Raw genomic sequence first — 96,298 nt, 5'->3', positions numbered from 1 at the left:
GCGCTGGGGCACGCATCGGGTCGGGCGGCTGTTCGGGCCGGTCATGGTGCTCTGGTTCGTGGTGCTCGCGGTGCTCGGCGTGCCGCAGATCGTCGCGCACCCGGACATCCTGCGTGGCCTGTCCCCCACGTACATCGTCACCTTCATCTTCGACCATCCGTATATCGCCTTTATCGCGATGGGCGCTGTGGTGCTGGCGATCACCGGCGCCGAGGCGCTCTACGCGGACATGGGCCATTTCGGCCGGCCGCCGATCCGACGGGCCTGGTTCGCGGTCGTTTTCCCAGCGCTCACGGTGAACTATCTCGGCCAGGGCGCGCTCATCCTGCACCAGCCGTCGGCGGTCTCGGACCCGTTCTACCTGCTGGTGCCGACCTGGGCGCAGATTCCGATGGTGGCGCTGGCGACCATCGCCACCGTGATCGCCTCACAAGCTGTCATCTCCGGTGCGTTCTCGGTGTCCCGGCAGGCCGTGCGGCTCGGCTTCCTGCCTCAGTTGACCGTCAAGCACACCTCGCACAGCGAAAGCGGCCAGATTTACGTGCCAGCGGTGAACTGGCTGCTCTTCGGCGGAGTTCTGGTGCTGATGCTGGCCTTCCGGTCATCGGACAAGCTGGCCACCGCGTACGGCGTGGCCGTCACCGGCACGCTGCTCATCACGACCACGCTTTTTCCTGGTCGTCGCGGGCGCGATCTGGAAGTGGGCCCGCTGGAAGGTCATCGTGGCCGGCGTCGTCTTCGGCGGCGTCGAAATCACGTACTTCGCCGCCAACCTCACCAAAATCGCGCACGGCGGTTGGCTGCCGGTGCTGGTCGCGATCCTGATCGTCACGGTGATGACCACCTGGCAGCGCGGTCGCCGGATCGTCACCACCCGACGTACCGACCTGGAAGGCTCGCTGCCAGATTTTGTCGACGCCATCCGGGAGAAGTCGCTGCTCCGAGTGCCCGGTACGGCGGTCTTCCCGCATCCCACCAGCCTCACCACACCGCTGGCGCTGCGCGCGAAACGTCGAGTTCAACCACGTGCTCCACCAGCACGTGGTGATCGTGTCCGTCGAGACCGAGAACGTGCCGCACGTGCCGGCCGATCAGCGCCTGCGGGTCGACAACCTCGGCTACGTCGACGACGGCATCGTCCATCTCACCGCCCGCTTCGGCTTCCAGGACGACCAGGACATTCCGGCGACGCTACGCAGCGCGAAGGCCCTCAGCGAGACCCAGTCCGAACTCGACATCGACCCGGAGACCGCGTCCTATTTCCTGTCCCGGATCACCATCGAGCTCAGTCATCAACCCGGCATGCACAGCTGGCGCAAACGGCTCTTTATCGGACTGGCCAACAACGCGGCCAGCCCGGCCATCTATTTCCGCCTACCCCACGAACGTACGGTCGTCATGGGCTCCCACGTCGACCTTTAGCTGGGCCGCCCCAGCAACAGCAGGCGGGCCAGCAGGTCGGACCGCCGGGAGGCCTTTCGAACCCGCAGGCCATGCCGGCTCGCGGCGGCCAGCAGCGCTGCCTCAAAAAGCGTCGGACATGCCCGCTCATGTCGGAGAGCAGGGCCTGAGCAATGACCGTACGCACCGCCAGATAGCCGGCCCCGACGCTCACGTCGATCTTGCCGGCGACCAGGTCGGCGAGGCCCGGCAACACGTCCGTACGGCCGAGCAGCGAGAGCGTGTGCAGGTCAGCCACCACGTCCGCGTCGCTGGCCTCCCACACCTGCCGGACCGCCTCGACGCGGCCACGGTGATGGGTCTGCTGCGCGTACACGTCCGGCAGCTCGGCGGCCAGCCGGCGGGCCACCAGCCAGCTGCCGTCGGTGCTGCCGGCATCCGCGATGACCAACCGGAAGGGCGCCCTGCCGGCGGCCAGCGCCGCGTAAAGGACGTTCACGTCGGCGGCGAACTCAGGGCCGCGGTTCCGCACCGGGAGGACGATTTCGATGACGGGCGCGGCGGCTTCGTCGTCCGTCGGCTCCGCCGTGCTGCTCATGGTTACGACGATCCGAGGGACCGCTGAGCCACCACTCAAGGAGGGGTGAGAATTCGCTAAGAGATGTCGCCGGGGACCCCTCTTGTAGGCGATAACGGGCGGTAGTGCCTACTGTCGTCTCATGCAACCGAACGCCGAGCCGAGCGGACCGCGGCACGTGCTGGTCGTCGACGACGAACCAGCCGTCCGAGAGTCGCTGGCGCGCAGCCTGACTTTCGAGGGCTACCAGGTCAGCCTGGCCGCCGATGGTATTGAGGCGATGGAGCGGATCGCCGCCGAGCGCCCGGACGTGGTCGTCCTGGACGTACTGATGCCTCGCCGCGACGGCTTGACCACCTGCCGCCGGCTGCGCGCCGAGGGTGACATGCTGCCGGTTCTCATGCTGACCGCACGGGACACTGTCGGGGACCGGGTCACCGGGCTGGATGTGGGCGCCGACGACTACCTGGTCAAGCCATTCGACCTGGAGGAGTTGCTGGCCCGGCTGCGCGCCCTGCTGCGCCGCAGCGCCCTCTCCTCGACCCAGCCGCCAACCGACTCGCCCGACGGCGACCCGGCCGCCACCCTGCACTTCGACGACCTGACGATGAACACCACCACCCGCGAGGTCCGCCGCGGCGACGACCGGGTGGAGCTGACTCGTACGGAGTACGCGCTGCTGGAGCTCTTCCCTGGCGCACCCGCGCCAGGTGCTGACCAGGGCACAGATCCTGAAGGCGGTCTGGGGGTTCGACTTCGAGCCGGCGTCCAACTCACTCGATGTCTACATGATGTATTTGCGCAGGAAGACCGAACCGGCTGGCTCTACCCGGCTGCTGCACACACACGTGCGCGGAGTCGGGTACGTCCTCCGGCAGGCCGGCTAGACCGGCGCCGCCATGCGCCACCTCACCCTGCGCGGCCGGCTCGCGCTGATGTCCGCGGTCGCCGTCGCGATCGCGATCGTGCTGGCCGCGACCTCGGCCTGGCTGATCACCCGATCGCAGCTGACTCAACAGCTCAACGCCAACCTGCAGGCGGCCGCGATCGGAGCCATCCAGAAGAACGACCCGACGACGGTGTGTCGGCTCGACGCCAGCCTGCTGCCCGACCGATATTCGGTCCACTTCCAGGTGATCAGCGAGGACGGCGCGCAGCTGTGCGGGCAGACCGGCGACTCGCCGCGCCTCCAGGAGTCCGATGCCGCTGTCGCTTCGGCCGACTCGCTCACGAGCACCACACACGATGCCGTCACCTACTACGGCACCAAGGTCCAGGTCTACGCGCTCACGTACTACCCCAAGTTTCCGCATCTCGCGGTCGTCGTGTCCGAACCGCTGGCGGTCGTCGACGATCCGATGCGGTCCTTGGGGCTCCTCTACCTCGGCATCGCGGCTTTGGGCGTACTGCTGGCGGCCAGCGCTGGGCTGGTGATCGCGAGGACCGGCCTCGCCCCGGTCGACCGGCTCACCCAGGCCGCCGAGCACATCTCGCGTACCGAGGACCTATCCATCACGCTGCCGATCCAGGGCAATGACGAGATCGCCCGGCTCGGTCAGGCTTTCAACACGATGACGCACGCGCTCGCCGAGTCACGAGAACGACAACGCCGGCTCATCGAGGATGCCGGGCACGAGCTGCGTACGCCATTGACGAGCATGCGTACGAACGTGGACCTACTGCGCCGCAGCGCGGCCACCGGCCGGCCACTGCCCGACGGGGAGGCGCCGCGCATGCTGACCAGCATCGACGCCCAGTTGCGGGAGCTGTCGGACCTGGTCATCGACCTGCTGGCGCTGGCCAGGGGCGTTCAACCGGCGGCCGACGGGGTGGCCCGCCAGGTCGCCCTGCACAGGATCGTCGAGCGCGCACTCAACCGGGCCCGGCTGCGCGGCCCGGACCATCGGATCGAGGCCGAGCTGCAGCCGTGGTTCGTCCGAGGTGACCCGACCGGTCTGGAACGGGCGGTGCTGAACATCCTCGACAACGCGATCAAGTTCAGTCCGCCGAACGGTTCCGTCGAGGTCACGCTGAGCGAGGGACGTCTGGTCGTACGCGACCACGGCCCGGGCATCTCGAAAGCTGACGCCGCCGAGGTCTTCGAGCGGTTCTGGCGCTCCCCCACCGCCCGCGCGCTGCCCGGCTCGGGCCTCGGCCTCGCGATCGTCGCCCAGGTCATGCGCGATGTCGGCGGCCGGGTCACGCTGGCCAGCGCGCCGACTGGCGGCGCAGTCGCGACCTGTGTCTTCCCGGGCAGCCCCACCGAGCCGGCACCTGAGCAAACCCCCACGCCGATAGCAGCCGGCCCCCAGTAGCGCCGCATCAGGCGGGTGGGACGAGGGCCATGATGCGGGCGCGGAAGACTCCGCATTCCCACACGTCGGGGGCCTTGCAGTCCAGGGCATGATCGATCATCGACTTGGCGCTCTGCAGGCGATCGATCCGCTGTTGGAGGTCGTCCCGATGGCGGCGAAGGACCTTGCGGCGGGCGGCACCGTCGGGGGCTTGTACGGTCTCCCGGATGTCCTCCAGGCTGAGCCCTGCTTCTTTGCCACGCAAGATCATCGCGACCTGTACGACGTCCGGGAAGTCGTAGCGGCGACGGCCGTTGGGCAGCCGCCGGGGCGTGATGAGCCCTTCGGACTCCCAGTGCCGGAGCACGTGCGTCGCGAGGCCGAAGCGGCCCGCGAGTTCGCCGATGGTGAGATCGTCGCTTGACTTCATGTCAACATGAAATTGCACGCTGGGCCTCATGGTCAACGACATGCTTACTGCCCTCGACAAAACCGAGCTGACACCGTCAGCCATCAAGCTGCGCCATCGCTCGTACGAGCTGCTGCGTCTCACCAGCGCGAGCAAGGTCGCTGACGTCGGCTGCGGCTCGGGCCGGGCTACCTCGGAGCTGGCGGGGCAGGCCCGAAAAGTCACCGGCGTCGACCCGGATCCGCAGCTGCTGGAGGTCGCCCACGACCGTTATCCGGAGGTCACCTTCGTACGAGCAACCGCCGAATCACTGCCCTTCGATGACGCCGAACTGGACGCCTACCGAGCCGACAAAGTCCTCCACGTGCTCAAGAATCCGGCGGACGCGATCACCGAGGCGAGCCGCGTAATAAAGCCGACAGGCCGGATCGTCCTGATCGGCCAGGACTGGGACACGATCGCGGTGGCGGCGAACGACCGGGCGCTGACCCGCGACCTCATCCGCGGCTTCGCCGATACGATCCCGAGTCCGTCAGCCGCCGCCAACTTCCGCGCGTTGCTGGCCGATGCCGGATTTGCGGACATCGAGCTGGAAGTCTCGCCCATGCTCTTCACCGATGGCGAGGTCATCGGCCCGCTGCTTCGACGGGCAGCCCAGAACAACGACGACTGGCTGGCCGAACAGCACGAAAGAGCCCGAACCGGTCGTATGACCGTGTGCGCCACGATCTACCTCGCGGCGGCCACCAGACGCTAAATGGCCTCTTGGTAGGCGCCCTCGGTGGCCATCCGGTTGGCGGCGAGCAGCGCCTCAAGCACGGTCGTCATCGCAGGCAGGCAGTGGTGCCGCAGCTCCCAGTGCCACACCCAGTGCCCAGCGCCCGGCGACGGCGGCGCCTTCACCACGCCACCGGAGCCGCGGTGCAGGATGTCCAGCTCGGGATCCCAGATCGGCTCCCGGCCGCTCTCCAGCGGAGCAGTGAAGAACAGCGCGGTCCGGCGTACGCACCGCCGCCGGATACGGCCGCGGACCGCACTCCAGGATTCGCATCGCGTGTGCGCCGAGCACGGTGGACACGTCGAGTACGTCGAAGCCGCGGCCAGTCGGCAGGCACACGGCCTCCTTGCATGCCGTACGCGGCCACCAGGCGATGATCTGGTCAGGGTCGACACTCGCCTGGGAGAGGTCGACCACCGACTCGGGCAGAACGGCCCAGCCGCTGCGGGCATATCGCAGCGCGGCGGAGCGAAGTCGAGAACGGAACAACATCGCGCGTGCCTTCCGTACTGAAGAGTGCGACCACCATGACAGACCCGATTCTGACCGATCTCATCGGGAGGGGTCCGACACGCCGCGAGTACGTCCTGGTGAGCGTGCTGTGACGCACCGAAAGGGCCCACGTGCTCGCGGGCGGAATTGAGTTTCCGCTCATCAGCCTTTCTTCGTACGATCGCGCCCATGCGTAAAGACGGTTGGACCTGGGACGAGACACTCTACGAAGGCAGCGCGACCTATTACGCCCAGGGCAGGATGCCCTATCCGCCCGCGATCGCCGACACCTTGCGCACGCAACTTCAGCTGGACAGCACCGGCCGACTGCTCGATGTGGGCTGCGGACCTGGGTCCCTGACTATGCTGCTGGCGCCGCTTTTCGCCGAAACCATCGGCATTGACGCCGACGAGGGCATGATCGCCGAGGCGAAGCGACGGGATGAGCGCGCGGCAGGGTGAGCTGGCATCGGCTTCGTGCCGAGGAAATCCCGGCTGACTGGGAGCCTTTCCAGCTGATCACCTTCGCGCAGTCGCTGCACTGGCTGGATCAGCCGAGCGTACTTCCGGTCGTACACTCACTCATCGCCCCGGGCGGTGTTTGTGTGCACGTACAAGCGACCACTCATCAAGGTACGGCCGACGCCGGCCCAACTGCGTATCCGACACCGCCACACGACGCGATCGCCGCGCTGATCGTCGATTTTTTGGGGCCCGTACGCAGAGCTGGCCGCGGCACCCTGCCAGCTGGTACGCCCGGCACCGAGGTCGACGAGCTGCGCGCGGCCGGATTCACCGGGCCAACCCGGATCCAGGTCGATTATGACGACGTTCTGACGCGTACCGAGGACGAGGTCGTCGCCAGCGTGCTGTCACTGTCGTACTCGACTCCGCATCTTTTTGGTCAGCGGCTGCCGGAATTCGACCGCGAGCTGCGCGAACTGCTTCGCGGTACGTCCTCCTCTGGGGGCTTTTCAGCGAACGGCTCCGCCCCATGGCGTTGGACTTCTGGCGTCCCTGAATCATCATCAGCGTGATCACGACCAGGACCAGCGCGAGCTGGATGACTGCCGCATAACGCATGCCGCCAGCCAGGCTCGACTGGGCGGCCGCGGCGAAGAAAACCGTACCCACCACGGCTACCCCGGCGGAGCTGGCGAACTGCTGGGTGGTGGTGAGAATGCCCGCGCCGGCACCGGCGTTCCGCGGCTCGACCTCGACGAGCGTCGCGCCGATGAGGCGCGGCGCGGTCAATCCGTTGCCAACGCCGGCAATCGCCAGCATGACGACGAACCAGCCCAGCCGTACGTGCGTGGATCCCAGCAGGAAGAACAAAAAGACCAGGCTTGCCGCCACCAGCGTGCCGCCGGCGACGACCGTTTGCCGACCGTACCGAGGCGGGATGCGGGAGCCCAGCACGGATGCCACCGAATACGTGATGCCCATCGGAGCGAAAGCCAGGCCAGCTTGGAAGGCCGTCAGGCCAATACCGCTTTGCAGCACCAGGGTCAGGGTGAACATGAAGCTGCCGAAATAGAGCATGAACGCGCCACTGCTGCCCACCCCGGCGACGAAGGATCGCAGCCGGAAAAGGCCCAGCTCCAGTACGGGCTGACCACCACTTGCGGCCAACTTTCGCTGCCACCACAGGGTTCCAGCGGCCGCGGGGACGGCCAGCGCGAAGCAGATCCACACCCACGCCGGCCAGCCCTGATCGCGGCCGAGCGCGAGCGGGATCAACGCGAGACCCAGCGCGGCCGCGATTCCGGTCGCGCCGAGCAGATCCAGCCGCACCCGCCGGGCGGCCTCCCGACGCGGCAGCACCCGCCATGCGAAGGCCAGCGCGATGATCCCGACCGGCACGTTGACCAGGAAGATCGTCCGCCAGCCGAGGCCCAGAACGTTGGCGTCCAGCAGAAAGCCACCCAGCACTTGGCCGGCGATCGATCCCAACCCGCCCGCCGTGCCGTACCAGCCGATCGCCCAACCACGCAGCCGCACCGGGAAGTCGGCGGTGATGAGTGCGAGCACCTGCGGGACCATCAGCGCGCCGGTCAGGCCCTGCGCAAGCCGCCCGAGCACCAGCTGGGTGGGATCCTGCGCCAGCCCGCACAGCAGCGATGCGACCGTGAAAGCCACCATCCCGGCCAGAAACAGCCGGCGGTGACCGAAAAGATCGCCGAGGCGGCCGCCGGTGATCATGCCTGCCGCGTACGTGAACGCGTACCCGCCGACGATCAGCTCCAGTGCCGCCGGACCGGCATGCAGCTCACGTTCGAACGACGGCGCGGCCACATTCACCACGAAGAAATCGAACTGTGCCATGAACCACGCGGACAACAGAACGACCAGCACGAGGCGGTATTTTCGGGAGTCGGACGGCTGGGACACGTTCCGATGGTAGGGAGTCGTGCCGGTCGTACGACCATTTGCGACGATGGTCACAGGTGTTGATTCAACAGGAGGCTCGCGCATGAAGTACGTGAAACTCGGCTCGACCGGACTCGACGTTTCGGCCATCTGCCTGGGCACCATGAGTTTCGGTGGCGGCGGCAACCACACCTGGGGTTACGACGAGGAGGCCAGCCGCCCCTTTCTCAAGCAGGCGGTCGAGGCCGGCATCAATTTCTTCGACACCGCCAACATCTATTCGGTCGGCAAGAGCGAGGAGATTGTGGGGCGGGCGCTCAAAGACTTCGCCAAGCGCGACGAAATCGTGCTGGCCACCAAGCTGCACGGCCGGATGCGACCAGGACCCAACGGCGGCGGGCTTTCCCGTAAAGCGATCATGACCGAGATCGACCGCAGCCTCGTCCGACTCGAGACCGACTACGTCGACCTCTACCAGATTCACCGCTGGGACTACGAAACTCCCATCGAAGAGACCCTCGAGGCGCTGCACGACGTGGTGAAGGCCGGCAAGGCGCGGTATATCGGGGCGTCCTCAATGTACGCGTGGCAGTTCTCGAAAGCTCTTTATCTGGCGGAAAAAAACACGGCTGGACGCGGTTCGTCACCATGCAGAACCACTACAACCTGATCTACCGCGAGGAGGAGCGGGAAATGTTGCCGCTGTGCGCCGACCAGGGCATCGGGGTCATCCCGTGGAGCCCGCTCGCCCGCGGCCGGCTCACCCGCGACTGGGACACCGCCACCGCACGCAGCGACACCGACGAGTTCGGCAAGCTGCTCTACGTGGATTCCGACCGTACGGTGGTGGAACGGGTCGGCGAGGTGGCCGCCGAGCGTGGAGTGCCCCGGGCGCAGGTCGCGCTGGCGTGGTTCGGCGGCAAACCCGGGGGGGTGGCGGCGCCCATCATCGGGGCCACCAAACCGGAGCACATTGACGACGCGATCGCTTCGCTCGACCTCGAGCTGACTCCCGCCGAGGTCGCCCGCCTGGAGGAGCCGTACGCGCCGCACGTCACGGTTGGCTTCCGGTAACCCGTCCCGCTCAGCCGCGGTGTACGTCGGAGGCCACCGCGGTCTCGGCCACCGCACGCTCGCCCGCGCTCACCCGAGTGCGCCGGGACCACACCTCCCACAGCCCGATGGCCAGCGCCACCACCGTCACGGCGACGGCGCCGTACATCGCTAACGAGACGCCTCGCTCGTACGCGTTCGAGGAGCCGACGCCGGCCCGGAAGATCGACGCGAGGACGGCCGTGCCGATAGCCGTCCCGATCCGCTGGCCGGTCTGCAAGGCACCACCAGCGACGCCGGCCATCCGGGTGGGCACACATTCCAGCGTCAACGTGGTGTTCGGCGAAATGACGGCACCGCCGCCAATGCCGGCCAGCAGCAACGGCAACGCGACCGCGAAGCCGGCGGTTGATCGGGACGACAGCGGCACCAGGACCGCGACCAGGGTGAGGCCGACGATGACCAGGCTGAGGCCGGTCACCGTCACCCACCTCCCCCAGCGCGACACCAGCCGGCCGGCGACCACCGAGGTGACCGCCGATCCCAACGCGAACGACGTCACCGCGAGGCCGGACTGCAACGGCGTGTATCCGAGGCCGTCCTGGAAAAACAGCGCCAGTACGAGCCAGATGCCGGCGAAGCCGGAGAAATACACCGCACCGAGCGCGGCCCCGGACGAATATCCGGGTGTCTCGGTGAAAAGCCGAATGTCCAGCAGTGAGGCGCGTTGGCGACGAACCGTACGCACCTCCCAGCGAAGGAACCCGAACCCGACCAGAACGCCGACCGACCGAACAGCCACCAGAACTTCGTCAGCCCGCCGTTTTCCGATTGTACGAGCGGGAAAAGCAGACACACCACGGCGAGCCCGAGCAGGATCGCGCCGACGAAGTCGATGTCCGCGCGGGTGCCGGGTTTTCGTTGCCAGCGTGGCAACAGACGGGCGGCCAGGATCAGCGCGAGCACGCCGATCGGTACGTTGACGTAGAAAACCCACCGCCACCCGTGCTCCGGCCCGAAGGCCGCGAGGATCAGCCCGCCGACCACCGGGCCGACCGCGGTGGAAAGCCCAACGGTGGCGCCGAACATGCCGAAAGCCCGGCCTCTTTCGGCGCCACGGAACAGGTCCTGGATCAGTCCGGAGTTCTGTGGGGTCAGCAGGCCGGCGGCCAGGCCCTGCAGTAGCCGGGCGGCCACCAGCCAGAAGGCGCTGGTCGCCGCGCCGGCCAGCGCACTGGTGAGGATGAAGGCGGTCAGCGCGATCAGGAACATCCGCCGCCGCCCCAGCGCGTCTCCCAGCCGCCCGCCAGCCACCAGCGCGAGGCCGAAGGCCAGCGCATAACCCGAAATCACCCACTGCACATCGCTCAGGGAGGCGTTCAGGGCGTGCTGGATCGACGGGAAGGCGACATTCACGATGCTGACGTCGAGCAGACCCATGAAGCCGGCGACCAGCGTGACCGCGAGCGCCTTCCACCGTCTGGGGTCGGCCCCGGGAGGCGGATCTTCAGTCACCGCCCCATCGTTGTCCTTCCGACGCCATTTGGCGAAATCAGTCGTGATCTGGCAACCCGCGTAGATCGTGGTCGACCGCCTCGACGACCTCACTGACCAGCCTTCGTACGTGCCCGCCGCGGGCCTTGTAGAGCGCCCGCCGCCCGTCCCGGCGGGTGCGTACCAGCCCGGCCAGCAGCAGTTTCGCCAGGTGCTGCGACACCGCCGGCCGGGCCGCGCCGGTCGCCTCCGCGAGGGTTGTCACGTCCAGCTCCTGGTCACGCAGCAGCCAGGCGATCCGCAGCCGGGTGGGGTCGGCGAGCATCCGCAGCGCGGTAGCGGCGGCGTCCACCTGCTCTTCCGTCGGCAGTTGCAGGTCAGCGGCAGCTGCCACATTGTCGCGTGCGTACATGAGCACATATCATCGTCGCGTACGAGTGGTCCTGTCCAGCCAGAGAGGAGTCCGGGATGCACACACACGGACATGGACATAGCCACGGGCACGGCAAGCGTGGCTGGCGGGGGTTGCTGACCCCTCATTCGCACGACTCCGCGGACAAGGTGGACCGCGCGATGGAGTCCAGCCGGGACGGCATGCGAGCGCTGTGGATCTCTCTTGTCGGGCTCGGGCTGACCGCGCTCTTCCAGGCCGTCGTGGTGGTTTTCTCCGGTTCGGTGGCGTTGTTGGGCGACACGCTGCACAACGTCGCTGACGCGCTGACCGCAATCCCGCTGGCACTCGCTTTCCTGGTCGGCCGGCGGGCCGCGAACCGCCGCTACACGTACGGGTACGGGCGGGCCGAGGAGGATCTCGCCGGGATCGCGATCGTGCTGGTCATCGCCGCTTCCTCAGCACTGGCCGGGTACGAGGCGGTGGACCGGCTGCTCCATCCACGGCCGGTGCACAACCTGTTCGCCGTCGCGATCGCCGCCGTGGTCGGCTTTGCCGGCAACGAGCTGGTCGCCCGCTATCGGATCACCGTCGGGCGCCGGATCGGGTCCGCGGCACTGGTCGCCGACGGGCTGCACGCTCGTACGGACGGGTTCACGTCGCTGGCCGTGCTGTTCGGCGCCGGCGGAGTGGCGCTCGGCTGGTCGTGGGCCGACCCGGTGGTGGGGCTCGTCATCACCGGCGCGATCGTGCTGGTGTTGCGCGATGCGGCTCGGGAGATCTACCGCCGGTTGATGGACGCGGTTGACCCAGCGCTGGTCAGCCAGGCCGAGCAGACGCTGCTTGAGACACCTGGGATAGTCGCGGTAGGGGCTTTGCGGTTGCGCTGGATCGGCCACCGGCTGCACGCCGAAACCGATGTCGTGCTGGCCGCCGACCTGACGTTGGTGGCCGCGCACGCGATCGCCGTCGACGCGGAGCACCGGCTGCTGCACGCGGCCCCCCGGCTGGCCGGCGCGACCGTACACACCGATCCGGCCACCGCCGACCACTCGGCGCTCGCGCACCACCACTGAACGCACCACCGCTGAACGCAGCATCACTGAACCAAAAGCCGCCGGCTGTCGTACCTTCTGAACAGGACGATCCCTGCTCTGGAAGGAAACGCCGCCATGAGGAACACCGTGCTCGTGATCGTCGGCATCCTGCTGACCTTCTTCGGAGCTGTCTTCGCCCTTCAGGGGGTGGGCATCCTGCCCGGCAGCGCCATGACCGGCGTGATGCTGTGGGCGATCCTCGGCCCGATCATCGCCATCGTCGGCCTGGTGTGCATCGGCCTCGCCGTCGCGGGCTTTCGCCGCCGCTCCTGAAACGCAGGGAGGCCCGGGGGGTTTGCCCGCCCCCGGGCCTGGAAATGCCGTCCAATTCCTTGCACCGACACATTTAAGAACGGGAATCACTCTGAGTGCATCGCGCTTTTCGATTAAGCTACGGGCGCATGTTTTGGGGCACCCGACCGGGTTTGAACCAGTATCTCGACGCGGTCGTTCCCTTTCCGTTGATCCGGTGCTCGACGGCGAATGCTGAAGCTGGAGCGAGAGTCTGACCTTGGTTGCGGCCCGGCGGTTGCCTCTGCCTTGTTGGGCTATCCCGCCAGGAGTGGCGGGAGAGGGAATCGAACCCCCACTGTCACCGTCTTGCCTGTCACACTGACCTTCAGTTTCAGTTTGCGCTCCTGCGCACCGAAATCATAGCAGATGGAAAATTCAGGCGAAGAGATAGCCGAAGATCCGGTCGCCGGTCTTCACGTCGGCGATCTCCGCGTTATTGGCTTCCTCGCGGGCAAATTTGACCGCTTGCTGGAGTTTTTCCACCCGATCCAGCAACTCGTTCACCCGCTTGGCCGGCAACGCGCCGGAGAACTTGACCGTACGCCAGGTGCCGACCGTGATGTCCTCGTAGTAGACCTCCACCTGCGCCGGGTGCTTCTCGGTCGCCTCGGCCTTCACGTGGTTACGCGGGATCTTCTTCGTCCGCAACGTCTGCGCCGGCTCGGTCGCCCAGCAGTCCGCGGACGCGTCGTACTCCCACGTGTCCGCGGCGTCCAGGGTCGGCAGCTTACGCACGAAGGTGTGCAGGTCGGTGAGCTGTTTTTCGAGGAACAGCAGGTAAGTGACCGGCACGCCGGAGACCAGGGTGGTGCCGTCGACCACCAGGTCGGCCTTGGCCGAGCAGTTCGCCCAGTCCTTGGTGGCCGTCACGTCGAAGAGCTTGGTGAGGATCGCCGCGGTCTGCCGGATCACCTCGTCCGACTTCACCTGGACCTTGGTCGCCTCCGGCGGCAACTGCTCGCCTTCCTCGTCCTTGGCCCGATAGGTCCGGGAGATGCCGGACAGCAACGCGGATTTCGCAATGCCTGGTGGGCGTCGGTCAGCTCCGAGAACGACCGGGATTTCACGCCCTTCTCCACTGCGACGATCTGGTTGAGCCGCGTTGCCGCCATCTGCTGTCTTCTCTCCTATGAAATCTCGTCAGCTTTCCGCTTCCGGGCACTGTAGTCGGTGGCCGCCATCGGGCGCCTTCGATTTCTCCTGCCGTTGGGGCACAATTATTCGCTGTCAGAGCATCCCGGCGAGTTTGTAGAGAACAAGGGATCCGGCGACCGCGACATTCAGGCTGATCCCGCTGCCGATCATCGGGATCTCCACGGCCACGTCCACCAGGTCCAGGACGTCCTCCGGGATCCCGTACGTCTCGTGGCCGAGCAACGCGATGCTGCGGCCGCCGGCGGCCGGCAGATCGCCTAACCGGATCGCCTCGTCCGCCAACTCCACCGCGAAGATCCGCGTACCGACAGCGCGTTCGCGCAGCAGCCAGCCGCGCGGATCGTTGACCCAGTGCACACAACTCGGCCGCCGCAACGTGTTGCCGCGGTCCAGCGCCTCGGGCACCCACTTGTGTTTCGGCACCGCCATGCAGGCGCCAACGGCGTCACACGTACGGAGCAGAGTGCCCAGATTGACGCCGTGTTTGGGCCACAGCGGCGCCACGATCAAATGGCCCCAGCAGCCGTGTGCGCGGCGGCGCCGCTGCCGGGAAACTTCCTGGCGGGTGCTCACCCGCGGCGCGCTCACCGGCGCGGGGCCAGCCGGCCCTTTCCTACCCAAAGTGACATTTTTCCGCACCACTGCTCGGCGGGTGCTGACCGTCTCGACGACTTGACAGAACTTAATCCTACGCCAGTACGTTTAGAAGATCGTACTCAGGGAATTCTTAGCGCCAAGGTGGAGGATGGAACCCGGGACAGCCGTTGGCCGCCCCGGGTTCCAGCAGAGGGAGACCAACTCATGCTTTCGTCCGTAATTGCGCGAGGACCGTGGGGTCCTGGTGGCGGCGGCCGCGGGGGGGTTCGGACCGCTGTCCTTGCTCGGCCCGGCGATCGCCCTGACGCTGCTTATCCTGATCGCGGCTTTCGTCGTTCTCGCGTTCTTCGCGGCGCGTCGGCGTGGCTCGTGGGGACGCGCGCAGATGATGGCCCGGGCTGGGATGGGCCGGCCCAGCTCCGCCGAGACGATCCTGGCCGAGCGGTTCGCCCGCGGCGAGATCGACGAGCAGCAGTACGTGCATCGCCGCTCGGTCCTGCGTGGCGAAACCGCCGCCGCACCACCAGCCGCCGCTCCCCCCCGCCGCCGCCGGCGCCAGAACCCACCAACCTGGACAAAACAGAAAGGATTCCGCCCGCGGAGTCCTGACCCCCAGACGGCTTTCGCGGGCCGCGCGCCCCCCGTCGCCCGGCCCGCGAAAGCCCCTCTTCCTCCTGAGGGGCCGCCACGACCCGCCTATCGGCCTCTCCCGCCGGCAGCGGGTCGTTGCGGTGTCCGGTCGGAGTGCACGGCCACCCCGACGATCACCAACAGGATCCCGGCCACCTCGGTCAGTGTTGGCACCTGGCGCAGCACGACGATGCCGATCACCGTGGCCGTCGCCGGTAGCAAAGCCAGCAGCAGCGCGAAAGTCGACCGCGGCAGCCGGGCCATCGCGAGCTGGTCACACACGTACGGCACCACCGACGAACAGATGCCGACGCCGATCCCGGCGGCCAGCAGCAGCGGCTGGGTGAACGTACGAGCCGCCTCGACGAACCCGACCGGACTCACCACCACCAACGCGACCAGCATCGACGCACCCAACCGGTCGATGCCCTCGGCGCCGCCGTCGCCGGCGATCCGGTGCCCAAGCACCACGTAGAGCACGAAGCCAGCGCAGTTCACGAAAGCGAAGACGAACCCCAGCGGCTCACCCACCAGGCGCACTTCGGTCAGCAACGCCACCCCGCCCATCGCGAACAGGAGCGCGGCGAGGTTTTCGCCAGGTGCGTACGCCCACCGCAGCCAGTAGCACTGGCCCGAGGAACTCGATCGCGCCAACCGTGCTCAACGGCAGCCGGTCGATCGCGAGGTAGAAAACCACGTTCATCAGACCCAGGACCGCGCCAAGGGCCAGCAACAGCAGCCGTTGCTGGCCGCGGGCCCGGATCAACACCAACCACGGGCGGCGCCAGATCGCGAAAACCGCCGCCGCCGCGGCGATCCGCAGCCAGCCACGACACCGAGCACACCGACCCGCGCGAACAACAGAACCGCGAACGACGGGCCAAGATAGTGGAAGACCGCGCTGGTCACGAAGTAGGCGTGCGGAGGCACTCTCTGGGCGAGTCGTGCGGGTTTGCCGGCAGTGGGCGTCACCGGTCTATTGTCGAAGGCGTAACGTCCCAGCTGAAGGGCTTTTTCGAGGTCAGGAGACTGTGATGCCTTCAGAAAGGGCAGCCCGGCCGGCCACTGGCGTTCCGAACGGTAAGCAGCTGCTGGACGAGGTCAACGTCCGGCTGCTGACCGAACTTCAGGCCGACCCGCGGCAGAGCATGTCCGAGCTGGCCCGCCGGGTGGGGATGTCCGCGCCGGCGGTGACCGAGCGGGTCGGCCGGCTGGAGGCGGCCGGCGTCATTCGTGGTTACCGGGTGGACATCGACCCGGCCGCGATCGGCCTGCCGGTGTCCGCGTGGGTGCGCGTACGCCCCGGGCCTGGGCCCGGCCAGCTGGGCCGGATCGCCGACATGGCCGCTCGTACCCCGCAGATCACCGAGTGCTATCGGATCACCGGTGAGGACTGCTTCCTGCTGCGCGTCTACGTGCCAGCCGTCGAGGATCTGGAGAACGTCCTGGACCGCATCCTGCCGTACGGCACCACCACCTCCGCCGTGCTGGTCTCCACCCCTGTGCCAGTCCGCCCGCTGCCGCTCCCGGACGTGCGGAACCTCTGACCGTTGAGGGCAAGACGACTTTGTCGTCCAAAGCCCGCTACGGCGCGGTCGGACCTTCTGGGCTGGAGCCGCCGATCTGAACACCGTGGGAGGAGGTGATCTCCTCGATCTGGGCAAGGGTGTCCGCATCCAGCCGTACATCCGCCGCACCCACCGCGTCCGCGATGTGTTTCGCGTTGCGGGAGCCCACAATCGCGACATGCACGGCAGGTTTGGCCAACGTCCAGGCGGTTGCCAACTGTGGCAGCGTCACCTCCAGGTCGGCGGCCAGCTTCGCCAGTTCGTCGACCACGGTGAGGTTCTTGGCGAACGGCTCACCGCGGAAAGCCGGGTTCCGGGATCGCCAGTCGTCAGGCGCGAATGTCGTGGAGGCAGTCATCGAGCCGGTGAGCAGGCCGTGTGCGAGCGGGCCGTACACCAAGACACCAATGTCGCTTTCCTTTGCGTACGCCAAAATGTCAGCCTCGGCCGTACGGCGAAAGAGGTGGTATGGCGGCTGCAACGTCTCGACCGGCAGCACCTCGGAAAACGCCGCCATCTGGTCGGCGGTGTAGTTCGAGACGCCAACATGCTTGATTTTGCCCTGCTCTACAAGGTCTTTCAGCGCGGCTGCGGTGTCCTCGAACGGCGTCCCCGGGTCCGGCCAGTGCACCTGGTAGAGGTCGATCGTGTCGATGCCGAGGCAGGTCAGGCTTTCCTCGACGCCCCGGCGCAGAAACTCCGGGCTTGAGTCGCGTACCCGCCCGGTCGCCGTCCTGCGTACCCCACCCTTGGTGGCGATCACCACCTCGTCGCGGCGCTGATCCAGGTCCGTCCGCAGGGCCTTGCCGAGCAGCCGTTCTGAGGCCCCGAAGCCGTACGCCTGCGCTGTGTCGAAGAAGTCGATGCCGCTGTCCCGGGCCGTCCGGATCGCCGCCACCGCGTCGGCCTCGTCGAAGGCGCCCCAGTCCCCACCCAGCTGCCAGGTGCCGAACGCGATCGGTGACACCGAGAGACCGGTCCTGCCCAGTGTTGTCCGCTGCATGAGCTCCTCACTCCTTTGAGCACGCTGTCCGATGCCTACCATCGTCGCCAGGACAGCGGGCCGGCGTCCAACAGCGAAACCTGCACACACTCAGCAGCTAGAGTGATGAACGTGGAACTGCGTCACCTGGAGTATTTCGTCACCGTCGCCGAGGAACGGCACTTCACCCGGGCCGCGGCGCGCCTGCACATCGCCCAGTCTGGCCTCTCGGCCTCGATCCGGGCGTTGGAGCAGGAGCTCGGCGCACCGTTGTTCACCCGCTCGACCCGCCGCGTCGAGCTGACCGATGCCGGCCGGGCGCTGTTGTCCGAGGCCAGACGTACGCTCGACGGCGCCGCCGCCGCGCGCGCGACGCGGTCGCCGCGGTCCAGGGCCTGTTGCGCGGCACGCTGGCGGTCGGCACCGAACAGTGCCTCGGCGCCCCGGACGTGCCATCGACGCTGGCCGCCTTTCGGCTCCGGCATCCGGGCGTGCGGGTGGAGTTGCTGCAGGACGGGTCAAGCAGCCTCATCGACAAAGTCCGGCAGGGCCAGCTGGATGTGGCCTTCGTCGCTGTCGACACACTCGGTGACACCCCAGGACTGCTGCCGATGATGGTCCGCCCCATGGTGTTCTCTGTCACCGGTCGCATTGGCTGGCTGGCCAGTCCACAGTGGACCTCGCGGCCATCGCCGGCGAGGTTTTCATCGACTTCCCACCGAACTGGGCCGGCCGGACAATGGCGGACGCGGCTTTTGCCAGGGCCGGCCTGCGGCGCAAGGTCGGCCTGCAGGTCAACGACGTGCACACGCAGCTGGAGCTGCTCGGCCACGACCTCGGTATCGCGGTCGTGCCGGAGCCGATCGCCAACAAGCCGCAGGCCGCCGACCTGCACCGGGTCGAGCTGGACGGCCACCCGATGCGGTGGCACGTGTGCGCCGCGATCCCACCGGACGGCCGCCCCACTCCAGCGGCCCGCGCCCTGCTCGACCAGATCCCGGAACTCGCCAACTATGAGCCCGCGTCGGCGCTCTCCAGCTGATCACGTCACCGGCCCCGACTGTCGCTCTCGTACGATTCGTATTGTCATCACATGGGCATCACATTCCCCTTCATCTTCTCAGGGATTCACACCTGGATTGGTTCGGAGGTACGTCTCGGCGCCGGCGCGGCCGGCAGGTGTCGCAGCTGCCGGAACCGCCAGATCGGATACCCGATCGTGGCCAGCAGCGAGAAGAGTGGCGCGGGGAAGCCACAAACCAGGCTCAGCGCCAGGTCGGTCACCGGCACCGCGCAACAGGCGAGGAATACCCGAGGCGACCCGGTGGGCAACCGCTTAGGGGTGCCATTCTCACCCCATGGCGTCTTCTTCCAGGGTTTGGCGATCGACATCCACGCCTGGAATCCAATCGCGGACATCATCAGCGCCGCCGCGCGCGATGGACAAGGGGGTCCCATCCGGGTCCAGAAAGAAGATCCCCACCGTGAGCTGAGCGACCGTGATCACGAATTTCGCCAACACCCACCAGTAGCGGAAATAGCCCCACGCGGTCAGAGCCGACAACATGAAGCCGGTGAACGCGGACGCGTCGGCCAACTGCGCGAGCACCTGGCGATCGAGCAGCCGCGCGATCGCGATCGCCGCATCCCGTACGGACGGATCCAACCGGGCGACCAGCATCAAAGTGAGCAACGCCAACGCCTGGCTCATCCAGCCGACCGACGTGATGACGTGGATCCATACCAGTAAATTGCGGCCGTACTGCGAACTTCTTTTCGACACGCTGTTTCATCCCGTCCCGTTCTCAGGAAACCAACAGTTCGGCGGACCACAGGTCCTGGTACGGCCCGGGTCCCGCCAGCAACTGGTTGTGCGGACCGCGCTGCACAGCCCTGCCGCAGTCCAACACCACCACCTCGTCCATCTCGGACAGTCCGGCCAGCCGGTGGGTGACCACCACTGTCGTTCGGCCCGCCCGGGCTCGAAGCAGGCCCGCGAGCACTTCGTCCGCGGCCGCCATTTCCAGGCCTTCGGTGGGTTCGTCCAGCAGCAGCACATCCGGATCGGCCAGCACGGCCCGGGCCAACAACAGTCTTTGCCGCTGGCCCCCCGAAATCGGCCGGCCACCTTCGCCGACGACGGTGTCCAGGCCAGCGGGCAGGCTCGCCACCCATTCCCGCGCGCCGCTCAGCCGTACGGCCGCCAGCAGCTCCGCCTCGGTCGCGTCCGGCCGGGCGAGCGCAAGGTTGGCCCGGATGGTGGTCCGGAACAGGTGCGCGTCCTGAGTCAAGACCCGCGATGCCGGCAGCTGTACGGAACCGGCCTCCGGGCGTACGAGACCGGCCAGCACCGCCAGCAGCGTGCTTTCCCGGCCCCGCTCGCGCCGACGATCGCCACCGCACGGCCCGGCTCGACCCGGAATGACACGTCGTTCAACGCAACCACGGCACCAAAAGTCACCCGTACGCCGGTCAGTTCGATTCGCTCCGCCGGCAAGGGACGCGGTGGCGACGCAACCGGTTTCAGCAGCTCAGCCACTCGGCGGGCCACCGGCCAGAGCTCGACCCATCGCTGCGCCGCGTCCGCAAGCGGCAGCACCGGTTCGAAGGCGGCCAACGCGGTCAAGGCCAGCACCGCGACCAAAACTCCGTCGGCCCCGGCTCGTACCGCCAGCAGCGTCACCAGCACACATATGAGGCCCTGCAACAAAATCCCTATGCCGGTGAGGACTGCGCCAGTGTACGCGGCCATCCGTTCCGACCGGCCGAGCCTTGCCGCGACACGTTCGGCCCGCTGCTCGGCCGCCGCCGTGCCGCCAAAAGCCGCCAAATCCCATCGACCGTCCACCAGATCGAGGCTGCGGACCGCCAACTCCGCATGCAGGGGCGCGATGCCGGCGCTCATCCGTTTCGCTGCCACCGCGCCGATCGCGGGCAACACCATGCCCACGACCACCAATCCGGCGGCCAGCAGGAATCCAGCGGTCGGCAGCAGAATCGCGCAGGTGGTGATCGCGGCGACGCTGACGCTCGCGGCCACCGCCGACGGCAGCAGGCACCGCAGCAGCAGCACGTCCTGCGCACTGTCCACATCGGACACCAGCCGGGACAACGCGTCGCCGTCCCGCTCATCGTCGCGGTGTCGGACCACCGCGGCATAGACCCGCGACCGAAGCCCAGCCACCGTGCGAAGGGCCACGTCGTGACCTGCAAGCCTTTCGGCGTAACGGAAAACACCGCGTAGGAGCGCGAACGCCCGGACGCCGACAATGGCGACCCCCAGCGCGGCGATCGGCGGCTGGTCAGCGGCCCGAGAGCGAGCAGCCAGGCCGCGGTCGCGGTCAGCCCGACCGCACCCACCTCGGCCAGCATGCCGGCAACCACCGCGATCAGCAGCCGCGGCCTCGCAAGGGTCCGCAACAGCACCATCATGCCGCTACCTCGACGTCCACCGGCTCCAGGCGGCCGGCCCGCAGCCGTACGACCCGGTCGGCCGCGGCCAGCATTGCTGGCCGATGAGCCACCATCACTGCCGTACGCCCGAGCAACAGCCGCGTCGCGGCCTCCACCACCGCGGCCTCCTCGCTGCACACATCCCAGTCGAGCGGTCGGCTCGTCCAGCAAGACCACCGGAGCATTTCGCAGATACGCCCGGGCCAGCGCGATCCGTTGCCGCTGACCGGCGGACAGGCTGGTGCCGCGCTCCCCCCCCACACCGTGTCGTACGCCGCCGGCAGCCGTTCGACGAAATCCGCCGCGGCCGCCTGGACAGCGGTCCTGACCTGGGCGAGGTCGGCCTGCGTACCCATCAGGATGTTTTCCTCGACAGTTCCCATAAAGAAATGCGGCTGCTGAGGCACCCAGGCCAACTGCCGCCGCCAGGACGGCACATCCACCGTCGCCAAGTCGACCCCACCCACCAGCACCCGACCACTGTCCGGTCGTACGAATCCCAACAGGAGATGCAAAAGCGTGGACTTGCCGGCGCCACTTGGCCCGATGATCGCTACCCGTTCGCCGGGCTGGATCGTCAGACTCACCCGATCGAGCGCCGGTTCGGGCTGGCCGGGAAACCGGACTGTCACATTCTCCAGCCGGATTTCCCCTGCCATTGCTGACAAACCCGCACTGGCGGGTTCGGCCGGCGCATCCAACACCGCAAAGGCGCGCTCGGCCGCCGCGACACCTTCCGCGCCGGCATGGAACCGAGTTCCCAGCGCCCGCAACGCAAGGAATGCCTCCGGTGTCAGTACGAGCACCAACAGAGCCGGGTGCCATCCGATACGACCGTCGAGCAGCCGCAGGCCGACCGGCACAGCCACCAGCGCGACGGCCATCGAGCACACGAGTTCCAGGACGAAGGCGGAAAGAAACGCGACCCGCAGCGCGCCCATGGTGGACTTTCGGTGCGCCTCGGCCATTTCCCTGATTACTCCGGCCTGATGGTCCGTACGCTCGAAGGCCCGCAGCGTGGAGAGACCCGCCAGCACGTCCCGGAAATGGCCGCCGAGATGTTGCAGGTGCGCCCACTGCCTGCTGGTCACGTCCCGAGTCCGCAACCCAATCAACGCCCCGAAAACAGGCACCAGCGGGAGAGTCACCAAGACGATCGCCGCGGACAGCGGATCGGCGAACCCCAGTCTGGCGAGCACGATCGGCGGCACGATCATCGCCGTCGCGAGCTGCGGAACGTACCCGCCGAGGTACGGGTCGAGAGCGTCTAGGCCGCGCCCCACCAGAGTTCCGAAACCACCACCGTCCCCGCCGCCCGCTCGCCGGAGCAATGCCTTGCGCAGCCCAGTTTTCGCCGTCTCAGCGGCTTTTCGTGCCAGCAGCCCGCCGCCCCACCCGGCCACCGCCCGAAGGCCGATGGCAACGGCCAGCCACGGCAACGCCAGCAGCTGTCGATCGGCGATCGCCCGGGCCAGCAGATCCGCCTGGACGACGATCAAAACGCCCTGGACCAGCGCGAGGACCCGGCCGGCTGGCTCCGCGTACGCCGGCAGGAGCGCCGTCAGCCGGCCGGCAGTGGGGTCTTGCTGGCGGCGCTTCACAGGTATGACGGCCAGGTCACCCGGCCGCCACAGACCAGCCAGAACCAGGATTTGCGACAGCAGCAGGAAAGGCGTGCGTGAGCAACACGACCGCCGGCACCAGCAGCTGCAAGGTCGCCGAGTCGGCCGCCGAATCCAGCAGCGGGAGCCGGAACCCCATGCCGACGGTCAGCGCCACCAGGCCCGCCGAGGTGAGGATGTACGTCCGGACCTCGCCGGCTGGGCCGGACAGCGCTCGGGCCCGGGACCGCAGCTCACCGGACAACCGCAGGGTCGCGTACGCGAGGCCATGTAAGACAAAGAGACTGGCGACCGTCAACGCGGCGAGCACCGTGCCTGGTCCAGACGCGACGGCGGCACTCGACTGACCGAGCACGCTCGCCGCGATCCACCCCCAGCTCAGCGCGACCGTCCAACTGCCGGCCACGATCGCCGCGTCGCAACACCACCACCAAGGCCGGGCGTTCATCCGGCCTCGCAGCCACAGGCCGAGGTCCCGGCAAATCCAGCCCAGCAGCAGGCAGACCACCGCCGGAAACAGCCCAGTCAGAAGTTTACCTTCCAGGTTGGGGAAAAACCCGACCAACAGTCCCGCGGTGCCGACCAACCACACTTCGTTTGCCAGGAAGAAAGGACCGAAGGACGCGATGACCAGCCGGCGTTCGCCGGGACGGCGACCCAGGAACGGCAATACCATGCCGACCCCGATATCCGCCCCAGCCAGGACGAAATAGCCGACTGCGAAAAAGGTGAGCAGAGCAACAGCGATGACATCCATGGCGGGCCGCCTAAAAGGTCGTGACCGGCAGCGACACCGGTGCTTGGGTAGAGGTGGGGTGGCCGAGCAGCACGCTGTCCGGGCCGTGCCGGGCGGCTCGGGCCAACAGCCAGACATTGAGCAGGATCAAGACGCCGAAAAGCATGCTGAAGGCGATCAACGACAACCGCATCTGCCCTTCCGGAATCGGCGAGATCGCGTCGGAGGTTTTCAGCAGCCCGTACACCAGCCAAGGTTGCCTCCCGGTTTCCCGGAAAACCCAGCAGCAGCGAGCATCGTCAGGAAAGGCACCGGAATCGCCGCGATCAACAGCAAGTGCCATGGCCAGCATCGACGGACTACCGGGGTGGCCAATGCCAGCAGGAAATTCATGCAGGAGAAGAGAAACATCAGCGCGAAGAACACCAGCATCAGCACGCCACCGGTACGCACCCAGCCAGCGTCCGGAACGTAGTCTCCCGGCCCGAACTGCGCCATCATGGCCGCCTGTAGATGGGCGACCTCGTCGGCCACGTCGCCGAAAACCGCCAGCTTCATCGGCTGTTCGCCACCGACCACGGCGAACTGAATGCCACCGGCGATGACCGTCGAAACCAGCGCCGGCACGGTCAAGAACACCCCGATCCGCAGCGACCGCCGGAAAAGTTCCTCCTCGACGGCCCGGCGCATCAGCTGGTACGCGCTCACCCCGGCGACGAAGAAACCGGCGGTGACCAGTGATCCACCGATGATGTGGAAAAACGCCACGATCGAGTTGGGATTTGTCAGTACGGCGGCCGCGTCGGTCAGCCGCAGGACTCCGTCCACCACGTGATAGCCACGCGGATTCTGCAGGAATCCGTTGGACACCAGGATCCAGTACGCAGAGAGGTAGGCGGTGATCGTCACCACCCAGATCACCCCGAGGTGCGCCCACCGGTTCAGCCGTCCCCAGCCGAAAATCCACAGGCCGAGGAAGGTCGACTCGACGAAGAACGCGACCAGCGTCTCCATCGCCAGCGAGGCACCGAAAACATTGCCGGCGAAATGCGTGAGGCCGCTCCAGTTCAGCCCGAACTGGAATTCCATCACCAACCCGGTCAGGATTCCCATGGCGTAGTTGATGACGTAAAGCTGCCCCCAGAACCTGGTCATCCGCTCGTGGACGGCGCTTTCGGTCAGCGTTGCCCGGGTCTGCATACAGGCGACGATCGTGGCCAGGCCCACGGTCAGCGCGACGAAAAGGAAGTGGGCGCCGGCCGTCAACGCGAACTGCAGCCGGGCGAACTCAAGGGTTTCTCCAGTCACCTCACCACGATCGCCCGCGCACACCCCCCCCGGTCGTCATGCCGGCGCTGGCACTGCGCGTACCGCACCAGTTGTTACTAGGGGTTTCCCCTTACACCGCCAGTTGCAATACCCCGGGGTTCGGTCCGCGGCGGCACCGGGCACTACTATGCGCAGGCCCGATCAGCCCCGACGGACGGAGCTCGCATGGCCAGCCTGGGCGTGCACTTCATGCTCACCCCAGAACAGGACCGGCTGCTCACCCGCGCCGCCGACGACGACACCGCCAGAATGGCGGTCGTGAAGACGCTCGGCGGACCCGAGACCCTGGAGACCGACAAGGCCTGGGACGCCATCCACCGCTGTCTCACCGACGGCACCCTCACCATCGACGGCGGCGACGACCCGCTCGCCCACGCGGTGCTGGGCGGCCAGCAGCTGTACGAGTCCGATGACTCCTTCGTCAGCCACATCACCGCCGACCAGGTCGCCGCCACCGCCGCCGCACTTCAGCCACTCAACAAGGACTGGCTGTTGACGCGCTACCGGCGGCTCAGCGCGACCGATTACGACGGTCCGTACGACGACGATGACTTCGTCTACACCTGGGACAACCTCGTCGAGCTGCGGGACTTCTTCGACCGCGCCGCGCGACAGCGCCGGTCAGTGATCTTCACCGTCGATATGTAGCCAGCCGGGCCGCACCATGCCCGACTCGTACGCGAGCACCACGAGCTGCGCCCGATCCCGTACGCCGACCTTGCTCATGATCCGGCTGACGTGCGTCTTCGCGGTGGCCGGGCTGAGCACCAGCTGAGCGGCGATCTCGTCGTTGGACAGGCCGCCGGCGACCAGTGCCATCACCTCTCGCTCACGGGTGGTCAAGCCGTCCAGCCGGAGGCCCGCTGTCGGCCGTGGCCCCCGGCCGGCGAACTCGGCGATCAGCCGGCGGGTGATCGCCGGCGCGATCGCGCAGCGCGTCGCCGCGGGCCACCACCCGAACCGCGTGGATCAGCTCGGTCGGCTCGGTGTCCTTGACCAGGAAGCCGCTCGCCCCGGACCGCAGCGCGTCGTAGACGTACTCGTCGAGGTCGAAGGTGGTGAGGATGAGCACCTTGGAGGCACCGTTCTCGGCGGCGATCCGGCGGGTCGCCTCGAGGCCGTCCAACTCCGGCATCCGGATGTCCATAAGGACAACGTCAGGGCGCAGCTCACGGGTCATTCGTACGGCTTCCAGACCGTTGGCGGCCTCCGCGAGCACGGTGATGTCGGGCTCGCCGTCCAGGATCGAGCGGAAGCCGGCGCGTACGAGCGTCTGGTCGTCCGCCAGCACGACGTGGATCACCGGTCGCCGCCGATTGGCAGCCAAGCCGCCACCCGGAACCCGCCGCCGTCGCGGTTCCCGGCGGTCAGCTCGCCACCGATCGCGACCGCCCGCTCGGTCATGCCGCGGATCCCGTTCCCATCGGTGTCCCCCTCAGCCGAGCCGCCGCCGCTGTCGAGAATCTCGACGCTCAGGTGATCGGCCGCGTACCGGATCCTGACACTCGCGCTGTGCGTACCGGCATGCCGGGTCACGTTGGTGAGGGCTTCCTGGACGATCCGGTACGCGGCCAGGTCGATCTCCGCCGGCAGGTCCACTCGCGACCCGCTGACCTCGGTCGACACCGCGACGCCGCCGGCGACCTCGGCGGCCGCCGTCAGGTCGCCCAGCCGGTCCAGGCCGGCCGCCGGCGCGGTCGGCGCGGCCTCGTCCACCTGGCGAAGCACCCCGAGGGTGGCCCGCAACTCGCGCAGTGCTTCCCGGCTGCTGTCCTTGATCGCCACCAGCGCGCCCGACGACTGCGCCGGATCCGCGGGCTGGCGATGCAGGGCGGCGCTGGCCTGCACGTTGATCAGCGAGAGGTGATGCCCGAGCACGTCGTGCAGCTCGCGGGCGATCCGTAGCCGCTCCTCGGTGGCCCGCCGGCGCAGCGCCTCCTCGCGGTTTGCGCTCAGCCACAGCCCGCTGGTCGGCTTCACGCTGATACGCCCGCCGGTTGTCCGCTACCGCGCCCAGCGCGACCACCGCGATCAGCCAGCCGACCAGCAGGAACAGCTCGAAGTTGTCGACCTGCCGAGGCTCCCGGGCGACTATCAGGCTGATCTCGCCAGCCACCACCAACAGCAGGCTGACCGCGGCGGCAACCACGATCGCCGCCACCAGCTTCCCAGCGGCCGCCACGGTGTAGAGAGCCACCACGAAGGCGAGCACGATCGGCCCGTCCGGCTCGGTGGCCGGGTAGTAGACCACGCAGACCGCGAGCGTGAAAGCCGCGATCACGACCGGAAAACGCCGGCGGAAATACAATCCCACCGAGGCGGCCACGATCAGCGCCCAGCCGGCCGGCTGCAGCGGCACCGAGACCGGTGGCCACAGGCGTACGGTCCCCGCGACGACGATCAGCCCGACCACCACCGCGACGGCCGCGTCCAGCGTTCGCGCGTGGCTTGCCTCTCTGCCATGCGCCGAACCATAGTTGAGAGACTCCAGAGGTGAGCACCCTGCACGTTTTCGACATGGACGGCACCCTGCTGGCCGGTACGACCGCGAGCCTGGAAATCGCGCGGGCCTTGGACACCGTTCCGGAGCTGGTCGCGCTGGAGGCCCGGTTCACCGCCGGCGATCTCGACACTCGCGGCTTCGCCCAGGCATTGCATCGGCTTTGGCGGCAGTTGACGCCGGCGGTAGTGGCAGACGCGTACGCGACAAGCCCATGGCTGTCACGCATCGACGACGTATGCGCCGATATCCGCTCCCGCGGCGAACGTTCGATGGTCATCACCATGTCGCCAGACTTTTTCGCGCGGCACCTCCTCAACCGCGGCTTCGACGAGGTGGTGGCGTCCCAGTTCCCAGCGCCGCCTTTCGCCGCGCCGATCGATCCATCGCTCATTCTTACGCCTGCGGACAAAGTCCGTATTGTGGCCGCACAGTCCGACCCGTGTGTCGCCTATGGCGACTCCATGTCGGACGCGCCCCTCTCTTCGTCACCTCACCGCGACGGTCGCCGTCAACGCTGACAAACATTTGGACGGGCTCGCTGCTGCGCGCTACCACGGAGATGACCTTTTCGAGGCGTACCAACTCGGTCGTACGCTGATCGACTACTAGCCCTTCCTTCACCGCTCACTATTTCGGTGCTGCAACTCACCCGTCGAAGGTTCGAATCCGATGGCCCCGCTTGAACAGATTCGAGGATGCCAGCGCAATAGGTCTGGAAACGGCCTACGGTTTAATATCCGCGGCCACCGTACGCAATTGGGACGCCGAGTCACCGATAACGGGGTCACCGTGACCGAAGCACGCGATTTCCGTTTCCAATGCGGCAAAACGCTTGAAGCTCTCGATGGTCGCGGCGCGGTCCGTGTTGAAGACGCCGAGCCGCAGGGCCGGCTGGTTCGCCACGGTATCGCCGGTGAACAGCACACCGTGATGGGGAAGGAAAATCCCGATGCTGCCGGCGGTATGGCCGGGACCCCAAAGCACCTCGGCGCCGCCGCCGAAGTCGAGCACGTCGCCGTCCTCCACCTCCCGGTCCACACCCGACGGTGGGCTCGGATCTTGGTTGCCAGTGCCGACAATACGCTCATAGAGGGCACGGTCCTCGTCGGTGAGAACGGGTGGGATGGCTGGCTGTTCGCCGCGTACGACCGGAGCCTCCAGACGGTGCGCCAGCACGGCCGCGCCGTTCCAGGCGGCGACCTCGGCCGCGCCACCGGCATGGTCCGGGTGGTGGTGGGTCAGGACGATCGCGCGTAGTTCCTCCTGGCGCCTGCCCAGCCCGCGGATCGCGTCCGCGATGGCCGGCCCGGAGCCGGCGAAGCCCGCGTCGATCAAAGTCAGCGAATCACTGTCGTGCCAGAGATACGCCTGACCTACCGGAAAACGCAACATCATCAAGAGAGTCGGAAGAACCTCAACTGTTTCCACCGCACCACCGTAGCGACCGCCACCAGACCCTGCACAGCGCTTTCACTCAGAGCATGATCGTCCCGAAACTACCGGGTGCCGAACTCGGCCAGCTGGGCACGCACCCATTCCCGCTCCACTTCGGTCATGTGCCGGCGAAAATCCACCGCCTGTGTCGGCCAGCTGGCCATCTCTTCGACATCGCCGAGCGTACGGCCGCGCAGTTCCGCCAGCTTTTTGTCGAGGCCGTCAAGGGCATCCAGGCGCGCTAGCAGAACCCGTCGGCGTACGTCCGCGTTGACGAGATGAAAAAAACGCTACCCTGGTCCAAAATTCATCCGCACGACGTGCCGCGGCCGGCTCGAAGTCGGTCAACAGGGTGTCCAGCCGACGGCGGCCGGCCTCGGTCAGCCGGTAGACCTGGCGGGTTGGCCGGCCCGGCTCGTGGTGTTCCTCGGACCGCACCAACCCGTCAGTGCTGAACCGACGCAGCGCCGGATGGAGGGTGTTGCTGTTGATCTCCACCGAGCCGGCCAGATCGCGGTGAATCCGCTCCTTCAGCTCGTAGCCGTGAGCCGGCCGCTGAGCCAGCTCAGCCAGGATGAGAATCTCCAGATACACCCAGCTATTTTAACCTAGTGTCCTGGGTTCGAAGTTCGTTGCTTTATTCGGTGATCCAGATGGTGGCCTGAGTGCGCCGGAGGATCGTCCTCATACTGGTGGTATGTGGGCGGTTCTCCGGTGCTCTCAGACGCCGTCTGGGCGCCGGAGAAAGTAATGAACTTCGGGCGCAGGACACTAGTCCGGGGCCTTGACACGCTGGCCGAGACCACCGTCGACCGGGAGTTTCGCGCCGGTGGTGAAGGTCGCGTCGAAGGCCAGGAACAGCGCTGCCGCCGCGACCTCGTCCGGTCGCCCGTGCCGCTTCATCGGCGTGACCTGGTCGCCTATCACCGAAAACTCGGCGCGGAGCTGGTCGGAGGCGTCCACCCCCATCGTCGGGGTGTCGACAAATCCCGGACTGACCGCGTTCACCCGGACTCCCTGAGGCAGCAGTTCGGACGCGAAACCCTGCGCGAATGACCACAGCGCCGCCTTCGAGCCCGCGTACGCCATCATGCCCGGCGAACCGCCGGCGTCGGCGATCGAGCTGGTGAACACGATCGAGCCGCCGGACCGTACCGCCGGCGCCAGCCGCTGGACGGCGAAGAAGGCACCTTTGGCGTTGACGTTGAAATGTCGGTCATACATCTCTTCGGTGACCTGCTCGTACGGTGCCAGCCGCGCATACCCGTGGTTCACAAACAATGCGTCGACCCCGCCAAGTCGGTGCATCACCTCGCCCCGCAACTCGTCGAGGTCAGCGAGATTCGCCGCATCCACCCGTACGACGTGGACGCTCGGCCCCAGCCGTTCGGCGACCGCGGCCAGATTCTTCTCGTTCCGGCCGGTTAACAGCACCTCGGCGCCGCCGGACAGCAGGCCGTCCACGATCGCCGCCCCGATGCCGTGCGTGCCGCCGATCACGACAGCCTTCTTACCTTCGTACTTGCCCATGGAAAACTAGCCCCTGTCTACTGTGGACGGTGTGCGCAGGAGCTCGACAATGCTGGCCCCGTCCTGGTCGCCATGACCGTCGGCTACCCGCTGTTTCATCAGCTCGTATATCGGCCGCAGCAGATCGTCTCGGACGCCTTGTTCCCTGCTGGCGTCGAAGAAGTTGGGAAAGGCCTGCACCTGCATGCTGAGCTTGGACGACACGCCGGTACCGAAGTCGCCCGAGTCGATCCGCTCGGCGAACCGTGGCAACGCGCCCAACATGGCCCGCAGCCAGGGAACCAACAGGGCCAGGAAATCCGTTGCCGGCACTTTCTCGCTACCCGCCAGAGCAAAGGCGTTCAAGGCACCGCCGTGCAAGCCGTACATCGCGCTCAGCAAGGAAAGATCGTACAACGCCGCTAGTCCCGGGTCGGTGCCGACGAAGGTCCCCGTGCCCAGCAACCCCAAAACGTGCTCATACGATTCGTACGCCTGCGTCGATCCGCTGTACAGCACCATCGCCTCAGGGCCGGCAATCATCGGCGGGATAGCCATAATGCCGCCGTCGACATATCTTGCGCCGCGTGCGGTCACCGCGGCATCAAGCTCTCTCGCCTGCCGGGGCGTGCCGTTGGTGAGGTTCACGATCGTACGGCCGGAAATGTCGACCGCGCCAAAGATCTCCTGCACCGCCGAATAATCCAGCACACAGACCACAACCAGGTCGCTCGCGGTCACCGCGTCGGCAACACTCGCGGCCTCCACCACGCCGGCCAGGTCGCCGGCCTTACCCGCGGTCCGGTTCCACCCTGTCGTACGATGGCCGGCTCGCGCGAACGCACGCGCCAGCGCGACCCCCATCTGCCCAAGGCCGAGCACAGTCACATTTTCTTTTCGCACACAAACCTCATTGTTCGAGAAATCCCGGTCGGTCTTTCCCATCGTCCGCGCAGGCTTTACTCTGATCAAGTACTGACAATTTTGTGGGGTACTTACCAAGAAGTAAGTGGGGTCGTTGTGGTGAAGAGCAAGCTGCCGTACGTCTGCGGGATCGACGCCGCCATCGACGTGGTCGGCGGCAAGTGGAAAGTGCTCATTCTCTGGGCGTTGGACCACGGAACCACCCGCCGGTTCGCTGACCTGCGGCGGGAGCTGCCGGGCGTCAGCGAGAAGGTGCTGATCCAGCAGCTGCGTGAGCTGGCGGCCGATGAGGTCGTGCACCGCGAGGTGTTCCACGAGGTGCCGCCACACGTCGAGTACTCGCTGACCGAGTTCGGCGACTCCCTTAACGAGGCACTGCGGCCCCTCGGGGCCTGGGGGCGCCGGCACATCAAGACCATCGAAGCCAACCGCCGTCCAGCCGAGTTCGATATCGCGACCGGCTAACCAGCTCGGTGTGCGGCCTACCCCGAACCCCGGGAGAATGTGCGTGAAGACACCGAGGGGACACAGTGCCAGCAACAGACGCCGTCGTGGTCGGCTCCGGGCCGAACGGGCTGACCGCTGCGATAACGCTCGCCCAGGCTGGCCTCGCGGTGGAGCTTTTCGAGGCCAGTGAAGGGATCGGCGGCGGCGCCCGTACGGACGAGCTGACACTTCCCGGCTTCGCGCACGATCCCTGTTCAGCGGTGCACCCGCTCGGCATCGGATCACCGGCGTTCAGGGCCCTCCCGCTCGCGGAGCACGGACTGCGCTGGCTCCAGCCCGACCTCGCGCTCGCCCATCCGGTGCCGGGTCGGCCGGCGGTCGTCCTGGACCGCGGTTTCCAGGCCACCGTCGCCTCGCTGGGCCGGGACGGTCATCGATATCGACGACTGCTGCAGCCCTTCGCGGATCGCTGGGACGCCCTCGCCGCGGCCTTCCTGCGCGCCCCGCTGGATGGTTTTCCGCCCCATCCCGCGCTGCTCGCGGCTTTCGGGGTTCCTGGCGGGTTGCCGATCTCCGCTTTGGCTGCTTTCTTCAAGGAAAGCGGCACCAGGGCGATGCTGAGTGGGTTGGCCGCGCACGTGATCGCACCGCTCAGCACGCCGGCCACCGGCGGGGTCGCGATGGTCTTCGCGGCGGCCGCGCACGCCAACGGCTGGCCGGTCCCGGCCGGCGGATCCCAGTCGATCACCGACGCACTGGCTGGCTACTTTCGTTTGCTGGGCGGGAAAATCCATACCGGTACGCTGGTGCGGTCGATCGACGAGCTGCCGCCGGCTCGCGCCTACGTCCTGGATGTGTCACCGCGTGACCTGGTCACCATCGGTGGTCACCGGCTGGGCCGCAAATACGCCGCCCGGCTGGGGCGCTACTACTCGTACGGGCCGGCCGCCTTCAAAATCGACTACGCCCTGTCCGAACCCGTCCCGTGGCTGGATCCGGACTGCCGCCGGGCCGGCACCGTCCACATTGGACCGTCGGTGCCGGAGATCGGCAACGCGCTCAAAGCCGTCCAGCACGGCAGGCCGCCGAACCCACCTTTCCTGATCACTTCCCAGCCGACCGTGGTCGACCCGTCCCGGGCGCCGGAGGGCAAGAGTGTTTTCTGGGCGTACGGGCATGTTCCGGCCGGCTGGCCCGGCGACCTGACGACCCTGATGGAAAAGCAGATCGAGCGGTTCGCGCCGGGATTTCGCGACCTTGTCCTCGCCCGATCGGTCCGCGGCCCGGCCGCGCTGGAGGCGGCGAACCGGAATTACCTCGGCGGTGACATCGCATGTGGCGCTTTTCGGGGCACCCAGCTGCTTTTCCGGCCGATTCCGGTGCCGGTTCCCTACGCTACCCCCGATCCGCGGATTTTCCTTTGTTCGGCGGCTACCCCACCCGGCCCAGGCGTCCATGGAATGTGCGGTTGGCACGCGGCGCGGACCGCGCTCCGGCGCGTTTTTGGCGTCAGCGGGGCTGGGATGACGCGGGCCAGGATGACCGAGGCAATCGGCGGCTGATCGGTGTTCCCGGACTGGTTTTTCGCGCCGGACTACGCTCTCGCGCGGCTGGTGGTCTCCCATCTGGTAGCGGTGATCTACACGCTCGCTTTCGCCAGCGCCCTCCGGCAGTTCAGAGGTCTGCTCGGCGAACGTGGCCTCACTCCGATCCCGCGCTTTCTGGCCAGCCGTACCTTCCGCCAGGCGCCCAGCATCTTCCATTTCCACTATTGCGACCGGTTCTTCGCGGGCGTCTGCTGGAGCGGCTTGACGATCTCGGTCGCCTTGGTTGTTGGCGCCGGCGACGTGTTGCCTTTGCCGGCCACGATGGCGGCTTGGCTGGTGTTGTGGCTCATTTACGTGTCCATCGTGAATGTCGGGCAGATCTGGTATGGCTTCGGATGGGAGTCGCTGCTGTGTGAGGTCGGCTTTCTCGCTGTTTTCCTCGCACCCTCATCGCTCACGCCGGCCGCGCCGGTCCTGTGGCTGCTCTGGTGGCTGCTTTTCCGGCTCGAGTTCGGCGCCGGGCTGATCAAGATGCGTGGCGACCGATGCTGGAAGAACCTCACCTGTCTTTACTACCACCACGAAACCCAGCCCATGCCCGGTCCGCTCAGCTGGTATTTCCACCACCTACCGCGGCCGATGCACCGGGTCGAAGCCGCCGCCAACCACGTCACCCAACTTCTCGTTCCGTTCCTGCTTTTCGCTCCACAGCCGGCGAAAAACGTGGCCGCGGCGATCATCGCGGGGACGCAGCTATGGTTGATGGTGAGCGGAAACTTCGCCTGGCTCAACGCACTCACCATCGTGCTCGCGTTTGGTGCGATGGATGACGGGCTGCTGCGTCACGCCCTGCCGATTCCCTTGCCCAGCGCCCTTCCGCCGCTGTGGTACGACATCGCCGTCGCACTGCTTTTCGTTGCCATGGCGGCGCTGAGCTACTTCCCCGTACGGAACATGATCGGCCCACGCCAGGTGATGAACCGCAGCTTCAACCGGCTGCACCTGGTCAACACGTACGGTGCCTTCGGCAGCGTGACCCGGCTCCGGCACGAAATCGTGTGGGAAGGCACTCGTGACCATCGCCTGACACCGGAAACGGTGTGGCACCCGTACGAGTTCCGCGGCAAGCCCGGCGATCCCGGTCGCCGGCCGCGGCAATACGCGCCCTATCACCTCCGGTTGGACTGGCTGATGTGGTTTGTCGCGCTTTCACCCCGCTACGGCACATCCTGGTTGCCGAACTTTGTGGACAAACTGCTGAAGAACGATCCAACGCTCGATCGGCTGCTGCGACGCAACCCGTTCCCGGACGACCCGCCGGTCTTCGTTCGGGCCCGGATGTTCCGTTATCGATTCACCACCCCTGCCGAACGTCGCGACACCGGGCTCTGGTGGCACCGCGAACTCGTCGGCGACTTTCGCCAACCGGTCCGGCTCCGCCGTCCGGCGCGGACTCGGTGATTTACGCTATCCAGCGCAGCTTTTTACCTACACTGAACCCTTCCCGCACCTACTCGCCGAAAAATCGGACAGAAATAACGTGACCTGACGTATCGTGCCACGTTCTCCTGTTCGGAAGGTCTTCCGCTCTCGACAACGGGGAAACAGACAATGCGACAGGTAACGTTCGTGGTCGGCACCGGCCGGGCCGGATCGACCGCGCTGACCAGCGTTCTCCAGGCACATCCCGATGTCCTCAGCCTCAGCGAGTTGTGGTTTTCGATCGGACCGCGCGGATTCCGGCCAGGCCCGCTGGACGGCCAGCGTTTTTGGCGACTGCTGGCCAAACCGCGGCCGGGCCTGGACGCGGCGATCCGCAGCGGCGCGCAGGCACCGGAGATTCTCTATCCGCGCCGGCCCGGCCGGTTCACCGCGCAGAGCGGCATTCCGGCGATCAGCCTGGTGCCGCTGCCGGCCCTGTCAGACGACCCGGACGGCCTGTACGACGAACTCGCCGCCGAGGTGCCGACCTGGCCCGAACGCAGCACCACAGCCCACTGGCTGGCCCTTTTCGGCTGGTTCTGCGAGCGTTTCGACCGCTCCGCGGTGGTCGAGCGGTCGGGCTACTCCCTGCGGCTGGTGCCCGCGCTGCGCGACACCTTCCCAGACGCCAGGTTCGTGCATTTGTTTCGGAACGGCCCGGACTGCGCGCTGTCGATGAAGGACCATCCGGGCTTTCGGATGATCGTGCTGCTGTTGGAAATGTGCGAGCGCGTCGGCGTACGAACGATCGAGGACCTGACGCCCGCACACGCGGCGCAACTGCCGCCAGATCTGGCACCGCTGCTCAGCGACACCTATGACCGGTCGCTGATTTTCGACCGCTCGCTGCCGGTGGACCGGTTTGGCGCGCTCTGGTCGGACATCATCATTCGCGGATTAGCTGACCTGGCAGCGATCCCGGCCGCTCAACGGACCGACCTGCGGTACGAGACGCTGCTTGCCGACCCAGCCGCCGAGCTGACCCGACTGGCCGATTTCGTGGACGTACCAGCACATCCCGAATGGCTCGAAAAGGCGGCCGTCTTGCTGGACCCGACCCGTAGCGGCACCGCCGGCAAGCTGCCCGCGGCCGTACGCGCCGAGCCGAGCTCGTCGCCGCCTGCGAACCAGGAATGCAGGCGCTCGGACTGTCCTAAGCCGAGCGCCGGCGGGCCGCGAAAACCACGACGATGATCGCGGCCAACACGACAACCGCGGCAGCCGGGAAGGTCGCGGCCGGCGTCGACGACGCGGTCGCGATCACACCGCCACCGAGACCGGCACAGGTGACGCCGATGTCCAGGAAAGACGACAGGGCCCCCAATGCCGCACCCCGCTCAGCCTCCGGCGCGGTCTTGATCGTGATGAGTGCCAGCACCGGCTGGAAAAGCGTGAAACCGGCGCCGGCCAGCACCGCGCCAACAGCGCCCATCCAGAAGGCCGGCGCGAATCCCATCAGCGCCAGCCCGACCGCCTCCGCGATCGACGATCCCGCGATGAGCCGTACGGGTGCGACCTTGTCCGGAACCCGGCTGGTCAGCAGCCGAGTGACCAGATAGCCAACGCTGAACAGGCCAAGCGCCAGCGAACCACTACCGAACCCATGCGATTTGAACGCCAACACGCCAAAACTGGTCACCGTGCCATAGCCGAACGCCCCGGCCGCCAGCGCGAGCCCGGGCAACACGACACTGCGCGGCAGCAGGCTCCGCGAGGTGCTGGCGCCCTGACCGGCGACCTTTTTCAACCACAGCACGACCATCACCGCCAGCAACGGCAGACCGGCCGCCACCGTCCAGGCCAGCGGGTACGAACCGACCCTGAACAACAAATCACCGACGATCGGACCGGCGATCAAGCCGCTCCACGGCCCCAGGCCGTAGAGCCCGACCCACTGCCCCCGCCGATCGGTCGGCGCCATCGCGACAATCCACACCGCGCCACCCACGAACAGCAGCGCGCTGCCCGCGCCCATCATGATCCGGCCGACCAGAATGCCGGGAATGCCCAGCGGAAGCACGTAAAACACGGTGCTGGCGGCGGCCAGCCCGCAGCCCAGCAGCATCGCCGGGCGAGTGCCGACCCGCTGGGCGAACTGGCCCGCGTACGGCCGGACCACCAACGCGGTGATCGCGTTGAGAGCGAAGGTCAGACCCACCTCGAAGGAGGACCCGTGCAGCCGTCCGGTGATCAGCACCGGCAGCACCGGCACGGTGATCCCGAACGCGGTGAAAGCCGCGAACAGCGCGACGACCGCTTTGGGCAGTTCTCGGGACCAGGGCTGCGATCCCTGATCGGCATCGGACCACCCGACGGTGGATTTGTCCGCAACCAAGGCATTCCTCTCGCCGCCCTTACGCCCCCGCCAACCCAGACGCGCCACCAAGGCCGATGTCACACAGACCAATCGTGGCGAAATCCTAATGGCAGGGGCGTCCCGAGGCAGCGACTCCGCGAACATTCACGGCGGCCTGCACGGCCGGCAGCTTGCGCATCGCGGCGATCACCTCCAGCCGGGAAGAGCTGATCCCGGGTAGCGCCCGCGGCGACGCCGGCACTCGCCGCAACAACGTGTCCATCCGGACCCGCCGCCGGAACCGGCTCCGCGCCACGTTTAGCGCTACGGTCCGCAGCCAGGCCTCGGGGTTGTCCGCGTCCAGCACCTTGGCGGGCCGCGCCACCGCCCGTACGAACGCCTCCTGTATGGCGTCTTGTGCCTCCGGAAGGTCGCCGGTCAGCGCGTAAGCGGGCACCACCAGGCGTTGGTACGTGCCGCGATACAGAGCTCGTCGAGTCGACGACGTATGTCCCCCGTACCGGTCATCTCACCCGCTCTCCAGTCACTGTCAACCGCTGTCGCGTGTCCCATCCAGGCTCCTCGTCATCGGTCACTATCACGAGGAAAGACCCAGGCCAGGTCACAAACGGTTTCAGCGACTTTCTCAGACGCTGTCGATGGCCCGCAGGATGCGCTTCTCGGAGACTGGGTACGCGGTGCGCAGCGACTGCGCGAAGAGGCTGACCCGCAGTTCTTCGATCATCCAGCGGACCTCGGCGAGGGCGGCGGGCACCGGTGCGCCGGCCGGCAACCGGTCCAGCCGCCGCTGGTATTCCTCCTGGACGTACGCGATCGTGCCGGTGTTGATGGTGTCCCGCGGCACGTCCCGGCGAAGCCTTTCGATCCGCTGGGAAATGCCGGTCAAATAGCGCGGGAGATCCGCCAGCCGATGCCAGCCACTCGCGGTCACGAAACCGCGGAAAACCAGTGCGTCCAGCTGCCGGCGAATATCGGCGACAGCCGGTTGTACGGCCGTCGCACGCAGGTCGGCGATCTCACCTTCCACCTGCTGGGTCGCGGCCAACACGGCTTCCACCGCTCGTACGACCGCCAACGTCGTCTCCGGCAGAGCTGCCCGCACGGATGTGAGCAGGGCTTGGAAACCCTCGCCTTCCCAGACCGGTCCGCCGGCGTCGGCGATGAGTTTGTCCGCCGCGCAGGAAACGCAGTCCTGCAACATGTCGGCGACATCGCAGTGCGGGTTCTTGCTGAGAGTGAGCTTGCTGCGGTTGGTGAGCCGACCATTCACGTACGCGACGGGAGACGGCGAATTCAGCAGCACCAGCCGCCGGGGGTCCCCTCCGCCATCGCCCGCTGCTGCTCGGCTTCGGTGTCATAGAGCCGAACGGCCACGCTGTCCCGCTCGTCGGTCAGCGCCGGGAATGCCTTGACCACATGTCCGCCGCGCCGCCGCTCGTAGACCTTCGGCACAGCTTCGAAAGTCCGCAGACCGGCGCGCTCAGGACTGTCGGTGCCCCCCGACATCTCCTCGCGCATGCGTTTACGCAGGCGTTCCTTCAGAACGTTCAGGTCTTTGCCCTCTGCGACCGTACGTTTGCGGTCCACCACCCGAAAAGTGACCCGCAGGTGATCAGGCACCTTGCTCAGGTCCCACGCGTCGACCGGCACCCGGATCCCGGTCAGCCGGGCCAGCTCGTCTTCCACCGCGGCCACCAACTCGCCGTCGGACGGATCGATCGCCGCCACCACGGCGGCCGCGACATCCGGCGCAGGGACGAAATTGCGGCGCCAGACCTTGGGCAGCGACCGGATCAGCGCTGCCACCACATCCTTGCGGAGCCCCGGCACCTGCCAGTCGAATCCTTGCGCGCCAACCTGGTTCAGCACCGCGAGCGGAATGTGTACGGTCACGCCGTCCGCGTCCGCGCCCGGCTCGAACTGGTACGACAAATGCAAAGCCAGCTCGCCGTGCCGCCAGGTGTCCGGATAGTCCTGCGCACTGACCAGCTTCGCCGGGTCGTTGATCAGCATAGACTTCTCGAAGTTCAGCAGATCCGGCTCGTCCCGCCGGACTTTCTTCCACCAGCTGTCAAAGTGCCGGCCGGACACCACCTCCGGCCCGATCCTGCGGTCGTAGAAGTCGAAAAGCGCCTCGTCGTCGACCAGGATGTCCCGGCGCCGGGCCCGGTTTTCCAGATCCTCGACCTCGGCCAGCAGCTTGCGGTTCTCGTGGAAGAACTTGTGATGCGTCTCCCATTCGCCGTCCACCAGCGCGTACCGGATGAACAGTTCGCGGCTCAGCTCCGGTTCGATCCGGCCGTAGTTGACCCGCCGCCGCGCGCACCACCGGCAGCCCGTAGAGGGTGACTTTTTCGTACGCCATCACCGCGCCGGCCTCGGCGTCCCAGTGCGGTTCGCTGTACGTACGGGAAATCAGGTGTTCGGCGAGCGGTTCCACCCAGTCCGGGTTGACGGCAGCGACCGTACGCGCCCACAGTCGGCTGGTTTCGACCAGCTCCGCGGCCATCACCCAGCGGGGCTGCTTCTTGAAAAGTCCAGAGCCGGGGAAGATCGAGAAATGCGCGTTACGCGGGCCGCGCGTAGTCGTTCTTTTCCGGATCCTTCAGGCCAATCTGCGACAGCAACCCGGACAGCAGGCTGATATGCACCTTGTCCGGATCGGCGTTCGCCACGTTCGGCGAGATGCCGACGCCCCGCGAAATCTGTCGGAGCTGGCCGTAAAGATCCTGCCACTCGCGTACGCGCAAATAGTTCAGGAAGTCCGTACGACAGAGTTTGCGGAACTGGTTGCCGGACAGTTCCTTCTGCTGCTCGGTCAGATACGCCCAGAGGTTCAGATAGGCCAGGAAGTCCGAGTGCGGCTCGGCGAAGCGGCGATGTTTCTCGGTTGCGGCTTCCTGCTTGTCGATTGGACGTTCGCGTGGGTCCTGAATGGACAGTGCCGACACGATGATCGTGACTTCTCTTACGCAGCCGTTTTTGTCGGCTTCCAGGATCATCCGGCCGAGCCGCGGATCCACCGGCAGCTGCGAAAGCTTCCGCCCCACCTGGGTGAGTCCGGAGCCGTCGAGTGCGCCGAGTTCCTCAAGGAGCTGCACACCGGCGGCGATGTTGCGCTTGTCCGGCGGATCAAGGAAACCGAAGGCCGCGATGTCGCCGAGGTCGAGCGCGGTCATCTGCAGGATCACCGACGCGAGGTTGGTACGCAGGATCTCAGGGTCGGTGAATTCTGGCCGCGAGTCGAAGTCGTCCTCGGTGTAGAGCCGGATGCAGATGCCATCGGACGTACGACCGCAACGCCCCTTGCGCTGGTTCGCCGAGGCCTGCGAAACCCGTTCGATCGGCAGCCGCTGCACCTTCAACCTGGTGCTGTAGCGGGAAATCCGGGCCTGACCGGGGTCGATCACGTACTTGATGCCCGGCACCGTCAGCGAAGTCTCCGCGACGTTGGTGGCCAGCACGATCCGGCGGCCGGTGTGGCGGTGGAAAACTCGATGCTGCTCGGCGGCGGACAGCCGCGCGTACAGCGGCAGCACCTCGGTATTGCGCAGGCTCAGCCGGTTGAGATAGTCGGCCGCGTCCCGGATTTCGCGCTCACCGCTCAGGAACACCAGAATGTCGCCTGGTCCCTCGGCGGACAGCTCGGCGACCGCATCGCTGATCGCCTGCAACTGGTCACGGTCCTCGTCCGGATCGGGGTCATCCGGGTCGACGACCGGACGGTAGCGGACCTCCACCGGATACGTACGCCCCGAGACCTCGACGATCGGAGCGTCGTTGAAATGCCGGGAAAACCGCTCCGGATCGATGGTCGCGGAGGTGATGATGACCTTCAGGTCCGGCCGCCGTGGCAGCAACTGCTTCAGGTAGCCGAGGATGAAGTCGACATTGAGGCTGCGTTCGTGCGCCTCGTCGATGATCAGCGTGTCATATTGCCGAAGCATCCGGTCCGAGCCGATCTCGGCGAGCAGGATGCCGTCGGTCATCAGCTTGACCAGACTGTCCTCGCCGACCTGGTCGGTGAACCGGACCTTGTAGCCGACGGTCGCGCCCATCGTCGTACCGAGCTCCTCGGCGACCCGTTCGGCGACCGTACGGGCGGCGATCCGACGGGGCTGCGTGTGCCCGATCGTGCCGCGGATCCCCCGTCCGAGCTCCAAGCAGATCTTCGGCAGCTGGGTCGTCTTTCCCGAGCCGGTCTCGCCGGCCACGATCACGACCTGGTGATCCCGGATCGCGGCGGCGATCTCGTCGCGACGCTGGCTGACCGGCAACGCGTCCGGGTAGACCAGCTTGGGCACCGCCGCCCGCCGCCGCGCGACTCTCGCCTCGGCCTTGTCGATTTCGCTGGTCAGCTGGGTCGCGGCCTGCTGCTGGCGGGTTGGGTCCCGGAGCTTGCGGGCGCCCTCGAGACGGCGACGGAGCCGGCGTTCATCGCGGGCCATCAACTCGGGGAGGCGTTGCGAGAGGCCGGCGAACGGGGTCGTCGCTGGGGTCGTAGGCATAGCGCGACCAAGGATAGGCGTACGACTGTCCCGAACGCTCGCCAATATCGTCAGGCGTTCGCTGTGAGCGGACACCCTGCGGGTGGGAATGCGAATCCGGCCTGTCAGTGTTACCGATAGTCGACTGTCAATTGGTTGAGAGCTCGCGACCCGTACCCGTTCTCCGAGAGGACCTAGCAGTGCCCGATTTCGACGCTGACCAGATGAACGCCATCAACAAGCAGGTGATCGACGATTTCCGTGCCAACAACGGGACGATTACGACGCCTCCGTTCCGGCACTCCGATCGTCCTGTTGCACCATGTGGGTGCCAAGTCCGGTACCAAGCGGATCACTCCACTGGTCTACCACCAGGACGGCGACCAGTTGTTCATCATCGCGTCCAAGGGCGGCACGCCGGAGAACCCGGCCTGGTACTACAACCTGCTGGCCAACCCGGACACCACCATCGAGGTCGGCCCGGACACCATCGAGGTGACCATCGAGGCACTGACCGAAGGCGACGAGCGCGCCCGGCTCTACAAGATCGCTGCCGACAAGATGCCGAACTTCGCCGAATACCAGACCAAGACCGACCGACTCATCCCGGTCGTCGTGCTGCGCCGCAAGTAGCCTGCTCCCCGCTCGAAAGGATTCCTCAGATGCCCGACACCGAAACCTCCGCGGCGGAAATGGCAGCGCATCGTGCCAACAACACGGTGCCGACCGATGCCGAGATGGCCGCGTTCAACAAGATGATCATCGATGACTTCCGCGCGAACAACGGCAAGGTCACGTGTGGACCCGTTCAAGGGCGCGCCGCTCGTGCTGGTGCACCACGTCGGCGCGAAGTCCGGCAAGGAACGGATCGCCCCGCTCGCGTACGACATCGACGGTGACAACGTCATCATCATCGCGTCCAAGGGCGGTACGCCGGAGAATCCGGCCTGGTTCCACAACCTGGTCGCGAACCCGGACACCAAAATCGAGCTTGGCCCGGACGTCATCGAGGTGACCGCGGAACCGCTGACCGAGGGCGAAGAGCGGGCGCGTCTCTACCAGCAGATGGCTGACAAGATGCCGAATTTCCACGAATACCAGAAGAACACCGACCGGCTCATCCCGGTCGTCGTGCTACACCGTAAGTAGGTAGTTCACACCAGCAGGCAACGAGACGGCTCGGCCGTTTCGTTGCCTGCTGGGAATGTCCCTACTCCGGAGCCCCCCGAGCGCCCCGGATGGAGGCGACCCGGCGGTGCGGGCCTCGCCGTCGAGGCGTGTCCCGCACCCGGCCGGTGAGAGCAGCAGCCCCCCGTTCGGTGGCTTTGTAGCTCCTGATCTCGGTCGCGTCGGCTAGCCTGCCGGGCCAATGCCAGCCGTAGCATTGGGGGAATCCCCCCATGCTGACCAGATGCGGTCTCGATTCGGTCTCAGCCGCGCCCGATGTACGGCATCGCCGTCGCCATCACGGTGATGAACTGCACGTTCACTCCCAGTGGCAGGTCCGCCATATATCGCACTGCGCTGCCGACATGTTCGACGTCGAAAACCGGTTCAGCGACGATCTGCCCATTCGCCTGCGGCACCCCAGCGGCCATCCTGCTGCCCATGTCGGTGGCCGCGTTGCCGATGTCGATCTGCCCGCAGGCGATCTGATACGGCCGGCCGTCCAACGAGATCGACTTCGTCAGCCCGGAGATGGCGTGTTTGGTGGCCGTGTACGCCACGCTGGCCGGCCGCGGCACATACGCCGAGATGGATCCGTTGTTGATGATCCGACCGCCCTGCGGGGTCCTGATCGCGCATGATCCGGAACGCCTCGCGAGCGCACAGGAACGAGCCAGTCAGGTTGACCGCGACGATCGCATTCCAGTCCTGCACCGAGAGGTCGCCGACAGTGCCCGCCAAACCGGCGCCCGCGTTGTTGACGAGTAGGTCGACCCGACCGAATGTGTCAGTGGTGGCTTGGAAAAGAGCCCGCACCGAGTCCGGGTCGGTCACGTCCGTACGCACCGGCAAGGCCCGCTCGGAGCCCGCCGCGACCGCACGCAACAGCTCCTCGCGGCGGCCTGCCAACACCACTCGATAGCCGTCCGCCAGCAACGCGGTCGCGGCCGCCCGGCCGATCCCGGAGCCCGCGCCGGTCACCACCGCGACCCTGCTTTCGTCCGTCACTCGCTCTCCTCATCCAGCGTGACCTGGCCGGTCACCGCGTCCGGGGCGCCGGCGGCGCCGGCGGTCAGCTCACCGCCCGAGCCACCGCTGACCGTGACCAACTGGTGGTCGAACAGCGCCGACAGGCCCGCCAGCGGAAATCCCTGACCGTACGATCCGGAGCCTCTCGCCGCGGCAACTCCAGCAGCAACAACGCCAACAGCGGGCCGTGCACGACCAACCCCGGATGGCCCTCGACCTGGGTCGCGTACGGCTGGTCGTAGTGGATCCGATGGGCGTTGTGGGTGAGCGCGCGCTGAACCGGAAAAGCAGCACCGGATCGGGCCGGACGCGCAGCTGCCAGGGGCCGCGTTCGGCGGGTTCGGTCATCTCCGGCGGGGCTGTCGGCCCGCTGCGCAGGTCGTCGGCATCTCGGTAGACGAGGTCCTGTTCCTCGAGCACCCGCAGCTGCCCGCCGACCAGGAATTCGTGCCTGACGGTCACCAGCAACAACCAGCCGGTGCTGCCGTGGCGTACTCGTACGGAGCCGAGGCTCGATCGGCGTTGGACCTGGTCGCCGCACCGCAGCGGCTGATGGACAGTGAGTCGGCCGCCGCCAAACATCCGCCGCCGGTGCGGCAGCGGCGGAGTGAAGGACGCGTTCGCCGGATGGCCGTCCTGCCCAAGTGTGGCCTGCGGATGGATCGTGTCGAAGAAGAACCAGTGCCACAACGGCGGCAGCGGGTCGCCGGCCGTACGGACCGGGGCCGGCTGGTCCAGCAACGCCGCGAAAGTCTCCGGCGGCTTCACGGTGATCACGTCCTCGGAGGTCTCCGGGTGCGGCCGCCAGTTCGCCTCGATGGCCGCGAACGCCTCCGGCGGCTCGCTCACGTGGCGGCCCGTACCAACGCGCGGCCAATCACCAGTCGCTGGATTTCGCTGGTGCCCTCGTAAATCCGGAACAGCCGGGCGTCCCGGTAGAAGCGCTCGACCGCGGTGCCGCGCATGTAACCCATGCCGCCATGCACCTGGACGCCGTGGTCGGCCACCCGACCGACCATCTCACTGCAGAACAGCTTCGCGGCCGCTGGGCCGGTCGAGGTGTCGGCACCGCTGTCGTAGTCGTCGGCGGCCTCGACCACCAGCGCGCGGCCGGCCCTGACGTCCGTGTACGAGTCCGCCAACAGGGCCTGGACCAGCTGGTACGTGCCGATGGCCTGGCCACCCTGTTTGGTGACGGCCGCGTGCCGTACCGACTCGTCCAGGATCCGCTGCGCCATCCCGACACAGACCGCCGCGATGTGCAGCCGGCCGCGAGCCAGCACCGCACCGACAGCGCCGCCTGGTAGCCACGGTTCGGCTCGGCGCCGATCAACCGGGCGGCGTCGACGCGTACGTCATCGAAGCTCACATCGGAGGTCCAGGCGCCGGCCTGTCCCATTTTGTGGTCCTTTGGGCCGACCGTCACGCCGTCGCTCTTCGCGTCCACGATCAACGCCGAGATGCCGCGACCGCCTTGCGCTTCCGCGTCCGTACGCGCGAAAACGACGAAATAGTCGGCCAGCGGCGCGTTGGTGATGAACCGCTTGCCGCCGTTGATCACGTACGTGTCGCCGTCCCGTTTCGCGGTGGTTCGCAAGCCCGCCGGGTCGGAGCCGGCTTCGGGCTCGGTGAGCGCGAAAGACGCGATCGTCTCGCCCGCCGCGAGGGACGGCAGAAACTCCTGTTTCTGCGCTTCCGTACCGAACTTCACGATCATCTGGCCGGCGATCGAGTTGTTCGTGCCGAACATCGACCGGAACGCCGGCGTCGTGTAGCCGAGCTCGAAGCCCAGGCGTACGTCCTCGGCCATCGTCAGCCCGAGGCCGCCGTACCGCTCCGGCAGCGCGAACCCGAACAACCCCATCTGCGCGGCCAGCGCTCGCAAGTCGTCGGGAATCCGGTCGGTGTCCTCGATTTCCTGCTCAGCCGGGACCACCCGCTCCCGTACCAGCTCACGGACGGTGGACAGCACCTGCTGAAAAGAGGCCGCATCCATGCCGTCGACACTACGTGCCGCCCTCGCCCCCAGCAGCCCGGCTCTCCCGCCGGGCCACCGGAAACCCGTCGCTTACTCGGCTGTCCCGTTCTTCCCGGCCATGGCCACAAGCACCTTGTCCAGTTTCTTCCCGTGCTCGGCCTGGCTGGCGACGAACTGCATCTGATTGCTGGCAAGTTGCGCTTGGCTGTTGAGGAGCTGCGTTTGACTACCCGACAACTGGTCGAGCCGATGCGCGAACTCATCGAGCCGATGCGCCTGACGCCGCTGGATCACGGCGAGCTCGCTGTTACTCGCACTGAGATCGTCGTACGTTCCGGTGAGCTCGTTGATCCGGTTGTTCTCCCTCATCTGGGTGACTTGCATTCTCGTTTGCGACTGGCTCAACGCCTCAAGCGTGGCTCCCTGTTTTTCCTGAGTCTTCTCGATCTTCTCGAGCAGGCCATAGATCGCGTGCACGTCGTTGTCAAGCCGGTTGATTTTGAGTTGAACATCTGCGGTCGTTGTCTCCATGGCTGGGGACTGTAACGGACCCACCAGACCTCACGGAACCTGGAAATTTGGTCTGTTGACTGGCATTTCCTGTGGACCTGTCGACGTAAGTCTGCCGGCCAGTCCTTATGGACATCGGGCCTGGGAAATCCCAGGAAAGAAAAAAAAAAACCCCCCCACCGGAGGTTGTCCGGTGGGCGGGGTCAACCAGGCCTGGGCGGTGCCTGGAAGCTGTTCGGCGATCAGGTGCCGGTGATGCTGTTGTAGCGATACGGCACGAAAGTGCCGTAGCCAGAGAAGTACGGGTAGGTGATCGTGCGGTGGTGGATGCCGCTGCCGGACAGTTCGTAACCGACGTACGAGCTATGGGCGGTGTTCGCCCACTTCTCGAAGATCGCCACGTGGCCGGCGTTGCCGGCGGCCTTGTTCAGCAGGATGTCGCCGCGTTTGAGGTCAGCCTTGGCGATCTTGGTGGAGATGCCAGGGAAGCGGGTGGTGTCGATGCCCGGTTTGGCCAGCCCCCAGGTGTAGGAGACATAGCCCGAGCAGTCGGTGCGGTAACCGTCGTGGGTGGCGCCCTGGTTGTATACGACGCCGTCGTTGACCCAGTTCTGGGCCCGGGCGATCACGGTCGCTCGGGACACCGAGGCCGATGCGGGTGGTGCCATCGACGCGACCAGTCCAGCCGAGACGACCAGCGTCGCCACTGTCGCCACGGCCAGCCTGGCCACCGCCCGTCTGGTGATCCTCATCCTCATCCAGCTCCCTCCGTGCAGGTAGGGTGGCGACGGCCGGATGCCAGTCGCCAGCTATCTCCTCCGCCAGACACCGGATTTTCGCCGGTCCAGCGTGGTGAGGCGCTTTCAGCTAAGCGGGGCCGGATACAAATTTCCTACAAACTTCGCCCGACATGATTATTTACCACGTTTACCTGGCGTAGTTTGGCCAATATCCGGGCAAGGTGGATGCGGCCAGGTACCGTTTGCACCCAAAGCCGCCTTTTGCCGGTCCGAGCAGGGACTTCGCGCCGCACGGGGGTGAACAGCCGTGACCGAACCGAACCACCAGTTCCTCTTCCGGTTCCGGTACCACATCCTGGGACAACTCGAGGTCCGCCGCTTCGGCCAGGTCGTCGAGGTGGGCGGCGACAAGGCCAAGCGCCTGCTCGCCACGCTCCTGCTGCAGCCCAGGCACACGGTCTCGACCGATGTTCTGGTCGACGTGTTGTGGCCGGCGGCGCCACCGCGCTCGGCAGTCGCGAACCTGCGTACGTACGTCAGCTCGCTCCGCGCGCGACTGGGCGTCAGCGGCGACGGCCCGTTGCAGACCCGGCCGTCCGGCTACCGGATCGACCTGGACGACGACGCCAGTGACCTGATCCGGTTCGAACAGCTGGTCGGTGAGGCGCGCCGCCAACACGGCTCCGGCGACACGGTCCGGGCCAGTGCGCTGCTGGACGAGGCCAACCGGCTCTGGCGGGGCGATCCGCTGGCCGACCTGTCTCCCGCGCCGGAATGGGAAATAACCATCAGCCGGCTGAAGGCGCTCCGGCTGGAGGCCGAGGAACTGCGGCTGGGCACGCTGATCTCGCTCGGCCGACCAACACAGGCCATCCCGGACCTGCGGGCTCTGGTTTCCGAGCACCCGCTGCGCGAGCAGCTCTGGTTCGAGCTGGTACGGGCACTGCACGGCGCTGGCCGCCGGGCCGAGGCCCTGCAGGCGTACGTGGACGCCCGGACCGTGCTCGTCGACGAACTCGGCATCGATCCCGGACCGGCGCTGCGTGGCCTACAGCGGACCGTGCTGGCGGACGCCGACCTGGACTCCGAGCCGCGCGGCGAGGCGTACGTGCCGCCACCGCGGGTCTTCCAAACGCCTGCGGACACCGCCGACTTCGTTGGCCGCAAAGCCGAGACCGCGGAGATCGCGACCGCCCTGGAGATCGCAACCGGGCCCACGTTCGTGCTGCTCACCGGCCCAGCCGGGGTCGGCAAGTCGGCGCTGGCCGTACACGCCGCGCACCGGTTCCGGGGGCGCTTTCCGGACGGCCAGATCTACGTCGACTGTCGGGGCACCGACGAACGGGGCGCCACGGACCTGCTGGCCGAGGCGCTCGGGGCGCTCGGGGTGCCGGCCGGAGCGCTCGCGCCCGGCCTCGCCGGCCGGGCCGCCCAGTTCCGCTCGCTGCTGGCCGACCGGGCCGTTCTGGTCATCGTCGACAACGCGGCGACGGCCGACCAGATCGCCGCTTTCCTGCCAGCCACCACCGGTTCCGCCGCGCTGGTCAGCAGCCGGCACCACCACCCCCCACTCTGCCGGGCTTTCGGCGCATCTCGGTGCCCGCTCTCGAAGATCCCGACTCCCACCAGCTGCTCGCGGAACTGCTTGGCCAGCACCGCGTCGACGCCGAACCGGCCGCCGCGCAAGCCATCGTGACCGGCTGCGACGGGCTGCCATTAGCGCTGCGTACGGTGGCCGCCGGCCTGATCGCGCAGCCGTACAGGCCACTATGGTCGATCGCCGTGCCGGCGAAGGGTCGCGGTTTGGACGGCGTCGTCGCCGACGGCATCGGGGCGGCGACCGAACAGCTACGGGCCCAGCCTGGATGCCGACTTTCGACGGCTGCCGGCCGGCGCTGCCGACGCGCTGACCGTCCTCGCTACCCTCGGTCCGGAGCCGGTCCCGGACTGGATGGTGTCCGCGCTGTCCGGTGCGACCGGCACCCTGGACGGCGTCGTCTCCGCCGGACTGCTGCAACCGGTCGGCACGGATACCCTCGGCATCCCGACGTACCAACTGTCCGGCCTGGTCCGGCGCTATCTGGACGGCCGTAGGACCGCGTCCATACCGCTGCCCGCGCTGGAACGAATGGCCGGCGGGTGGTTGACCCTCCTCGCGTACGCGTCCGAGTCGTTGCCAGTGGGTTTCTTCCAGGTGGAGCCGGCCGCGGCGGCTCGCCGCACGACGGTCCCGCCGGCCGCCCAGGTGGTGGCGCGGGCCCGCCGGAACGCCGTTCGCTGGCTGGAGTCCGAGCAGTCCCGACTGGTCGCCGTCACCGAGCAGACCGCCGACGCGGGCGCCGCCGGACTGGCCGTCGACCTCGCCGTCGGGCTGGCGTCGTTCTTCGAGCTGCGCGCGAATGTCGACGACTGGCGGCGTACGCACCGGGCGGCACTGCGCGCGGCCGTGTCGGCCGGCGATGCCCGCGGTGAGGCGATGATCCTGCGTGGGCTTGGACAACTCGACATTTACGCCGACCAGTATTCAGCCGCGGCCGGCAAATTCCACCGCTCGCTGGCACTGTTCACCCAACTCGGTGATCGCCGCGGTGCGGCGGCCGCACTGTCCGGCCTCGGCGCTGCCCACCACTACGACCAGAAAAAAAACGACCAAGCACTCGACTTTTACCGGTTGGCGCTGGGACTGTACGAAAAAAACCGGCAATGCCCACGGGGTCGCGTACGCCCGGGCCGCCATCGGCCTGGTGGGCATGAGCGCCGGCAATGCCACCGCCGCCCGCAAGTGGCTGGATCGCGCCCGCCTGGACGCCGGTGCGGTGGCCGACCACAACCGGTCCGCACATGTCCTGCACAAACTCGGGCTTCTCATGCACCGCCAGGAAGAACCCGCCATGGCCGCCGCGTACCAACGCGAGGCGATGGCCATCTTCAGCGGCCTCGGCAACGACCTCGGCGTCGCCAACACCAAGCTCCAGCTCGGCCAGCTCACCGCCGAGCGTGGCGCGGTGCGGCCGGCGATCGCCCTGCTCGAAGAGACCCTTCCGACGTACCGCACTCTCGGCGATCGCCGGTCCGAAGTGGACGCTCTGCTGCTTTTGAGTGATCTCAACGAATCCGAGCGCCGGGCGGGCCCTGCGTGGAGATATCGCCAGCGGGCAGCTCAGCTTTCCCACACTCTGCGTACCGGTTCCTAACCCAGCAGCTTAAGTACGCTTACGTCCAAGGTCAGGGGCGATTTCCCGGTCCCATAATGCAGAATTACCGTACGGTCAGGTCCGGCCGGAGCCTGCAACAGTGTGGTTCCTTGTAAAGCCGCCCAGCCGGCGGCGGGATGTGGCACACCCCAGGGATCCCGCTCTTTCGAAGACAATGAGGCTGTAGGGCTCCAGCAACATCCCGACTGTCGCCGCCGAGTTGAAATAGCTCATCGGATCCCCGCCAGCGGGCACGGTCACGTTCGTCACCCGGATGCCAGCCCCGCCGGATAGTGTCAGCTCCCCCGCCGTCACTGCCGAACCCGTGAGGGACCGACCGTCGTCGGTCAGGTTCATTCGTACGCCATCGCAGGTGACGCTGGTGACTTTGCTGGCTGGCGGCGTACCGGTCAGGTACGGCAGTCCCACCAGATAGCCAAACTCGCCGCTGACCTCATTGTCCACAGTGGACATTACGGTCAGCGTTGTCCCGTCTGTCATATAGGCAGTCCGTACGCCAACCACCCCGTGCGGGCCCTGGACGACTGAGTGGATGACCTTCACCGCGTACTGGCCATCGGTGTACTCCTCGGACCTGGCCACCGAAACCAGGTTCGTCAGCCGATGAAGGCCGTGCTCGTCCGTCCAATATGGACCGATCTGATGGATGATCTCGGTCTGCCCGGCCGTGATCGAATACGGCACCAACGACTCATCAAAGACCACCGACGTCGTGCCTTTTCGCAGCTTGTAACGAGAATTCTCATCTCGGCCGGACGGCCACCACTCCTGCCGGTGCTCCATCAACCAAATGGTGGTGAAGGCGAAATGGCCGGTCGGCACCCCATCCGCGCTGTCCATATGAAATGCCCGGGAGCTGTCGGTCCGATAGCGACCGAGATCGTCGCCAAGCGCATTGCTCCAAAACCGCAAACCCAGCACGTTCGGCGAGTTGTCGCGTTCCTCGTTGTGCCGGGCACCGCCGTAGTCGAAGCCGGACACCGACATCCGCAGGTTCAGGTAGCGCGCATGTTGTTCAGCGTCCGCCGCGAAAACTGTCTCGCCGGTGGCCAGATAAGCTTCGGTGACGAAGGTCAGCGCGATCGCGCTGTAGTTCTGATCGAACCCGCCCGAGTGCTCCTGGAAGTACGCGTACCCGCGGTCAGTGGCGCGAGTCGGCCGGATCTTCTCCAGATAGAGCCGCCGCATCGCCGCCGCGCGCATGGACTCACCCACCTCGCGTTCACCGGCCGCCGCCAGCAAATCACCCAGTTGCATGCCACCGATCACACAAGCAATGGCCTGGTTGCTGGCATCCTGTGGATCGAAGTCGGTCACCTCGGTGGACCAGCGCCAGTACGAACGGCCCAGGTCCAGCAGCGCCAGCCGGTGCTGGTCAGTCAGCAGCCCGTCGCCGAAAACGCAGGATGTTCACCGCGTGCAACAAAGCCCAGACCGTGGTCGGCCAGTCGCCACCGGGGATCCGGCCCGGTGTCAGGCAGTAGCGTGCGTACGGGAGGCCACTGTCCCTTACCCGCAAGAACGGTGTGCCGGGGTTGTCGGTGACGAAAATCCGCTGCCGGAAATGAAAATCCAGGCCACGACGGACCGGTTCGACCAGCCCCGGGTCCGCGTTGAGGTGCCATTCGTACGCTAGCAGGGAAACGACGACCCCGAGAGTGTTGTCGCCGACATCGAGTTCACGCCCGGCGACATCGAAACTCCCGTCGGCGCCCTGCCGTGCGATCGCCCGGGCAAGGTGACTGGTGAGCAGATCAAGCAGGTCCTCGACGCTGGTGGGGCTGGTCGAGATCGCCGAATCCAGCGGCGAAATAGGTCTCTCGTTGGTCAAGAAGCTGTCCCGACACAGGCCGGATAACGGGCGGCGATCTCGGCGACCACCGCCGCACCGTCCCGTTTCCACAGCTCGTCGTTGAAAATCTCCACCTCGATCGGGCCGGTGTAGCCGGTCGCCAGCACGGCCTCGGTGAACGCCGGAAAGTCAACACAACCGTCGCCGATCTGCCCACGACCGGTCAACACGCCGGCCGGCAGCGGCGTCGTCCAGTCCGCCAGTTGGTACGCGGCGATCCGCTCCCCCGCCCGCGAAATGCCGGCATCCAGGTCCGGATCCCACCACAGGTGGTAAGTGTCCACGCAGACGCCGACCTGTGCCACCGGGAACTGCTCGGCGATGTCCAGCGACTGCGCCAAAGTGGACACCACGCAGCGGTCCGACGTGAACATGGGGTGCAGCGGCTCGATCGCCAACCGCACACCGCGCTCAGCCGCGTACGGCGCCAGTTCTGCGATCGCGTCGACGACCTGAGCGCGCGCCCCTCGCAGATCGCGAGAACCGGCCGGCAACCCACCGGCAACGAGCACCAGCACCGGTGCTCCCAGCGCGGCCGTTTCGTCGATGGCTGCGCGATTGTCCTGGATCGCCCGGCGCCGGTCGGCCGGATCCGCGGCCGTGAAGAAGCCACCCCGGCAAAGGCTGGTGACGGAAAATCCAGCGCTGGTGAACAGTTCGGCGGACCGCACCAACCCGTACTCGGCAACCGGCTCCCGCCAGAGCCCGACCGCGTCAACACCGACAGCGGTGCACGCTCTGATCAGCTCAGGCAACGAAAGTTGCTTCACTGTCTGCTGGTTGATCGACAACCGGCTCATTGATCGACTCCCGCCAACCGGAGGAAATCCCGTACTCGGGTCGCGGCGAGATCCGGGTCAGGGAAAAGTCCGAGCCTGTCGGCGAGGACGTACGCACGAGCAAGGTGCGGCACCGAGCGAGCGCTCTCCAGGCCGCCGACCATGCGCGGAGTGTCCTGGAAACCGGCCAGCCAGGCCACGAATACCACCCCGGTCTTGTAGAACCGGGTAGGCGCGCCAAATAAATGTCGAGAGAACTCCACCGTCGGATCGAGCAGCCGGCGGACGGCGGCCGGATCGTCGGCCAGCTGCCGGACAGCCGTTGACGCTACACCGGCCAGCGGATCGAAAATTCCCAGCAGGGCATCGCTGTGGCCATGCTTGTCGCCAGTAATCAGTTCCGGGTAATGGAAATCGTCACCTGAATAGCACCGCACCCCGGCCGGCAGCCGGCGGCGAAGCTCGACCTCCCGATCGGCGTCCAGCAAGGACACCTTCACGCCGTCGATCGCGTCCTGATGCGCCACGATCAAGTCGACAAGGGTGTCAGTCGCCTTGTCGAGGTCGTCGCTCCCCCAGTAGCCGCTCAACGCTGGATCGAACATCGGTCCCAACCAATGCAGGATCGCCGGCCGGCTGGCCTGCCGCAGAACAGTGCCGTACACCTGCTCGTACTCGTCAGGGCTGGTCGCGAAGGCGGCCAACGCCCGACTTGCCATCACGATCGGCTGGCCGCCGACTTCCTCGACCACCGCCAGTTGCTCCAGATATGCCTGAACAATCTCGTGGAGGGACGAGACGGGCGAAGCCAACTGATCCGTACCCACTCCGCACGAGATCGCGCCACCACACGCCGACGCTTCGGCACCACTGCGCCGAATCAGCTCCGCGGCGACCGGCCAGTCCAGGCCCATGCCGCGCTGCGCGGTGTCCATCGCCTCGGCCACGCCGAGTCCGTACGACCAAAGATGCCGGCGAAATGCCAGAGTCGCGTCCCAGTCCAGGACCGCGGGCTGCCCAGGACTGTTGTCCGCCAGCGGATCCGCCACCACGTGCGCCGCCGCGAAGACCACCCGCTCGGTCAGCGGGGTGTCCACCGGCTCGAACGCGTGGGGTGTCTTTGCCGGCTGGTGCTCGACAATCGAGCCATCGGCGGTCGGGATATGGAGAATCACAACCGCAGCTCCGGCACGTCGAGCCGGCGCCCTTCAGCCGCCGCTTGCAGGCCAAGTTCGGCGAGCTGCAGGCCTCGGGCTCCGGACAACAGGTCGTGTGACCATTCGCCACCGGCATAGACGTGCCGAAGGAACTGCTCCCACTGGATTTTGAAGCCGTTGTCGAAAACCGCGTTGTCCGGAATTTCCTGCCACTGCGACCGGAAATCCAACGGCGTGGGCATGTCCGGGTCCCATACCGGCATCGGCGTGGCCGAGCGGTGTTGCACCCGGCACCGGCGCAGGCCCGCGACCGCACTCCCGTCGGTGCCGTCCACCTGGAACTCCACCAGCTCGTCCCGATTCACCCGAAAACCGTCCATGAGGAGTTGATCTGCGCGATGATCCCGTTTTCCAGCTGGAAAATCCCGTACGCGGCATCGTCCGCGGTCGCCTCGTACGGCTGGCCGGCCTCGTCCACCCGCGCCGGGATCCCGGTGGCCTGGATGGCCTGAACCGTACGGATCGGCCCGAAGAGACCGCGCAGAACGTAGTCCCAGTGCGGAAACATGTCGAGCACGATCCCGCCGCCGTCCTCAGCGCGGTAGTTCCACGACGGCCGGTTCGGCGGCTGCCAGTCGCCCTCAAACACCCAGTAGCCGAATTCCCCCCGCACGGACAGGATGCGGCCGAAGAAACCGCCGTCAATCAGCCGTTTCAGCTTTCGCAATCCCGGAAGGAAAAGTTTGTCCTGCACAACTCCGGACTTGATCCCGGCCGCGTCCGCCAGCCGGGCCAGTTCGAGAGCGCTCGCGAGGGTGGTGGCGGTCGGTTTCTCGCAGTAGATGTGCTTTCCGGCGGCGATCGCGGCCCTTACGGCCGGTTCGCGTGCCGAAGTCACCGCCGAGTCGAAATAGATTTCCACCGAGTCACTGGACAACACCTCGTCCAGATCGGTCGTCCAGTGCTCGATCTTGTGCTGCTCGGCCATCCGGCGCAGTTTGGTCTCGCTGCGGCCGATCAGGATCGGCTCCGGCATCAGCGTGCTGCCGTCCGGCAGGTCCAGGCCGCCGGCGTCCCGGATCGCCAGAATCGAGCGCACCAAATGCTGTCGGTAACCCATCCGCCCGGTCACGCCGTTCATAGCGATCTGTACGGTTCTGATCGTCACTTCTCGCTCCCCGCCCTAATATCCTCGATCGAAGGTCGTGTCGCAGTGTCATAGCGTTGCAACCGGCCGCACATTCCCCAAGCAGGGCTAGGTTCGCCGACGTAGACGGCACCTTCGGTGAGGTGGCTGATATCTCCAGCGGCGAGAGCGTCCAACTGCCGGCCGGTACGCTCAGCGGCCGCCACCGGGCCGTCCTGCCACTTCTGGCGCCACTCTCCGATTTTCGGCGCCACCAAGCCGCCCGCGGCTCGATGGAAAGCGGCGAGCGCGGCCGCGTCCCCGCGTACCAGTTCCTGGAACCCGACGATCGCCAGATCGCGTCGCCGGCGCACCGATTCCTCCGCGGCCAGCGGGTCCACTGTGGACGCTGCCGCATATGCCGCCGGATCGGCCAGGATGTTGGATGGGAAGGTGAAAACCGCGTCTCCGGACTCCGGAAGGCCGGCATTCTGCATCAGGACGACGAGCCGCAGGTCGTCCTCGTTGATCAGCCGATGAATCGTACCGGGAGTGAACCAGACGACCTCGCCGGCGCCCAGCGGCGTGCGACGAAATCCTTCGGTGGTGAGGGTTTGCACGGCCCCGCGGCCGCCAGTCACCGCGTAACCCTCGGTGCACGCCAGATGCATGTGCGGTGAACCGCCACACAGCTCGTCGGCACCTGGCCAGTCATAGACCCTCAGCTGGGAAATCCCGATCGCACCAGGCAGAGGTGCCTCGTCGTCGACGGCCATCAGCCGGTCCAGGTAGACAACGGGAAAGCCTTACGATAGTCCTCAATCCCGTCCCGATCCCAGCCGCCGGCCCGTACGACCACGCGCCACCCGCGCTCGAGTACGGCTCCAGGCCTCAGTTCGATTTCCTGGTCGAAAGCCAGCGAAGGATTGGCGATCGGGAAAGGCTCGGTGCGTACGAACCACTTCGCCTCGGCCGCATTCGAAGGATCGTGTTCGAAAAGCAGCGTGGACGTGGCGTCCACGTCGTCGTGTTTACCCACATACGCGAGCCAATCCGCGCGCTGCCCCATCATTTGCGGTCCGCCCAGATCCGCGGGTCCGAGCACCTGACCGTCGGTGAACGATCGCGGTCCACGCCACGCGAGGCCGGTGTAACCAGCCGCCGGCCGGCCGGCCGTGGTCGGGCTGCCGAAAAGCAAGGACTCATCCCGGGTATTGGTTATCGCCGTACGCCAGCGAATCGACCACGTTCCCCATGACGGCGACACATCTGCGACTGCGATTTCCCGGGTTTCCCGCGCCCATTCTTCCCCAGCCGCCGTCAGCCACCGCAGCTTCTCGGCTATTCTCAGAGATTCGTCGCTCACCTGCACCCGATCGAAGCCAAGGTGCTCCATCGAACCGACGACCTCCGGCAGCGGCAAATACCCTTCGCCGTGTCGGTAGCTGTGGCCGCCCCAGAAATTGTGGCCGCTCAGATGCGAAACCGCGAACTGCAACCCCTTGTGCCAGCGATGGTCGTGAGGGCGATAGCCGGTGACGAGGTCGCCGGCGAGGGTCCGCAGGGGATGCGCGTACGGCTTGGGGCCTTCGAAGGCGGACGGATCGGGTCGATAGACATACCGGAAGATCTCCAGCCCTTCGGTCGACACGGCGATCGCCTCGCCGTGCGTGTGAACGACCTGAATCTGACTCACCGGGCCGCCTTTCCCCGCATCGACTGGTAATACGGATGGCCAGGACCGGATGTCGCCGCGGCGGACCGGTGTGCCGCTGTCGGCCGAGGCATACATGGCGGTGATCAGCTCGAGAGCCGCCCGGCCGCTCGCGCGCCGCCGGCCTTTGGACGCTCGCCGGCTCGCATGCTGGCCAGCAGATCATCCAGAGCGGCGGCATGTGAGCTGGGCACGTCCTCAGTGGACGGCCAGAGCTTTTCTGTTGCCTCAGAGCAATGATGGGCCGGGGTAAAGCGCCAGTTCGCGTTCTGGTAGCCGTAGAGATGGCTGAGCTCGACGGTCGCGTCCCGGAAATCGAACCGCAGGTAGCTTTCCTCACGTGGCGAGAGCGCACTGGTGACCACGGTCGCCATCGTGCCACGCTCGAATCGTACGCACGCCATGGAAACGTCGTCGGTCTCGATGTTGCGAGCGAGTGTCCCTGTCATGGCGCGGATTTCCGCCCAGTCGCCCAACACTGCCAGCATCAGGTCGATTTGGTGGATGCCCAACGCCATCGCCGGCCCACCACCTTCGGTCTCGAACTTTCCCCGCCAGGGCACCGCGAAATAGGCGTCGTCGCGATACCACGTGGTTTGACAGAGGGCCACCAGCGGATCACCAAGCGACCCGTCACGTACCAGGCCGGCGAGGTGTCGCGTACCAGATCCGTATCGCTGTTGGAAAACAATCGCCGCGTACGGGCCGCCTTCGGACTCGGCGGCGATCATCGCGTCGTACTCGGCCAAGGAACGTGCCGGTGGCTTCTCGCACCACACCCATGCGCCGGCCCGCAACGCGGCGCTCGCGTGCTCGCTGTGCAGGCCGGGCGGAGAGCAGACCACCACCAGGTCCGGTTCGGTCCGGGCCAGCAGCGCCGGCACATCCTGGTCGGTGTCCGGGATGTCCCATTGTGCAGCGAAGGCAGCCAACGCGCCGGGGTGGACGTCAGCCGCGCCCACCACCGCCACCTCGGGACCCAGTCCGCGTAGCGCCGGCAGGTGCGCGCTGCCGGCGATGTTCCCGGTCCCGACAATCGCGACCCGGACCTGCTGATCGACTCCACGCGACACGTCGTACGACCTCCATAGAAAGCGCTTTCTACATTCTCTCGAAACTAGGATCCGACGGTCCGGCTTGTCAACCTCCGGCTTGGTAGCCTCAGCGTTCGGTACGCGCAGAAAGCGATTGCGGCATGACCCAGCACCCCGATCCACCGGCCACACTGGCCGACGTCGCCCGCCGCGCCGGCGTGTCGCCGGCAACCGTGTCGCGGGTGCTCAACGGCAACTACCCGGTCGCGCTCGACACCGCGGCCCGGGTTCAGCGTGCGGTCACCGAGCTGAGTTACGTCGTCAACGGCAATGCTCGCGCACTCGCGGCCGCCACTTCGGACCTGGTCGGGATCATCGTCAACGACGTGGCCGACCCGTTTTTTCGGGTTGATCGCGAGCGGCATCCAGGATGAGACCGGCGGCACCGACGTTCTGGCCATCATCGGCAACACCGCGGGCGCACCGGATCGGGAGTTGCGTTACTTGACGCTGTTGCGCCGCCAACGGGCCCGCGCGGTCGTCCTCACCGGCGGTACGGTCGACTCCCCCGACCACCTTCGCGCGGTCGCGACCCAGGTCAGCGCCCTGGTCAGCGCCGGAACCACGGTGGTTCTGTGCGGTCGGCCACCGCTGGCCGGCGCGGACCATGGGCCGTTGGCCGGAGTGTCCACTGTGGACTTCGACAATCGCGGCGGCGGGCAGGCACTGACCGCCCACCTGATCGCGCTCGGTCATCGGCGGATCGGCTATGTGGCCGGGCCGGCGAACCGGACAACAACGAAACTGCGGGTGCTTGGCCACCAAGACGCGCTGAAGCGGCACGGCCTCGGCGGCACCGACTGTCCAGTGGTGTCCGGAGACTTCAGCCGCGGCACCGGAGAGTCCGCGACCGCTGAACTGCTCCGCCAGCGGCCAGACCTGACCGCGATCGTGGCCGGCAATGACACCATCGCCCTTGGCGTCTGCGCGCTATATCTGCGATCCCAGGGCCGCACCGTGCCCGCGGACGTGTCGGTGGCCGGCTTCGACGATCTCCCCTTCAGCGCGGACGCGGTGCCGGCACTCACCACCGTCCGGCTGCCGCTCATCGAGGCGGGGCGTACGGCCGGACGGCTCGCCCTGGGACGGCAACTTCCGCCCCCTGGCGGGATTTTCCCCGTCCCAGCCGAGTTGGTCGTACGAGCGTCCACCGCGCCCGTCCGCGGGATTTAGGACTTAATCAAAGCCTTGCCCACGCCATTTCATGTATGTAGCATCTGTTCAGCCCAACAGCGCCTGTTCACATCCACGAACACACTTGTCGTACATCCGACGAATGGCGGCCGACATGACGGACGTTTCCCGACGGGCTTTGCTGGCCGGTGCCACCGGAACCGCTGGCGCGCTGGCACTTCCAGCATTCCCAGTGGCCGCCGCCGCTGAGCCGCGAGTTCTCACCGACGCGGCCTCTTACGCGGTGTCCAAACTTCGTACGGTGGCGCCGACCGTGACGGCGTTCCCGACCGGTACGAAGTTCGAGAAATGGGCCTTCTCGCAGGACGGTGACTGGGTGGGCGGCTTCTGGGCGGGTGCCCTGTGGTTGGCGTGGATCTACAGCGGCGAGGAGAACTTCCAGTCGCTGGCGATCGCCTCGGCGACCAAATTGGCACCCCGACAGAATGACACCTCCACCCACGACCTCGGTTTTCTGTTCTCTCCCTCATGGGTGACCGGCTGGCGGCTGACCGGCGACGACAAATGGCGCGCCGGCGCGTTGCAGGCCGCTTCTTCGCTGATCCAGCGATACAACCCGGCCGGCCGTTTCATCCGGGCCTGGGGAGCGTTGGGCACTTCCGGCAACGCTGGCCGGGCAATCATGGACACGCTGATGAACCTCGACCTGCTTTCCTTCGCCAGCCAGCAAACCGGCGATCCGAAATATCTCGACATCGCGATCGCCCACGCTCGTACGACCCAGCACAACTTCGTACGACCGACCGGACGGCTCGACTCCGCATGTCTTCGATTTTGACCCGGTCACCGGGGCACCGATCGGGCCGAACACCGTGCAGGGTTACAGCCCCACCTCGTGTTGGTCTCGCGGTCAGGCCTGGGGAATCTACGGCTTCACCACCATGTACAGGCGGACCGGCTACCCGGAATTCCTGGCCACCGCCAGGAAACTCGCCGACTTCGCGCTGAGCGTACTCACACCCGACCATGTGCCGGTCTGGGACTACCGCGCCCCACAGGCACCTCATGACATCAAGGACGCTTCGGCCGGAGCTGTGATGGCTTGCGGTTTGTTGGATCTTGCGCGTGTTTCGCGTCGTCCGATTTACCAAACCCGGGCGTTGGACATCCTTACCGCGCTTTGCCGCACCTGCCTGACCACCACATCCACCCGCGCCGACGCGATCGTCGCCCGCTGTACGCGCAACCGGCCCAGCGAGGACGGCGTCGAGATTTCCGTCCCCTACGGCGATTACTACCTCCTGGAGAGGCGCTGTTGCGCGTCCTTCGCCCCACCCAGCTGGCCGCCGCGATCGGACTTTAGCCGCTACTCGCCACGCGGTCGAAGGGCCACAGTCCCCGTACTCAAGGACCAAGAGCGGTGGATCCGGTTGCCCATCAGGCAGGCAGCGTCATGGCGGCCAGCCGGCCGTCGATAATCTCGACCGCCTCGGTGACGATCCGCCGGACGAGCTCGCCGACGGTGGGGATGTCCTTGATGAGTCCTTGCACCAATCCCGCGCTCCAGATGCCGTGTTCGGGGTCACCCAGCTCGAAAACCTTACGACCCCGCGAGCCGGCGACCAAGTCGCGTACGTCCGCGAATTCCCCGCCTTCGTCCAGAATCCGGACCACATCGCGGCTCACCGCATTACTCGAGACGCGCGCGGTGTTGCGCAGCGAACGGAAGATCAACTCGGTGTCCCGCTCGCTGGACGCCACGATCTGTTCCTTGACCCGCTGGTGGATCGGCGACTCGACCGTACACATGAACCGGGTGCCCATGTTGATGCCGTCCGCGCCCAGCGCGAGCGCCGCGACCAGGCCTCGCGCGTCCCCGAACCCACCGGACGCGATCATCGGGATGCTGATCTTGTCAGCGGCCGCCGGAATCAACACCAGGCCCGGAATGTCGTCCTCCCCTGGGTGGCCGGCGCACTCGAAACCGTCGATGCTCACGCCGTCCACACCGATCGACTCGGCCTTCACCGCGTGCCGGACGCTGGTGCACTTGTGCAGAACTTTGATGCCAGCACGGTGAAAATCAGGCAGGTGCGCCTGCGGGTTGAAACCGGCAGTCTCGACGATCTTGACGCCGGAGTCCACGATCGCGGCCCGATACTCGTCGTACGGCGGCGGGTTGATCGACGGCAGGATCGTCAGGTTCACGCCGAACGGCCTGTCCGTGAGCTCGCGACAACGGACGATCTCCTTGGCCAGCGCCTCCGGAGTGGGCTGCGTGAGCGCGGTGATGAACCCCAACGCGCCCGCGTTCGCGACCGCTGCCACCAACTCGGCGCGGCCCACCCACTGCATGCCGCCCTGGGCGATCGGATGCTCTACCCCGAAAACCTCGCAGAACCTGGTCCTGAGCATGGTGTCTCAACCTCCCGCTCGCGCCGACGGCAATGCAGCGCACCGTACCCTGAGCGATCGCTAAGTAAGGAGAGAGTGACGAATCTGCCACCATGTACGTCCACTAGCGTCGACGCCGTGCCCACCAAACCCGCTCGGCGACCGGCGAAACCCAAGCCACCAGCCGCGCTGGACCCCGCCGCTGACGAGCTAGCCGACGAAGCCGTCTACCGCCGGCTCGGATTCGTCGAAACCGACCTTTCCGGGCGTACGGCCGCGCTCGCCGAATTCGAGCAGTGCCGGTTCCGCACGGCCAACCTCAGCAACACCCGGCTGGAGCGGGCGTCTTTCACCGACTGCCTGCTGGAGAGCTCGGATCTGGCCAACCTCCGTACGGTCAAGTCGTCTCTGCATCGTGCACTTGTCCGCCGACCGAATGACCGGGCTGCACTGGGTGGACGGCGCCTTGCGCGAGGTGGCGATCACTGACTGCCGCGCCGACCTGTCGTCTTTTCGTTTCACCCGCCTTCCAAAACGTCCTCTTCGAGGACTGCGTGCTCACCCGTGCGGATTTCCAGAACGCCGATCTCACCGGCGCCCGGTTCGTCAACTGCGACCTGACCGGCGCGCAGTTCTCGCACGCGAAAATGACCGGCACCCGCCTCACTGGCTGTGTGCTGGCACATCTCGGCGGAGTGTCGAGCCTCGCCGGCGCCACCGTGTCCGGCGCCGACCTGGTGGCGCTGACGTACACACTCGCCGGCGCGCTCGGCATCAACATTGAGGACAGCTAGTCGCTCCAAGATGGTGCATAATCCGGCATATCCGTCCTACCGGAGGTGCCTGATGGCCGAAACCAGCGGTGTCGCACAGCTGTCCCCAGCCTGGCCAATGGTGGGGCTTCGCGGCCTGCTCGCCGTTCTCTTCGGAGTGGTCGCGCTGGTCTGGCCGACCATCTCCATTCTCACGCTGGCGGTGCTTTTCGGCGCGTACGTGCTGGTCGATGGCATCAGCGCGATCGTGCACGCGTTCCAGCACGGCGCGACCACGGCCCGTTGGGGTTACGTGGGGCTCGGGGCGCTGGGCATTGTCGCCGGCATCCTGGCGCTGCTCTGGCCGGGCCTGACAGTCCTCGTCCTCGTCACGCTGGTCGGCATCTGGGCAGTAGTGACCGGCGTGCTGGAAATTGCCGCCGCGCTGTCCATGCGCCGGGTCGTGGGATCGGCAAGCGTGCTGGTGATCGTGGTCGGCGCGCTGTCCGTGCTCGCCGGGATCTTGATCCTCGTCCAACCGCTCGCCGGTGCTTACGGCATCGCGCTCATCATCGGCGCGTACGCCGTCATCTACGGCATCGCGCTGATCGCCCTCGCCTGGCGACTGCGTGCAGCCCGGAAAGTTGTCTAGGCGCAAATAGCGCCATCCATAATGCCCAGCCCCCTGCGTTCGGTCATCGCCAGCGCCTCAGTTTCCGTTGATGAGATGAGTCGCGAGGTCCGGCGAGAACTGGCCCGCCGGCACCGAAGGCGCACTGCCGCACGTACCGTCGGAATCGCCGGGCACCTTCACCCACAGGAGCATTTCCGCGCCACCTCCGGTGCGGCTATCTTCGCCGAGCTTGCGTCCGGCCGGGTTGCACCACTGTCCGTTCGCGCCGTTGCCGTTGCGACCGACATCAATCACAAACGGCGTGGTGTAGCCGTACCGGCTGGACAATTGGTCATCCACCGCGTTGGAGAAGCCTATTGACTGCTCGGTTGTGTAGAAATTTGAGACATTGTCAGAAAAACCACGGACGTTGCGGAGGCCGGCGGCCTCCAGCCGGGGGGCCATCACATCCGCCGACATCCAGCCGGCATTGCCCGCATCCAGGTATGCCCAAGTGTTCGGCGACTTGTCCCGGAACTGTGTGGTGGCGTAGTTGATCATGTCCGTACGCACCTGCCGATCGCCGTCCGTGGGCAGGCAGTCCAGCTGCGGCAGCGCATCGGGCTCGATCACCACCACGGCCGGCAGATCGCCGATAGCGGCGGCAAAAGTCGAAATCCAGGCCCGGTACGCCTCCGGGCTGCCGGCTCCGCCACTGGAATTGCCCCCACAGTCGCGGCCGGGAATGTTGTACGCCACCAAAACCGGAAGCTGATCCACGTTCGCCGCGGCGCCAACGAACCCGGAGACCGCCGAGGAGATATCACCGCTCCAGTTCCCGAACCAGCGAGCGATTGGCTTGCTGCCGATCGCCGATGCGATGGCCGGCGCCCGCGAGTCGTCGGCGTGGTCCCGAGCCCAGGTAGCCGGGTGGGACTCCGGGTCCACGTAGAACCCGTTCGTCATCTCGATGGGGCTGTGCGGCCGGGCGCCGACCAGCTCCGCTCCGGACGCCGATCCAGCCGCGCCGAGCGCGGCGACAAGGACAGCGGCTGCGGCGGCCAGGCGGAACCCGCACCGGCCGATTTCGGGACGACCAGTTCGAAAGATTTCCATCACGGCACCTCCGGAAGGACCTTTTTGGGAGCGCTCCCATGAACGGACTATAGTGTGGCCTTGGGCATTGGTCGAGAGCCGACGGGGGCTTGTTGGGTGACGACACGGGAGGGTGGGCAGAGGTGGCCGGAGCGGGACAACCGACGATCGACGAGGTGGCCCGGCTGGCCGGTGTCTCCCGCGGTACGGCATCGCGGGTGATAAACGGGGGAGCCCATGTCAGCCCAGCCGCACACGAAAAAGTCCTTAAGGCGATCGAAGAGCTGCAATACGTGCCGAGCCGTGCGGCCCGTTCCCTTGTCACGCAACGCAATGATGCTGTCGCTTTGGCGATCTCCGACGCGAATCCGCGGCTGTTCACCGAACATCCGTTCTTCTCCGAGGTGATCGTCGGCATCGACACGGTGCTGGCCGAGTCCGACCTGGAACTGATGCTGGTGCTCGGGGCCAGCGTTCGGGAGCGGAACCGACTGCGCCGTCAGCTGAGCTCACGCCGAGTGGACGGCATAATGCTGCTTTCCTTACATGGTGAGGATCCGCTGTACGAGCTGGCGGAGCAGGCCGACGTCCCGGTCGTCTACGGCGGAAAGCCGCTCGGAGTAGAGCCGCCGCACTACGTCGACGCCGATAATCGCGGTGGCGCCCGGCAAGCCGTCGAGCACCTGGTCACCACCGGCCGCCAACGCATCGCCACCGTCACCGGGCCGATGGACATGGACGTGGGAGTGGCCCGCTACCACGGATTCCGGGACGCGCTCGGCTCGGCGGGCCTGCCCGCGCATCGGGTGGCGAACGCCGATTTCACCGCAGCCTCGGCCGTACGTGCGATGGCCGACCTCCTGGACCGATTTCCGGACCTGGACGCGGTTTTCGTCGCTGCTGACTCGATGGCGGCGGCCGCACTCGGCGTCCTCCATGAGCGCGGTCGACGGATCCCGCAGGACGTAGCCGTGGTCGGATTCGACGATCGCGCCACCGCGCTGACCACCCATCCGCCGCTGACAACTGTTCACCAGCCTGTCCAGGCACTCGGCGCGGAAATGGCCAAGATGTTGCTCAGCCTGATGGCCGGACGGCCGGCCGGCCACGCTGATCCTGCCCACGCGGCTGGTCATCCGGCAATCGACGTAGCTCAGTTCACCGTCACTGAAAACGAATGCGTGGCGAGGCCTGTTCCGCCCTTCCAAAGCTCAAAACCCGCTTCGACGTCGATCAGCCACCACGAGTTCTGGAGGTAACCGCGCCCGACCGAGTCGGCAGTCAGGTCATGAACGTCGATGTCGTTCACCGAGGTCGTCGGGTTGGTTCGCGCGTACGAAACGAGATTCCACCCCGACTGCCGCGCGTACCAAACGTCGTACTGCACTCCCCCAACTGTCACTGTCCCGACCTTCGAACCGGCCGGGCCAACGTTTCCGTTGTGCGCCAAACCAAATCATCACCTCAGTGCCGTTTGGTTGCCCACTGGTCGAAGCGCTTTGGTTATACCAAACGTCGTAAGCAACGTCGTACACGTTGCTGCCGGCGGGCTGGCTAGTGCTCCAACTGGTGGTGACTTTTCCAGCGGACAGTGCCGAAACCTGGATCGGGAAACCGCTGTTCGGCGTACAGGCGCCCCAGTGACATCCCTTGTAAATGGACGGATATCCAGCGGGCGGTTGACCGGTCGGGCTGTTCATCGACGAGTTCACCACCGCGAAGTCGGCGCCGCCGCTGGTGCTGATGCATTCGTTCGCGGAGGAGTTCCACTCGTCGTTCTGCACGATGTACGTGCCGCCGGCCACCGAGGCTGTCTGCGAATGACAGAGTGTCGTGGCTGCCACGGCCGGAGTCGATAAAGCGCCGAGTCCGATCGACACCAGCGCCGCCAGCGTGACAAAGCGATTTCGTAGCGTCATGGTTTCCGCCCTTTCTGGGAGCGCTCCCAACTGGGCCGTCACGCTAGCATTGGCTTAGCTGATTGAAAAGCCTTCGCCCCTTATGGCGGTGATTTGTCGTTTAAAGCGAAGTTCAGAGCTCGTCGAAGACCAGGATCGTGTGGGTAGAAAGCACATCCTCCATCATTTGCAGTCGCTCCAAGACCAGATCGCGCAGGCTCTCGGCGTCACGAGTACGGACAAACAAGACCAGGTCGTTGTCGCCGGACACCAGCGCCCCGTGTTCGACCTCCGGCACCCGTCGCAGTGCTTGCCGGACGTTTTTTCCAGGAGTGCTGGCGAATCTTCACGTGGATGTGCGCGGACACCGTCCGGCCGAGCTTGCGGGGATTGACGATCGCCGCATAGCCGGTGATCACGCCCTCGCGCTGCAGGCGTTCCACTCGGGCATAACAACCGGCACGGGAGATGTGTACGCGCTCGGCCAGCGCCCGCATCGACAGCCGCCCCTCGACCTGCAACTGCGCCAACAACCGCAGATCAACGTCGTCGAGAGCGACCGGTTGTCCAGCCGAACCGGACGAAGAGTCAGCTTCGGTAGCCATAATTCCAGAGCGTACGAGCCTCAGTTCGTATTTGTCTACGCTTGCTTGCCCACGCTAGATGTTCTGCGCTCACACGCCCAGACTGGCGGCTACTCGTCTTTTCGCAGATCGGAGCGCCTGGTGACCACATCGCTGCTCCCCACCGAAAGTCCGGTGGCCCTGATCGACGCCGACGGCCAGCCGGTTCCCGACGCCTTATGGAGCATGCCGAGCGACGAGGTGTTGGTGGCGCTGCATCGAGCCATCGTGCTGGCGCGCCGGTTCGACGCGCAGGCGACGGCATTGACGAAGCAGGGCCGGCTGGCGGTCTACCCGTCCGCGCGAGGGCAAGAGGCCAGCGAGATCGGCGCCGCGCTGGCTTTGCGGCCCCAGGACTGGCTTTTCCCCACTTATCGGGACTCGATGGCAGTGGTGGCGCGCGGTGTCGATCCGGTCGAGGTCCTGACGCTGCTGCTGCGCGGGGACTGGCACTGCGGCTACGACCCGTACGAGCATCTGGTCGCCCCGCAATGCACACCGCTGGCGACCAACACCCTGCACGCCGTCGGTGTCGGCCACGCGGCCACCCTCAAGGGCGAGGACACCGTCGCGCTGGTCATGCTTGGCGACGGCGCCACCAGCGAGGGTGATACTCACGAGGCGCTGAACTTCGCTGGTGTCTGGAAAGCGCCGGTAGTGTTCTTCGTACAGAACAACGGCTATGCCATCAGCGTTCCGCTCGCCCAACAGACCGCGGCACCTTCGTTGGCGGCCAAGGGAATCGGTTATGGCGTTCCCGCGATGCTCATTGATGGCAACGATCCGGCCGCCGTCTACCGCGCCGTCTCCGTCGCGATCGCTCGCGCTGCCGCTGGGGACGGGCCGACGTTGATCGAGGCGGTGACGTACCGGATAGAGGCCCACACCAACGCCGACGACGCGACCCGCTATCGACCGGCGGAGGAAGTGCGGCAGTGGCTCGCACGTGACCCGCTCACCAGACTTACCCGCTATCTCACCGATCGCGGCCTCCTGGATGCCGACAGGATCGCCGCACTCGATGCGGAGGCCGAGGCCGAGGCGGCCGCCTTGCGGCAGCGGATGAACGTGGACGCCGTACTCGACCCGGCTGACCTTTTTCGGTACGTCTACGCCGAACAGACGCCCGAGCTGCGCGCGCAGCAGCAGGAACTGGCTGAGGAGTCGCGATGACGATCGTGGCGGAACAGGTCGTCGAGGCGGCACCAGTAGCCTCCGCGGTGACCATGGAGGCCGCACTCAACCGCGCTTTGGCCGACGCGTTGCGTGACGACGACCGAGTCCTTGTTTTCGGCGAGGACGTAGCAAAGCTTGGCGGGGTTTTCCGGGTGACCGACGGGCTCGCAGCGACCTTCGGGCCGGCCCGGGTGTTCGACACTCCGCTGGCCGAGGCCGGCATTGTCGGCACCGCGATCGGGATGGCCATGAACGGCCTACGGCCGGTGATCGAGATGCAGTTCGACGCCTTCGCCTACCCCGCTTTCGAACAGATCACCAGCCATCTAGCGAAGCTCCACAACCGGACGAAAGGCAAGATCGCGCTGCCGATCGTCATTCGCATTCCGTACGGCGGCGGCATTGGTGGCGTCGAGCATCACTGTGATTCGTCCGAGGCCTATTACACGCACACCGCGGGCCTGCGGGTGGTAACCCCGGGCACTGCTGGCGACGCGTACGCGCTGCTCCGGCAGGCGATCGACTGTCCAGACCCGGTGATTTTCCTGGAACCCAAACGCCGCTACTGGTCGAAGGAAGCCGTCACGCTCGACCACACCGGCTCCACTGTGGACGGTGCGGTGATTCGCCGGACGGGCACCGATGTCACCCTCATCACGTACGGTGGCACCCTCGGTACCGCGTTGGAGGCAGCGCAGGAGGCTGACCGCAGTGTCGAGGTCATCGATCTGCGCAGCCTCTCCCCTTTCGACGACAAGACCGTCGCGGCGTCCGTTCGGCGTACCGGCCGGGCCGTCGTCGTCCACGAAGCCAGCCGATTTTGCGGCTATGGCGCGGAAGTCGCGGCACGGTTGACTGAGCAGTGCTTCCACTATCTGCACGCTCCGATCCTGCGAGTAGCCGGTTTCGACATTCCTTACCCGGCACCGAATCTCGAAGAACATCACCTTCCCAGCGTGGATCGCATCCTGGACACCATCGACCGGTTGCAGTGGGAGGACAGCTGAATGCCCGACTTTCTGCTGCCGGACCTCGGTGAAGGGCTCACCGAGGCGGAAATCGTCACCTGGCACGTACGGGTGGGCGACACGGTCACGATTGACCAGGCCGTCGTCGAGGTGGAAACGGCCAAAGCCGTCGTCGAGGTGCCGGTGCCTTTCGCCGGCCGGGTGACCGAGTTGCATGGCGCCGCGGGTGAGGTCCTCACCGTCGGAAGGCCGCTGATCACCGTACAGGAGAACGAGAATCTCTTCGTCGAAGCCAGGTATCGTCCAGGCCGACAACGAAAGCGGCAACGTCCTCATCGGTTACGGCACCTCCGCGGGCAGCCGTCGACGCCGCCGCGCGACACCACCCAAACGGCTCCCATTCCAGTGGTGTCTCCGTTGGTCCGGCGGCTCGCTCGTACGGCCGGTGTCGACCTCGCCACCGTGCGCGGATCAGGCGCCAACGGCCTCATCACCCGCCGAGACGTGGACCAGGCCGTGCATCCCGAGCCGGCCGGACTCGTACGCGTCCCGATGACCGGGTTCCGCAAGGTCATCGCGGACAAGCTTTCCCAGTCGCGGCGGGAAATCCCGGAGGCCACCGTCTGGGTCGACGTGGACGCGACCGGGTTGCTCAGGCTCCGCCAGGATCTCAACACGACAGGCCCGAAAATCAGCCTTCTGGCACTGTTTTCCAAGTTCGCGATGCTGGGCCTGCGCCGATTTCCCGAGCTCAACGCGCGGATCGAGGGCGACGAGATTCTGATGGGCCCGACGGTCAATCTCGGTTTCGCCGCCCAGACCGACCGCGGCCTGGTCGTACCCGTCGTGCCAGACGCGGCAAAAAAACTGCCACTTGAGCAGCTGTCGATGAGCCTCGCGGAGCGTACGACCCTGGCCAGAGAAGGAAAACTGGCACCCAAAGACCTGACCGGCGGCACCTTCACCCTTAACAACTACGGCGTTTTCGGCGTCGACGGTTCGGCCGCCATCATCAACCACCCCGAGGTGGCGATCCTCGGCGTCGGCCGCATCATCGACCGACCGTGGGCGGTGGACAAACAGGTCGTCGTGCGCAGCTGCACCCAGCTGACGCTCGCCTTCGACCACCGTGTCTGCGACGGCGGCACCGCCGGCGGTTTCCTGCGTTTCGTCGCCGACTGCGTCGAATCCCCCACCACGATTCTCCGACACCTCTGACGCCGCCCCGCCATGGAACGCGGGATCTCGGCGCATCAGCAGTGCGTTAAGCCGTACGACGCAGCAGCTCCTCGAACGGCACCAGATCGTCCGCCGGTTTCGTCGTACGTGCCTGCAGAAGCGCACCGAACTCGCCGGCGGCGCGCGCTCGATCCGCTGCTGAAGTGTGCCAGCGCCCCAATCGGCCGAGGCCGCGTAAACAGCGGTCGTCGTCGGTACGGCTCGTAAGTAGGCGAACATCGGTCGCATGTGGTAGTCCAGTACGAGCGAATGCCGTTCCGTCCCGCCGGTCGCACCCATCAGGACCGGCATGCCCACCAACGCCTCCTTGTCGATGACATCAAAGAAGGACTTGAACAGACCGCTGTACGAGGCGGTGAAAACCGGTGTCACCGCGATCAGCCCATCTGCCTGGGTGACCACATCAATCGCCGTACGCAAGGCAGGGCTGGGAAACATCGTCACGAGGTTCTTGGCGATGTCCACGGCCAGGTCACGCAGCTCGATCACCGTCACGTCGGCCGGCACCACGTCCTGGGTGGCCGCGGCCAGCCGGTCGGCGAGCAAACGTGTCGAAGAGGGCACGCTCAAACCTGCGGAGACCACCACTATGTTCTTGTTCATCGGGAATTCTCCAACACAGGTTGGGTGGGACCATCGGGTACGTGCGCTGGCCGGTTGATGGCCATTTCCTTGCGCAGCACCGGAACGACCTCTTCACCAAGGAGGTCAAGCTGTTTCAGGACGGTTTTCACCGGCAGGCCAGCGTGATCCACCAACCACAGCTGCCGTTGGTAGTCACCGAAATGTTCGCGGAAGGTCAACGTCTTCTCAATGACCTCCTGCGGGCTGCCGACACTGAGCGGCGTCTCGTCCATGAATTCCTCCAGCGACGGCCCGTGACCGTAAACCGGGGCGTTGTCAAAGTACGGACGGAACTCCTTGATCGCGTCCTGCGAGTTCTTCCGCATGAACGCCTGCCCGCCCAGGCCCACGATCGCCTGGTCGGCCGAGCCGTGGCCATAGTGCTCGAAGCGCTGCCGGTAGAGGTTCACCAGCGCCATGAAATGCTCTTTCGGCCAGAAAATGTGGTTCGCGAAGAAGCCGTCGCCATAGTATGCGGCCTGCTCGGCAATTTCCGGGCTGCGGATCGACCCGTGCCAGACAAACGGCGGCACGCCGTTCAACGGCCTCGGGGTGGACGTGAAACCGCGCAGGGGCGTACGAAACTTGCCTTCCCAGTCGACCACGTCCTCATGCCACAACCTGTGCAGCAGAGCATAATTCTCCACTGCGAGCGCGATGCCCTGCCGAATATCCTTGCCAAACCAGGGGTAAACCGGCCCGGTGTTGCCACGGCCCATCATCAAGTCGACCCGGCCGTCCGCGAGGTGTTGCAGCATCGCGAAATCCTCGGCGATCTTCACCGGGTCGTTCGTGGTGATCAGGGTCGTCGACGTGGACAGGATCAGTTTGCTGGTCTGCGCGGCTACGTACCCCAGCATCGTCGTCGGCGACGACGGCACGAACGGCGGATTGTGGTGCTCACCGGTCGCGAACACGTCCAGCCCGACTTCCTCGGCCTTGCGGGCGATCGTGACCATCGCCTTGATCCGATCGTGCTCCGACACCGTCTGACCGGTGGTCGGGTCGGTGGTCACATCGCCGACTGTGAAGATGCCGAACTGCATCGTGTGCTCCTCGTGCGAATGTTTATGCGCGTGCATAGACTTGCAACCACTCCGAGGGCACCATTGTTCCCGGGCTGCGGAACCTCGTCACTTCCTGCGAGGATGCCGGCCATGAATCTTGTCGCGCAGATCGCCGCCCTGCTCGCCGGCCTGCTCCATATCGTGATCTTCTCGTTCGAGAGCCTGCTGTTTCGCCGGCCGACGATCCACGCCCGCTTCCTGGTCGCCGACAACGAGGTCGAGACCGCCCGGCCGTGGGCCTTCAACCAGGGCTTTTACAACCTGTTCCTGGCGGTCGGGACCATTGGCGGGCTGGTGATGTTGTACGCCGGCGGGGAAATCCCCGGTCGTACGCTGGTGCTCTTCTGCTGCGGCAGCATGCTGGGCCGCGGCGGTCGTCCTGGTGGGCAGCGAGCCGCGAATGGCCCGGGCCGCCGCGATGCAGGGCACCCTCCCGCTGATCGCCCTGATCGCGCGTCGCTCTTCTGACCCGTCAGGCAACCTCCTCCGACATGTCGGCACTATGCCACCGATCCGGCCGAACGGTGTACATAAGGACGGTTCCGCCCGGATGCGCCAGTTCCTGTTGGACGAAGCTCTGCGCGAACTCCTCAGGCATGTAGCGCCGGGTGATCGCCAGCATCCGCTCGGCCGTTGGCGGCTGCTCGATGCCGGTCACGGTGCCCTCGACGGTGACGTACTTGTACGGCAGCTCTTCGTGTTGTACGGACAGGCTGAGCACGCCGTGCTTCGCGATCAGACCGACCTTGCGGGACTGCCGACCGTGCGTGTTGGTGAAGAAGGTCAGATCTCCACCCGGCTCGTAGTGGTAGAAAACCGGCACCGCCAGCGGCGGCCGCTCGTCAATGCTGGCGACACTGAGCGTGCCGACGTGGATGGCCGCCAGGAAGTCCTGCCGACCTTGTTCGCTCATCGGACCAGGCATGTTCCGCTCCTCTGTTAGACTTTGAACACCTCAGAGTTTGACTATCAAAATCTATGCGTGTCAAGAGCCATCGAAGGAGAGATCCGGTGACCGACTCCGTCGAAGCGTCGATGAGCCGCGACCTGGCCGGGCATCCCACCGCGGACCCGGCACTGGAAGGTGCGGTGAAGCGGATCGCCGAGATCTCTCGGCGGTACGAGGAAGCGATGCGTACGGTGGCCGGCCGCTATGACATCTCGCTCGGCGACTGCCAGGTGATCTTCGAGCTCGCGCACAGCGAGCCGACGGAGCGTACGCCCGGTCACCTGGCCCGGGCGTTCCACATCACCGCCGGCAGCGTGACGGCCCGGTTGGGCCGGTTGGAGCGCGGCGGCTTCCTTCGCCGTACGGTCGACGCCGACAACCGTGTGCACGTTCAGATCGCGTTGACCGAGAGCGGGCACGCGATGCACCACGAGGTCAGCGGCGAGTTGATCGAGCTGCGACGGACGCTGATCGCGGACGCGCTGCCCGCCGCGGACCTGACCCAGCTCAACACGTTGCTTCGCCGCGTGCTGACGCACATCGAGACGACCGATCAGACCTGAGGCCGCGTCCAGCTCGTACAGAAGGTGCCGGCGTGGTCGGGCGCGCGGTCCTCCACCGGTGCCTGGCCGCAGGCGCGGAACCACCGGGCGTCGCCGTTCGCGTCGACAGCCAGCAGCGCCGGCGTGGACGTGCCTTGGCTGACCGGCTGCGCGCCGCACTGGCGCCACTGCGACTGGTCGACCGGATTCGCCGAATAGCTCCAGTCCAGCCAGAGCCGGTCCAGGTTCGACGCTGACTTCTGCAAATACGCCCAAGCGATCCAGCCGTCGTCGGGATGTTTCTGAACTCGCAGCTCAATCCGCCGGTCCGGGTTCGGCTTGCCCGGCGGGCCCTGTTCGAACAACAGCGCGCCCGCTGCCAACCCGAGTGCTCTGGCCGATCTGTTCGGCGCAGGGGCCGTACTCCAACGACGGATCCGCCGACGACGGCAGGCGCCAACCCGTCACGACCGCACCAGCGCCAAAGCCCACCAGCACCGCCGCCGCGATGGCCGCGATCAACCATCGGCGGCCCGGGCGTACCGGCGCTGGTACGGCCACCGGCTCAGCCTTGACCTGTGGCGGTGGCTTGGCCGGCGCCTCCCGCAGCGGCTGCCCGGACGCGATCACGAGGTCTTTCCACCAGGTGTGCCAGATGTCCAGATGGACGGTCACCTCGTCCCGGGACAAGCCGCTGGCGACCAGGCAGCCAGCCACCACCGCTTGGACGAAATCCCACCGCGGCAGGCCACTGGAGCGCTCGTTGCGAAACTCGGACAGCGTCGCCTTGGCGACCGCGGAGCCGTAGTCGCGGCCGATGCTGTCGATTTCCCGGTGCGCCGGTCGGCCGCTTTCGGTGTCCAGCGCGAGCAGCCGAAGCCGGAACTCGCGGACACTGCCCGGCGGCCGGCTCTCGGTCTGGATGTCCCGGTCGCCCTTGTCGTCACTCACTTCGGTCTCTAACCACCCGTTCGGTTCGTGTCACTCGGCAAAACCCGCTGACCTGCGTTCGAGCAACCGAACAGCGGAGCGTTCGGGACGCTGGTCCGGAAAATCGTTGGCTTCCACGGCCGGCCATGGCTTCATGGTGCAGTCCGCGATCGTACTGGGATGGAGGCCTTTGTCCATGGAGCGCCCGATCGACGAGAGTATTCCACCGGAATACCTCCCGCCGACCGCCGATGCGGTAGCCAACCGGATGGCTTACCGGCCGGTCAATGTCAATGTCGATGCGAGCCCGAGCCGGCTGCGCGGCTCGCTCCGCTCCGGACGGGCTCTGGTGGCCGCCACCGCGCCCAAGATCGCGGCCCGGCTGCCGGTGACCGTCACGGTGACGCGGAAGCCGCCCACGTACGTGCCGATCCAGCAGTCGCAGGTGGCCGTACGGCCGCCGGATGGCACGTTCGTGCCGATGCAGGTCAGCAGCGAGACTGTGGTCAGGGAAGAGGTTTCTCCGTACGCGCCGCATCCTTATCAGGTGCCACACCTTTATCGCGTGGTGGTCCCGAAGAAGCCATGGAACGCACTAGCGGTACTGGCACTACCTTTGGCGTTGTTGCTGCCGCTGGCAGGGTTCCTCACCGGCGTGGTGGCCGTGCGACAGATCCGCCGGACCGGTGACCGCGGGATGGCGCTCGGCACCCTCGGCTGGATTTTCGGCCTGACCAACACACTTTTCCTCGCGTTCGCCATCACGATCGCGGTGGTCGGTTACGCGATCAAGGCCGGCATTGAGGACGGCGTCCATGACGCTATCGTCAGCATCGTGGATGGCATCCTGCAGTGGCTGTTCGGGTGAGCGCGAGAGGCAGGTTTCTCTTGTGGACCGCCGGAATCAGCGCGTTGTTGCTGGTGGTCGTGGTCGTCGTTGTTGTCTTCATCGGGGGATCAACGACCACCCTGCGGGTCAGCGTGACCGGGTTGCCATCCGGCGCAAGCGCGACGGTGACCGTCCGCGGGCCGGTGACATACACCGTGACCGGCTCGGACGAACGAAAGGTGCCAGCCGGTGCGTACGTTGTCCAGATCCCGTCGGCGCGGACGAGCCTGGGCACCGCGTACGCTGACGCCGACCAGCAGTCGGTCACCGTGCCAGCCGGGCGCACCACCAGCACGACTGTCGACTACGCGACGATCATTCCGGACACCACCAAAGTGCTGGACTACACCAACCCGGGAATCATCGCGGTCGACGGCCTGAAGGTCACCTTCGCGGCGAATTCCGGCAGCCGACCGGCTTTGGTACCTGGCCACATTTTCATCGTCGCCGAAGGCCCGCAAACGCCAGATCCGCTGGCCCGCCGGGTCGTCAGCGTCACGTTGACCGCGGCGGGACTGGTTGTGCAGACCACGCCGGTGAAACTCTCCGAGGGCTCTGCCGGTGGGACACTTCGACCTGTCCGACGACTCGTCGACCAGCGTCGTACCAGCACTGTACGAGTCTCCTTCGCATCCTGATTTCTCCTTTGATTTCGGGAAGGCGATCGAGAGCTACGGAAAATGGAAGACCGGCGAGAAGGGTGGCATCGAGGGTGCGGGGAGCTGCGACACCGAAGGTATGAAGGCGCCCCAGTTGGCGCTCGCGATCCACGATTTGTCCCCGAAATTCGGCGGATCCTTTAAATGGGGCCTGGCGCCGCCAAAAGTGTCCATTAAGCTCACCGCCACCCTCAATCCTCACATCAGCTTCGATGGGCAGGTCGCGGCCGCACTGAACTGCGAGCTGAAGTTTGAGAAAGCGAAGGGTTTCACCCTACTCAACAGCTTATGCGACAAGGTCATCGGCAAGCTGGTACGGGTCGGCCCAGTATCGTTGAAATGCGAGCTCTCGCCGTTCGTGTCCGTGGGGGTGCACACCAGCGCGGCGACCACACTCGGTTTCGATGCCACCGTCCACGCCGGCATCAAGGACAACAAGCCCCTCTTCAGCGTCAGTGATGTCGCCACCAGGAACATTTCCCAGCAAGTAGTCCCTGGTACGTCGGTCAGCGCATCGGTGGGCGGCGACCTGGGACTCACCTTTGGCCTGAAGGGCGGCGATCCGACCGGAACCGCGTGGCTGGGCCTCAGCGTCGAGGTGGGCGCCGGACCGGAGTTCTCGGTGGAACCAGGTTCGGCCGCAGTGGCCCTGGTCTTCAAGCTGGAGTTGACCGCGGAGATGGAGCTGGACCTGCGGTTTCGCGACTTCGGAAAGAAGAAGACTCTCGCCACCATCACCACGAAATTCCCGCTGTGGCACACCACCGACACCAAGTTCCAAACACCTGCCCCGCCTACGCCCTTGGATGTGGGAAAACTCAGCCTCGCCGCACCACCTAACTGGCGGGCCGCGGTAGTGCCGGACAATCACCAGTACGGTGGTTTCTGGGTCACCACCGGCAAACCCTGCCCGGACGGCCAGCTGACCGGTGGCTGTCCAGGGGTGATGGTGCTGGACCAGAGCTGGATCACCGCGGCCAGCGGCGCGTCCGCCCCCTATCGGCTCGATCAGCCGGCGGCCCTGATGGATTCGCAGGACCAGGGATTCAACTGCCCGCCCATGCCACGGTTGGGCACCGGCGGCGACAAACAGCCGGTGCTGGTGAAGTCAGCCAAGGAAATGGTGGGTGGACGTTCGGCCGACTACCGGGAATGGCGGATCCAGTGTGTGCCGCGGTCCGCGCTGATGGGCGGCCGGCCGGAAGACGCGAACGAGAATGTCTCGTTCGTGGAACGCAGCTGGTATCTCCCTGACGCCCAAGTCCTCATCGTGGACGATTGGCAGAATCCGAGCCTGCCGGACATTCTACGAAACTCGACCTGGAAATGAAGCGAATAGTTATCGCCATCAGCGTGGTTTTGGTGCTGGCGGCCGCAGGGATTGTCACGTAGGTGTTCCTGCACCGCTCGACGACCGACAAAAACGACAACAGGTCTCGCGACGGCGGCTGTCAGCGCGCTGTGCCGGGCGGGCTGGAAGTGCTGACGAGGTGCATCCCGGCGACCCGGCCGGTCATCCGTTCGACGGTGATCGCCTCGTATTCCCCGGCGTTTTTCGCCAGCCACCGCAAGGCACCTGGGCCGCGAGCGAAGGCCGCGGTCGCATAAATATCGGCCCACAGCAACGACGGCCCGATGACGGTCACGGAGGCGAAGGTGCCGGCGGGACGGCCGGTACGAGGATCTCGGATGTGCGCACCGCGAGCCGCGGTCCCGGAAGTGGCGATGCCGCCCGAACGCAGTTCGCGAACGGCCAGGATCTGGGTACGGTCAAAGGGATTCTCGACACCGATTCGCCAGCTGGCCGCGGCTTTCGGGCGGACGCCAAGGGCGATGTCACCGCCAGCGTTCAGGTAGTAATCATGGTCTTCGACAGCCGCGAGTGCCCGCGCGCTCGCTCCACCGCCCAGCCCTTGACCAGCCCGGATGGATCGAAGACCGGCACGTCTCGCGGGCCGGGCAGCCACGGGTCGAAACTGCCGTCAGTACGCTCGCGGGCTTCGTAACAGAGGTCGAGGACTTCGTCGACCAACGGGTGGCAGTCGGCGGCGGTTTCCAGGTGACGGTTCATTTTGCTGATCTCGCTGTCCGCCCGAAAGGGGCTGAACAGTCGGTCGACCTCGCGCAACTGCTCGAAAACGCTCCGAACCGCAGCCGAGATCGCCGAGTCGTCGGCCGTACCAGGTCCGCGTACGCAAACACTGATCGGCATTCCCATGATCTGCTCGACCCACGACCGCTTCATGACAGGTGAGCCGCGTCGATGGCCGCCTGCAGCGACGAGATATAGCCCTGACTGGTGTAGGTCGCGCCACTCACCGCATCGATTTTGGCGCTCTGCGCGGAAACCACCTCTTGGTTGAGGACAGGCACCGCGGAGGCGTTGATTTCGGCGTCCCGCGCGTTGTCCGTCGGGACCTGGACGGCCTGGGCCGCCCCGATCCGGCCACCGGACACGGTGATCCGGACCTGCACCGGACCGTATCTCGTCTGGACCACCGAACCGGTGTACGTCCCACCAGCCGTTCCGGTCGAACCAGCCGGCTCCGGCGTGCCAGCTGGCGCGGGCGGCGCGGTCGCGGCCGGTGCGGCTCGGGGTTCGTCTGGTTCGTACTCGTGTAATAGCTGAAAAGCAGCACCAGGCCGGAAACAGTGGCGGCCAGCGCGACCACGATCCTACGCATCTTCAAGCTCCTCTCTCGGTGAGAATCCGCCGTTCACCACGAAAATCGCTCGCTGTGCAGCTGACTGTGCGGCACCCCAGCGGCACGGGCGGCTCGTACGACCGCGGCTGTCCACCCGTCCGGACCACAGACGAAGACATCGTGGCCGGCGATGTCCGGCACGATCTCGCGTAAAACGTTGTTATCGGCAAACCCCGCATACTGCGCCGGCAACCATGAGTCACGGCCCGGAATGCGGTGCCCGCAGAGATAGACAATGCGAACGCCTCGGCGTGCGGCGAGCATGTCGAGCTCCGGCCGGAAAAGAAGGTCTCGCTCCCCGCGCGCCCGGTAGATCAGCACGGCCTCGCCCGGCGCGTATGTCATTTCCTCGAGCAACGCCCGCAACGGCGTGATCCCAATCCCGGACGCGATCAGCGTGACTTTCCGCGTACGACGAACAGCGGCGGTCATTCTTCCGTACGGGCCCTCGAAAACAACTCGGGTGCCAACCGACAGAGTGGCCAGTCGTCGACTGCCTGGCCCGAGGTCGCGGGCGGTGATTCGGAGCCGGTCCCGGCGCGGGGCGGCCGACAGCGAGTACGGCTTGCCACGACTGCATCCTGGTCCGTCCAGGAACCGCCAGACGAAGAACTGGCCGGCGCTCGCCTGCAAACGCGCCAACTGCCGCCCGCGCAAATACACCGACACCACGCCGTCCGCCTCAACGACAAACCTGGTCCACAACCAGCCGGTGTCGCAGGTTTCGCAATCCTGGCAAAAAAATCCGGAAGACCAACACCGCACCCGCGGCGGCCGCATAGACACTCCACCAATACCCGGCCGCCAGCGGCGACGCGGTGAAATCAGCGCCGGTCCAGATTTCGTGTGGAAGGGCGAGACCGACACCGAGGTACGCGTACAAATGCAGCAGGTGCCACGACTCGTACCGAAGCCGCCGGCGCGCAGCTCGTACCGAGGTCACCACCACCATGACCAGCAGCACGGTCGCCGCGGTGGCCAACAACATTCCCGGATAGGTGGTGACCAAACTCCAAGCCTGGGCAGGCAAACCAGTGTGCGCATCGGCCGCATAGCCGACGACAATCAGCACGATGTGGGCCAGCAACAAATGAAAAGACGTGAACCCGACCAGGCGGTGGGTCCGCACGAGCGCATCCTGTCCGAAGCCCCGCTCCACCCACGGAATGCGGGCCATCAGCAGCACCTGCCTGCAGAGCAGCAGGTCCGCCGACAACAACCCGGCCAACCGGCCCAGCGAAGTGGCGAGGCCAGGCAGCGTGTCGGCATTCTGTACGCCACGGTTGGCCACCCACAGCGCGACCACCACCAGCAGGCTCATCCAAGCGGTGAATCCCACCGCGTCGCGCCACCAGCCCGGCGTCCGCCGATGGCTGCCGGTCCGGCGTACCGGCGCGACATGCACGGCGGGCCGTGGCGGTGCGGTGACTGGCGGCAAGGGAGCTCCTCTCGGTGGGCTCCCCCAACAGTCATCACCTTGGCTTAGTCCTCGACGTGGCCCGGTTTAGAGTTCACTGAGAAGCCGACCACGGCGCCGCCACCCTCGCGGCTCGTCACGAAAACGTCCCCGCCATGGGAGTCCGCGACCTGACTCACTATGGCGAGGCCCAGACCAGAACCGGGCAGGCCCCGGGCCGTACTAGCGCGGTAGAAGCGCTCGAAAACGTGCTGCCCGTCCTCTTCGGACATGCCCGGTCCGCGGTCCCGCACCTCGATCCGGCCGTCCTTGACCACCACATCGATGGGCTCTTCAGGAGCGAATTTCACCGCGTTTTCCAGGAGATTGGACACCGCCCGCTCCAGCGCCTGCCGGCGCCCTCGGACCACAGTCCGGTCGGCGTCGACGAGAATCTCGCGGCCGGACCGACGACGTACCCGGCTGGCCGCCGCCTCGGCCACCTCCGAAAGCGCCACCAGCTCCGCACTCTCCAGGTCGTGCCGGTGAGTGGCCAGGTCGATCAGTTCGTTGACGAGATCGGTCAGCTCGCGCGTCTCACCGTCCAGGTCATCGATCAGTCGGTTGCGCGCGTCCGGGGTCAGGTCGTCGAGCTGCCGCAGGACCGCCACGTTCGTCCGCAGGCTGGTCAGCGGCGTACGCAGCTCATGCCCAGCGTCCTGGACGAGCCGCTGCTGGTCGTCGCGCGAGCGCGCCAGCCGGCCGAGCATCGCGTCCAGGGCGGCGCCGAGCCGCCGGCCACCTCGTCCCGGCCGCCGGTTGGCACCTCGATGTCCAGTCGCTCAGTGGACCTGACCCGCTCGGCGAGCTCGGCCAGGCGTACCAGCCGGCGGGTGATGCGCCAGGCGATGAACCAGCCGACCGCCGCGGCGGCGATCAGAACGAGCACGCCGGCAAGCACGATCATGGTGGCGAGCCCGGCCATGATCCGGTCCGTCGGGCCAAGGTCACGGGCCACCAGCACCGCACCGCGCTTCGCGCCGAGGGCCAGCGTGCACACCCGGTAATGGACGCCGCCGACGACACGACCGTCCGCTCCTTCGCAACCTTCCCCGTCGTCATACTCGCGAGGTGCCGGTCAGTGTCCGTGATCGGCAGGGTGCCGGCACTTCCGGTGACCTCGTGGACCGTGCCGTCAGGCGAGATGAGCTGGGCGATGATCGGGTCAGCGGCGCCGCTGCGATCACCGTCCGGGTCCGGCTGGTTCTTCTTGCCGATGGGCAGCGCCACCGTAGTCGCGCCCCCGCCGCCAGCTGGCCTGCGGTGGCCGCGAGCGAACGGTCCAGCTGGCCCCAGACTTCGTTGTCGGTGGCCTGATAGCTGAGGATCCCCATCAGCGCCGCCACCAGCCCAGCGATCGCCGCGAAGGCCACCACGACCTTCGTACGCAAGCTCATGCCCGCACCGAGTAACCGACACCTCGGACGGTACGGATCAGCGGCGGCGCACCGGCCTGGTCCAGCTTGCGGCGCAGGTAGCTGATGTAGACGGCCAGGTTCTTGGACTCCGGGCCGAAGTCGAAACCCCAGATCCGCTGGTAGATGGTGGAGTGGTCGAGCACCGCGCCGGCATGACGGACCAGCAGCTCCAACAGGTCGAACTCAGTCTTGGAAAGCTCGATCGGCGCGCTCCCCCACGACACCCGGCGGCCCGCCGGGTCCACCTCCAGGTCGGCGACCCGGATCGTACGAGCCGACTCGTCCGGCTCGGGCGGCACCGCCCGGCGGACCAGCGCCGCCCGCAGTCTGGCCAGCAGCTCGTCCAACTCGAACGGCTTGGGCAGGTAGTCGTCCGCACCCGCGTCCAACCCGGCGACCCGATCGGGAGTCTCAACGCGCGCGGTCAGCATGAGGACGGGCGTGTGGTCGCCAGACGCTCGCAGCACCTGGCACACACCCAGTCCGTCGACTCCCGGCATCGCGACATCGAGCACCAGCACGTCGATCTGCTCATGCTTCACGGCGGCCAGCGCGGTCACCCCATCCACCGCCGTACTGACTTGGTACCCGGCCAACTCCAGCGCACGCTCCAGCGAGTCCCGGATCGCCCGGTCGTCGTCCGCGATCAGTACGTGATGCGCCATATCGCCATCCTGCCGGTACGCCTCCGCCAGCGCCCCCGGGGACCTACGCCCGTTCCCCAAATGGCGGTAGGAGGGCTGGATGTCCGGTGTCGAGTGCGGGATAAAGTCCCGCACTCGACGAAAATCCAGGCCCCCCTTATCAGGCGGCGACGGTTTCGTTCCAGGCGCAGGATCTCGCTTTCGACCTGCGGTGGGAGGCGACGGCGGTTGGCCAGGGCCCAGGGCAGCCGGATCAGCGCCGACCCGAAGGCGACGCAGGCGTCCGCGGACACCGTCGCGCAGTGGGCGAGCCGGAAGGCGTCGGCGCACGCTCGCCGCAAAGGCCGGCGCATCCAGCTGATCAGCAGCAGATTCCGCAACTCCAACCGGCGGCGGGCGGACCGCGTGGACGACCGTTGGTGCATGACGACGGTGTCGACGTACGCCAGCGCCCAGCCAGCCGCGGCCAGGTCGTACGACAGCAGCATCGCTTCATTGGTGGAAAACGACACCGACGAAAATCCGCCCACCGCGAGGAAGGCGTCTCGGCGTACGAACGCGGCCCGGCCGCGGAATCCGAGCACCGGCACGCTGTCGGGACGCAGCGACCGGACGGCGGTCTCGCTCGCGGCCGGGTCAGAGCCGCCGATCGTACGAGCGGCGAGCAGGCCGAGAGCGCGTTGCCGGTCGAAGATCCTGGCTGCTTGGGCGAGGGTGCCGGCGGCCCAGGCGGAGTCGAGGTAGCCGAAGGCGACGTACGGCGTGGTGGCGAGCCGGACGCCCACATTGCGTGCGGCGGCACCGCGGTTGCGCGGAAGCACTGCGATCCGTACCGAGGGGAAAGCGGTACGGACAGCGGCCGCGGTGCCGTCGCGGGAATCGTTGTCGACCACCACCACCGGCACTCGCCCTACCAGGCTGTCAAGGAATCGCAGCAGGTCAGCGCGCCGGTTGCGGGTCGCGATGACGACCGTCACTCGGTCGGTTTCGGCCAGCTTCCAGTCAGGATCCACCAGGTCTGGTTACCCGGCCAAGTCGCCGCCAAACCCGCTCATCCCGACGAAACGTTGAGCAACCGGTCCATCCGGGTCAGCAGGTCCTGGGCGTCCACCGGTTTGGTGACGTAGTCGGTGGCTCCGGCGGCGAGGCTTTTTTCTCTGGTCACCGGCCATCGCCTTGGCCGTCACCGCGATGATCGGCAGTTTCGCGTAGCGCGGGATCTCGCGGATCGCGATGGTCGCCGCGTGGCCGTCCATCTCCGGCATCATCACGTCCATGAGGACCAGATCAATGGCGTCATGCGCCAGTACGGCCGCGACTCCTTCCTTCCCGTTCGGCGCGTGCAGGACGGTCATCCCGTAGAGCTCCAGGACGCCGGTGATCGCGAACACGTTCCGGCTGTCGTCATCGACGACCAGCACCGTACGGCCGCGCAGCCGCTCGTACTGGCCGGCCGGCGCGCGGCTCGGTGACCGCCGGCCGCACCTCGGCCAGCGTGGGCTCCTCGACCACCGTCGTGTCCGCAACGGACAGGCAGGCGACAATCCGGCGGCGGAGCTGGTCGAGCGAGTCGAACACCTCCACCGGGTGGATCTTTCGCAGGTTTTCCAGCACTTCCCGCTGCGCCGCGGCGAGCGGTTGGCTGGAATGGGCGAGCACCACCGGCGGGTCGGACTCGGCCGCGAGCGGCTCCATCAGGTCCAGCGCCGCGCGCGGGCCGGCTCGTCGAGGTTGACCACCACACAGCCGTAATGGCCGCCGCGCAGCACCTTGACCGCCTCCCGGCTGTCGCTCACCGTGCTGACCACGGCGGCGCCGTCCCGGCTCGCGGTGCTGGCCGCGCTGTGCGCGAGCACCGAGAGCAACCGGTTCTCGGCCGGCTCCAGGACGAGCACCAACGGCTGCTCCAGCGGCGCCAGCGCGACCACCTCGCCGCCGGCGAGGCCCGCCGACACACTTTCGAGGCCGGCCGCGTCGATGCCGTCGACCGGCAGGTAGAGGGTGAAGGTGCTCCCCCGGTCCGGCTCACTCACCGCCCTGATCTCGCCGCCGAGCAGGGCCGCGAGCAGGGCCGCGATCTGCCGGCCGATGGACAGGCCGAGGCCGGTGCCGCCGTAGCGCCGGCTGGTGGTGCCGTCGGCCTGCTGGAAGGCGTTGAAGATCGTCGCGAGATTCTCTCCTCGGCGATGCCCACCCCGGTGTCCACCACCGAGAAGAAGACCACGAAGGGCCGGTCCGCGGCGGCCGCCGGCAACTCGGCCGGGTCGGCTCGCCTCGTACGCAGCTCCACCCGGCCCTTTTCGGTGAACTTCACCGCGTTCGACAACAGGTTTCCGAGCACCTGACGCAGCCGCTGTTCGTCGGTCACCAACTCGGTGGGCGCGTCCGACTCGGCGACAATGGCAAATTCCAGGCCTTTTTCCAGCGTCAGCGGTCGGAAAGTGGCCTGCACGTATTCCAGCAGATCCCGCACCGGAACCGACTCGGCGTGCACGGCCATCTTGCCGGCCTCCACTTTGGACAGGTCCAGGATGTCGTTGATCAACTGCAGAAGATCCGATCCGGCCGAATGGATGACGGTCGCGTATTCGACCTGCTTGGAGGACAGGTTGCCGGCCGAGTTCTGGGACAGCAGCCGGGCCAGGATCAGCAGGCTGTTCAGCGGCGTACGCAGCTCGTGTGACATGTTGGCGAGGAATTCGGACTTGTATTTCGAGGCCAGCGCGAGCTGTTGGGCGCGTTCCTCGATCTCCCGCCGGGCATGCTCGATCTCGATGTTCTTGATCTCGATGTCGTGATTCTGCCGGGCCATCAGGGCCGCTTTGTCGGCCAGCTCCGCGTTCGAATACTGCAGCTCCTCCTGCTGGGCGCGAAGTTCGGCGGCGAGCCGCTGCGACTCCTCCAGGAGGTCGTCGGTACGGGAGCTGGCGACGATCGCGTTGACGTTGACACCGATGGTTTCGGTCAGTTGCTGGAGAAAGTCGCGGTGCACCTGGGTGAACGCGTTGAAGGCAGCCAGTTCGATGACACCGAGTGTCTGCCCCTCGAACAGGATCGGCAGCACCATCAGGGTGGCCGGTGGCGCCTGCCCCAGACTGGACGAGATCTTCAGGTAGTCAGGTGGCGTGTCGGTGACCAGGATCGGTTTGCGCGTACGCGCCGCCTGCCCGACCAGCGACTGGCCGACGGCAAAGCGGGTACGCGGTTCCACCGAGTGCTCGTGATGCCCGTAACTGGCGATCAGCTCCAGCTGAGTACGCCCGTCATCGCCAGTGGTGGCAAGGAAGAACGTGCCGTACTGCGCTCGTACGAGCGGCACCAGGTCATCCAGGATCACGCCGGCGACGGTGGTCAGCACCCGCTGGCCCTGCATCAGGCTGTTGATGTGCGCGAGGTTTCGTCTTGAGCCAGTCCTGCTCGATGTTGGCTGTCGTCGTGTCTCGCAGCGACTCCACCATCGAGTTGATGTTGTCCTTGAGCTCGGCGAGCTCTCCTGGCGCTTCCACCGAAATCGTACGAGTCAGGTCGCCGGTCGCGACCGCGCTGGTGACCTCGGCGATGGACCGGACCTGCCGGGTCAGGTTTTCGGCCAGTTCGTTGACGTTCTCGGTGAGCCGCTTCCAGGTGCCGGACACGCCCTCGACCTCGGCCTGGCCACCGAGCCGGCCCTCGCTGCCGACCCTCGCGGGCGACTCGGGTGACCTCCGAAGCGAAAGCGCGCTCAGCGTGTCGACCATGGTGTTGACCGTCGTCTTGAGTTCCAGGAACTCGCCGCGCGCGTCGACGTCGATCTTCTTTTTGAGGTCTCCCTGGGCGACCGCAGTGGTGACCTCGGCGATGTTCCGCACCTGGTTGGTGAGGTTGTTGGCCATCGAGTTCACGTTCTCGGTCAGGTCTTTCCAGGTGCCGGCGACGTTCGGCACGCGCGCCTGGCCGCCCAGCATGCCCTCGGTGCCGACCTCCCGGGCGACCCGGGTGACCTCGATGGCGAAGGCGCCAAGCGTGTCCACCATCGTGTTGATCGTCTCGGCGAGCGCCGCGACCTCGCCCTGCGCGTCGACAGTGATCTTCTTCGACAGGTCGCCGCGTTCCACCGAGCTGGCGACCTGGGCGATCGACCGCACCTGGCTGGTCAGGTTGGACGCCATCACGTTGACATTGTCGGTGAGGTCCTTCCATGAGCCGGAGACGCCTCGTACGGTCGCCTGACCACCCAGGATGCCCTCGGTGCCGACCTCGCGGGCCACCCGGCTGACCTCGTCCGCGAAGGCCGACAGCTGGTCGACCATGGTGTTCATGGTCTCCTTGAGTTCCAGGATCTCACCGCGCGCGTCTACCCGGATCTTCTGCGACAGGTCGCCTTTCGCGACCGCGGTGGTGACCTCGGCGAGCGACCGGACCTGGTTGGTCAGGTTGTTCGCCATGACGTTCACCGACTCGGTCAACGCCTTCCACGTGCCCGAGACGCCCTTGACGTCCGCCTGGCCGCCGAGCCGGCCGTCCGTGCCGACCTCGCGGGCGACCCGGGTGACCTCGTCCGCGAAGGCGGACAGCTGGTCGACCATGGTGTTCAGGGTGTTCTTCAGCTCCAGGATCTCGCCGCGCGCGTCCACGGTGATCTTCTGCGACAGGTCGCCGTTGGCCACCGCGGTCGCCACCTGGGCGATCGATCGATCGCACCTGCTCAGTCAGGTTGCCGGCCATGAAGTTCACCGAGTCGGTCAACGCCCGCCAGGTGCCGCCGACGCCTGGCACCTGCGCCTGGCCGCCGAGCCGCCCGTCCGTACCCACCTCGCGGGCCACCCGGCTAACCTCGTCCGCGAAGGCGGACAGCTGGTCGACCATGGTGTTCAGGGTGTTCTTCAGCTCCAGGATCTCGCCGCGCGCGTCCACGGTGATCTTCTGCGACAGGTCGCCGTTGGCCACCGCGGTCGCCACCTGGGCGATCGATCGCACCTGCTCAGTCAGGTTGCCGGCCATGAAGTTCACCGAGTCGGTGAGGTCCTTCCAGGTGCCCGAGACTCCTGGTACGTCGGCCTGGCCGCCGAGCTTGCCGTCGGTACCCACCTCCCGGGCCACCCGGGTGACCTCGGAGGTGAACAGGTCGAGCTGGTCGACCATGCCGTTGAACACCGCGGCGATCTCGTCGGTGAGCTCGTCGCCGACCAGCGGCAGGCGGGTGCCGAAGTCGCCGTCTCGTACGGCCGTCAGCCCGGCCAGCAGTTGCTGCAGCCGGAGGTCCGCCAGCGCCGGCTCGGACTCCCGCCGGCCCGCCGTACCGAGGTCGGTATCAGTCATCTGTTCCGTCACCAACGCCCTCTTCTGCTGCGTCGCCCGGTCGTGTCCCCTTGCGCCTCGCGGCGGGCGAGGGCACCCTTCTGGGCGTGCGGTCACCGTCTTGTAGGTCCCAGCCTTTCAGAAGACCGCTCACAGGTCATGTCCCCCGGCGGTCCTTGTGACGTCTGAGGACGTCTCCCGGCTCGCTGCCGCGGTCGCCCAACAGCAGGTCGAGATCGAGGCTCTGCGGGCCGCCCAGGCCGCCGACAAGCTGGTCGCCTGGGCCTGCGGCGTGCTCGTCGAGCAGCTCGCATGTACGCCTACCGAAGCCGCGCAGCAGCTCTCCCAGCTGGCCAAACAGGCGGGCGTACGACCCGAGGAACTGGCCGCGGACCTGGTTGACCAGCCGCCGGTGCGCCGGTCGCCGACCGGCTGACCGTCCAGCTGCCGGCGGCCGAGGCGACGGTGAGCACGGCCGGTTCGGGCGCGGCCATCGCCGACGCCGTCCTGGAGGAGGTCAGCCGGGGCACCAACGCGGCCGGCGCGATCCTGTGGCGACTGAGCCCGGAGGGGACCCTGGAGCTGGTCGGTCAGGCCGGCCTGACCAGCGGCGAGGCCAGCCGGTGGCAGCACGTGCCGGGCCCGATGATCAACACCCTCTGCCAGCAGGTCGCCCGCCGCCGGGAGCCCATCTGGCTGCGCAGCGCGGGCGAGGCCGCCGACGGCGTCGCACTCACCGGTGGATGGCTCGGCGGCCGGGCCGTGCTGCCGCTGCTGGGGCCGACCACCGTGCTGGGCGTCCTGGAGGTCTGCTGGCCGGCGCCGATCAAGGACTTCCCAGCCAGCCTGCGCAAACACCTCTCCACCCTGGCCGACGTCTGCGCCCGTACGCTCGACCTGCGATCCGGCGACCCGACGTTGCACACCGACCCGGATGGGTGGCCATACGCGGTCCTGGACGGCGTCCTGGACTCGGGCCTGTTCGTACGCCCCGCTTACACCGACACAGACGGCACTGCCATCACGGACTTCGAGGTCAGCCACGTCACCGAACGGTTCGCCGACCCGGCCGGCCGGCCGTCGACCCAGCTGGTCGGGCGACGGCTCACGGCGCTCTACCCGGGCCTGGTCACGCAGCCGCTGTTCGACCATCTCCAGACTGTCCTTCGTACAGGAGTGCCTTACCAGCTGGACCACCTGCCGATGACCGCGCTGGCCCCGGGCAGCGGATCGCCGCGGGTCGTCAACCTGCGGGTCGCCCGGTTCGTCGACGGGCTGCTGGTCAGCTGGCGTCCGCACGACACCACCGACCGGCTCGCGGACGTGCTCGCCAACGTGCAGCGGCTGGGCCGGATCGGCGGCTGGGAGTACACGCCGGTGGACGGCCGCACGACCTGGACCGACTACACGTACGCGCTCTTCGACCTGGCGCCGGGCACCGCGGCCCCCAGCCCGGAGGAGCTGCGCACCCAGGTCCATCCAGACGACGTGCCGTACTTGTCGGCATTCCTGGACCTGCTGTTGCAGCAAAAGCAGAGCGCCAGCACAAACCTCCGCTTCCTGCGCGACGACGGCACGCTCCGGCAGATCCGGGCCTCCGCCGAGCCGGTCCTCACCGCGACCGGTGAGTTGACGCTGGTCCGCGGCACCTTTCAGGATATTTCTCAGCATTACCACACGCAGATCGCGTTGTCCGCGACCCAGGACCAGCTCGCCACCACCGAGGATCAGGTCCAGGAGCAGCTCAGGATCGCCCTGCAGCTGCAGCGGGCGATCCTGCCGCCGGCCGACCGGCCGCTCCGGTTGGGACGGTCTGGAGGCAGTCATGCGCTACCGGCCGCCGGTGGACGAGCACAACGTCGGCGGCGACTGGTACGACGCGGCCGAGCTCCCCGGCGACCACCAGGTGCTGTTCGCCGTTGGCGATGTCTCCGGCCACGGCATCACCGCGTCCACGACCATGGTCGCGCTGCGCAACGGCCTGCGCGGCCTGGCCATCACCGGCGCCGGCCCGGGTCGGCTGCTGGCGTTGCTGAACACGATGTTGATCGGCCTCTACGCGGGCACCACCGCGACCATCGTCTGCGGCTTGTACGCGCCGGCCACCCGTACGCTGCGCTGGGCCAAGGCCGGACACCTGCCGCCGATGCTCGTACGGGATGGCATCGCCACCCTGCTCCGCCAACCTCGCGGGATCCTGCTCGGCGCCAGCGACGCCGCCGACTACGAGGAGTCCACGCTGGTCCTGGAGGTCGGCGACACGCTGGTCCTCTACACGGACGGCCTCATCGAACGGCGTGGGGTCGTCCTGGACGAGTCACTGGCCGACCTCGTTCGTACGGCCAGCAAGCCCGTGCCCAGCGTCGGGGACCTCGTCGACACCCTGATGACCGCTCAGATCGGGGACACCACAGACGACACCTGCATCCTCGCCCTCCAGGCACACCCCCGCGAGTAGCTAACTGTCCATTTTCTTGAGGGTCTCCAGAGACCACCAGAGCAGCACAGACGTCCCGTCCTCGGTCGCGTCGACCTCGGTGCTGGTGGCCAGCCGGCGCATCAACAGCAGGCCGCGGCCGCGGTTGCCCGGGTCGACCGGGAGCTGCCGCCAGTGGCCGTAGTCGGTCACCGTGACGATGACCCCGCCGGTGTCGGTGAGCGCGGCCCTGATGTCCAGAACGCCGGCGCTGTGTGCGTACGCATGGTCGACGACGTTCGCCATCGCCTCGTAGCTCGCCAACACGATCGACATCACCGCCTCCGGGCCGACGCCAGCTCGCCCGGACCACAGCGACAGCGCCTGTCGCAGAGCCGGCAGCTCGCCGGCCGTGGCCGGCACTCGGTGATGCAGGTCAGTCATCATGTCGATCTCGCGACGGCGAGTGGACGGGAGCCCTCAGCCAGCGCCGAGCGCCTCCTCCCGGGTCGCGAAGATCGGAACCACGTCGGTGATACCGGTCAACTGCATCGGCCGCAGGCTGACCGGGTTGGCGGTCACCACCCGGAAGCTGATCCGTGCGCCGGCGTACTGATGGCAGCGCAGCAGCACGGCGATGCCGTCGGAGCCGAGAAAGCTCACCTCGTCCAGATCGAGCACCAGCGTCTGGGGGCCTTCGTCCAGCGCCTTGGTGACGATCCGCTGCAGTTTGGGAGTGGTCGTCATGTCCAGGTCGCCGGCGACGCTGACCGTCGTCATCCCGTCGGCGCTGTCCACACGGACCGTGATGTCTGTCCGGCCGCCCGAGACGGGCGGCGACTCACCGAAGCTCATGGTCACATCCTGCCGTACCCGGCACCTAGCCCGCGCGCCTACGCAGAATGAGCAACGCCACGTCGTCCGCTGGTGCGGTCCGACCAAGCATGCTCGCCATCACGGCCGCGCAGACCTCTTCCGGGTCCGCGTCGTCGACGACCGCCCGACAGAGCGCGTCCATGCCCGCGTCGATGGAGACGCCGCGCCGTTCCACCAGGCCATCGGTGTAGAACGCCACCATCACCCGGGCGGGCAGTTCCACCGTGCTGGTACGTCTGCGCGCCGCGGCCAGAACGCCGACCGGCGGGTCCACCGGCAGGTCGGCGACCCTGGCCGGCTGGCCAGGTCCGGCCACCACCGGAGGCAAGTGGCCGGCCAGCGAGATCCGCACCCGGCGCAGGTCCGTGTCGAAGACGGCATAGAGCACGGTGGCCATCGAACCGGCCTCGAAGTGCCTCGCCTTCGCATCCAACCGCTGCAGCACCTCGGCCGGGTCCTCGTACTCCAGCGCGTACGCCCGAAGCGCACTGCGGAGCCGTCCCATCACCACTGCCGCGGCGAGGCCGTGACCAGCCACATCTCCCATCACCACGCAGAACCGCCCGGATGGCAGGGTGAACAGGTCGTACCAGTCGCCGCCGATGTTCTCGCCCTCCCCGGGCACATACCGCGCGGCGAGCCGCAGTCCCGGGACTTCCGGCAGCCGCGCCGGCATCAGGCTCCGCTGCAGCATCTGGGCAGCGCTGCGGTCCTCCCGGCTCAGCTCGGTCTGCATCGCCAACGCGACCCGGTCGGCGACCATCTGCAGCAGGTCGGCGTCCTCGTCGGTGAAGCCGACCTGGGCCAGCCGGCCGACGTGCAGCACACCCAGGAGGCGGTCCGCGGCCACCAGCGGGACGCCGAGCAGGGTCCGGATCCCAGCCGACAGCAGCACCGGGTCAAGGACTGTGGCCGGGCTCACGTCGTCGAGAGCCAGCGGTCGGCGGGCCGCCACCACCTGGCCGGCGAAGCTGCCAGCCGTCGGGACTCCGATGCCCGCCCGGCGCTCCTCCTGGAGACCGCGAGCGGTGGTCACGACAAGCTCATCATCTTCAAGCAGCAGCACAGCCGCGGTGTCGGCGGACAACGCTTCCAACACCCGGGCAAGCAGTTCGTTGATCAACTCGGTTGGCCCCAGCCGGGCCAACGACGGGTCGGTCACGGACTCGATCTGGCGAAGCCGGTCAGCGGCCCCCGGAGATGACTGCGCCGGCACGGCGGTAGGTTACCGCGTTCGTGGCAAACCGGACGACAACCTCCATAAAGTCGGCGATTTGTCGTTATTCGCGATGATTCTAAGAAAAAGTTTGGGCGCGTGCGTTTGCCCCAGCGCAGATCGGGTATCCGCCGCGGAACGTCGCCAGGTCTGGAAAGGGTGGCCCGCCATGGAGTCCCCAGTCGAGCTCCACCCGTACGGCATCGGCGAGTATCTCGCGGTCATCCAGCCCGGAGACGTACTCCGCCATCTCCTACTGGGCCTGGACGAGCCGGTCGTCGCGCTGCTCGGCGGGCCCGATCCAGACGACCTGGTGCACCAGGCCCTGATCCTGCTGCTGGAAACGTGGATCCCCGAGGAACTCCCGCACGACCTGGACCTTCGAGATCTCGCGGTCGCCGCCGACCCCGATTTCCTCCCCGAACTGCGAGCCAGGTTAGACCGCTGAGCAGCCGTACGCGCCTGCGGCGGCCGCTGCTCAGTCCTGCGCGAGCGCCTCGCGGAGTTGTTCGAGCGTACGGCCAAGGATGCGGGAGACCTGCATCTGCGACACCCCGACCTGCTCGGCGATCTTGGTCTGGGTGAGGTTTCCGAAGAACCGCAGCAAAAGAATGCGCCGCTCCCGCTCGGGCAGGGCGGCCAACAAGGGCTTGAGCGCCTCGTGGTTGTCCACCAGCTCGAGGCGGCTGTCCTCCTCGCCGAGCGTCTCGGCGAGCGGGGTGTCCGCGGAGAATCCCGGGGCCGGCGCCTGCAGCGAGTCCGCGTGATACGCCCGGCCGGCCTCCAGACCCTCGTACACCTGCTGCAGGCTCATCCCGAGGTGCTCGGCGAGCTGCGTCGGCGTCGGCGCGGACCCGATCCGCTGGGACAGCTCGGCGGCCGCCGAGCTAACGGCCAAGTGCAGTCCTTGGCGCCCCGCGGCACTCGTACGGCCCAGCTGGCGTCCCGGAAGTAGCGACGCACCTCGCCCATGATCGTGGGCACCGCGAAAGACAGGAAATCGCTGCCGTGCGCCGGGTCGAACCGGTCCACCGCCTTCACCAGTCCCAGCCGGGCCACCTGTACGAGGTCGTCATGGGGCTCGCCCCGGTTGCGGAACCGCAGCGCCACGTGCTCGGCGACCGGCAGGTATTCGGTCACCAGCCGATCGCGTACGTCCGCTCGCCGCGGGTCCTCCTCGGCGAGGCCGCCCAGCTCGACGAAGAGCGGTTCGAGGTCGGTGTAGTCGCGCGGCTGATTCGGTTGACCGGCATCCGCGGCCATCACCCTGCGGCCACCCCGCCGCGAGACTTGACTGCCTCGATGTGCAGCTCCGCCGGTTCCTGGGCCCACGTCCGCACCGAGTCGACCAAAGTGGACAGCACTCGCCACCCGAACGAGGTGACGCTGAGCGGATCCGGTTTTTGGCTCCCACGCTGCCATGCAGGGTGATCCGGTCACTGTCCACAATGAACCGGCACACCAGCACGGCTTCGCCGGCGGCCCGTACGATCAGCTGCGAACACAGCTCGTCGACGGCCATCGTCACGTCCGCGATGGCGTCCAGGTCGAAGTCCTCCCGCATGGCGATCGTGTTGGCCACGGCTCGCAACACCGGGAGTTGGGTCGCTTCGGCCGGCACTCGCACCTCGACCGCTTGGGGAACATCCACCTCAAAACCGTAGCGCGCCGCACGACGGACCGCCGAACGGGGCTTTCCGCGCGGCGACCCGGATTCCCTTCCGGACCCACTACTGAGCTGCCTGTTATCAAGGATAAAGTCGCCGGTGGCCGTACCGCGCGAAGCCGGAAAGGACGAACAGGGACCAGCTATGCCGAACCCAGCCGCCCGTACGGCCGTCGGCCCGATGACCATCGTCGCGGCCGCCCAGTGGGGTCCCCAGGAGCACCGGATACATGAGGACAAGCTGGCGTACGGCTTCCTGCCCGCCGCCACCCGAGCCATCGTGTCGCTGACCCGGTGGGAACCCGCGCGGCGCGCTCTCTTCAACGCCACCGAGTCGCGGGCGAAGGGCCTGTGGGCGGAAATGCTGTGCCGTAAGCGGTATGTCGACGACAAGCTCCGGGCCGCGGTCACCGCCGGCGTGGACAACGTCGTCATTCTCGGCGCCGGCCTGGACACTCTCGCCTATCGCCGTCCTGTCCCAGCCGGTACGGCGGTTTTCGAGGTCGACCAGCCGGACACCATCTCGTACAAGAAAAAAGCGGTGACCCGGGCGCTCGGGAAGATGCCGGCCACGGTGACGCTGGTGCCGATCGACTTCCAGAAGGAGAACCTCCGCGAGGTGCTGACCGCGCACGGCTACCGGTCCGGCGGCCGGACCTTCTTCGTCTGGGAGGCGGTCACCCAGTACCTGACCGAAGACGCCGTCCGGAGCTGTTTCACCTTTCTCTCCCAGGCATCGGCTGGCAGCGAGCTGGTTTTCACGTACGTCCGCAAGGACTTCCTCGACGGCATCACGCTCTACGGCGCCGAGGGCGCCTACTTGGACTTCGTGATGAAGAACCGTCTCTGGCAGTTCGGCATGAACCCGGACCAGGTCGAAGGATTTCTCGCCGACTACTCCTGGATGGTGAAAGAGCAGCTGGGCGGCAAGGAGTTCACCGCCCGCTACGTCGCACCATCTGGAAGTAGGCTGCCGGTGACCGATATCGAACAGTCTTGCTACGCGGTGAAGAGCTGATCAGCTCAGGACCACCTCCAGCTGCTGGCCGGCGGCCACGGTAACCTGGCTGGCCAGCGTGATGTCCACCCGCGTCCCAGTCACGGTCTTCTGCGCTACGGCGACCGGTTGACCCGCGAGGGTCACCGCGACCGTCGTTGCGGCGGTGGCGGTTTCGAAGGCCAGCGAGGAAAGTGTGACCTGCCCGTAGCGGACCTGGACCTGACAGGTCTGCGAGGTGGCGTCCCGGAGTTGGCGATAGGAACCCCAGCCCTGCGCCGCCGTGAACGCGGTCTGGAATGCCTCCGGGGTGATTTTCGGCGCGAATCCGAGATGACCGCGCGGCCCGTGGTACGCATACCCGGACGCGGCCAGGAAAACGGCGTGGCTCGCCATCGCCCGGGAATAGTGGTCCCCGCACTCGATCTCGTTGTAGGGGTTGCGTTTCACCGCGTCGTAGCGGGCATGCACCGCATTCACCACCGACAGGGCCTGCGACACCAGCCCCTCGGCCATCATGTGCGCCGCCGCCTGGTATTCCTGGCCGGTCCACACTTCGTTGAAATACCAGCCGATCCAACCGCCGCCGGCGTCCGGGCTGACGCCGTGCGGCCACACCGACATGATCATCCCCGGCTCGTTCTTCGCCGCGTACGTCCGCGCACCGCTGCCGGCCGGACTGGTGCTGAGGTAACCCACCGGGTCCGCGATGAAGTTGTAGCGGAACAGGTTCGCCAGCGCTGTTTGCGCCTTGTCCGCCGGGAAAACCCGCGGCAGGTCGAGTTGCGAGGCATACATCTGCCCGAACATCTGGTCGATGTAGCTGCCCCAGTTGCTGCTGTGCGTCTGGCCGTGCGAGGTGTCGGGTTTCTGAATGTAGTAGCCGTACTGGGCGTTCCACATGTTCGTGTTCAGGTAGTTGCTGCCCGCGGTCGCCAGGGTCGTGCACTGGTTCGCGTACGCGGTATCGCCCATCTCGGTCGCCATCGCCGCCACCGCCCGCAGGGCGGCGATGTAAAGGCCGCTGATCCAGGGAATGACGCCGTACCAGTCGTCGTCCAGAGTGGTGTGCTGCTTTCCTTCCAGGATCCCGTTGTTATTGCCGTCCTGACCGATCAGGTAGTTCATCGCGACCTTGATCGTCGGCCAGTTTCGCTGCAGGAAGCTGGCATCCGGGGCCATCTGGTGTTCGCGGTAAATCCGCAGCATGGTGCCGCAGTCGCCGTCGGCCGCCGTGGTCATGTCGTACTCAGCCCGGAAACCCATCGCGCCGGTGTCCGGGTGGAAGCCGACTCCGAGATCCACCCGCTCTCGGGTATCCCTTTCCAGCGACGGGAAAAGCCGGGCGATGGACTGCGCGTACGACCAGACGTGCTCGCAGGTTCCGTCGCAGGAATACACGCCCTCGAAGGCGTAGAAACGGCCACTGCCGAAGTGGTAACAGGTCGAGGTGGCCGCGGTGGACGCCGGGCTCATGGTTCGTTGCAGGAACCAGTACGGCAGCGTGGAGCTGTCATAGACGGCGTCCACCCACGAGCGGGTCGTCGCCTCCAGCCGAGCCAGGTCTGTGCCAAGATAGCCGGCGATCGCCTGCGCGGAGCCAAAGCGGCCGGCGTAGTGGTGGGTGAGTGTGTCGGCGTCCGCCAGCAGCGCGAAAAGGTCCCGCCGGGGCACCGGAAACCGCCAGGTGACCGCGAAACGTACGGTCGCGGATGCGCCCGGCGCGAGCGTGACCGGCACCCGTACGGCACCGACCGGCCCGGCCTGCCCGGGAGCGGTGTCGGCCGTTCCGTCTGGTGAATCGAAAATATCGTCCACCGTCGCCGACCGGCTGAGCGCCGGATGCGCGTCGGCGCGGCGGCGGCGAGCGCGGTGATCGCGAACGTGCCCTGGTCGGGGATACGACTGAAAACCTGGGTCGGCGGCTGGTCGGTCTGCACGATGTAGTCGACGTTGATGTGCGCCCACCCGCCCTGCGCGTTGTCGACGATCTGCAGGGTCGCGGTTTGTCCCTGATATCCAGCGAGGCTGATGACGCGCGGCTTCAGGAGTTCGGTGTCCTCGCCGGTAACCGAGCCAATCACCGTGCCGTTGATCAGGACATTCACGCAAGCGGTGCCGGGTTTGTTGCCACCGCCCACCCGCAGGGACAGATATTGCCGGCTGACGGTGAAAGTCCGGCTGAGCATGCCGGTGTACGAGTCAAAATCACCGCTGTTGGACCGATAGTTGTATGAGGTCACCCAGTTCGCACCGTGTGCGTTGAGGTCGCCGAAGCGTTTCATTCCGTCCGGCACCGAAGCGACGGCCACTGGCCCGGCACCAAACGCGTTCCCGGTCAC

The 96,298-nt window shown here is 66.8% G+C and carries 109 protein-coding genes and 20 pseudogenes (1 of these 129 only partly in view); 47 read left to right on the top strand and 82 right to left on the bottom strand.

Annotated elements, in window-relative coordinates:
• Nucleotides 1-43: 43 nt before the first annotated feature.
• From GNX96_RS62260 to GNX96_RS48275, 3 genes and pseudogenes are all read left to right on the top strand, one after another.
• A pseudogene (locus GNX96_RS62260) lies at nt 44-613 on the top strand (KUP/HAK/KT family potassium transporter); the annotation flags it as partial.
• A 109-nt stretch (nt 614-722) separates the two neighbouring features.
• A pseudogene (locus GNX96_RS62255) lies at nt 723-848 on the top strand (KUP/HAK/KT family potassium transporter); the annotation flags it as partial.
• Nucleotides 849-1,026: 178 nt separating this feature from the next.
• The gene (locus GNX96_RS48275) at nt 1,027-1,422 is read left to right on the top strand and encodes a KUP/HAK/KT family potassium transporter (RefSeq protein ID WP_279579177.1); all 396 of its coding nucleotides are present in this window, start codon (nt 1,027-1,029) and stop codon (nt 1,420-1,422) included.
• On the opposite strand, the gene GNX96_RS02820 is transcribed toward GNX96_RS48275, so the two are convergent.
• Entirely contained in the window at nt 1,397-1,999 is a 603-nt protein-coding gene (locus tag GNX96_RS02820) for a glycosyltransferase family A protein (protein WP_163566885.1), read from the bottom strand. The genes GNX96_RS48275 and GNX96_RS02820 overlap by 26 nt on opposite strands.
• A 121-nt stretch (nt 2,000-2,120) precedes the next feature.
• Here GNX96_RS02820 and GNX96_RS02815 point away from each other — a divergent pair.
• Nucleotides 2,121-2,865: pseudogene (locus GNX96_RS02815) on the top strand (response regulator transcription factor).
• A 12-nt stretch (nt 2,866-2,877) separates the two neighbouring features.
• Complete coding sequence (locus tag GNX96_RS02810; RefSeq protein WP_163566884.1) at nt 2,878-4,293, top strand: HAMP domain-containing sensor histidine kinase; 1,416 nt, start codon at nt 2,878-2,880, stop codon at nt 4,291-4,293.
• A 7-nt stretch (nt 4,294-4,300) separates the two neighbouring features.
• Here the strand turns inward: GNX96_RS02810 and GNX96_RS02805 are convergent, their stop codons facing one another.
• The gene (locus GNX96_RS02805; protein ID WP_163566883.1) at nt 4,301-4,702 is read right to left on the bottom strand and encodes a MerR family transcriptional regulator; all 402 of its coding nucleotides are present in this window, start codon (nt 4,700-4,702) and stop codon (nt 4,301-4,303) included.
• 28 nt (nt 4,703-4,730) lie between these two features.
• On the opposite strand from GNX96_RS02805, the gene GNX96_RS02800 reads away from it, so the two are divergent.
• Nucleotides 4,731-5,438 (top strand): methyltransferase domain-containing protein, encoded by a 708-nt coding sequence (locus GNX96_RS02800; RefSeq protein ID WP_279579176.1) that lies wholly within the window; start codon nt 4,731-4,733, stop codon nt 5,436-5,438.
• 54 nt (nt 5,439-5,492) lie between these two features.
• Here the strand turns inward: GNX96_RS02800 and GNX96_RS02795 are convergent, their stop codons facing one another.
• Nucleotides 5,493-5,951 carry a bifunctional DNA primase/polymerase gene (locus GNX96_RS02795; protein ID WP_163566881.1) on the bottom strand — a complete coding sequence of 153 codons (459 nt, stop codon included), beginning with the start codon at nt 5,949-5,951 and terminating at the stop codon, nt 5,493-5,495.
• 189 nt (nt 5,952-6,140) lie between these two features.
• On the opposite strand from GNX96_RS02795, the gene GNX96_RS48270 reads away from it, so the two are divergent.
• Entirely contained in the window at nt 6,141-6,413 is a 273-nt protein-coding gene (locus GNX96_RS48270) for a class I SAM-dependent methyltransferase (protein WP_279579175.1), read from the top strand.
• Nucleotides 6,414-6,579: 166 nt separating this feature from the next.
• Here the strand turns inward: GNX96_RS48270 and GNX96_RS48265 are convergent, their stop codons facing one another.
• Both GNX96_RS48265 and GNX96_RS02785 read right to left on the bottom strand, forming a co-directional pair.
• Entirely contained in the window at nt 6,580-6,747 is a 168-nt protein-coding gene (locus GNX96_RS48265; RefSeq protein WP_279579174.1) for a hypothetical protein, read from the bottom strand.
• Complete coding sequence (locus GNX96_RS02785) at nt 6,744-8,396, bottom strand: MFS transporter (RefSeq protein ID WP_279579173.1); 1,653 nt, start codon at nt 8,394-8,396, stop codon at nt 6,744-6,746. Before GNX96_RS02785 ends, GNX96_RS48265 begins: the two co-directional genes overlap by 4 nt.
• Between GNX96_RS02785 and GNX96_RS62250 the strand changes: the two are divergent.
• Nucleotides 8,389-9,395, top strand: a pseudogene (locus tag GNX96_RS62250) (aldo/keto reductase). The gene GNX96_RS02785 and the pseudogene GNX96_RS62250 sit on opposite strands and share 8 nt — an antisense overlap.
• A gap of 10 nt (nt 9,396-9,405) precedes the next feature.
• Here the strand turns inward: GNX96_RS62250 and GNX96_RS48250 are convergent.
• Genes GNX96_RS48250 through GNX96_RS02770 form a run of 3 tightly spaced genes read right to left on the bottom strand, consistent with a single transcriptional unit; the run spans nt 9,406 to nt 11,280 of the window.
• Nucleotides 9,406-10,029, bottom strand: coding sequence for an MFS transporter (locus GNX96_RS48250; RefSeq protein WP_279579170.1), 624 nt, complete (start codon nt 10,027-10,029; stop codon nt 9,406-9,408).
• Nucleotides 9,933-10,889 (bottom strand): MFS transporter, encoded by a 957-nt coding sequence (locus GNX96_RS48245; RefSeq protein WP_279579169.1) that lies wholly within the window; start codon nt 10,887-10,889, stop codon nt 9,933-9,935. The genes GNX96_RS48250 and GNX96_RS48245 overlap by 97 nt, the downstream gene beginning before the upstream one ends.
• A gap of 37 nt (nt 10,890-10,926) precedes the next feature.
• The gene (locus GNX96_RS02770) at nt 10,927-11,280 is read right to left on the bottom strand and encodes an ArsR/SmtB family transcription factor (RefSeq protein ID WP_163566880.1); all 354 of its coding nucleotides are present in this window, start codon (nt 11,278-11,280) and stop codon (nt 10,927-10,929) included.
• Between the two features lie 56 nt (nt 11,281-11,336).
• On the opposite strand from GNX96_RS02770, the gene GNX96_RS02765 reads away from it, so the two are divergent.
• The gene (locus GNX96_RS02765; protein WP_163566879.1) at nt 11,337-12,335 is read left to right on the top strand and encodes a cation diffusion facilitator family transporter; all 999 of its coding nucleotides are present in this window, start codon (nt 11,337-11,339) and stop codon (nt 12,333-12,335) included.
• A 96-nt stretch (nt 12,336-12,431) separates the two neighbouring features.
• On the top strand, nt 12,432-12,629 hold the full coding sequence (locus tag GNX96_RS02760) for a hypothetical protein (RefSeq protein ID WP_163566878.1): 198 nt from the start codon (nt 12,432-12,434) through the stop codon (nt 12,627-12,629).
• A 396-nt stretch (nt 12,630-13,025) separates the two neighbouring features.
• Here GNX96_RS02760 and GNX96_RS02755 read toward each other — a convergent pair whose 3' ends face one another.
• The 6 genes from GNX96_RS02755 to GNX96_RS48230 form a co-directional block, all read right to left on the bottom strand.
• Nucleotides 13,026-13,658 (bottom strand): DUF7873 family protein, encoded by a 633-nt coding sequence (locus GNX96_RS02755; protein ID WP_279579168.1) that lies wholly within the window; start codon nt 13,656-13,658, stop codon nt 13,026-13,028.
• 219 nt (nt 13,659-13,877) lie between these two features.
• Nucleotides 13,878-14,393: an RNA methyltransferase gene (locus tag GNX96_RS02750; protein WP_163566877.1), complete on the bottom strand. Its 516-nt coding sequence runs from the start codon at nt 14,391-14,393 to the stop codon at nt 13,878-13,880.
• A gap of 211 nt (nt 14,394-14,604) precedes the next feature.
• Entirely contained in the window at nt 14,605-14,886 is a 282-nt protein-coding gene (locus GNX96_RS02745) for a hypothetical protein (RefSeq protein ID WP_163566876.1), read from the bottom strand.
• 212 nt (nt 14,887-15,098) lie between these two features.
• Complete coding sequence (locus tag GNX96_RS48240) at nt 15,099-15,563, bottom strand: EamA family transporter (protein ID WP_279579167.1); 465 nt, start codon at nt 15,561-15,563, stop codon at nt 15,099-15,101.
• A complete protein-coding gene (locus GNX96_RS48235; RefSeq protein ID WP_279579166.1) occupies nt 15,556-15,801 on the bottom strand; it encodes a hypothetical protein in 246 nt (81 codons plus the stop codon). Before GNX96_RS48235 ends, GNX96_RS48240 begins: the two co-directional genes overlap by 8 nt.
• Nucleotides 15,795-16,004 carry a hypothetical protein gene (locus GNX96_RS48230; protein ID WP_279579165.1) on the bottom strand — a complete coding sequence of 70 codons (210 nt, stop codon included), beginning with the start codon at nt 16,002-16,004 and terminating at the stop codon, nt 15,795-15,797. The genes GNX96_RS48235 and GNX96_RS48230 overlap by 7 nt, the downstream gene beginning before the upstream one ends.
• Nucleotides 16,005-16,066: 62 nt before the next feature.
• On the opposite strand from GNX96_RS48230, the gene GNX96_RS02735 reads away from it, so the two are divergent.
• Entirely contained in the window at nt 16,067-16,579 is a 513-nt protein-coding gene (locus GNX96_RS02735) for an Lrp/AsnC family transcriptional regulator (RefSeq protein WP_163566875.1), read from the top strand.
• A 37-nt stretch (nt 16,580-16,616) separates the two neighbouring features.
• On the opposite strand, the gene GNX96_RS02730 is transcribed toward GNX96_RS02735, so the two are convergent.
• A complete protein-coding gene (locus GNX96_RS02730) occupies nt 16,617-17,603 on the bottom strand; it encodes an aldo/keto reductase (RefSeq protein ID WP_163566874.1) in 987 nt (328 codons plus the stop codon).
• A gap of 105 nt (nt 17,604-17,708) precedes the next feature.
• Between GNX96_RS02730 and GNX96_RS62245 the strand changes: the two are divergent.
• From GNX96_RS62245 to GNX96_RS48220, 3 pseudogenes are all read left to right on the top strand, one after another.
• Nucleotides 17,709-17,840 (top strand): annotated as a pseudogene (locus GNX96_RS62245) (LysR family transcriptional regulator); the annotation flags it as partial.
• Between the two features lie 191 nt (nt 17,841-18,031).
• Nucleotides 18,032-18,118, top strand: a pseudogene (locus tag GNX96_RS62240) (hypothetical protein); the annotation flags it as partial.
• A gap of 98 nt (nt 18,119-18,216) precedes the next feature.
• Nucleotides 18,217-18,624 (top strand): annotated as a pseudogene (locus GNX96_RS48220) (LysR substrate-binding domain-containing protein); the annotation flags it as partial.
• A gap of 86 nt (nt 18,625-18,710) precedes the next feature.
• Here the strand turns inward: GNX96_RS48220 and GNX96_RS48215 are convergent.
• The 9 genes and pseudogenes from GNX96_RS48215 to GNX96_RS02695 form a co-directional block, all read right to left on the bottom strand.
• Entirely contained in the window at nt 18,711-18,866 is a 156-nt protein-coding gene (locus GNX96_RS48215; RefSeq protein WP_279579163.1) for a hypothetical protein, read from the bottom strand.
• Nucleotides 18,867-18,933: 67 nt separating this feature from the next.
• Complete coding sequence (locus tag GNX96_RS48210; RefSeq protein ID WP_279579162.1) at nt 18,934-19,293, bottom strand: hypothetical protein; 360 nt, start codon at nt 19,291-19,293, stop codon at nt 18,934-18,936.
• A gap of 94 nt (nt 19,294-19,387) precedes the next feature.
• Nucleotides 19,388-19,933 (bottom strand): ATP-binding cassette domain-containing protein, encoded by a 546-nt coding sequence (locus GNX96_RS48205; RefSeq protein WP_279579161.1) that lies wholly within the window; start codon nt 19,931-19,933, stop codon nt 19,388-19,390.
• Nucleotides 19,870-20,781 carry an ABC transporter ATP-binding protein gene (locus tag GNX96_RS48200; RefSeq protein ID WP_279579160.1) on the bottom strand — a complete coding sequence of 304 codons (912 nt, stop codon included), beginning with the start codon at nt 20,779-20,781 and terminating at the stop codon, nt 19,870-19,872. The genes GNX96_RS48205 and GNX96_RS48200 overlap by 64 nt, the downstream gene beginning before the upstream one ends.
• A 452-nt stretch (nt 20,782-21,233) precedes the next feature.
• A pseudogene (locus GNX96_RS62235) lies at nt 21,234-21,296 on the bottom strand (hypothetical protein); the annotation flags it as partial.
• Nucleotides 21,296-22,636 (bottom strand): annotated as a pseudogene (gene cydD, locus GNX96_RS02710) (thiol reductant ABC exporter subunit CydD); the annotation flags it as partial. The pseudogenes GNX96_RS62235 and cydD, both read right to left, overlap by 1 nt.
• A 16-nt stretch (nt 22,637-22,652) precedes the next feature.
• Complete coding sequence (locus tag GNX96_RS02705; RefSeq protein ID WP_163566872.1) at nt 22,653-23,414, bottom strand: cytochrome d ubiquinol oxidase subunit II; 762 nt, start codon at nt 23,412-23,414, stop codon at nt 22,653-22,655.
• Nucleotides 23,415-23,424: 10 nt separating this feature from the next.
• Nucleotides 23,425-23,640 (bottom strand): cytochrome ubiquinol oxidase subunit I, encoded by a 216-nt coding sequence (locus GNX96_RS02700; protein ID WP_279579159.1) that lies wholly within the window; start codon nt 23,638-23,640, stop codon nt 23,425-23,427.
• Nucleotides 23,625-24,701 carry a cytochrome ubiquinol oxidase subunit I gene (locus GNX96_RS02695; RefSeq protein WP_279579158.1) on the bottom strand — a complete coding sequence of 359 codons (1,077 nt, stop codon included), beginning with the start codon at nt 24,699-24,701 and terminating at the stop codon, nt 23,625-23,627. Before GNX96_RS02695 ends, GNX96_RS02700 begins: the two co-directional genes overlap by 16 nt.
• 186 nt (nt 24,702-24,887) lie before the next feature.
• On the opposite strand from GNX96_RS02695, the gene GNX96_RS02690 reads away from it, so the two are divergent.
• The gene (locus tag GNX96_RS02690; protein WP_163566870.1) at nt 24,888-25,370 is read left to right on the top strand and encodes a DUF1877 family protein; all 483 of its coding nucleotides are present in this window, start codon (nt 24,888-24,890) and stop codon (nt 25,368-25,370) included.
• On the opposite strand, the pseudogene GNX96_RS02685 reads toward GNX96_RS02690, so the two are convergent.
• The 3 genes and pseudogenes from GNX96_RS02685 to GNX96_RS67015 form a co-directional block, all read right to left on the bottom strand.
• Nucleotides 25,344-26,025, bottom strand: a pseudogene (locus GNX96_RS02685) (response regulator transcription factor). The gene GNX96_RS02690 and the pseudogene GNX96_RS02685 sit on opposite strands and share 27 nt — an antisense overlap.
• Nucleotides 26,022-26,702, bottom strand: a complete 681-nt coding sequence (locus GNX96_RS48195; RefSeq protein ID WP_279579157.1) for a sensor histidine kinase — start codon at nt 26,700-26,702, stop codon at nt 26,022-26,024. Before GNX96_RS48195 ends, GNX96_RS02685 begins: the two are co-directional and overlap by 4 nt.
• 70 nt (nt 26,703-26,772) lie before the next feature.
• Nucleotides 26,773-27,135: pseudogene (locus tag GNX96_RS67015) on the bottom strand (DUF7134 domain-containing protein); the annotation flags it as partial.
• A gap of 80 nt (nt 27,136-27,215) precedes the next feature.
• Between GNX96_RS67015 and GNX96_RS02675 the strand changes: the two are divergent.
• Entirely contained in the window at nt 27,216-27,743 is a 528-nt protein-coding gene (locus GNX96_RS02675; RefSeq protein ID WP_279579154.1) for an HAD family hydrolase, read from the top strand.
• A gap of 205 nt (nt 27,744-27,948) precedes the next feature.
• Here the strand turns inward: GNX96_RS02675 and GNX96_RS02670 are convergent, their stop codons facing one another.
• Nucleotides 27,949-28,653: an MBL fold metallo-hydrolase gene (locus GNX96_RS02670; RefSeq protein ID WP_163566869.1), complete on the bottom strand. Its 705-nt coding sequence runs from the start codon at nt 28,651-28,653 to the stop codon at nt 27,949-27,951.
• Nucleotides 28,654-28,706: 53 nt separating this feature from the next.
• On the opposite strand from GNX96_RS02670, the gene GNX96_RS02665 reads away from it, so the two are divergent.
• A complete protein-coding gene (locus GNX96_RS02665; protein WP_163566868.1) occupies nt 28,707-28,904 on the top strand; it encodes a hypothetical protein in 198 nt (65 codons plus the stop codon).
• Here GNX96_RS02665 and GNX96_RS02660 read toward each other — a convergent pair.
• From GNX96_RS02660 to GNX96_RS02650, 3 genes are all read right to left on the bottom strand, one after another.
• Nucleotides 28,882-29,253 carry a PadR family transcriptional regulator gene (locus GNX96_RS02660; RefSeq protein WP_163566867.1) on the bottom strand — a complete coding sequence of 124 codons (372 nt, stop codon included), beginning with the start codon at nt 29,251-29,253 and terminating at the stop codon, nt 28,882-28,884. The two genes, GNX96_RS02665 and GNX96_RS02660, sit on opposite strands and share 23 nt — an antisense overlap.
• Before the next feature lie 177 nt (nt 29,254-29,430).
• Nucleotides 29,431-30,189 (bottom strand): SDR family NAD(P)-dependent oxidoreductase, encoded by a 759-nt coding sequence (locus GNX96_RS02655; protein WP_163566866.1) that lies wholly within the window; start codon nt 30,187-30,189, stop codon nt 29,431-29,433.
• Nucleotides 30,190-30,195: 6 nt separating this feature from the next.
• A complete protein-coding gene (locus GNX96_RS02650) occupies nt 30,196-31,050 on the bottom strand; it encodes an NAD(P)-dependent oxidoreductase (protein ID WP_279579153.1) in 855 nt (284 codons plus the stop codon).
• 138 nt (nt 31,051-31,188) lie between these two features.
• On the opposite strand from GNX96_RS02650, the gene GNX96_RS02645 reads away from it, so the two are divergent.
• From GNX96_RS02645 to GNX96_RS02630, 4 genes are all read left to right on the top strand, one after another.
• Complete coding sequence (locus GNX96_RS02645; protein ID WP_163566864.1) at nt 31,189-31,557, top strand: winged helix-turn-helix transcriptional regulator; 369 nt, start codon at nt 31,189-31,191, stop codon at nt 31,555-31,557.
• A gap of 65 nt (nt 31,558-31,622) precedes the next feature.
• Complete coding sequence (locus tag GNX96_RS02640) at nt 31,623-33,101, top strand: phytoene desaturase family protein (protein WP_163566863.1); 1,479 nt, start codon at nt 31,623-31,625, stop codon at nt 33,099-33,101.
• Nucleotides 33,102-33,104: 3 nt separating this feature from the next.
• Nucleotides 33,105-34,547, top strand: a complete 1,443-nt coding sequence (locus GNX96_RS02635; protein ID WP_163566862.1) for a lipase maturation factor family protein — start codon at nt 33,105-33,107, stop codon at nt 34,545-34,547.
• 150 nt (nt 34,548-34,697) lie between these two features.
• Nucleotides 34,698-35,762: a sulfotransferase family protein gene (locus tag GNX96_RS02630; protein ID WP_279579152.1), complete on the top strand. Its 1,065-nt coding sequence runs from the start codon at nt 34,698-34,700 to the stop codon at nt 35,760-35,762.
• Here GNX96_RS02630 and GNX96_RS02625 read toward each other — a convergent pair.
• From GNX96_RS02625 to hrpA, 3 genes and pseudogenes are all read right to left on the bottom strand, one after another.
• Nucleotides 35,722-36,903: an MFS transporter gene (locus GNX96_RS02625; protein ID WP_163566861.1), complete on the bottom strand. Its 1,182-nt coding sequence runs from the start codon at nt 36,901-36,903 to the stop codon at nt 35,722-35,724. The two genes, GNX96_RS02630 and GNX96_RS02625, sit on opposite strands and share 41 nt — an antisense overlap.
• 85 nt (nt 36,904-36,988) lie before the next feature.
• A complete protein-coding gene (locus GNX96_RS02620; protein ID WP_279579190.1) occupies nt 36,989-37,351 on the bottom strand; it encodes a sigma factor in 363 nt (120 codons plus the stop codon).
• Nucleotides 37,352-37,510: 159 nt separating this feature from the next.
• A pseudogene (hrpA, locus tag GNX96_RS48180) lies at nt 37,511-41,393 on the bottom strand (ATP-dependent RNA helicase HrpA).
• A gap of 303 nt (nt 41,394-41,696) precedes the next feature.
• Between hrpA and GNX96_RS02605 the strand changes: the two are divergent.
• Both GNX96_RS02605 and GNX96_RS02600 read left to right on the top strand, forming a co-directional pair.
• The gene (locus tag GNX96_RS02605) at nt 41,697-42,005 is read left to right on the top strand and encodes a nitroreductase family deazaflavin-dependent oxidoreductase (protein WP_279579189.1); all 309 of its coding nucleotides are present in this window, start codon (nt 41,697-41,699) and stop codon (nt 42,003-42,005) included.
• A 132-nt stretch (nt 42,006-42,137) separates the two neighbouring features.
• Complete coding sequence (locus tag GNX96_RS02600; RefSeq protein ID WP_279579151.1) at nt 42,138-42,521, top strand: nitroreductase family deazaflavin-dependent oxidoreductase; 384 nt, start codon at nt 42,138-42,140, stop codon at nt 42,519-42,521.
• 281 nt (nt 42,522-42,802) lie between these two features.
• On the opposite strand, the pseudogene GNX96_RS02595 reads toward GNX96_RS02600, so the two are convergent.
• The 5 genes and pseudogenes from GNX96_RS02595 to GNX96_RS02575 all read right to left on the bottom strand — a co-directional run bounded on the left by GNX96_RS02595 (nt 42,803) and on the right by GNX96_RS02575 (nt 46,808).
• Nucleotides 42,803-43,547, bottom strand: a pseudogene (locus GNX96_RS02595) (SDR family oxidoreductase).
• Nucleotides 43,548-43,616: 69 nt separating this feature from the next.
• The gene (locus tag GNX96_RS02590) at nt 43,617-44,417 is read right to left on the bottom strand and encodes an FAS1-like dehydratase domain-containing protein (protein WP_279579150.1); all 801 of its coding nucleotides are present in this window, start codon (nt 44,415-44,417) and stop codon (nt 43,617-43,619) included.
• Nucleotides 44,414-45,564: pseudogene (locus tag GNX96_RS02585) on the bottom strand (acyl-CoA dehydrogenase family protein). Before GNX96_RS02585 ends, GNX96_RS02590 begins: the two are co-directional and overlap by 4 nt.
• A 72-nt stretch (nt 45,565-45,636) precedes the next feature.
• Entirely contained in the window at nt 45,637-46,077 is a 441-nt protein-coding gene (locus tag GNX96_RS02580; protein WP_163566859.1) for a hypothetical protein, read from the bottom strand.
• Nucleotides 46,078-46,298: 221 nt separating this feature from the next.
• On the bottom strand, nt 46,299-46,808 hold the full coding sequence (locus tag GNX96_RS02575; protein WP_279579149.1) for an NlpC/P60 family protein: 510 nt from the start codon (nt 46,806-46,808) through the stop codon (nt 46,299-46,301).
• Nucleotides 46,809-47,103: 295 nt separating this feature from the next.
• Between GNX96_RS02575 and GNX96_RS02570 the strand changes: the two genes are divergently transcribed.
• Nucleotides 47,104-48,492, top strand: coding sequence for an AfsR/SARP family transcriptional regulator (locus GNX96_RS02570; protein WP_163566858.1), 1,389 nt, complete (start codon nt 47,104-47,106; stop codon nt 48,490-48,492).
• 255 nt (nt 48,493-48,747) lie between these two features.
• The gene (locus GNX96_RS02565; RefSeq protein ID WP_163566857.1) at nt 48,748-49,899 is read left to right on the top strand and encodes a hypothetical protein; all 1,152 of its coding nucleotides are present in this window, start codon (nt 48,748-48,750) and stop codon (nt 49,897-49,899) included.
• A 166-nt stretch (nt 49,900-50,065) separates the two neighbouring features.
• Here the strand turns inward: GNX96_RS02565 and GNX96_RS02560 are convergent, their stop codons facing one another.
• From GNX96_RS02560 to GNX96_RS02525, 9 genes are all read right to left on the bottom strand, one after another.
• Nucleotides 50,066-51,328, bottom strand: a complete 1,263-nt coding sequence (locus GNX96_RS02560) for a hypothetical protein (protein ID WP_163566856.1) — start codon at nt 51,326-51,328, stop codon at nt 50,066-50,068.
• A 58-nt stretch (nt 51,329-51,386) separates the two neighbouring features.
• The gene (locus GNX96_RS02555; protein WP_163566855.1) at nt 51,387-51,842 is read right to left on the bottom strand and encodes a hypothetical protein; all 456 of its coding nucleotides are present in this window, start codon (nt 51,840-51,842) and stop codon (nt 51,387-51,389) included.
• Nucleotides 51,839-52,663 carry a sugar phosphate isomerase/epimerase family protein gene (locus GNX96_RS02550; protein ID WP_163566854.1) on the bottom strand — a complete coding sequence of 275 codons (825 nt, stop codon included), beginning with the start codon at nt 52,661-52,663 and terminating at the stop codon, nt 51,839-51,841. Before GNX96_RS02550 ends, GNX96_RS02555 begins: the two co-directional genes overlap by 4 nt.
• A complete protein-coding gene (locus GNX96_RS02545; RefSeq protein WP_163566853.1) occupies nt 52,660-53,817 on the bottom strand; it encodes a dihydrodipicolinate synthase family protein in 1,158 nt (385 codons plus the stop codon). The genes GNX96_RS02550 and GNX96_RS02545 overlap by 4 nt, the downstream gene beginning before the upstream one ends.
• Nucleotides 53,814-54,164 carry a hypothetical protein gene (locus GNX96_RS48175; protein ID WP_279579148.1) on the bottom strand — a complete coding sequence of 117 codons (351 nt, stop codon included), beginning with the start codon at nt 54,162-54,164 and terminating at the stop codon, nt 53,814-53,816. Before GNX96_RS48175 ends, GNX96_RS02545 begins: the two co-directional genes overlap by 4 nt.
• Nucleotides 54,161-54,967, bottom strand: coding sequence for a Gfo/Idh/MocA family protein (locus GNX96_RS02540; protein WP_279579147.1), 807 nt, complete (start codon nt 54,965-54,967; stop codon nt 54,161-54,163). Before GNX96_RS02540 ends, GNX96_RS48175 begins: the two co-directional genes overlap by 4 nt.
• Nucleotides 54,964-55,701, bottom strand: a complete 738-nt coding sequence (locus tag GNX96_RS02535; protein WP_163566852.1) for a cupin domain-containing protein — start codon at nt 55,699-55,701, stop codon at nt 54,964-54,966. The genes GNX96_RS02540 and GNX96_RS02535 overlap by 4 nt, the downstream gene beginning before the upstream one ends.
• Nucleotides 55,701-56,621 (bottom strand): DUF6807 domain-containing protein, encoded by a 921-nt coding sequence (locus tag GNX96_RS02530; RefSeq protein WP_163566851.1) that lies wholly within the window; start codon nt 56,619-56,621, stop codon nt 55,701-55,703. The genes GNX96_RS02535 and GNX96_RS02530 overlap by 1 nt, the downstream gene beginning before the upstream one ends.
• Before the next feature lie 104 nt (nt 56,622-56,725).
• On the bottom strand, nt 56,726-57,712 hold the full coding sequence (locus tag GNX96_RS02525; protein ID WP_279579146.1) for a Gfo/Idh/MocA family protein: 987 nt from the start codon (nt 57,710-57,712) through the stop codon (nt 56,726-56,728).
• Between the two features lie 122 nt (nt 57,713-57,834).
• On the opposite strand from GNX96_RS02525, the gene GNX96_RS48170 reads away from it, so the two are divergent.
• The 4 genes from GNX96_RS48170 (at nt 57,835) to GNX96_RS48160 (ending at nt 60,345) form a co-directional block, all read left to right on the top strand.
• Nucleotides 57,835-58,107 carry a LacI family DNA-binding transcriptional regulator gene (locus GNX96_RS48170; protein ID WP_279579145.1) on the top strand — a complete coding sequence of 91 codons (273 nt, stop codon included), beginning with the start codon at nt 57,835-57,837 and terminating at the stop codon, nt 58,105-58,107.
• Nucleotides 58,082-58,906 carry a LacI family DNA-binding transcriptional regulator gene (locus GNX96_RS02520; RefSeq protein WP_279579144.1) on the top strand — a complete coding sequence of 275 codons (825 nt, stop codon included), beginning with the start codon at nt 58,082-58,084 and terminating at the stop codon, nt 58,904-58,906. The genes GNX96_RS48170 and GNX96_RS02520 overlap by 26 nt, the downstream gene beginning before the upstream one ends.
• A gap of 115 nt (nt 58,907-59,021) precedes the next feature.
• Nucleotides 59,022-59,705 (top strand): hypothetical protein, encoded by a 684-nt coding sequence (locus GNX96_RS48165; RefSeq protein WP_279579143.1) that lies wholly within the window; start codon nt 59,022-59,024, stop codon nt 59,703-59,705.
• Between the two features lie 34 nt (nt 59,706-59,739).
• Nucleotides 59,740-60,345 carry a hypothetical protein gene (locus GNX96_RS48160; protein ID WP_279579142.1) on the top strand — a complete coding sequence of 202 codons (606 nt, stop codon included), beginning with the start codon at nt 59,740-59,742 and terminating at the stop codon, nt 60,343-60,345.
• Here the strand turns inward: GNX96_RS48160 and GNX96_RS02510 are convergent.
• Nucleotides 60,305-61,282, bottom strand: a complete 978-nt coding sequence (locus GNX96_RS02510; protein ID WP_163566850.1) for an NAD(P)H-dependent flavin oxidoreductase — start codon at nt 61,280-61,282, stop codon at nt 60,305-60,307. The genes GNX96_RS48160 and GNX96_RS02510 overlap by 41 nt on opposite strands.
• A gap of 117 nt (nt 61,283-61,399) precedes the next feature.
• Between GNX96_RS02510 and GNX96_RS02505 the strand changes: the two genes are divergently transcribed.
• The 3 genes from GNX96_RS02505 to GNX96_RS02495 are packed head-to-tail and all read left to right on the top strand — an operon-like array spanning nt 61,400 to nt 62,665.
• The gene (locus GNX96_RS02505) at nt 61,400-61,750 is read left to right on the top strand and encodes a pentapeptide repeat-containing protein (protein ID WP_279579141.1); all 351 of its coding nucleotides are present in this window, start codon (nt 61,400-61,402) and stop codon (nt 61,748-61,750) included.
• Nucleotides 61,747-62,055, top strand: coding sequence for a pentapeptide repeat-containing protein (locus tag GNX96_RS02500; RefSeq protein ID WP_163566905.1), 309 nt, complete (start codon nt 61,747-61,749; stop codon nt 62,053-62,055). Before GNX96_RS02505 ends, GNX96_RS02500 begins: the two co-directional genes overlap by 4 nt.
• Nucleotides 62,056-62,107: 52 nt before the next feature.
• Complete coding sequence (locus tag GNX96_RS02495) at nt 62,108-62,665, top strand: HdeD family acid-resistance protein (RefSeq protein WP_163566848.1); 558 nt, start codon at nt 62,108-62,110, stop codon at nt 62,663-62,665.
• 57 nt (nt 62,666-62,722) lie between these two features.
• Here the strand turns inward: GNX96_RS02495 and GNX96_RS02490 are convergent, their stop codons facing one another.
• Nucleotides 62,723-63,742 (bottom strand): glycoside hydrolase family 6 protein, encoded by a 1,020-nt coding sequence (locus GNX96_RS02490; RefSeq protein ID WP_279579140.1) that lies wholly within the window; start codon nt 63,740-63,742, stop codon nt 62,723-62,725.
• A 122-nt stretch (nt 63,743-63,864) separates the two neighbouring features.
• Between GNX96_RS02490 and GNX96_RS02485 the strand changes: the two genes are divergently transcribed.
• A complete protein-coding gene (locus GNX96_RS02485; protein ID WP_279579139.1) occupies nt 63,865-64,980 on the top strand; it encodes a LacI family DNA-binding transcriptional regulator in 1,116 nt (371 codons plus the stop codon).
• Here the strand turns inward: GNX96_RS02485 and GNX96_RS62230 are convergent.
• From GNX96_RS62230 to GNX96_RS02470, 4 genes are all read right to left on the bottom strand, one after another.
• Nucleotides 64,875-65,108 (bottom strand): GH12 family glycosyl hydrolase domain-containing protein, encoded by a 234-nt coding sequence (locus GNX96_RS62230; RefSeq protein WP_390623888.1) that lies wholly within the window; start codon nt 65,106-65,108, stop codon nt 64,875-64,877. The genes GNX96_RS02485 and GNX96_RS62230 overlap by 106 nt on opposite strands.
• Complete coding sequence (locus GNX96_RS02475; protein ID WP_163566845.1) at nt 65,008-65,640, bottom strand: GH12 family glycosyl hydrolase domain-containing protein; 633 nt, start codon at nt 65,638-65,640, stop codon at nt 65,008-65,010. The genes GNX96_RS62230 and GNX96_RS02475 overlap by 101 nt, the downstream gene beginning before the upstream one ends.
• A gap of 112 nt (nt 65,641-65,752) precedes the next feature.
• Nucleotides 65,753-65,890: an Lrp/AsnC ligand binding domain-containing protein gene (locus GNX96_RS62225; RefSeq protein WP_390623887.1), complete on the bottom strand. Its 138-nt coding sequence runs from the start codon at nt 65,888-65,890 to the stop codon at nt 65,753-65,755.
• Nucleotides 65,847-66,224, bottom strand: coding sequence for an Lrp/AsnC family transcriptional regulator (locus tag GNX96_RS02470; protein WP_279579138.1), 378 nt, complete (start codon nt 66,222-66,224; stop codon nt 65,847-65,849). Before GNX96_RS02470 ends, GNX96_RS62225 begins: the two co-directional genes overlap by 44 nt.
• A 120-nt stretch (nt 66,225-66,344) precedes the next feature.
• Between GNX96_RS02470 and pdhA the strand changes: the two genes are divergently transcribed.
• From pdhA to GNX96_RS02455, 3 genes and pseudogenes are all read left to right on the top strand, one after another.
• Entirely contained in the window at nt 66,345-67,415 is a 1,071-nt protein-coding gene (gene pdhA / locus GNX96_RS02465; RefSeq protein WP_279579137.1) for a pyruvate dehydrogenase (acetyl-transferring) E1 component subunit alpha, read from the top strand.
• Complete coding sequence (locus GNX96_RS02460; RefSeq protein WP_279579136.1) at nt 67,412-68,425, top strand: alpha-ketoacid dehydrogenase subunit beta; 1,014 nt, start codon at nt 67,412-67,414, stop codon at nt 68,423-68,425. The genes pdhA and GNX96_RS02460 overlap by 4 nt, the downstream gene beginning before the upstream one ends.
• A pseudogene (locus GNX96_RS02455) lies at nt 68,426-69,604 on the top strand (dihydrolipoamide acetyltransferase family protein).
• Nucleotides 69,605-69,650: 46 nt separating this feature from the next.
• Here the strand turns inward: GNX96_RS02455 and GNX96_RS48155 are convergent.
• The 3 genes and pseudogenes from GNX96_RS48155 to GNX96_RS02445 form a co-directional block, all read right to left on the bottom strand.
• Nucleotides 69,651-69,785 carry a hypothetical protein gene (locus GNX96_RS48155; protein ID WP_279579134.1) on the bottom strand — a complete coding sequence of 45 codons (135 nt, stop codon included), beginning with the start codon at nt 69,783-69,785 and terminating at the stop codon, nt 69,651-69,653.
• Between the two features lie 17 nt (nt 69,786-69,802).
• Nucleotides 69,803-70,228 (bottom strand): annotated as a pseudogene (locus tag GNX96_RS02450) (CE1759 family FMN reductase); the annotation flags it as partial.
• Nucleotides 70,225-71,295, bottom strand: a complete 1,071-nt coding sequence (locus GNX96_RS02445) for an LLM class flavin-dependent oxidoreductase (protein WP_163566844.1) — start codon at nt 71,293-71,295, stop codon at nt 70,225-70,227. The gene GNX96_RS02445 and the pseudogene GNX96_RS02450, both read right to left, overlap by 4 nt.
• A 111-nt stretch (nt 71,296-71,406) precedes the next feature.
• Between GNX96_RS02445 and GNX96_RS02440 the strand changes: the two genes are divergently transcribed.
• Nucleotides 71,407-71,784 (top strand): DUF1304 domain-containing protein, encoded by a 378-nt coding sequence (locus tag GNX96_RS02440; protein WP_279579133.1) that lies wholly within the window; start codon nt 71,407-71,409, stop codon nt 71,782-71,784.
• Between the two features lie 4 nt (nt 71,785-71,788).
• Here GNX96_RS02440 and GNX96_RS02435 read toward each other — a convergent pair whose 3' ends face one another.
• Nucleotides 71,789-72,241, bottom strand: coding sequence for a pyridoxamine 5'-phosphate oxidase family protein (locus GNX96_RS02435; protein ID WP_163566902.1), 453 nt, complete (start codon nt 72,239-72,241; stop codon nt 71,789-71,791).
• A gap of 86 nt (nt 72,242-72,327) precedes the next feature.
• On the opposite strand from GNX96_RS02435, the gene GNX96_RS02430 reads away from it, so the two are divergent.
• Entirely contained in the window at nt 72,328-72,828 is a 501-nt protein-coding gene (locus tag GNX96_RS02430) for a MarR family winged helix-turn-helix transcriptional regulator (protein WP_163566843.1), read from the top strand.
• Here the strand turns inward: GNX96_RS02430 and GNX96_RS02425 are convergent.
• Nucleotides 72,819-73,172: a hypothetical protein gene (locus GNX96_RS02425; protein ID WP_163566842.1), complete on the bottom strand. Its 354-nt coding sequence runs from the start codon at nt 73,170-73,172 to the stop codon at nt 72,819-72,821. The genes GNX96_RS02430 and GNX96_RS02425 overlap by 10 nt on opposite strands.
• Nucleotides 73,123-73,758: a hypothetical protein gene (locus tag GNX96_RS02420; RefSeq protein ID WP_163566841.1), complete on the bottom strand. Its 636-nt coding sequence runs from the start codon at nt 73,756-73,758 to the stop codon at nt 73,123-73,125. The genes GNX96_RS02425 and GNX96_RS02420 overlap by 50 nt, the downstream gene beginning before the upstream one ends.
• Nucleotides 73,759-73,933: 175 nt before the next feature.
• Here GNX96_RS02420 and GNX96_RS02415 point away from each other — a divergent pair, with 175 nt between their 5' ends.
• Genes GNX96_RS02415 through GNX96_RS02405 form a run of 3 tightly spaced genes read left to right on the top strand, consistent with a single transcriptional unit; the run spans nt 73,934 to nt 76,615 of the window.
• The gene (locus tag GNX96_RS02415; RefSeq protein WP_163566840.1) at nt 73,934-74,605 is read left to right on the top strand and encodes a hypothetical protein; all 672 of its coding nucleotides are present in this window, start codon (nt 73,934-73,936) and stop codon (nt 74,603-74,605) included.
• 20 nt (nt 74,606-74,625) lie between these two features.
• On the top strand, nt 74,626-75,264 hold the full coding sequence (locus tag GNX96_RS02410; RefSeq protein WP_279579132.1) for a hypothetical protein: 639 nt from the start codon (nt 74,626-74,628) through the stop codon (nt 75,262-75,264).
• The gene (locus GNX96_RS02405) at nt 75,188-76,615 is read left to right on the top strand and encodes a hypothetical protein (protein ID WP_163566838.1); all 1,428 of its coding nucleotides are present in this window, start codon (nt 75,188-75,190) and stop codon (nt 76,613-76,615) included. The genes GNX96_RS02410 and GNX96_RS02405 overlap by 77 nt, the downstream gene beginning before the upstream one ends.
• 121 nt (nt 76,616-76,736) lie before the next feature.
• Here GNX96_RS02405 and GNX96_RS02400 read toward each other — a convergent pair whose 3' ends face one another.
• From GNX96_RS02400 to GNX96_RS48095, 16 genes and pseudogenes are all read right to left on the bottom strand, one after another.
• A complete protein-coding gene (locus GNX96_RS02400) occupies nt 76,737-77,252 on the bottom strand; it encodes an FAD:protein FMN transferase (protein ID WP_163566837.1) in 516 nt (171 codons plus the stop codon).
• Nucleotides 77,135-77,530 carry an FAD:protein FMN transferase gene (locus GNX96_RS02395; protein ID WP_279579131.1) on the bottom strand — a complete coding sequence of 132 codons (396 nt, stop codon included), beginning with the start codon at nt 77,528-77,530 and terminating at the stop codon, nt 77,135-77,137. Before GNX96_RS02395 ends, GNX96_RS02400 begins: the two co-directional genes overlap by 118 nt.
• The gene (locus GNX96_RS48150) at nt 77,527-77,784 is read right to left on the bottom strand and encodes an FMN-binding protein (protein ID WP_279579130.1); all 258 of its coding nucleotides are present in this window, start codon (nt 77,782-77,784) and stop codon (nt 77,527-77,529) included. The genes GNX96_RS02395 and GNX96_RS48150 overlap by 4 nt, the downstream gene beginning before the upstream one ends.
• A 218-nt stretch (nt 77,785-78,002) precedes the next feature.
• Entirely contained in the window at nt 78,003-78,695 is a 693-nt protein-coding gene (locus GNX96_RS48145) for a hypothetical protein (RefSeq protein ID WP_279579129.1), read from the bottom strand.
• Nucleotides 78,673-79,428 (bottom strand): ferric reductase-like transmembrane domain-containing protein, encoded by a 756-nt coding sequence (locus tag GNX96_RS48140; RefSeq protein WP_279579128.1) that lies wholly within the window; start codon nt 79,426-79,428, stop codon nt 78,673-78,675. Before GNX96_RS48140 ends, GNX96_RS48145 begins: the two co-directional genes overlap by 23 nt.
• A gap of 44 nt (nt 79,429-79,472) precedes the next feature.
• Nucleotides 79,473-80,156: a sensor histidine kinase gene (locus GNX96_RS48135; protein ID WP_279579127.1), complete on the bottom strand. Its 684-nt coding sequence runs from the start codon at nt 80,154-80,156 to the stop codon at nt 79,473-79,475.
• Nucleotides 80,075-80,446, bottom strand: coding sequence for a HAMP domain-containing protein (locus tag GNX96_RS48130; RefSeq protein WP_279579126.1), 372 nt, complete (start codon nt 80,444-80,446; stop codon nt 80,075-80,077). The genes GNX96_RS48135 and GNX96_RS48130 overlap by 82 nt, the downstream gene beginning before the upstream one ends.
• A 58-nt stretch (nt 80,447-80,504) precedes the next feature.
• The gene (locus tag GNX96_RS48125; RefSeq protein ID WP_279579125.1) at nt 80,505-80,843 is read right to left on the bottom strand and encodes a hypothetical protein; all 339 of its coding nucleotides are present in this window, start codon (nt 80,841-80,843) and stop codon (nt 80,505-80,507) included.
• Complete coding sequence (locus tag GNX96_RS02375; RefSeq protein ID WP_163566835.1) at nt 80,840-81,529, bottom strand: response regulator transcription factor; 690 nt, start codon at nt 81,527-81,529, stop codon at nt 80,840-80,842. Before GNX96_RS02375 ends, GNX96_RS48125 begins: the two co-directional genes overlap by 4 nt.
• Nucleotides 81,511-82,521, bottom strand: coding sequence for a glycosyltransferase family 2 protein (locus GNX96_RS02370; protein ID WP_279579124.1), 1,011 nt, complete (start codon nt 82,519-82,521; stop codon nt 81,511-81,513). The genes GNX96_RS02375 and GNX96_RS02370 overlap by 19 nt, the downstream gene beginning before the upstream one ends.
• Before the next feature lie 9 nt (nt 82,522-82,530).
• A complete protein-coding gene (locus GNX96_RS02365; RefSeq protein ID WP_279579123.1) occupies nt 82,531-82,929 on the bottom strand; it encodes a response regulator in 399 nt (132 codons plus the stop codon).
• Nucleotides 82,913-83,203: a hypothetical protein gene (locus GNX96_RS48120; protein ID WP_279579122.1), complete on the bottom strand. Its 291-nt coding sequence runs from the start codon at nt 83,201-83,203 to the stop codon at nt 82,913-82,915. The genes GNX96_RS02365 and GNX96_RS48120 overlap by 17 nt, the downstream gene beginning before the upstream one ends.
• Nucleotides 83,203-83,541 carry a hypothetical protein gene (locus tag GNX96_RS48115; protein WP_279579121.1) on the bottom strand — a complete coding sequence of 113 codons (339 nt, stop codon included), beginning with the start codon at nt 83,539-83,541 and terminating at the stop codon, nt 83,203-83,205. The genes GNX96_RS48120 and GNX96_RS48115 overlap by 1 nt, the downstream gene beginning before the upstream one ends.
• A 9-nt stretch (nt 83,542-83,550) precedes the next feature.
• Nucleotides 83,551-84,881, bottom strand: a pseudogene (locus GNX96_RS48105) (GAF domain-containing protein); the annotation flags it as partial.
• Complete coding sequence (locus tag GNX96_RS48100) at nt 84,832-86,121, bottom strand: HAMP domain-containing protein (RefSeq protein WP_279579120.1); 1,290 nt, start codon at nt 86,119-86,121, stop codon at nt 84,832-84,834. The pseudogene GNX96_RS48105 and the gene GNX96_RS48100, both read right to left, overlap by 50 nt.
• Before the next feature lie 274 nt (nt 86,122-86,395).
• Nucleotides 86,396-86,488: pseudogene (locus GNX96_RS48095) on the bottom strand (hypothetical protein); the annotation flags it as partial.
• Between the two features lie 475 nt (nt 86,489-86,963).
• Here GNX96_RS48095 and GNX96_RS02355 point away from each other — a divergent pair.
• The 3 genes and pseudogenes from GNX96_RS02355 (at nt 86,964) to GNX96_RS62215 (ending at nt 89,243) form a co-directional block, all read left to right on the top strand.
• Nucleotides 86,964-87,221, top strand: a complete 258-nt coding sequence (locus tag GNX96_RS02355) for an ANTAR domain-containing protein (protein WP_163566834.1) — start codon at nt 86,964-86,966, stop codon at nt 87,219-87,221.
• A 29-nt stretch (nt 87,222-87,250) separates the two neighbouring features.
• Nucleotides 87,251-88,423, top strand: a pseudogene (locus tag GNX96_RS62220) (GAF domain-containing protein); the annotation flags it as partial.
• Nucleotides 88,424-88,610: 187 nt separating this feature from the next.
• Nucleotides 88,611-89,243 (top strand): PP2C family protein-serine/threonine phosphatase, encoded by a 633-nt coding sequence (locus GNX96_RS62215; RefSeq protein WP_390623891.1) that lies wholly within the window; start codon nt 88,611-88,613, stop codon nt 89,241-89,243.
• Here GNX96_RS62215 and GNX96_RS02345 read toward each other — a convergent pair whose 3' ends face one another.
• The 3 genes from GNX96_RS02345 to GNX96_RS02335 are packed head-to-tail and all read right to left on the bottom strand — an operon-like array spanning nt 89,244 to nt 91,293.
• The gene (locus GNX96_RS02345) at nt 89,244-89,648 is read right to left on the bottom strand and encodes an ATP-binding protein (protein ID WP_163566832.1); all 405 of its coding nucleotides are present in this window, start codon (nt 89,646-89,648) and stop codon (nt 89,244-89,246) included.
• Between the two features lie 33 nt (nt 89,649-89,681).
• Nucleotides 89,682-90,056, bottom strand: coding sequence for an STAS domain-containing protein (locus GNX96_RS02340; RefSeq protein ID WP_163566831.1), 375 nt, complete (start codon nt 90,054-90,056; stop codon nt 89,682-89,684).
• A gap of 25 nt (nt 90,057-90,081) precedes the next feature.
• Nucleotides 90,082-91,293, bottom strand: a complete 1,212-nt coding sequence (locus GNX96_RS02335; protein ID WP_163566830.1) for a PP2C family protein-serine/threonine phosphatase — start codon at nt 91,291-91,293, stop codon at nt 90,082-90,084.
• A 169-nt stretch (nt 91,294-91,462) separates the two neighbouring features.
• Here GNX96_RS02335 and GNX96_RS02330 point away from each other — a divergent pair, with 169 nt between their 5' ends.
• Nucleotides 91,463-91,741 (top strand): hypothetical protein, encoded by a 279-nt coding sequence (locus GNX96_RS02330; RefSeq protein WP_163566829.1) that lies wholly within the window; start codon nt 91,463-91,465, stop codon nt 91,739-91,741.
• Nucleotides 91,742-91,771: 30 nt separating this feature from the next.
• On the opposite strand, the pseudogene GNX96_RS02325 reads toward GNX96_RS02330, so the two are convergent.
• Nucleotides 91,772-92,556 (bottom strand): annotated as a pseudogene (locus tag GNX96_RS02325) (SigB/SigF/SigG family RNA polymerase sigma factor).
• Between the two features lie 140 nt (nt 92,557-92,696).
• Here GNX96_RS02325 and GNX96_RS02320 point away from each other — a divergent pair.
• Complete coding sequence (locus GNX96_RS02320) at nt 92,697-92,957, top strand: hypothetical protein (protein ID WP_163566828.1); 261 nt, start codon at nt 92,697-92,699, stop codon at nt 92,955-92,957.
• Nucleotides 92,958-93,104: 147 nt separating this feature from the next.
• The gene (locus GNX96_RS02315) at nt 93,105-93,977 is read left to right on the top strand and encodes an SAM-dependent methyltransferase (protein ID WP_163566900.1); all 873 of its coding nucleotides are present in this window, start codon (nt 93,105-93,107) and stop codon (nt 93,975-93,977) included.
• Here GNX96_RS02315 and GNX96_RS02310 read toward each other — a convergent pair whose 3' ends face one another.
• Nucleotides 93,978-95,486 (bottom strand): GH116 family glycosyl hydrolase, encoded by a 1,509-nt coding sequence (locus GNX96_RS02310; RefSeq protein WP_163566827.1) that lies wholly within the window; start codon nt 95,484-95,486, stop codon nt 93,978-93,980. It abuts the gene before it with no gap.
• Nucleotides 95,429-96,298, bottom strand: partial view of a hypothetical protein gene (locus tag GNX96_RS02305; RefSeq protein ID WP_163566826.1) — the end only. Its footprint extends 1,068 nt past the window's final position; 870 of the gene's 1,938 nt are visible here — the last part of the coding sequence; the start codon falls outside the window, past its right edge; the stop codon is at nt 95,429-95,431. The genes GNX96_RS02310 and GNX96_RS02305 overlap by 58 nt, the downstream gene beginning before the upstream one ends.

The sequence above is a fragment of the Fodinicola feengrottensis genome (assembly GCF_010993775.1).
Classification (GTDB): Bacteria; Actinomycetota; Actinomycetes; order Mycobacteriales; family HKI-0501; genus Fodinicola; species Fodinicola feengrottensis.
The sequence above is the reverse complement of the archived record's forward strand: the minus strand, read 5'-3'. Positions and strand labels throughout refer to the sequence as shown.

Coding starts and splice junctions, on each gene's coding strand:
- GNX96_RS02375 (WP_163566835.1), bottom strand. CDS start 81,529: ATGGCGCATCACGTACTGATCGCGGACGACGACCGGGCGATCCGGGAC.
- GNX96_RS48170 (WP_279579145.1), top strand. CDS start 57,835: ATGACCCAGCACCCCGATCCACCGGCCACACTGGCCGACGTCGCCCGC.
- GNX96_RS02415 (WP_163566840.1), top strand. CDS start 73,934: ATGGAGCGCCCGATCGACGAGAGTATTCCACCGGAATACCTCCCGCCG.
- GNX96_RS02735 (WP_163566875.1), top strand. CDS start 16,067: ATGCCTTCAGAAAGGGCAGCCCGGCCGGCCACTGGCGTTCCGAACGGT.
- GNX96_RS02495 (WP_163566848.1), top strand. CDS start 62,108: ATGGCCGAAACCAGCGGTGTCGCACAGCTGTCCCCAGCCTGGCCAATG.
- GNX96_RS02800 (WP_279579176.1), top strand. CDS start 4,731: ATGGTCAACGACATGCTTACTGCCCTCGACAAAACCGAGCTGACACCG.
- GNX96_RS02340 (WP_163566831.1), bottom strand. CDS start 90,056: ATGAGCTTCGGTGAGTCGCCGCCCGTCTCGGGCGGCCGGACAGACATC.
- GNX96_RS02690 (WP_163566870.1), top strand. CDS start 24,888: ATGGCCAGCCTGGGCGTGCACTTCATGCTCACCCCAGAACAGGACCGG.
- GNX96_RS02655 (WP_163566866.1), bottom strand. CDS start 30,189: ATGGGCAAGTACGAAGGTAAGAAGGCTGTCGTGATCGGCGGCACGCAC.
- GNX96_RS02330 (WP_163566829.1), top strand. CDS start 91,463: ATGGAGTCCCCAGTCGAGCTCCACCCGTACGGCATCGGCGAGTATCTC.
- GNX96_RS02600 (WP_279579151.1), top strand. CDS start 42,138: ATGACTTCCGCGCGAACAACGGCAAGGTCACGTGTGGACCCGTTCAAG.
- GNX96_RS02805 (WP_163566883.1), bottom strand. CDS start 4,702: ATGAAGTCAAGCGACGATCTCACCATCGGCGAACTCGCGGGCCGCTTC.
- GNX96_RS02510 (WP_163566850.1), bottom strand. CDS start 61,282: ATGCTCAGGACCAGGTTCTGCGAGGTTTTCGGGGTAGAGCATCCGATC.
- GNX96_RS02435 (WP_163566902.1), bottom strand. CDS start 72,241: ATGCCTGGTCCGATGAGCGAACAAGGTCGGCAGGACTTCCTGGCGGCC.
- GNX96_RS02315 (WP_163566900.1), top strand. CDS start 93,105: ATGCCGAACCCAGCCGCCCGTACGGCCGTCGGCCCGATGACCATCGTC.
- GNX96_RS02550 (WP_163566854.1), bottom strand. CDS start 52,663: ATGAGCCGGTTGTCGATCAACCAGCAGACAGTGAAGCAACTTTCGTTG.
- GNX96_RS62215 (WP_390623891.1), top strand. CDS start 88,611: ATGCGCTACCGGCCGCCGGTGGACGAGCACAACGTCGGCGGCGACTGG.
- GNX96_RS48165 (WP_279579143.1), top strand. CDS start 59,022: ATGACGGACGTTTCCCGACGGGCTTTGCTGGCCGGTGCCACCGGAACC.
- GNX96_RS48120 (WP_279579122.1), bottom strand. CDS start 83,203: ATGGAGCCGCTCGCGGCCGAGTCCGACCCGCCGGTGGTGCTCGCCCAT.
- GNX96_RS02770 (WP_163566880.1), bottom strand. CDS start 11,280: ATGTACGCACGCGACAATGTGGCAGCTGCCGCTGACCTGCAACTGCCG.
- GNX96_RS02765 (WP_163566879.1), top strand. CDS start 11,337: ATGCACACACACGGACATGGACATAGCCACGGGCACGGCAAGCGTGGC.
- GNX96_RS02730 (WP_163566874.1), bottom strand. CDS start 17,603: ATGCAGCGGACAACACTGGGCAGGACCGGTCTCTCGGTGTCACCGATC.
- GNX96_RS02345 (WP_163566832.1), bottom strand. CDS start 89,648: ATGATGACTGACCTGCATCACCGAGTGCCGGCCACGGCCGGCGAGCTG.
- GNX96_RS02470 (WP_279579138.1), bottom strand. CDS start 66,224: ATGGCTACCGAAGCTGACTCTTCGTCCGGTTCGGCTGGACAACCGGTC.
- GNX96_RS02665 (WP_163566868.1), top strand. CDS start 28,707: ATGATCGTCCCGAAACTACCGGGTGCCGAACTCGGCCAGCTGGGCACG.
- GNX96_RS02760 (WP_163566878.1), top strand. CDS start 12,432: ATGAGGAACACCGTGCTCGTGATCGTCGGCATCCTGCTGACCTTCTTC.
- GNX96_RS02705 (WP_163566872.1), bottom strand. CDS start 23,414: ATGGATGTCATCGCTGTTGCTCTGCTCACCTTTTTCGCAGTCGGCTAT.
- GNX96_RS02630 (WP_279579152.1), top strand. CDS start 34,698: ATGCGACAGGTAACGTTCGTGGTCGGCACCGGCCGGGCCGGATCGACC.
- GNX96_RS02395 (WP_279579131.1), bottom strand. CDS start 77,530: ATGAAGCGGTCGTGGGTCGAGCAGATCATGGGAATGCCGATCAGTGTT.
- GNX96_RS02445 (WP_163566844.1), bottom strand. CDS start 71,295: ATGCAGTTCGGCATCTTCACAGTCGGCGATGTGACCACCGACCCGACC.
- GNX96_RS02575 (WP_279579149.1), bottom strand. CDS start 46,808: ATGAGGATCACCAGACGGGCGGTGGCCAGGCTGGCCGTGGCGACAGTG.
- GNX96_RS02440 (WP_279579133.1), top strand. CDS start 71,407: ATGAATCTTGTCGCGCAGATCGCCGCCCTGCTCGCCGGCCTGCTCCAT.
- GNX96_RS02580 (WP_163566859.1), bottom strand. CDS start 46,077: ATGGAGACAACGACCGCAGATGTTCAACTCAAAATCAACCGGCTTGAC.
- GNX96_RS02810 (WP_163566884.1), top strand. CDS start 2,878: ATGCGCCACCTCACCCTGCGCGGCCGGCTCGCGCTGATGTCCGCGGTC.
- GNX96_RS02820 (WP_163566885.1), bottom strand. CDS start 1,999: ATGAGCAGCACGGCGGAGCCGACGGACGACGAAGCCGCCGCGCCCGTC.
- GNX96_RS02565 (WP_163566857.1), top strand. CDS start 48,748: ATGGTGTCCGCGCTGTCCGGTGCGACCGGCACCCTGGACGGCGTCGTC.
- GNX96_RS48210 (WP_279579162.1), bottom strand. CDS start 19,293: ATGAGCCAGGCGTTGGCGTTGCTCACTTTGATGCTGGTCGCCCGGTTG.
- GNX96_RS48135 (WP_279579127.1), bottom strand. CDS start 80,156: ATGCTCGGCCGGCTGGCGCGCTCGCGCGACGACCAGCAGCGGCTCGTC.
- GNX96_RS48270 (WP_279579175.1), top strand. CDS start 6,141: ATGCGTAAAGACGGTTGGACCTGGGACGAGACACTCTACGAAGGCAGC.
- GNX96_RS02745 (WP_163566876.1), bottom strand. CDS start 14,886: ATGCACGTACTGCTGCTCGTCGATCTCGCCGCGGGCGAACCGCTCGGC.
- GNX96_RS02460 (WP_279579136.1), top strand. CDS start 67,412: ATGACGATCGTGGCGGAACAGGTCGTCGAGGCGGCACCAGTAGCCTCC.
- GNX96_RS02475 (WP_163566845.1), bottom strand. CDS start 65,640: ATGACGCTACGAAATCGCTTTGTCACGCTGGCGGCGCTGGTGTCGATC.
- GNX96_RS02795 (WP_163566881.1), bottom strand. CDS start 5,951: ATGTTGTTCCGTTCTCGACTTCGCTCCGCCGCGCTGCGATATGCCCGC.
- GNX96_RS02535 (WP_163566852.1), bottom strand. CDS start 55,701: ATGGCCGTCGACGACGAGGCACCTCTGCCTGGTGCGATCGGGATTTCC.
- GNX96_RS02490 (WP_279579140.1), bottom strand. CDS start 63,742: ATGGAAATCTTTCGAACTGGTCGTCCCGAAATCGGCCGGTGCGGGTTC.
- GNX96_RS48125 (WP_279579125.1), bottom strand. CDS start 80,843: ATGAGCTTGCGTACGAAGGTCGTGGTGGCCTTCGCGGCGATCGCTGGG.